Consider the following 84,164-nt stretch of genomic DNA (forward strand, 5'->3'; position numbering starts at 1 on the left):
ACTCTTGCTTTCCCCAATCCCATTTTTCTTAATTATACAAAAAAGTACCCTATAGAGGACTTTTTTTAAGTGTCTACTCTATAGGGTACATTTTACTTTCGGGAAGCTTTTGTTTTTTACATTTTTCAACAAAAATTTTATATTTAGCAAATCCATAGTATAATTGACAGGATGTAAATTTATACTCAATGATTTATTATTGAAAGTTTTACTACAGGAGAATCATAAAATGTTAAAAGATTTTGTTTTGAATGCAGCACTATTAATTGCTTCCTTTTCCATCATGGGGCAATTATTTAAAGATAAACCCTTGCGCATTTCCTCTCCCCTATCGGTAAAATTTTACTGGGGACTAAGTTTTGGAATTCTCGGGAATATTCTAATGCTGTACAGTATCCATATTAACCTAACAACGATTGCTGACTTACGTCATTTGGCCATTGTAACTGCCGGGGCCTTTGGTGGTTTTATCCCCGCGATAGTCGCTTCCATCCTTATCGGCATTGGAAGAATTTTATTCTTTGGATTTAATGATACTTCTATACTGGCATCAGCGGGAGTCATCTTAATTGGGTTAGTTTGCGGGGGAATTTCAAAATTCAAGTATCACTCTACCTTTAAAGCCTTCCTTATGAATCTCATGGGCTTGTTTATTATTTCCATCCTTCTGTTTATCAATATTCAGGATCGGGTTGTTTTAACGAATATCCTAACCTACCATTACATTATTTCATTAATTGGCTGTTTTTTTTCCTATCATTTATTAGTATTTATTACTAAATCAAATGAGGCTGAGCTACATCTAAAAGAGGCCAATAAACAATTAAACCAGCTTTCCTACATAGATGGTCTGACGGGAATTGCCAATCGAAGATACTTTGATCAAACACTTGAAAAGGAGTGGGCTAATTTATCTTCCACAAACTCCCCGCTAACCTTGCTCATGTTAGATATAGATTATTTTAAAAGATACAATGATACATACGGTCATCTGGAAGGAGACCGCTGTCTTCAAACCATTGCTAATAAGATAAAGAATGAGATTCATATGCATCCTTCCTACACATTTTGCCGATATGGAGGAGAGGAGTTTGCAGTTATTTTACCCTTTGCAAATACGAATGAAGGAATTCAGTTAGCAACGAAAATTCAAAAAGCGATTTCTTCCCTTAAAATTCCCCATATTAGTTCAAAAATATCGGATATCGTTACACTAAGTATTGGGGTTGCCACAATGTATCCTGAATCTTTTTTAGACCAAGAGGAAATTATTCAGTTGGCCGATCAATCCCTATACTTATCCAAAACCAATGGAAGAAATAGAATTTCATCTGTTCATTCATAAAACCGTGGAAGGCTGGAAACACCAGTCTTCTTTTTTATTCTGACGTGAAATCGCAAAATTTAGAAAATTTCGTATGAATTTGTTGTATCTTGGAGAAATAACCTGTAAAATTTTCCTATCAGCTATTTTTGGACGGTGAAATGAATGGAAATAACTAAACATCTCTTCCTTAACCTTTCCATTTTAATAATTCTACTGTTTTTTTACTTGATTTGCTTTGAAAAATATAAAAAATTTCTTACCTCTAAACCGATAATGATCCTTTTATTTATCGGCTTATTATGGGTTTGTGTTCAATTTTCCTATAATCCCGTGCCGTTTTCCCGCTTTGATTTAAGAACGATCCCTATAGTGATCGGCGGTTTGTATCTTGGGTTTGGTCCAATCCTCGTTTTAGCTTTACTCATTATTAGAAGTTTTTTCGGATGGGATATAGGCTTATTAGAAACTTCCATACTTTACGGTCCACTTGCCCTTGTATTTTGGGTACTGACTCCATTGTATTGGAAACAGAGTTCCTTTCGGCGAATCCTTATTGCTGTCCTAATAGGAATAATCCTAGGTATCCTTACAATTGGTGGAATGGAACTATTCCATCCCTATGCAAATTGGTTTGATTTGTTGTTTGCCTTTTTAGTCATTCCACCGCTTGGAATTGGGATTGTTTCGTATGCGATTGAATATGTGAAAAAAAATAACCAAATGCGTCTGCAGTTGATTAAATCAGAGAAATTAAAGGCGGTCGAACAAATGGGGGCGGCAATTTCTCATGAAATTCGCAATCCGCTGACAGCAGCCTGTGGGTTTGTTCAGCTATTGCAGGATGATTATCTGCCAAGACATAAAAGAAGAGAATACCTTGCACTCGTAAAAGATGAATTACTTTCAGCTGAACGGGTCATTCAAGATTACTTGACTTTTGCAAAGCCTGCCTTAGAGACGTATGAGGAACTGAATGTTAAAAGTGAACTCAAACAAATCATTAAGATTCTTCAGCCTTTAGCCAATCAAAATTCTGTCGAGATTAATACAGAGTTTTCTGTAATTGGTTTTATTCACGGCGACCAACAGAAATTTCGTCAGTGCTTTATTAATGTTCTCAAAAATGCAATAGAGTCTATGCCAAACGGAGGATACCTTTCATTAAAAACGGAATACGACCACGAATATGTGTCTGTTACGGTTAAGGATACAGGTATGGGGATGACAAAAGAACAGCTTGAAAGACTTGGCGAACCCTTTTATTCTACAAAAGGTTCAAAGGGTACAGGACTTGGGATGATGGTCGTGTATAGTATTGTTCGGGCCATGGGCGGATGGATTCGGGTGGAAAGTGAAGTAGATGCCGGAACTGCGTTTCATTTTAAATTTCCTTCTATAAGACCAAACAGAACTTTTATGAAAGCCGAAAATCAATAAAAATGGACAGATCATAGCCGTCTGTCCATTTTTTATTTTATCTTTTCATCCTAATCATAAATTTATAACGGTCTGCACGATAGGTTGATTTGACAAATTCGACTGGAGTGCCATCATGTAAGAAGGTATTTCTATGAATCAGCATGACTGGTGCACCGGCACTAATTTTCAAATAAGGGGCCTCAAGACGATTGGCAACGGATGACTCAATCGTCTGCGTGGCATAATCGATTCGCAGATTTAACCGTCCTTCAATATACTCGTATAGAGATCGATTCACAATCTCCTCTGTTATCCCCTTAATTAGATTAGCCGAAATATAATTGATTTCTATCGCCATAGGCAAATCATCCGCTAAGCGGATCCGTTTAATTTCATAAACAGGACCATATTCTTTTATGGCTAATTGATTAGCAATTTGGGCGGTTGCAGGAATCACTTCAAAAGACAGTAGCTGACTTCCCGGGTTTAAGCCCCTTGACTTCATATCCTCTGTAAAGCTTGTCAGTCCCTGCAAAGCCTGTTCAATTTTCCGATCCGCGACAAACGTTCCTTTCCCTTGTAAACGAAATAAATATCCTTCGTTTACTAGCTGAGTAAAGGCTTGTCTAACTGTCATTCTGCTGATTTGATACTTTTCAGCGTATTCTCTTTCAGGAGGCAGCGCATCTCCCGGTTTCAATTCGCCTGTTTCAATTAATTCCTTTATATGTTCTTCTAATTGATAATAAATTGGAATGGGGGAATGTTTATCAATCATGCTCCTCTCAACTGCGTCCTTTCTTCAGTAAACTAGCCATTGCAATAGAAAGAAAATATCTATTCTTTCATCACTGGAATTTTCAAATCTAAAATAGCTGCTTCGTCTGCAATAATTGTAACACATGGGTGATTTTTCAGAACAGAGGCAGGGAAATTTTCATTTAATTCCGTGTGTAAAAGTCGGTACAGGGCATCCCTTTTGTTTTCTCCTGAAACTAATAGGAGAATTTCTTTACTTTTCATGATGGTTGAAATCCCCATTGTAATGGCTTGTGTCGGTACTTCTTCTGGACGATTAAAATATCTTGCGTTCGCTTCAATGGTTGAAGAAGCCAGTTTCACAATATGTGTCTTTGATTGAAAAGAAGTTCCCGGTTCATTAAAACCAATATGCCCGTTACTTCCAATTCCAAGAACTTGCAGGTCAATGCCGCCATGTTTCGTTAGTAAATCTTCATAACGATTACATTCCTCTTTGATATTTTTGCCATCACCTTTTGGAACAAACGTTTTCGCTTTTTTAATATCAATATGGTTAAACAAATGATCATCCATATAAAATCGATAGCTGTTTTTATCCGTTCCAGCAAGGCCGATATATTCATCAAGATTGAAGGTTGTAACGTGCTGATAAGAGGTTCCCTTCTTTTGATGATCTTTAATAAGGTTTTGATAGGTCCCAGTTGGTGTACCGCCTGTAGCTAGTCCAAGGGTAATAGAAGGATTATCAAGAACCTTTTTAATTATATATTCAGCCGCTCTTTCGCTCATTTGCTGATAATCTTTTACTTCGATCATTTTCATTTTTTTTCCTCCTTCTTAAAGGCAACTTTCCCCCGGCAAATTGTCATATAAACTTCTAGCTGATCATCCAGTATGACGATATCAGCATCTTTACCTTCAGCAATACTTCCCTTTCGATCATAAATATTCAGTTGTTTAGCTGAGTTAACAGAAGTCATTTCGATCGCGTCCTCTAGTGAACATCCTGTAAATGTAAGAATATTTTTCACAGCTTCCCCAAGTCTTAAGATACTTCCGGCTAATGTACCATTATCAAGAAAAGCTTTGCCATCCCTTACATTTACCTGCTGGCCGCCAAGATCATATTGACCATTTTTCAAACATTTTGCACGCATCGAGTCTGTAATTAAAATTAAACCCTCTTTTCGTTTTAGTCTGTATGCCAGCTCAATCATTTCAGGGCGGACATGGACTCCATCGACAATCATTTCGGCTATTAGTTCATTGCGTAAAAGGGCAGCACCCGCCACCCCCGGTTCGCGATGGTGCAGGCCGCGCATTTGATTAAAAAGATGGGTGATATGATTGGCACCTGCATCAATAGCGGTCATTACTTCCTCATATGCAGCATCGGTATGACCAATCGAAGCAATAACCCCATTTTCCTTAAGATAACGAATTAGCTCTAAACCACCGGGCCGTTCAGGTGCTAATGTTACAAGCTTAATATTCCCCTTTGAAAGGTCCTGCCACTTCTTAAATAAAGAAAGACTCGGATCAATAATATGCTCAATCGGCTGCGCACCCGCCCTTTTTTTATTGACAAAGGGACCTTCAAGATGAATCCCTAGAATTTCAGCACTGCCTTGGGCTGATTGTGTTCCAATAAAATTCCCCGCATTGATTAACGCATTTTCTATTTCAGTTTTTTCTTGTGTCATTGTAGTAGCCAAAAAGCTGGTGGTACCTTCTTTAGGAAGAGCAGTGACCATATTTTCCAGTGCTTCTGGTGTAGCATCCATCACGTCAGCGCCATTGACTCCATGTATATGAACATCAATAAAACCGGGAATGGCTTTATATTGAGAAAAAAGTTCTATCGTTTCATATTCTTCTTCATTTTTAAGCTGATCCGTTAATCCCAGTTCAACTATTTTTTGATCTTTTATTTTTATATAACCATTTTCAATGATTTTGCCTTCTGAATAAATTTGAATACCCTTTAGTAAAATATGATTAACTTTTGCAGGCATCTTCATTACCCCTTTCAAGTTACTTTCATATTAGCACCATATACTTATAGTTGTCTATACCAATTAAACACACTTTAATTTGAATTTACCATACAAAAATTGAATATAACCTTATTATTATGGTATATCCTTAAAAATTATCGATTAAAATTTTAATAAAATTCATAGATTGGTATAGACATCTATAATTATTGGGTGGTATGATAACAATGCATTTGAAAAAGCGCTTTCACAAATAACTTCCTAAAACAAAGGAGAGAGTCAGATATGCTAGGATTTTTACAAAGAATCGGAAAAGCATTAATGCTTCCTATTGCAGTGCTTCCAGCTGCTGGATTATTACTCCGATTTGGACAACCTGATCTATTGAACATCCCTTTTATTGCAAATGCCGGAAATGCAATTTTTGCAAACTTAGCCTTGATTTTTGCAATTGGGGTCGCGATGGGTTTTGCCAAAGACAACAATGGAGCAGCCGCATTGGCAGGAGCTATTGGTTATTTAGTATTAACAGAAGGAACAAAAGCCATTGATAAAAATATTAATATGGGTGTTCTCGGTGGGATTTTAACCGGGATTATTGCCGGACTCTTATACAATCGTTTCCGTGATATAAAGCTTCCGGAATGGTTAGGCTTCTTCAGTGGCAGAAGATTTGTTCCAATCATAACCTCCGTTGCGATGGTTATTTTGGCAGGCATCGCCGGGTTCGTTTGGCCTCCCATTCAAGATGCTATTAATGGTCTAGGGAATTGGATTATTGGTTTAGGTGCTATTGGTTCCGGTCTTTTTGGATTTTTAAATCGTTTACTGATTCCATTAGGACTTCATCACGTATTAAATAGCTTATTCTGGTTCCAATTTGGAGAATTCCAGGGAAAAACAGGCGATATTGCCCGTTTCTTTGCCGGTGACCCTACCGCCGGAGGCTATATGACAGGTTTCTTCCCAATTATGATGTTTGGACTTCCTGCAGCAGCCCTTGCAATTATTGCTGCCGCAAAACCTGAAAAAAGAAAAGCTGTTTCAGGTATGTTGATTGGAGTAGCACTTACCTCATTTCTAACGGGTATTACAGAGCCAATCGAATTTTCATTTATGTTTATTGCTCCATTATTATATGGTGTGCACGCGGTTTTAACTGGCCTTTCGTTTGTGATTACCTCCTATTTGGGTATAAAAGACGGTTTTACTTTTTCAGCAGGCGCAATCGATTATGCATTAAACTTTAATATCGCGCACAAGCCTTTATTGTTATTACTAGTTGGTTTATTGTACGCAGTCATCTATTTCATAATTTTTTATGGATTAATTAAAGCGTTTAATCTTAAAACGCCTGGCCGTGAGGATGATGATGAAGCCGAAGTAAATCAAGCTGCAGCGCCAAGCAACATCGATGGGAACAAATATGAGACAATGGCTTATCACTTTATCAAAGATATTGGCGGACGCGAAAATATCACGACAATTGATAATTGCACTACCCGCCTTCGTTTGAATGTGAAGGATATGGATAAAGTAAAGGATTCCTCTTTAAAGGCTCATGGTGCAAAAGGAATTATGAAGCTAAATAAAAATAACCTGCAAGTGGTAGTCGGTACAGAGGTAGAGTTTGTTGCGGATGCCATGAAGAGAATTGACATGAATCAAGTGAATATTGATTCTTCTGCTGCGACAGCTGATTTAACAAACGGTAATATCCAGCTTCCATTATCGGATGATGATTTTGTCATGCCGATTCAAGGAGATATAATTCCACTTTCCGAAGTACCGGATCAAGTTTTCTCGCAAAAAATGATGGGGGACGGTTTCGGAATTATTCCTGCAAACGGTTCTGTTGTTTCACCGGTTGATGGGGAGATCTTAAATGTTTTCCCTACAAAGCATGCTATCGGCATTCGTTCAAAACAAGGCTATGAAATTCTCATTCATATCGGATTAGACACGGTAAATTTAAAAGGAGAAGGCTTTACTGTACTCCTGAATGAGGGCGACCAGGTGAAAAAAGGACAAGCAATCCTGAAGTTTGATCTAGACTTCATCAAGAAATCCGTTCCATCCACTGTGACTCCTGTCATTTTCACCAACTTAACCAAATTAAATGTGAAAAAGCACGGACAGACAGAGCAAGGAAAAAGCGGGATATTATCGATTGACTAACGAAAAACGACAGGTGCCTGACACCTGTCGTTTTAGTTATGCATATAATTTTGATTCTTCCTGCTGGAAGAAGCTCTTCATGGCATGGAATACATCGGCTTTTTGCTTAAGGATATAATAGCGGAAATTCTCATCCTTGATATTCTTATAAGCTGACATTAAAGTCGAGTGGCGATTATACTGATTTAAATGCTAACCCTATACACGCAAAAAAAGACGCCACTATTTGGCGTCTAATGTTTCTTCCATCACTTCATATAGTTTAATCTTTATATCCGTTAATTCAACGTCGTTTGCCCCTCCTAATTCCGTTAATCGATCTATTTCTTCTATAATCTCATATAATTTTTCTCGAGTTTTGTGCAGTCTTGCTTCAGTATTTTCCAAATTAATCACCTCTTCTTTAATTAACTTTAGTATAAACGCAATACACACGCAAGTCAACGCTATTCAAACGATTCATTTTCATATACAACCTCCGCAATCATCAAAACGTCATCCTCATTCCGGCAACACGGACAATTCGGCTGAATCTCCGCTGACAGCCCGAAATCCAATCCGCAAAAATAACAGTGGTAAATCGTTAACATTTCGCTTCCTCCTTTTGCGCATTGACAGGCGCCGGCAACTTCGTAATAAAGCGCCCATATCCGTCTTTGCATTTTATTAAATTCATCGAATGATATCGAGGCAGACGCAATAAATCCTCTTCAACAAACGGCTGAAGCTCGCTTTTAAGTTCCTTATAATTTTCCTTGTCGCATCCGCTTATCAACATGTAACTGGCGTTAGCTGAGCGCAATTCCTCGCGGATATGTTTAATTTGATTTAAGTAGTGGCAGCTGATGATCGGCTTCATTCCGAATTTTGCCATGCGCGATAATCGCTGCCGTAATAATTGCTCCGTATTCTCAACTTGGTAAAGTTCGTCAATTATGAGGTTTACTTTCCGTTGCTTATTGCGGTCAGGAATCAATTCGCTGCGAACCTGGAGCGCTAGATAAATCTTCGTCATCCAGTACGTAGTGTAAATATCGCGTTCATTGTCCGTGGAGAACATCGTTTCGGGCATTTTTATGCAGATAAGTTGATTGCGTTGTAATTCCTCGACCAAGTTAACGTTTTGCGACGTATCCTTCTTTAGCATCATTTCAATATACGGATTATCCTTCAGTTTATTTAATCGGCTGATAATTCCTTCGACTAGGTGTAACTTTGTACCGCGTAAATTTCCGTCCTTATCATACTCGTTTAACTCTTGCATATAGTCCATGTATTCCGTCATATTCTCGTACTGATCGGCGGGCACCTTCCGCAAGTAATTCATCCGTAACATGTGTTGCTGGAGGACTCCAAAAACATCTCGGATAGGTCCGCCGCTTAGAAATACAACTAGCGCCGCGCTTGTTAAATATCGGTTCATCCGCGAAGTTAGCGCAGTATCATCCGAGTTGATCGAGTTGACCAATGTCGTAAGTTGTGTCGTCTGCTTTTTGGCGTTTACATACCGCGTAAATGTATCTTCGCTGGCGGGGATCTCGTTATAGCCGAGCCCTTGCAACGTGTTGAAGTCGTGGCATTCGATATTAAGCACTTGGTCAGACGGAAACAATGCCGCCACTTCCTCGCTTAGTTCGCAGTTTTTAATATAGTCGAACATGACCACGCATTCGCCCACCTTGATGGCGTCGCGACTCAAATTGCCGATAAGAGTCGATTTGCCCGCCCGAGTTGGTCCGATTAGAACCAGCGTTAATTGCTTATATTCTTTGTCCGTTGATAAATACGCCTTTTGCTTAGCGCCTCTATACGTACTCTCACCGATGCACATCGTTCCACTCCGCAAATCCTCCGGTACCTCCGTCTCTTGCGTTTCCACCTTTTCGATAAAGTTATAGCGTTCGAGAATGTCTCGCCCGGCAATCGCAATAAAGTTCTGCGCCTCTTCGTCGCCCATCTTATTTACCTCCGCGCCCGCCACCGAATAATCCGTAAATTTAAACGGTTTCTTTAACGGTTTGGGCGCCAACCGATTATCCTCCGTAATTGTCTCGAAACTTTGCGTCAAGCTCCTGGCATTATTCCGCTGCCTCAGCCGGTCCTTGCTTTCGCTCATCACGACAATTTGCGTATTATTGATGGAGGCTGTCGCCTTTTTACGCGTGGCATCGCTGATTTTATTGCCGCCATTTAAGCGTTCTACAAGCGATTCTAAGCCGTTGTATTCGTACCCCTTCCGCTTACCTTCCGATCCACTTAAAGCGCCTCCTATGTCGTCAAATAGCGCTGAAATTACGCCTATAATCGTCTTAAACGCATAACTTGCGCCCATCTTATTTCGGTCGGTCGGAAGGTTGCGCTTGACCTTGCGAATAGTGGCTTCGTAGCTCGCCCGCCAACTAAATTGTGACGTCGGCATAAAGTTATAAAATACGCCAACCTTGTCGCCTTCTTCCATGACGTCGACCACGTTTAATTTGGAGCGCAAGAGGTCGTCATTGCGCCGATCCGTTGCAAGGCTGAGCGCATTCTCCTTCGTATAGGCGAGCGAATATTTCGTAGCCGACTCGGAAAAACTAGGCAGGTCAGCGACAACCTTCACCGTGATATTACTCCACGAGTCGCTGATTTTTTCCTTGATGAGCGTTAAGTAACTGCGCGGTATGACGAAATAAAACTCGACTTTTTTCTTTTCGATATAAACGTAGTAGGCGACTTTGGAGGCGAGCTCGACGGAATAGCGCGTTCCGAACAAGAACTCGCGCCCTAGCGCCCTGACAACTTTTGCGTTTTCCTTGCGGATGTTCTGCGTGATATTGCGATAAATGGATGCGATAGATTTGGCGATTTTATGAGTGGATTGATTGCGGATTGAATTGTTAGGAGTTAGGCGAAGGAAAACGTATGACGGTTTGACAACGTTGATATAGTTGGATAATTTAACGCGTTTCATTTAATGCACCCCGAATAAAAATTTGATTAAGATATTCGCGACTAGTAGCACGCCGGTCCAACGTCCACCATCTTTCCAGCCCGCGACTTTTAAGATAATCATGACGCCCGAGCCGATAAGCGTGCCCGCAAGCAATAGGTCCTTTACCGCGTCGCAGATTCCGAGCAATATTTCGATCATCATTTCTGACGCCTTGTCACGAGTTGATTCTGCGCTCCACTGAATGAGATGACCAATCGGACCTAGCATCGGATTGTCGCCGCTAATATTCGCCAGTTTATCGGCATAAGGCGTCGGGTCAACTACCGCACCGTTTGCGTCCTTCATTCCGAAGTGCAGATGAGGACCGGTCGAGTTGCCCGTATTTCCGCTCATACCGATGATTTCCCCCGCGTTAATCCTTTCGCCTACGTGCGCCTTAACCTCGCTCATATGGCCGTATATGGTCCGCGTGCCGTCCGGCATTTGAACGCTCAAGCCCTTGCCTATTGCGCCCGAGCCGTCATATACCCGGTCGACTACTCCGTTTGCAATCGAGCGTAGCGTTGTGCCTTCGGGCATGGCGAAATCAATGCCTGAGTGTGGTTGGAAGTCGCGGACTGGCGAGAGCTCTCCGAATTTACCTGTTAGTCGGAATTTCATCACATTCCCTCCGCAGGTCCTGACGTTGGCGTAGTAATGCCGTTAAATAAAGCGTCGACTTGATCCATCGCCCAAGGCAATCCGAGTAAGAAAATATAGACGATTAAATATGAAAGGAATCCTTTTTTCGCTCCGTCAAAATCTCCGTCTGTCATGCGCTTAATAATGTCAAATCCGCCTTTAAAAATAATGATCCATTTGCCAAGCGATAACAATTTCGAATATAACTGTTGCGCTCCGACTTCAATTCCGGTACTTGCGAAAGCATAATCGAAACCTCCGCCGGCCACTAAAATAATAGCCGTAGTCCCCGCGACTTTATAAACAAAGCCGTACTTCTTAAAATGGCGCTTAACTTTTGCGCTGAACGGCTTTGGTTCACACCGAACCCGACCTCCTCGCAAAAATTCGCCAATGGACATGGACTGCGTCCTAGTCGTTTTCATATTGGTCAGCCTCCGTCAAACTTTATTTCGGTTAGTAACCGATTGTACTTGCAATATTACGCTGAGGCCGGAATATGCTGACGTTAAAGAACGTCGGCTTCTTAGCCCCGTTCCGTGCTTACAATCTTAACCCACTTAATTGCGTCATGCTTAGGTTAGTAACCGCCTGAGCTGGCGCTTTTTTTATTGTTCTGACGGCGCTTCCGCCCTCCATGTCGCGTTGGATAAGTCGTTTGATATACGCCGAGAAATTCGGATACTGCTCGACATGCTCCTTCATTTGTCGCTGAAACGGGTCGATTACGTTAAAACTAACGGACTTATTAACGATTTTCTTCGCCATGCTATGCGCCTCCTAACTAGTTAACGACCAGTTCCTTACTGGTTAATATACTGTATGGGCGACTGGCCGTCCGTGATACCACAAATGTTGCGTTTGTATAAAAAAAGTTATTTTCGGACAAGATGGAGGTAAAAACGCATGAGGTGACGTAGCTTGTTCGGACTAGGAAAACCACGAAGCAAATTCGGTAAATGGATGGATCGGAAAGGAATCGAGCAGAAGGATGTCGCAGAGAAAGCGAAGGTTAGCGAGATGACATTGACGCGCCTTTGTAACGATAAGAATCACAGGCCGCGCATATCTACGTGGATGAAAATTGAACGTGCGCTGAAATCGATGGGATACGATGTGGACCGTGACTATTTCGACTTATAAACGAAGAAAAAGCCCCGGCAATTACGCCAGGGCTGATATTTCGCGATATGATTTTTCGTTGCAGCGAATATGGAGCGTAACTTCTTCGCCAGTTTCCGGATTGATAAGGTAAACGAAAGCCTTCGAATTGTCTCGCTTGCGCCCGCCAATGGCTGCGCCGGCAATAGTTCCGAGGGGTCCGGCGACTACTGTTCCGACGATGGCGCCGCCTGCCGCCTTGCCTGCGCTACGTGTTGCGCCTTCTTCCCATTCGATACCGTCGAGTTTCCATTGGTCTTTCGATAAGAACGGAATGTTAATCGTGACGATTCCTCGCTGATCTTCCGCAATCATGACGGCTTTACGAATGCCGCCAGGTATCTGCTTGCCCGTCAAGTTTAAATCGTTGCCACCGGATAAAATATCGAGCTCAATTCGTTGCTTAAACGCATCTTTAAAAAATCCCACCGTAATCTCCTCCGTACTTTTTATAGTAAATTTTACCTTATAATACGGTATATGTAAAGGACGGGCCGGTTATGCGTGACCCGTCGTTAAAAATTTCGCTTATATTCGTCCGCCCACCGAAAACTTTTCGACATCGCTTGCGAACTCATCGCCGTTATCTTTCTTTACGATACCTTGCAAAGCATATCCGCCACTAGTCGCCAAGTCTTCGCGCGTTAACGTGATTTGACATACGCCATTGGTTGCGTCAGTAACGTTTGCCACCTTTTCGAATTTATCGCGTCCACTAGGCTTAATTACGATAGTTACCGTCGCCCCATTTAACGGAACGATGGCGCCAGCATCTCGCACTAAGAATTCGTAGACTGTTCCATTGTCGCCGACTTTTATTCCGGCCATATCACCGCCTCCTCTTCGTTACATTTTCAATTTGCTTTGCATCCGTTGAGTGATTCCGAGCGTTGCCGACTTGTTTTGCGTAATATTTAGCACGATTTGAATGACTTCGTGATATTCGTTCCAATCTTCGAGAATCGCTTGGAGCATATCGAAGTCGAGCGCGCCGTCCGAGTAAAAGCGCTGAGCCGTGTCAGCCTTGACGGAAACATCCGAGTAAATCGTTTGGTTCGCATCAAACTTCGAAGACGCGTCCGCATAGATTACGAGTTTTAAGTCCGTACTATTTACGCCCACTTGATAGAATTGTTGCGCTAGGTCGGCGCTGACCGTGATGTCCGAATAAACCGCTTGCTTGCTATCAAACACCGCAGCATTGTCCGCATATAACACCATACGAATATCAAACGGAGTGGAGCCATCAATGCCGCCTGAGAAGAATTCCTGAAGCGTATCGAATAGCGATGAGGCATCCGAGTAGAACGATTGACGCGTGTCATAGCCCGTCGCAGAATCGTTGTAAATCGCCTGTTTTATGTCCGTTTGAACGGTTGAGTCAACGTATAACTGCTCGAATGTATCGAATGACGTAAACGAATCCGAATAAAGCGATTGTCTTAAGTCCGTACTCACTGCTCCGTCTAAATAGAGGGATTGGCGTAAGTCGAACGCTGTGGAGCCGTCTGTTCCGGTTGGAGTCCCCGAATCTTCAATATAAAAATTATCCCATCTACCGTAAGCAGCAGTTGTTGAGCCTCTCCACGAACTTAATCCGTGGTTTGTTTTCGTCTGATTAATAGTTGACGTACCTGAAACAATCAATGTTCCATTTCGGTATACGCTTATAGATGTACCGCTCAATACAATTTTAAATACATCATTAGCCGCGTTGTATATAGATGTAGTAGCTATATTTGTAAAGGTTGAACCCGAAAACGATTGAATCTTAATAGGATTCCCGTTTACAATTAACCCTGTGTTTGTGGTTGGATCATACCTCATGACTGCCATGAAGTAATCAGACGTGTTAGATTGTATTGCAGTCACATTGATAGTAACATCTGATTGACCGCAGTCCACATAGGCAATAACAGGATTTGTTCCCGAATAAGGATATGCAACATTCCCTAATATTCCAAATACAGAACCGCTTCTATATTGCCATGTTTTCGCAGTACCACCATTATAGGAATCTGTCGTTCCTAAGCCTGTTGTACTGTCAGCCCTATTAAATGAATCTGAAACAATAACCGCCATTAACTACCACCTACCCACCAATTACCATACACATCATCGAACGGTACGCCTTTTGCATTACAGGCGTTCATTAAGGCTTGGTACGGCAATTGCTTTACTCGACCTGCTTTTGTCGGCAATTCTACGGGTGTAGCAATTAAATACTCACCATCGCTTCCGACATTCCCAACAAAAGGAGTGCCGTCTGGAACATCAGGCCTAATCGGATCATCATATGCACCCGTTCCGATTTTAGGTAAAGTATAGTAATTCATTAAGAATCACTCCTTAAACCGCAAACTCACGGTAGTTAACCGTTAATTTAATATCGGTTTTATTTTGTACGGATTGACCTGACGGCGAAACAACCTTCATCCAAAACGGCTTTCCTGTGGTATCTCCGCTTCCTGCCGCTCCAATATTTGCCATTGTGAGTGCCGCTCCTGCTGCGCCGTATGTTCCGGCTACTCCTGCGTTATCTGGCGCAAGGAATACCCAAGTGGATTCGTCTGTGCTGACGGCATCAGTCGGATCAATATTCACGTTCTGATAATATTTCGTCGCATCGTTATTAAACAAGTACAACTTTTGCTCGACGGTTGAACCGGTAATCGGATGCTGCGTGCTAATCGGATTCGAATTGTCTCCCGTTGATACTACGTCAGTAAGTCCGCTATTCTTCGAAATTTTCAATGCCATTCGTTATTCCTCCTTAAAATAAAAAGGCAGCCCGTTATGGACCGCCCTATCCTTGTAATTTCGCCTTCTGCTCCGCGCCTTTCTTACCAAAGAAGTTATGCTTCACGAATCCCCATACCGCAGCCGCTCCGGTCACTACTAGCGAAACAGTCACGTCATCCACATGCGGAATCTTTTCGTAGCCTTTCGATGCCAAATACGTATTCACAAAACCGAGCACCAACACGATAGCCCTTACGATAGTTCCTTTATCCATTTTCCGTCACCCTTTCCGCACTTTTACGTATTTCGTACTTCCCGTGATATATAGTCCGCTTTTAAGCTGATACATTTTCGCGCCGCCAACCGTTAGCGAGCGCAGAATCGTAAACACATCGCCTTTGTTAACGATTGGGCCGCTTTTATCGTTCCAGTTCGGCGAGCCATACGTATGCAAGGAATCGACTAGCACTTCGAGCAATTGGCGTTCAGGCTTCGCTTTTACCGATTCTTTTACCGCAGGCTTTGGCGCATTAACGACCGCATCCACGCGCTTCTTAAAATCCGCAAATTTAGACGCATCACTAACCCAAGGCGCCGGACATAGTTTTCCGGTGATATCGAAATGCCGGTAAATGTCCGTTTTCGGGTCGAGTTTAAATTGTCGGCATAAGTCCGCAACAACATCGACAGTCCGAGCGATTGTATCCGCGTGAATTGCTCCGCCCTTCTCTACGCACATTTCAACGCCGATAGTCGTTAAGTTGGCGCCCCCATTTTTATAATACGAAGCAGTTGCCGCAAGCTTAGCGACCTTGCACGGCTTTTCATTCGCATGGTAGGCGACTTCGTTTAACGGAATGTCAAGCGTTGCACTGTCGCGATCAACGAAGATGTGTGCCGATGCATAGCGCCCGCCGCCTCCGTCTGAACCATCAAAAAATTGAACTTCTCTTTCGTCTGTTGCGCATGGGTCAGCCGTCCAGTGCATTACGATTCCTTTTACTCCGAGTAATTTAATGCCGGGCCGTGAAAATTCGTTAATTTGCAAATAGTCCGTTTGCCAATTCGTCATTGCTAATAGCTCCCTTTCTAGCGTATAATTTAATTAAGGTCGGAACCGTGTACTTCGATTTTCAGGCGTAAGTCACGGGGCCGACTGGTTTTTAAAAAGCTACACTTACAATAATTGCGGCCAACGATATTAACGCGGTTATCGTCAAACCAATCGCCCACATGGCGGTTTTTTTAATTCCGTCAATTTTAGTCGAGTTTTCATCCGACTTTGCTTTTGCTTCTTTCGCAATTTCCTTCGCTTCTTCCGCTTTTACTTTGATTTCGTTCATCATATCCATCTTCGTATCAATCCGGACTAGCCATTCGCGAATCTCCATCCAATCGCGATTTGTCGGTTCCGTCATCTTACGCCCTCCTTTCCGGTCCATGATTTACGCAAAGAAAATGGCGGACACGGCGCCCGCCTATTATTACGGCAATACTACGACAGTGGTAATTAGCGCCACGGTATCGTCATACTCTTGCTGGTTGATATAACCTTTCGCCAATGCGTCGTCAATTTGCTCGCGTGTAAAGTTATTCGCCGCATATTGCTTAACGGGTTGCCAATATTCTTCGGGAATACCCGCATAACCGTCGCGTGCTGTGAAGCGCTCAGTGCCGTAAAGGTAAATTTTCCTTGCGTAAGGACCAACTTTAAACGAATAAACCATTTCTATACCCCTCCGTTAGTTACGAAATCAGATAACGCTAATAAATCATCGTTCATTTGTTGAGTTTGCGCCTTCAACTCCGCAACCTGCTCCGTCAAAGCCTTCTGAAACACCTGTGGAGCATCCGGCTGACTCGGATCAGGATACGAAAACTCAATCGCCTTAGTATCCACATTCACCCGATACCCGTTACACTCCGCAAAATCCTGCGAATAGGCTCCGAATGGCAATTCAATCACATCGAAGGTGTCTCGGTTGCGTTCGGATAATACCGTAAAGCTTGCGATGTCTTGGTCGATGGTTGTGGCTACGACTGAGCCTTGACGTTCTCCTGTGTCTAAAATAACGTTGCCTGTTGATATTTCATGATAAATTCTTCTTCCGATTTGCATTTAATCCCCTCCTTATGCTATCGCTAACCACTTATAGTTAACAGTTGCTCTTAGGACTGTTCCTGTCCACCCATTAGAAGTTAATGAAAATCTATTTGCACCATAAGTGCTATTGTATAAGCACGCTCCTGTCACGTTATCCGTACCATTAGGGTCAACCCCTGATTTCTTCGATGAGAAGGTTATATAAAATTCTGAATTAGATTGGTAAATAATAATCATAGATGGTGCAAATGCTAATCCTGAGAAATTATAACCCATGCTACTATCTGAATTCATATTACCGTTTGCCCAACTTTTATTTCCAACATTAGCTAATGTCCCAACCGCACTAACCATCGTATCCCAAGAATCCGTATCATTCACCGTTCCACCCTTGCCACGAATCGCACCGCCTAAGGAAGCTCTTATTTTCGAATCAAAGCCAAGTCTGTTATTCACTAATCGATTCATTCCCATCACACTACCTCTACGCCACTAATAAATAAGTTAACAGCGTTCACAGTCCCTTGTAAGGCAGTAATTGCCTGAGATGCTGGAATAACTACGCTGCATGGGAGCGATACAGTATCGTTCGGATTTATTGTGTATCCACTAATAATGTTCTTGCCATTAATAGAAATGGTAATTGTTGCAGCAGTTGCAGTAGTATTTACCATTGTAATATCTTTCACAATCGTTGTAGTTGACGCAGGAACAGTGTAAACCGTGTTGCTTGTCGTGCTCGGTGTATTGGCGTATAATTGTTTTGGTGTATTAGCCAACTAAATTGCCCCCATCCAATATAGTATTTCTAAATCGTTAACCTTGTTTAATGATGCTTGAACATTCGCATCTAAGTCTGTTTTAGGTATTCCAGCACCAGGTTTCGTATATTTCAACACCGCAGTATCGTAAACGGTTTTTACGCTATTAGGCGTTGCCGCCGTCGTTATACTTGTGCTTGAAATCGAGTCCGTTAATTGCACAATACCCTTTTGTGTCGTGCTTGCATCATTGACCGTAGGGATTGGAGGTCTTTGTGCTGGGACCAAAATTCCATCTGCCCCTAACGTCGCTATCCCGCTCGCTACTCCAACTTTTCCATCAACACCGTTCGCCAATGCGTTCATATCACGCACCACATCAGCGCTAGTATTGCCGGCAATCAATGGCAAGCCTAAATTCGTTGTAGCCATTTTGCGTTACCTCCCGTTTAATATATCGTCATAAGTTTTACCACTCGCCACCATCGCATCATAACTCGCAAACTGCGTTTTTAATTGGTCGTAAGTGACGTAAGTAAATACGTAGCTAATCGCCAAGTGAGCCGGAATAATTTCACGCAATGCGTTTTGAATATCGGTCATATTCGGAGGCACACCGAGCGTGCTGACAAATTTAACCGTAACGGTATAATTCGCATTATCCTCGATAACTGCGACATCACCATTCGCATAGGACTCCGCCACGCTTTCAATCAAGCCGACCGTTACCGTGCCAATTCCGCGCATCTTTGATTTAACGACGGACCGCCGTTGGTCAATCGGTTTGGTTTCATCGGTGGAAATCCCGCAAATCCGCTCCCAATTGGCGAGTCCCCAAGTCGCCGTGTCTACGAAGAACTGCGCAAGCACATCGTCAATGTCGGCGTTAAGTTGGTTGATTGCCGATTCATCTGCGCCCACAATCGCCTGAGCCTCTCGAATTTCTTCGTAATAGCGAGGCAAATAACCATTTAAATCCACCATTATGCGGTCACCGTCCCGGCAACCGCTACGCTAGCGTCTGCAATCGTTATATTTGCCGTGCCCCCGTTAACGGTTAGACTCGAATAATCGATAACTGATTCCGCGTCTAGCACTAGCGAAGCAATCTTCGAATAGCGCACGATTGAATCGACGAATGCGAGCGTTTTAAGGTAATCAGTTAATAGCGAAGTGATTTCCGCTTTTGCATCATCGACTGTTTTACCGCTGTCGAGCGTTAATGTGACGCTTATATTAATCGGAACCTCAGTCGCGCCGACCACCGTAACCGTTGCACCAATTGGGCGATTTTCTTCAATGTGCGAACTTACCGCATCCACAACCGACTGGGCCGGCGCTGTTTTATCGGCATCAAGCAAAACGACCTTAACGGTGCCACCGCCATTCCAAATCGGATACACTTTCGCATCGCCCACGCCCGCCACTTCTAGCGCCCATTGGCGATAATGTGCTGCGTTACCGCTAGTGACCGGATTTTGCACGCGATCTTTTAATCTAGCGAGAAGCGATTCGTCGTCTTCCGTATCAACTCCACCGTCAAAGTTTGCCGCGTTTGTCACCGATACAATTCCGTATAAGTCGCCAGGTGCAAGCGCATTGATTTCGCCAATTGCTACGTTGCCGGCTGCGCCCGCTTCCTCCGCTTCAGCTCCGACCGTTGCCGTGCCTCCTACTATGGTTACATCCGCAGTAGTTACGAAAAATATCGGAGATGTTCCGCTCGTTTGTAATCGAGTGCCCGACGGCACCACCGTATTGTCAGGACCGGTTAAAGTAACGCTTCCAGTTGCCACGACTGCCTGCCGTCTTGTTACGCCATGCTCGCCCGCCCGCATATCGAGATAGTTATCTTCGGTTGTGTCCGCGAATCCTAGCGTAAGAACCGCATCCAACTCGATATAGGCGTTTGCAATCTCAATGGCGGCGGGCATCGTTAAATCGTGCGTGACCGAGCCTTCGCGTTGGTCAATCTCTGGGTCTACGTTTTCGAGCATTGACGCATGTATCACGTCCGGCGTTTTATCCTCATACGCCATTAATCGCCACCTCCTCCGTTGTAATTTCTTCGCCCGTTACCGTTACGAGCTGGAATGAAATATATAATTTATCGCCGTCTCGCGTTAAGATAACGTCTGATACGCTGTCAATCCGATCATCATAAATAAGCGTCTCTTCGACCATTCTCGGAATCTCTGATTCTAAAAGCGCCTGAGTTGCGTCTTCTCCGATAAGGTCCATTAATTCGGTGCCGTAGTCGTCCGAATAGATTGCGTATTTGCTTCGCTCTGTCATAAGCGACTTTAGCGCGAATTGCTTCGTTGCCTCATCGTCATCAATGAATCCGCCGATTACGCCATTTTCAAAATCAATCGCCCAAGTTTTTGACGGTACGACCTCTTCATCGACCACTGTTTCCGGGTCAACTGTTTCGTCTATATTTTCCGGTGTAAGTGCCATCATTCCACCGCCTTATCTATTACGTAATAAAATTGCGTATCATCATCGCCTATAACGATTACTTGGTCGCCAGCAATCAGCGAATAAGTAGCGACAATTCCCGCAATAACTAAGTCCTCACGCTCGAGCACCAAACCGTCCGAGCTGAGCTTTACCGATAAGTCGGGCAGTGGCATAACGACCGTTGCTAGTTCGATAGTTACATCGCGATTATGGCCGTGCTTTCGCATTAGTTGGACCATGCGAGAAGCCGCCGACCCTTCGATATTTATCCGTTTATCCACCTATAACACCCGCCTTATCTGCATAAAATGATTCGCCCAATAACCGCTTGTATACGTTTCTTCCTTACATCCGTCATTTTGAAGATTAACGAAATACCCTTTTCGCGTTACGATGCCGACATGGGAAACGCCAGCACGATAGGTTCCTTGGAAGAATATTAAATCGCCTGGCTGTGCATCGCCTGTCGATACTTTTGAACCTTTCGCAACTTGCGTGGATGTGCCGTGACCGAGATTAATTCCGGCAGCATGTTCGAATATATACCAGGTAAATCCGGAACAGTCGCCAGTCCCGCCCGGTATATTCTTGCTACCGAATACATAGCGAAGTTTTCCTTTATAACTCCGCGCAAGGTCGACCACTTTATTCGCTTTGTCGTTTGTTGCAGGAGAACGCGATGACGAAGAAGACGTTGAGTTCTTCGCAGGCTCTTCCGGCGCTTCGTAATTAATCTCGTTAAGTTCGAGCGTTTTGGAAACCTTAAGCGACATCGTGTGCATTCCGCTTGAGTCGAAGTTATGCGAATCTGTAATAACGTAAAAGCCTCCGCTAAGTCCCGTCATTTTTTCGGTAACTTGGACGGTAGCACCCGCAAAAACGTCCTTATGACCGATAACATCAACGTTTGATTCAGTCGCCACTTTGTTAAGCTCTTTTAATAGCTCCGAGGCAATCGGCTTCAATTGAGCGTCTGTCTTATCGCTATCGTCCTGTTTCTCGCGCATAAGTCCGTACTTCTTAATCGAGTCGGAATCGCTGACCGTAACGCCCTTTGCATCCGGACCACTTTTGCCGGTATAACGGACTGAGTTACGCAAGTCCTCGATTGATGTCGTCATGCTTGCGCCAAGTATGTTCGAGCCATCCGAAATGATTAGACGCTTAACCTGTTTCTTACGCTCGCGAAGAACGAGCTTTCCTTTTTCGTTCGACAATAAAAAAACCTTGCCGGTCTTCTTACGAGTTTCCGTCAAGGCAATTACGATCATGTCGTATAAAGTTTTATCGCGCAAAACTAACTTCGGCAAAACGTAGCCAGTATCGTCAATGTCGCCGTAGTCAATTCCGTATTTCTTACAGAGGGATTTAACGATGTCGCTCGCCTTCATCTTTACGAACTTTTGCGAATCCGTATTTTTCGTTAAGTAATGGTTATAGTCGCGTGCAGTAATCCGCAAGGATCCGTCGCTATTTATTTCAGTGCCGAATATGACTCCGCGAAATACCTCGTCATCATCGACCTTTAAACGGATAGTCCGCCCCACTTCGACCTTAATCGCCTGAGTGGTGCCATTATTCGTATTGTTAAGCGTAAACTCGCACGACCGGCTGGCCTCCGTAATGTCGCCCGCCCAAGTTATTCCAGTGACAAATGGCGTTAAATACGTGATTTTCGTTCCGACGAAATAAGCAACCGAAACACTCATTTCGGAATCACCAACTTCTGCCCCGGATAGATTCTATTCGGATTTTTGCCGATGGTCTTTTTATTGGCGTCATAAATCTTGCGCCATTTATTGCCGTCTCCGTATACCTTACTATCCGCAGCAATCTTCCACAGACAATCGCCTGACTTAACGGTATATGTCTTTAATTGCGTTGGCTTTTGCGCTGGTGGGCGCGATTTAGACTGTTTTGTAAACTTCGGCTTTGACGTATCAATAACCTTAACGGTTGGTTCCCGATATTCTTTTAAAGTAAGCGTAAAATAAATATCACCGGGAGCTCCTGCCTTTTCCGCTTCCACTTCGAAATCTCGGATTGTTACGAGGGTATTTGCGCCCTTAACTCCCGTTACAACATACCGAATAGGCTCACGTTTGCTACGCCATTTTTCGATTGTTGAAACGAAGGAGCTCGGCGAAATAAATCCGGAATAACTGCAATAAGTCGCGTTATAATCCTTGGGCCAGAACGTAGCAATCGAGAACTCTTTCAGACCACGATAGCCGATGTTTGTAACTTCGCCGAGTCCTTCGACTTCCGTTTCGGTGTAGGCAAACGGAGAGCTGTACGCATAGGATTCGGGATTGACGGGAAGACGAAGCTTCGTTTTTCCGGATATCAACCAATATTCAATCGCCATTATGCGCCAGCACCTCCCGCTGCTTCGACTTTATTCGCAATAATTTCCATCAATTTATCGGCTGCATTTTCAATGTCGCCACCAACTCCGTGAATGTTGATATCACCGTAAAAATTGAAGGAACCTTTTCTTCCATTGTACGCTTGATTCTCTTCCGGAGTAAGAATGCGCTCGCCCTTATGGAGACTCGCGAGAAATCCGTTGTACGGGACATTTGATAAACCGCTGGCAAACCTTCCGAATACTGGTCCGCTGTTGCTCGCCTTTGTTGCGCTGACACGGCTATTTCTAGCGTGCAAGTATGCACCGCTTACTGCGCCGGTTCCTCCTACTCCTTCGCCTCCGTTATCGACCTTTGTATTGCCCCAATATACTTTCGGAACAATCGGAACGTTTACGCCTGGAATCTTGTTGATAACTCGGATCATTGCGTTTATGCCGCTTATAACGGTATTTACGGCAGATGCTGCACCGCTCTTGATGCTGTCCCATACTTGGCCGAATTTTATTTTAACCGTATCCCAGTTTTGATATAGTTTAACGGCTGCCGTGATTAGCGCCATAAGTGGACCGGCAACTAACCACGCAATAGGGTTATTTTTTATCGTGTTCCAAAATTCAACCGTTTTTGCCTTTACCGTTTCCCAATTCCTAACTACTACAACGATGATACCGACTAAAGCCGCGAGTGCGAGTATTACAAGTCCTATCGGATTTGCAAATAATGCTGCGTTAAAATCCCATTGTGCAATTGTTGCGAGCAATGTTCCAGCTCTATATGCCGCCATTAACTTGTTTATCGTTTGAACAATCATTAACGCCGCCATTGCAAATTTAAACGTTACGACAGCAGCAGTAATTCCGATTATAGTTTCTTTGATGGGACCCCAGTTATCGTGAATAGTTGTAGCGAGGTCTAACGCTTTTTGACCAACTTCTTTAATTTTGTCGCCCCACGATTTAATTTGCTCGGGCTTTAATTTCGCCACCCAATCCGCAAACTTGTTCGCTGCATCCTTGATAACCGGCATTAATGGGAGCAGTACTGATATTTGCAACGTTTCGAGTGCGCCTTTAAATTGCTCAACCGCTCCTGACGCGTTATTCATCTTTTGCTTTGCGACATCGAGTGCCGTAACTTTCGACATTTCCGTTTGAAACTTCTTGACGCCTTTTGCACCAGCTTCGTAAAGGATATTGGCCGCCCTAATTGCGTCAGTGCCAAACGCTTCCTTAAACGCTGCTTGCCGCTCTCCACTCGTTAGATTCTTAAACTTGTCGTGAAGGACTTGCGCAATGTCCGCCATAGATTTAATGTTACCTTTGGCGTCATAGAAGGCATTGCCGTTCTTCTCCGTCTCAAGCCCTAAAACTTCGAATAACTTTGCAGTCTTTTTCGTGGTTGGTTGCAGTTGTAGTAACATCGACTTTAGCGACGTACCAGCATCGGAACCTTTAAGACCCTTATTCGCTAAAACTCCGAGTGCTATCGAAGTATCTTTCATCGATAAGCCAGCACCTGATGCAACCGCTGCTACTGCTGATAACGAATATTTTAAGTCGTGCACGTCCGTAGCTGATGCGTTAGCTGTTCCGGCAAGAATATTCGCCGCATCGCTCGCCTTCATTCCGTCTTTACTAAACGAGTTAAGCGACGTCGACATAATTTCGGCCGCTTCTGCGAGATCGAGTCCGCCAGCTGTTGCGAGATTGAGAGCCGCTTCTAATCCGCCAGCTTTAACGGTTGCAGGCGTTATACCGGCCTTAAGTAATTCTTCGATACCTTTTGCAGCCTCAAGCGCTGAATACTTTGTTTTAGCGCCCATATCTAGCGCTAATTTTTGCATTTGCGCCATTTGTTCGTTTGTTGCGCCCGTTAACGCTTTAATCGTGCTCATTTGCGATTCAAAATCCATCGCTTTGTTTACGGATGAAAATGCCACGCCAACCGCTCCGGCAGCCCCCGCAAGAAGCCCGAGATGTTTAGCCACTTCGCTAATGCCTCCACGCATAAGACCCATAGAACGTCTTGCGTCTTGCATGCCCCGCGTAAATTGCGCTGAGTTAAGCCTTAACCTGGCTGTTAAGTCGAAAGCCATTTAGTTTCCTCCTTTCCGCAAAATAAAAAGGCGTCAGATTATGACACCTCGTTTCGCAAAATATTTTCGATATTATCAAACTCGTAATAAGGTATTCTTAAAAGCTTGATGTTTCGTTCTTTACAGTAGTTATTTTTTAACTCATCTCGCTTTTTAACTGTTTCCAAATTCGACTTGAAGTATTCTATGTTTTGGAAATGGTGCAGTCCGTCGAATTCTATTAACAATTTAGGGTTATTACTTCCATCAAGTATTGCAAAATCAAACCTAAGTTTATTCTTGTACACTAAATCGTCAAACGTAAATTCTTTCTCGAAAATTAAATTAGTTTGCGATTCTAAATAAGTTTGAATCCTTTTTTCTCCTTTACTACTTGCGCATTTCGGGCAACGATTCCCCGACATGAAATAGTTGGGAGCGGACTCGTATTCGTGACCGCATTCTAAATGTTTAAAAATTACTTTAGAATGACTGTCTTTATAATCAGATAATACTTCGTACTCTGAATACTTAGCTACCTCAGATAAAAACCGTTCTTTAAAAATCTGTCTTTTAGTTGTTTTTGATTTTTTAATCGCGCAGTTATTACACGCTCCGTTACCTCTAAACAAATTTGCTGGTAAGGGATGACCAATATGGTTACACTTTTTACAACGTATCGTTACTGGTTCGCTAGTACCTTTATACTCGCTAAGTACATCAAAGGAGTCTAACTGCTCTTTTGTCAGTCTACTTAAAAATTCTTTATGCGTAAGTTTATTTGGAGGTACGGAACTTTTATATCTGCATTTAGGGCAGCGACCCCCTTCCCTAAATACTCTCGCAGAATTTTCGTAAATGTGTCCACAACTAGAATGCTTAAGTTTTATTGGGTTATTCATACCTGTATAGGTACTTAATACTTCGTAATCGCCACGCCCTTCTAGGTATACGAAATCTTTGTACTTTTTGTCGTCCCAAACATCCGCAGTTCCATCACATCTAGGACAAAACCTCTTTTTACTTAGAAATTTGTCTGGAGTTCTTGAAATTCTATATCCACAACGATGTTCAAACTCTATAGGTGTTTTAGCACTTACGTACTCGCCTATGACTACATACTCATTTCCGACTTTTTCCTTTACTTCAGCAACAAACTCCTCGTGTGTCTTACGTTTCCCTATCGCAATCTCCTCCGTTTCATTTCGTCCCAAATGCGTCTATCTCCATTCAGAAATAACGCTCCTACTTTATATGTCGCGTGACATTCTGAATTCGCGCACTTCTACTACGTATGACGCACGACCTTTGAATTTCGGACGTATTCATTAAATAATAGGAATGCCTTTGCAATTTCGCGCAGGAAACGGAGTTATTTATTTTTGCGTCGTTCTTTCTCTTCTTCCTCGAAAACCAATTCCATCGAGGCGTACATAAACGCTCTGTGTCGTTGTTCTTTAGCAAAAACTTCATCAGGTGGGATGTGATGCCGTTGGAAAATCGCGTGCAATAACGCTGCTTCTCCCCCGGCCTCAATTAGTTTTTTGCTTTATCGATTTGGTCGTCAAAATTATCGAACCCGGAAACTTCCATAATAGCTTGCGTTAGCTTCGCAAGTTCCCCGGCAAGTAGCGCCTTCTGGACGCAATCAGCCGCATCGGAAGCTTCGTACTTTTCTAATAGTTTCACGTCACCGAAATTTAAATTCGCACTTGCTGCCACGATTAATAATGCGTTCATTTTTTGCTCGTCGATTTGGGCCTCTCTCTTTGCGCCCTTACCAACGTGATGAGTCGCTTGCTCCGTGATTTTTCCGAATGTCTTAACGTCAATTGATTTAACGATTAAATCTACGCCTAACCGTTTAATCGGTACGGCTTTCTCCACTTTTAACTCCGCGCCTAATAGCGCTGATAATGCATCTTGCGACATATATGTTAACCTCCCAGGTTATTTTCGAATTTAAAAAGGCGAGCAAAGCGCCCGCCATACGTTACATTTTGATTTTGTCTAGTAAGTCGTAACCGCTGAAAGTAAACGGAAGTTCTTCCTCAACAAGTGAGCCCACTTCGAATTTACTTAACGGAATTTGGTCGAACTGAACGCCTTTTAACATAACGCGCTCCGCTCCGTATGCTTCCGGATCATCTAACTTTAAAATAATCGATGTTACGTATGGTTTTCCTCTGTCGCTTGCAACGCTTCCGATTAGCGATGTGAAATCGGATGTGATTTTGTAGCCGGAAATTGTTCCGCTACCTTTTATAGATGTTACTTTATGACCGGTCCAACGAGTACCCGACCGCTTAATTTCTTCTTTATCAATGTCCACGACCGCTTCGGCTGATTGGACGTTGGTGAGCCATACACCTTCGTGCCATACCTCGCCGTAGCTACCGTTAATTGTGCGAGTAGCATCTAAAGCCATTTATCCCACCGTCCTTATACGTTAATTGTTAAGAAAATACGTTCCATTGAATCGATTTCCGTAAATGCAATCGCAAGGTAAACGGAGTCGCCAACGGATTGGAATTGCGGATCTAATCCGACTACAATGTCCGTTAGTACATTCGATTGCTCAAGCGTTTCAAGATACGTCTTGACCGCGCTAATCAACGCCGCCTGACCGTCAGCATTATTGTCAATGCGTCCGATATAGGTATCGTTAGCAGTTTTCGTCACATCGGTTAATACCGCTTGACGAGCGCGCTCCTTACGAATCTTACTGACGGAAGTTGTTAAGCCTTGCTCCACCTTAACCTTTTCGCCATCGTTCGTAAGAACTAGCGATCCTTTCGAAAGGGACGTTTTGATTTGCGAATTGGTCAAGCGCTTCGTAACGTCATCCACCGGCACCACGCGATAAGTAATGCTCTGATTAATCGGCGTACCTGCGATAAGCCCCGCAATATACGGAGCGTATTTCGCAGATGTATACGTGTTTCCGTCGATTGTAACTCCGCTAATTAAGTTGACAGCGTACTCATCAAGTAAACGAATTGAACGCGCATCTCCGACCGCTGGGTCGTTATCGTCCGCAGCTACGGCGCATCCAAATACGATCATAAAGTGCTTTCCTTCGTCCTTGTTCGCTTTAACCCACGTAAGAGCTGCGTCTTGTTCAGTCGCAACTACTTCTTCCGCATAAGCAAAGACGTTAAACGGACGAGTGTCATAAGCTAATCGCATATCTGCATAGTCTTGCGTTACTGGCGACGCCGGCAACGTATACACAAGCACCTCTTTTGCGCCAGCCTGTAACGCAAATTTAATTGGCTGAATATTCCCCGAACCAAACAATGCTCCAGCGTCAGTTTCGTTCGAAACCGTGTAGAAATTTTTAGCGACTGCTGTCCCGCTATATGTTTTTAATGGAATCGCCACAGTACCACGTTCGCCACCGCTGATTTGAGCAATTGCGCTCTCAACGAAATTAGCGTATAAGCCTGGACGAATCGGTAGTGACGTAGAATCCCAAGAACCGCCTGCCATTTGCTTCACTCCTTAATGCCCGCGTTAACGGACATGATTTTTTCGTAAGTTTCAAAGTCGCGGGCTTCGCGTGTCTCCGTTTGTAAAACGGCAATCACCGCATTAACTCCGCTCGCCGACTTAAAAGGCGTTGTAAATGAAAAACCCTTCACGCGTATGTAGCGCAAAGAGTCTCGAATAGGAATCGCAAAATTCCCGTTATTAAATAGCCGGCTTAATTCGTCGACCTTCGTTAAAACGTCAACCGAACTCTTGCCGAAATAAATGAGCTGAAATTCTCGATCATTTCGGTATGAAAACCGCGTCTCCGTTTGTGTATCGTTATATTGCAACCGCACAACGAACGTGTTCGCAGCAGGTGATTCCGGCACGTCCTGTCGTTCGATTGTTGCAGTCGAATAGGTCGCCTTCAAAAAATCGTAGATTGAGTTTAATTCGTTAACTACGGACAATTACCGTCACCATCCTTCGCGTTCAAGTTGCGTGCGTATTTCTTCCTCGACCCAACGCATCCATTTGTCTTTGTTTTCTTCGGCGGACTTGTCGAGGTATTTCTTTTCGCCACCGATATTTTTACCGCCAGCATCCAATTCGTGAATATAATAGGCGTAGTTAAAATTGCGCTCTTTTGCTACGGACGAAATCTCAGCGGTTAAGTCCATATCCCGACCGCGAACCTCTTCCGCTTTAATTCCACGGCGAAGGGTTCCTTTGTCAATCGGCGCAATATTTCGCGCTTGTAGCACCCAGTCGTCGAGCGAATCGTGCAATCCGCGCCTGGCTCCTCTTGCCGCAGCTTCCGGAGAACGTGCGAGTAACGATGCCAGCCGCGTAGTATCTAGTTCGAAATCCCGTGCCATTATACGCTCACCACCGTTAGAATCGGCTTACCGTTTAACCGCTTGATATCGATTGTTAAAGGCGGATATTTACGGGTGATGCCGAGTTCATTCGTGTATTCGAACTCATCGGTAGGTTGCACGTCGGCAAGTTTATCGAAATAGATTTGCGCAGTGGATACGACTTCAGTCGAGCTGATGCTTTGGACTCCACTTGTGCCGGAAGATGAGCGAACTAATTTCGCGCCCTCCGTGATGGCGCACTTCATGTCGACGCGTTCTTCGGACTCTGTGCCGTCCCAATCACTGCCTGACTTGCGAATGCGTGTAACGGTTTGCTTCATCGGCATAATCGCCATCTACAACACCGTCCATTTCGGGCGTCGGCCACCGGTGCCACCAATATCGACGCCGTTTTCCTGGCCGATTAAGTGTCGCGCCGTTGCCGGAATCATCGACTCAATCGACTCCTTGCCGCCATCAAATGTAAACTGAATGCCCGCCACTGAGAACGACTTCACTCCGTTTTGTTTCTGCGCATTGGTATCGTTGAAAGCTACCGTCAATACTGCTGCGTACTCATATACCGCATTGTCCGGAATCGTATATGCCGGATAGACGCGAGTCAGCGTTGATGAAGCGACATTTAACAACCGTTGTTTTTTCGCATCGTCGCTGTCGGTCCAATCGTCAATTACGATTACGTTCGATTCGATATAAGAATCCGCGTCAAAAATATTAACCGCCATTTAGTCCACCTCCGTCTTATTTACTGGAGGACTTTTTCGCAGGCGCTTTAGGCTTCGGCGCTTCCTCCGATTTTGGTTCGTCTACACGGACCACGTCCGCTAAGGTTTCGAGCACCTTAATTTCGCATTCTTTTTCGGTGCTGAATTCTCCGTTGTGGAATCGATGAAACTCATCGCAACAGTAGAAGCCCAGCTCCGGAAATCTTGACGTAAATTTTGCCACGTTATCACCTCAATAAAGAAAGCCCGCAATCGAATGACTACGGGCAAATTTGCGAATCTATTAAGCTAAGTTTTTGATACGAGCGTGTGCTTTTTCTTGTTTAAACTCAAGAGTATATTCGCCTACAAGAGTACCAGTAACATAGTCTCCTTGATCCCCTAAATATTTGTGAAAGAATTCACGCCCTACTAGTGGACGAACCGCCATACGGTTAGTGTCAACGATCATCAATTCGTTAGCAGCAAGGTTATTGTTTAAAGAGATTTCGAATTGACCGAAGTCAGATACGAAGTGGTCAACTACTTGACCGCGAGTATTTTCGGATTGCATAATGTAAAGCTTGTTGTTATCGAACGCAGAGATTGCGCGCTTTTGTTTCGCAGGAACTAGGATTTTGAAGTTTCCGCCACCGGCAAATCCGCCTTTTTCGTAGATTGCTTGTAAAGAGTCGTTTAGCAATGTCGCACTTACTGCCCCAGCAGCCGCATCAGTTACGTTAGATTGGATGAATGAACGAACACCAGCCATCTGACGAACGTTGCCGCTTTCGTATGCAACACCGTTGATAAGCGCTTTTTCTAATTGAAGAGCAAGTTCAAGCTGCTTCTTTTGCTTTTCGTACTCGTAAAGGTCGCTGATTCCGTATTGAGTAACCGCTTGAGCTGTTCCAGAAAGTTGGATAGCGTCATCGAAGATTTGAGTCTTGTTAGACTTTTGAGCGCGTGCTTTGTAACGTGCAGCGCGAGCGTCAGCGCCCTCAACGCCTTCGGAGAATTGGAATTCAACTTTCGCTTGGTCAGCGACAGCAGCCGCAGTAGTACCGGCATACGAGCGTACTACAGTAAGCGTGTTAGTAGCGATTGCAGTAACTTTTAATAGCTCATCGCCGATTTTGATAACGTCGTTTGCACGGAAGATAGAACCGTCAACTACAACGATAGAAGTATCAGTTGAAAGTTTAGCTCCGTTTACTTTTGTTTCGTCAGCGATCATTTCGTCTTCAAACCATTGGTGTGAAGTTTGCGTTACCGCTTCCGAAAATCCTAAAAGGTTTAAAAGTGGTGTTTGGTGCGGATTCAATAAAAGGATCTCGTCAACTACCGATTGTTTTTTGCCGATTAAATCAGCGTTATAGATTTTTACCATTGTTATTTTTCCCCCATTGTTTTAAATTTTTAAAGTAAAAAAGACGACCGTTTGGGTCGCCTGTCTTACTTTCCTAATTGAACTTTTAATGCCGCGTATGCCATAAAGTCTTCGCGTTTTTGTGTACGTTTCGCCTTCTCGGCCGCCTCTCGCAATAATTGCTCGCTTGTCTTTTCGCTAGTGTCTCGATGCGAATTCGAAGGCTCGCCGATTGGCTTTTGCGGTTTCTTACTTTCGGCTAAAAAGCCGTATTGTTCAACAAGCGCACTCATCACGTCTTCCAAACCGTTAACCGCTCCGTCCTCGCCGATTGTTACGGCCGATAGATCCGCAAGTTTTAGAGCAGCATCGATTCGGTCAGCCGGGATGTTTGCGCCTGGTGCCGCCTTAATAAATTGATTCACAATTTGCTGGCGCTCGACTTTCGCTTGATATTCCTTTAGTTGGTTCGCGTAGTCGTTGCGCTCCGCTTCGAACTTTTTCGCCAATTCTTCCGCGCGTTCTTGCGCTGATAGCTCGGCGAGACGCTTTTCTTCGATCGCTTTTTCGTACTCGGATGCTTTCGTTTTTAGGTCGTCGTAATCAGCAAACTTGCTTTTAACGCGTCCTAATCGCTCCGATAAAATCTTATCGACTTCTTCCTGTGTGAACGTCTTTACTTCCGGTTTATTTTCCGGTACCACTACCGTTTCTTGCTCTTTCACTACTTCGTTACTTGCGTTAATTTCGCTCATTGTAAAACCTCCGTTTGAGAGCCGTCGCTCATTAATTTAATCATCCGAAAGTTTAACGCCATTTCGTAAGGCAATGAATCCTTAATCCACTTTTTTCAATTGTGTCTCATTTTTATCTGCGTGGCAGTCGTAGACATACTTCACGTATTCAGGAACTGTCATTCTGTTAATTTCAGATAACCAACATACTAAACTATCAAATTTATCTTGTGATAAGTTATATCGCCCTTTGTTTAAATAAAACCATTCAAATACATTCGAGTCATTCTTGCTCAAATTTAAATCATTACGTAACGGAATCATATTTCCGTAAATCGTCCCACAATGACCAGTTGCTAACGGGATTACGTGGTCCCAATGGATTTCCTGTTCGCCAGTTAATGCACATCCGCCGTTAAATTTGTAAAGAATCTCGTTTAACTGCTCGTTGGTTACTGTATTTGGCAACTTCTTCTCTAAAGTTCTTCTTTTTGAATTTCTTAAAACATAAGTTTCCTTATTCAAAAGGTAATAACGTTTTAATCTTTCTTTTTCTTTGCTTTTGTTATGAGGTAGATTCCGGTAATAAAAACGCTTTTCAGAAATTTCTTTACGATACTTATCGTAATATTTCTTACTGAGCAATAAGTATTTTTCTCTGTCTCTTTTACTACGCATCTTTTGATACGCGCTTGTCTTATCCTTGTTGTTATCGCGCCATCTTTTGGAATTATGTCTTTCTTTCTCCCTTTGTTCAGATGTATGCCTAAATGCTTTACGGCAGATTACACAATCAGAGCGCCTACCTCCAACACCTGTCTTAAGTTTTGTAAACTCTGTTAAAGGTTTTTTCTCTTTGCATTTGGAACACTCTTTTACTAAAACTATTTCTCCGTTAATAATTACTTCTTCAATTACTACTCTCTTCGGCATAATCAAACTCCTTAAGCCTGATTCCTTGGTAAGAAAGCCGTGAAGGACATCGAGGTCATGTCTTTTCGATTCGCGAAATCTGTCACGGCAAAATAAAAAAAAAGACCGCTATTCATAACGGTCAGGTCTGCGTATTGGTGAAACTGTGTGCCGACATCTTGGATGAAATATTTCACGCCCCGGCAAATCGCCAATATACGGATAATCTCCGGGCGCATCCGCGACCAGTTTCACGATTCTGCCTTCCCAATTTCGGCACGCATCTTTTGCTCCGTGGCTCGATATTTGCCCGTAGTAAGCCTCGCGATCAACTGCCTCATTTATCGTCGCATCCATCGTCATGCGCATCATTTTTGTGCGACTTAGCATATCGACGTAAACTTTCGGGTCCCAGCGTCGCCCTGCCGAATCGATTATTCCGGTGTTAAGCGAATCGCCAAGCTTTCCACGAAGCCCCGCCATAATGTCCGCATTCATAGTCCGACGACCGTTAATTCCTTGCGCTAAGTTTTGGCGCATTGCCTCTCCGACTACTTGTCGAACTGTCGCCTTAACTCGCCGCTCTACGTTCTGTGTCACCGCAAGCAAGTCCGCTTGTGTGTCCGCAACAGCCGCCGCGACTAATTCCTTGTTAACGCGATTAAACTTAACGATTTGCATCGCTTCAGCAGCCGTATTAACAACGCCAAGCGCCACGATTGCGTCAGCAACACCAGCTCGCGCCGCCATCGGGATATTATCCGCCACCCACTGCGCCGCATCTTCGTTAAGCCCCTTCAGAATGTCCGCGATATTTTTAAGCGTCGCCAACTGATTAGCACGCGAAAAGTCCGATAAATCAAAACGGTCGAGTTCGGACTTAATCCGCTCGACCGCTTGTTTGTAATATCGCACTAGCTCTTCGACTTGTTTATCGTAATTATGCTCCGCCATTTCCTACACCGCCGGAGCCTTCGTTAAATATCGATGCGTCAACCGTTCCCATTGTGCGCTGCTCATCCGCATCAATCCGGTCGATGATTTCGCGTGCCTTTTCGTCATCAACCGCATCCTGACGTTTAATTGCGCTCTGCACGTCAATCGTAGGTTTATTACCTGTACGGATAGCCATGATTTCGGCTTCTTCTTTTAAATTCTTCGGTATCCCATCAGACCAGTTGATTGTCGGATAAACCGGTTCGAAATCATAGTCTCCGTGTGCTATGTCTAATAATTGACAAATCCATAACGCGTCTCTTAGCGCTTTATCATAATGAGTACGAATTCTTTTTATTTTGCTAATTATAGGCATGAAGCGAGCCTTAATTGCGGCAGAATCGGTATGACTCGTTCCTCCTCCGCTGGAGTTGTCGCCTAATACAGTTCCAAACAACCATTGCGGAGTCTCAGCGATTTGGAAGACCAGTGAAATTAATACCTCGAGTTCCTTAAACGCGGAATCTAATTGACCGCTAAAATCCATATAGCCCGGCGTTGCATCCTCTTTCGTAACCGGAATATACGCGCCACTTAATCGGACTTGAGTTTCACCACTTCCGGTATCTAATTCCGGACCGTACGCAGTTGGGTCGGAATTTTTCATGAGCACGTAATCAATTGCAACGACACGATCGTTTATCGCAGCTAATAACGATTCTAATTTTTCAAGTCCTCCGACGCCTTCCCAATCGTCATCAACGCTCTTATACGGGATGTGATGAACGAGCAAGTACGGAACGCCCGTCGGAACTACGTCCTCTTCGCGCCCTGTCGGAACTTTTTCGCCAATCTTGTAGACTTGCAACGGATAGCCCCAACGCGTATCAATACCGCCCTCATATTCGAATAAGCGATAGCGTTCGTAAATAATATAGCCTGGCACATGGCGCTCAACGTTCAAGAACGGCTTTTCGTCGTTTGCACTAACCACGTACTCAACCGTCGCAATATTAACCGCCTTAAATGACTTAATGTTTCCGCGAGATGTTTCCGGGAACACGCATTCAGCGCTAATGTGCTCGATAATCGGCTCCATTTCTACGTCGGGCAGCTCAGCACCCAAGCGCAATAATTCCGAGTAATCAATGCGCGAACCGTAACGCGTTTTAATCCACGCATCACCGCGATAACCGTTGCCGGTCGTGCTTTCGTGGATTAGTTTAACGAGGTCGTTTTCCTCGACGTAACGATTGACCGCGACCTGTTGATCGCTATTGTCCGGTAGGCCCGATTCAAAACTCGGGGGCTCTCCGACAAGTAGATCAGCCGGCTTGGTTACGATGATGTCCGCTAAGTTCACCGCAATATATAACTGCTCGAGCTGTTTCGCGTGTGGCGTGTCTTTTAAGATGGCCGACGCCCTTTCGTATACTTCGAATTGCTTCCCTTGAAACAACTTCTTCAAGCGCTTGTATTTCGAAATACGCTCACGGTCAGCAATCGGAGGAAACTCCTCGCCAGGCTGAAACGAATTATACGTATATGTGGTTTGATTTTCCGCTAATTTTTCAACTTCCGCTTTACTATTAAACCCAAGCAAGTGGCGCCCCTCCTTTCGCTATCTAGTCGCCTAATAAATCGTCCAATTCTTCGAGCTCGCGCGCTAAGTCTTCATTGCTACGTGCTGAACTGTTGTCAACCGTTTCAATTTGTGTTTTCTGCGTAAGTAGTCCGTAGCGTTGCAGATAAAGTGAAATTGCCTTGACTGAAGGCTGGTTCGAGTTAATCAATTTCATTAACTGACCGTAAACTCCGGATCGATACTCCGCAAAAAAGTCGTCTGCAAGTTCGTTTTTATAGTCGATGAAATTGCGATTCTGTTTCCGCCAGCTCCACAACGTTTTGTACGTAACCCCGACTTCATCTGCGATTTGTTCTTGCGTTTTCTTGTCGCCACCATCGCGCAAATCATTTTCAACTAATAAAAAAGCCGCCTTCTGTTGAGGTAGCGTTAACTTTGCTTCGAGTTCTTTTAACTTTTTAGATGCCATTTCGTTCACCTCCGTTTTATAAATAACTTGGCTTTTTACCGACCGCTGCTTTCGGTCTTTTTACGGCTTCAACTGCCATATTTAATGCGTCAGGTCCGTCATCATGCCAGCGCGAACCGTAGCGCTCAAAGTGCTCGAGCAAAATTGCATGATCTCGATTAAATACGATGTTTCCGTTTTCTATGTCGGGCAGCATCGCCTCGATACGGAGTTCTTTCCGCTGGCGTTGCTGAATTTTCTTTACGCGATTATGTGCCGGATAGCCGACGAACTGGAGCGCTTCTTTCAATTTATCAACGAAAAACTCTTGCGCCATTTGTGCTTCAGCGCCAATAATGTCCGGCTGGTACTCTTTAACTTTGCGCGTTATGATTTCAAGGAATTTATCCGGATGCAAGCGCTCGATAAACGCATCCACTACGTATGTCTTCTTCGTAATTTTATGCTTAGCGACGGTCACTAGCGCCGAATAGTCGCCCTTCTGTTTACCCATCGCAAAATCGAGTCCCATTCCGATATAGAAGTCCTTATGCGAAAATGTCCGCCCGCTATCGTAGTAGTAAAACCGATCCGGATGGAATATTTGCGACTCTTCGTCGAGTGGGTTATTCATAAATTCCGTATTGAACGCCTTGGACCCGTAGTTAACCTTTTCGAGAAATAAATTCGTTAACGGGAATCGGTCGGGCCATAACACTTTCGCCCCTTCGTCCATTGCTTCGCGATTTTCTTCGTAAAAGTTAAGCGCCGCTCTTGCGTTAGACGTGGCCGTTTCTTCTTCCGCGTTTTCCATTTCGGCAAGCTCCGCCTCGGTCGGCTGGTACTCTTTATAGATGCGCTCAAACTCCGCCCAAAGGTCCATGCGTTTAGGCCATTCGATAATTGCCGGGAATTTATTCTTAATAAAGTCGCGACGTTCGGTAAGTACGTAATTAAGCAAGGAATCGACATGCACTAGCGTTCCCATAAAGATAACGGCTGTCTGCGTTGGATCATATGCCGGCATTAAGTCCTGGTTAAGCCAGTCTTTCGCTTTCTGACGGAGCTCGGGCGTATTATTAGAGTCCCGCGACTCCAAGTCATCGAGTAAGATTAAATCCATTCCGTTCTATCAGCGCAGTTTAAACGCTCTCTCCGCTTTTCCATCGTCGGAGTGTCGGACTATATCTTCACCGTCGTCTTTACGTTACGGTGGGACGCTTTCGTGGAGGTTTCTGCGTTTCTCGCTTACCGCCTCTAGTCTCTACACCTTCCGCACATTCCTGTACGGCTTGGCTCGGTATTAGCCGTTTATGGAGGCCTTCACCGAATTAACGCCCTCTAGTTACGAAGTTTCCAACGTAACGCCCAATTTAATAGGCCTTTGTGAACCATTTCTAAAACCACGAATTTGCGTTCCGAGCGAAGTTGCTTCCATCTTAATATTCGTCGTCGTTAAAAACGCCTCTTCGCTGTCCTTCTCATTTCGCGTTTTCTGTTCGTGCAATAAGACGCCAAAGTCTTCGCGAAGTTTAAGGTTATATTTCAGTTGGCCGGCGACCCATTTTATGAACTTCTTTGACCCCGCGTTTGTTTCCGAAATAATGAGGATCATTTTCCGCTTGCGAAACGCGATTTCATGAACCGGAAAGGCATTCGATAGGTATGCGGATTTTGCGTGTCCCCGGCTGGCCGCCCATGCAATACGTGCCGTCCTGTTACGATTCGATACTGCGTCGAGTATCCGTGAAAGTTTAACGTGAAAGTCGGGCGCATCATCCATGTCAACGCGACTAGTCGGTACGAGGTTATCCGGATTGCCCGGGTTCCGCGCTTCCGAAAAATATTCGTAAAAGAAGTAAAGCATATCGACTTCGGCACGATGTACCCGCTTGAGTCGTGTTAACTCCGCTTTATCCGTGCGGAATGTTTCGATATGATAGTCGGTTGCTTTTCCGGACTTAATTGCGGAAGCTAATTTACGAATGCGTTCCGTTAATAAGTCGATGCGTTGTTGCCGTTGGTCGCGCGTTATCCATTCGCCGTTTACCATCGCCATATGATGCGTCCCTCCTTTCTATGTATCCGAGATTCCAACCGTTAGGCATGCGGTTAGACACCTCGAGTTCAAAAAATTGTAGCGCAGTTTTTCTGACCAAACCGGCGGTCCCACGCCAGGGCGGTTGGGGGACACGGTTCGACATGCGCCATGATGTATAGCGTTGTATATTCATACGTACATTACGGCGTAAAATATGATTTTGACGAACTAATCGCATAAACAAACGTTGTCATATCAACGCTGGATCACTACGCAGATAATAAGCGTATGCATTCGTTTATACATTGGCGTTATATCAACGTTTAGCTGCGCCATGACTACGATTATTTCCCTGCGTTTATGTATAATGAATAGCGTTCGACCCCTTGAGTTTCGACAAGGCGTCCGCTCCGGCGGCTTCGTGTTGATGCGCCCGCCTATTCGCTATCATATCGCTAAGGCTTAAGCACCCGCATAATGAGTAGTACAATAGGCCACCCGAATACCAACGGAATGCTATCCCGTACATTTCTCAACCTACTATCCGCCTGCACAAACGCAAAGTTTATCGTAACTACTACCGCTATCCCTACGGCAATATAAACGCCAATAATCGCTAGAATAATCGTTAACATGATCGGCTGGCTCCTCCGTTCTTACTTACGCTGCATTACCGCTACCCCTACGCAATAAGACGAGTTTCTTCTATATAAATACATTCCGGATATGTTAGCGTAATATAAGGCAGATTCGTACCGTTATTGTTAACGTAATATGTATTACGCAATATTACCTCTTCGTACTATAGACCGCGAAACAACGGATTTTACAAGCTAGCATTACGCAGTCATTACCGAGAAGTCTTACGACTTCATAAACCCTTGTAGTCCGGCGCTGCCGTCCTACTACTATTCATACCTTTTCGCTGGTCTTTAAAAAGCGTAAGCAATAAAACGGAAGGGTGGCGCCGAACGTATTTAGAGAGGCGCAAGGTCCTATAAGAAAAGAGGAAGTATGCGCCTAAAAGTGCCGTCAGCCCTACGGAGAGTAAGCGCGAAGGCACTTTTAAACTATGACATATTACCGCCAAAATCGCCGTTAGAATGACATATTACCGCCACGCCTAAAACGGAAGGTCTTCGATATCCACTAGCGCCTGACTAACGCCCCTCTTCGACTGTTCGAATTGCATGCGCACAAACTCCGTTAACTCATCGTAATCGACCTTTTTGCGGAACATCACGTCGGGATTAATTCGGTAAAGCTGCCCGCCGAACGATTGCAACGACATAATAAAGCCGTGCGATATTAGCTCCTTCATCGCTTTGTTTACGAGGTCACGATCGACATTTACCAGGTCCGCGAATTGACGGTGCGACATATGCGTTATTTTCATTTCGTCCGTTTCCTCCGGATTGATGCTGAGATAGTAATGCGCATAATTAAAGAACGGAAGCATCTTGTATAGAATGCCCGCTGTCTGAATCGAAATCTTAGCGATGTCCGTCCGCGTTTTAACCTGGTAAAGCTTCGTATAGAACGTGTCGCGGACGTATTTACCGATTGAATGATACTCTTCATTAACGCAATAAACGACCGTGCGCCCTTCGCACTCTTTTGACATGACGCCCACCTCGACCATCTTATTGATAAGACGAATAGTTTGGCGCTCACTTTTTCCGATTGCTTTGGCGGCGAGTTTCGTTGTCATGCGTTCTTTACCGCTGAATAGTTGACCACCCGTGTTCATACGCAAATATGGAAGCAATTTCATCAGTGCGCCAAGCTCGTTAACGTCAAGCAAATCGTTAAGCTCCGCAACCTTATCGTGGTAGCAGTTGACGTAATAACGGATTGGACCACGTTCAGCGGCCTCCTTACGTTTCTTACTCTCGCGCCATTGTTCTAATTCTTCGCGTGGTACTGCGGAAACCTCGTCCTCATATCCATAGACAATCATTTTACCCGTTTCCGGATCGTGGTATTTTTGAATAGCGTTACTCATTAATATTCCTCCCCATAATAAAAAGCCCGCCGAGGCGAGCGTGGTAGTTTCGTATTTGATTCGTAGTGCGAATTTACTCTGCTTCGGCTAATGCCTTGCATCTCTCACAAACATCCCAAATAAAATCTTGATATTCCACTTTTGTTGTAGCATCTTCGCCCATACAAAGTTCACAATTCATTATTTTCACTCCTTATCAAAGCAGTCTCGGCATTGACCATGTTCGTATTATTCGGGTGGATATAATGTAGCTTCAATCTCTTCAATTTCAACTATTTTTCCACAAGTTTCACATTCGTAATTATGCAACCTTATTCCTCCTTACGTCACAATTTAAGTCTATTGTTCAATTAATCTCTGTTCGGTGTTTTCATCCTACACCGTTTCTAATCGTTGATTCGCAATCCGAACGTATTCTGTCTCGCGCTCAAATCCGATAAAATTACGGTTAAGACGCGCGGCAGCTACCGCAGTCGTTCCAGAGCCCATGAAGCAGTCCAAAACAATATCTCCTTCATTTGAAGAGTATTTTATAATGTCCTCAATAAGTCTTACGGGTTTTTGCGTCGGATGTTTCGTCTTCCTATCTTCGCGAAACGAGTAAGACCACACGTTTTTAATTCCGTCTGATGCTTTGAATGTATAACGTCGTTTTTGGCATTCTTCATAAGCTGCATCGTAATCTGTTTTCAGTTCGTCATATGGTTTCTGAAAATACCCTGTGGCTTGTAGCCTTTCGTAATTTATTCGAGTGGGAAGGCAATTCTGTCTATTGTTTCCGAAGAAATGCGTAGCTATGTTTGACCCTTCTTTAGCCCATCCGTTGCGCCAAAATAGTTTGTTTATGTCGTTTGCTATTCCATACTTATGCAACTCACTCCGCAAGTAATCGCGCACGACATTCTGTGCGGCCTCATTGCTCCCGCTCTCATCAGTAAATGTATAAAATAAACAATACTCTGCAATATTTAAGTAGTTGCGAAAATGATTTTGCGAACCGTATAAATCTTTAACAAATGAATTATCCGGCTTGTCAACTGTAATCATCTGTTTGTATATAAATCCTGTATTCTCTTCAACGCATTGCATTAGTTTTGAAATCTGAGTCATATCATTGTGAAACCAGTAGAACGAGCCGGTCGGCTTCATCACGCGCTCGCATTCTTTAAACACTAATGCCATCCAGTTAACGTACTCGTCAACCGTATTCCACTTATCCCAACGCTTATCCTTCCCAATGTTATAAGGCGGATCAATTACGATTAAATCAACGCTCTTATCCGGAATCATCCACATGCCTTCCAAGCAATCCATCTGATAAATCCGATTCAATTCAAGGCTTCCTAATAATTTTTTCGTCAACTAATTCGTTCCCCTTTCGTTAGCGAGCGCCGAAACGCCCGCCCTCATAACGTATAGACACAAAATCGATAAAAATAAAGTAGGTCTAATTTCCCATTTTTCGTACAATTACCGGCTGGACCTTCGTAAAATCGTGATACGTTTTCTTACGGTCTTTATTGCGGATGCGAGCCTTCTTATCTACGAATCTATTTTCATAATCTGACCGCTCTCTTCGCGTTGGCCTTCCGTGCTTTTGTCCATCCGCAGCATTGCCGTCCATTCCGTTTGCCGACTTAACTTCCCGACTGTCGCGCCGATCGAATTGGCGCTCGCTTAGAAACGGGTATTCCGTGTGCGAAATCTTGTGTTCGTTGTTATCCGTCAATTCTTCATGCAAAATAAGATCCGCTAACCGCTCAAGCGTCACCGCATCCGGCATTTCACCCGTCTTAGCAAAATAATCCTCGATAAGTCCGTCAATCCGCCCCAAGCGCACCTCTCGCGGCATCTCTCCCCGTCTAGTCGCCTGCTGTAATTGCGTGATTGCTTCGTGTAATTCCGTCTTATAGTTCGCCATTAATCGCATACCCCTCTCCGTGATGACTCCAAAAATAGTAAACTTCCGAAATTGCCTCGATCGCATTGTTAACGTGTTGCTCAACGGCCTGCTGCGAAACGCCCATCCGCCGCCCCGCCTCTTCCTGCGTCAAGTCAAGCTCGTAGACCAAGCGGAGCGCCTCGGCCTGGCGCCGTGTTAACGCTGCCAACTCGATTGCCGTCGATAGGTCAGCCAATAATACAACCGCATCATAGTCGCCTTGATATTGCCTATTTAGCAAGGCGTGGTAGTCCGATAGTAAGATGCGGAGGCCGAGCGGATTGTCGAGCGCTGGATACTTTTCTTGCAAACTGCGTTCATTTACGTGTAAATCTCGTTTAACGTGGCCCATTATTTCGCCTCCCCTTCGCAAATTTTCACGATATGCTCGCATAACTCTTGCGGAATCCTACTCCGCTCCACCGACCCCTTCAGCCCTTGCGTGCCTGTTTTCGCTCCACGCGGCGCCGGTTGATGGTGGCACGCTTTATTGCCGTTATGGCACACCGGTTTAAATTTGGGATCCGGATGATTTGTCCAAAGGTCGGTCGGTTTGGCGCGCATGTCTCCGTATTGGCAGTACCAAACGGTATAGCGCGGCAAGTCCGCCATGAATCTCATCTTCCGCATGCCTCCGCGTGGATTCTCGATAAAATAAAACTTCGGATTCAATTCGCGAATCAGGCGCAGCATATTCTGATTAACTTTGTCGCAAAACTTCGCATAATCCGATTTAGGCGCCAGATTGCCGTCTGGTTCCCGGGTTCGGTGATGCGAGATGGCTGCGATACTATACGAAGTACAGTCGGGCGATGCCCAGATGACGTCAGGTCGGCCGAACCTTTCGAGAATGTCGGCGGCTGTAATTTTGCCGATGTCTGCGTACCAATTAATTTCCGGGTGCTTTTCGTCCCATTCGACGCTGTATACTTCGTGGCCGGCGGCTTCGAACGCTTTTCCGATGGAGCGCGTGCCAGCGAATAATTCAAGTACTCTCATGCGTTACCTCCTTGATTAATTCGTTTTCATTCGTTATAATTGCGTTAAAACTAACGTAAGGACGTGATCCCATGCCATTCGAACCGTTACAAATCGCCCGTCGAGGCGGTAAATCATTAACAATCGATAAGCATCACCGTATTCGCCTATCCGCTATAATGCGTAAGGAGCTCGCGTTAACTCAATTTACGCCCGTCATAATCAGCGTTGATGTTGAAAACAAGCGAGTTGGCGTTGTTAAACAGGATCTTGCGAAAGTGCCTAACGCTTCTGTAGTGCGCCCCGACAAGCGCGGCTATCTCGGTGTTGCTGCCGGAAAGCAAGTCGTTAGTAAATTGGCGCTGGCCGACGCCGACCTTCCACTTAAATTCGAGTATGTCGGAAAAGTTGACGAAGGTAGCGTGTTTTGGCATTCGTTTGAGCTCGTAAAACCTGCGGAGTGATTGCCTATTTCACTCCGTTTAATCCTTTGAAGATGTGCGCGATAACATCGACTGTCCATCCGTTGCCTACCGCTGAGTACCTAGCGGAATCGGACACGCAATCTGTGTAATTGTCCGGTAAGGTCTGCATCCGTTCGTACTCGATCGGCATAAACTTTCTGCATCTTCCGTCCTGGTATACTTTCTTTTGACGGTTGCCTCCGTCACCATCAGCGAGAAGAGTATTGCATTTCGCGTTTTGGTTGTATACCTCTTTCATGTTTCGTTGAAAACCTTTTTGTACATCTAAAGTACACTGCACTTTCTTATCATCGCCGTTATAGATAAACGGTAAGTCATACCAGTACTTGTCAGGAACTTCATTTGCCGGAACAATGATATCTTTAATAAACACCCCTTTGTCTTCTGGTTGCGAAATGTTTGGTATATTAGTCCAATACAACCTCTTACGTTCAGCAGCGCTTACTAATGAAGAATTTATCAATATAGGTTCTACTCCCAATATTTCGGTTATTATATCTTCCCATTCTTTTTCCATAACTACATTTTCAAGTAAAAAATATCTAGGTTTTATATATTTGAATACTCTCTCGTAATGATAGAAGAGTTTACTTTTTGAGCCTTCCAAACCTTTTGCATCATTTCTATTTAATTTGTACGGGCTTAGATCCTGGCAAGGTGACCCTCCAATGAGAAAATCTATTCCCTGAAGACTAGATAAATCGCCATCTCTTACCTGAGTCACATCGCCCATTTGGGTCGTATTCGGATAATGTTTCTGCGTAACTTTTATGGCTTTTGGTTCGATTTCACTAGCGAAGTATTTATCTATTTTTATACCTGCACGTTCGAACGCCAACTGTCCGCAGCTAATCCCGTCAAATAAGCTTAATACGTTCACCCAATCGCCCCCATAATTTCGTCTATCTTGTCTTGTAGATCGCCAACACTTCCGTCATTGCTTACGCTATAATCCACCGCAAACCCATCAATCGCGCTTTCCGTAATATGCTCGAGGTCATTCTCGTTAAAATCATCGCCCGCCTCAATCGCCCGAGCAATCCGCACCTCATCCTGAGCCGTTACGCGAATCAGCGTAAATCCATTCCGCCAGCACCAGTCTACTTCGTTTTGCTGGCGGACGTCGGTCAGCACGATGCCCACACGGTCATGGCCGGTATTCACGCGGAAGTCAATCGTGCCGGCCACTTTGCGCTCGGCATGGCGTATCCAGACATTTTCGTCAATACTCCGCATTAATTGCCCAACATCTTGGTAGAGCGCCCTGGGCTTCGAAGATTCCGAAACCCACGGAAATGTTTCGTGTGCAATGCGTTTGAGTGCGTCACCGAAAGCAATGCGGTCGAATCCGTATTTGATGTGCAGATAGTGAGCAGCGACGTCTTTCCCCGAACGTAATTTGCCGCACAGGGCGATCTTAACGACTTCGACTTCCCGTTCAACAGTTATCGTACTCTTCATCGGCTGCCCTCCGCATAATACTTATTGATTGCGTCAAGGACTTGCGTGCGACTGTCTAGCTCGCGAATGTCCTCCGAGTTGGACTCCGCCTGTTCTGCGAAAGTTTCAAGGTTGCGTTGGGCGGCGGCTAGTTGCGATTCTAATTGCGTTACGCGCCGGGCTAAGTTGGCGAGCATGTCGATGACTTGCGGTGAGGCTTGCGCTGTGTCGACCGTGGGTTCATCGACCAATTCTAGTACCGCGTAGTTTCTTGGGTTAATAGCGCCACATCCCGCGCTAACGTAACCACCAGAATCAACGTTTCTCGCAATAAACACGTCGCCGTATTTTACGCCTATTCCGCTACTATCTTTCGTGTAAATAATTCTTTCACCAACCTTAGCCTTCCGATGAACCTCAACGTAAGTCACTCCGTCAATTTCATGCGCCTTAACTTCCTTCATCATTCCCGATTCCTCCTCGTTAAGTTTCGTTTGACTTGCGTTTATAATTGCGTTAAAATTAAGACAATAAATCAAAGGAGCGTGTTATTATGCGTTGTTCCGTCTTATATAGTAAAAAGGGCGACATTTATGAAGTTAAAATCGATAATCCATTCGCCGAGCCATACCGGATTGATGCCGCCGTCTTCCGTGAGTTCTTACGTAAGCACGGTCACGGTAAGGATGGCATTCCGATGTCCGGCATGATTAACGTTTATAGAAGCGAATTTTTCGCTATTTTATAATTCGGATCTGTATCCGCTGCCTTCCGAATTGGAGGGCGTTTTTATTGTCGCTTGCTAAATAATCGATAATCGTACCGCGAATGGCTCCGCCCGTGTCTAACGCAATAGCCCGCTCGAGTGTTCCGTCCTTGAACCGAAGTTCAACCGTCGTGCCTAGCGGAATCACACTCGGATCAGTTGCAATAATGCGCTTGCCTTCGTAGTGAGTCCGATTGGTAACGTCGAGCCCCGTCTTGGTGATTCCGGAGCAACCTTCGGCACAATCAGCGGTGTACGCTGTTGCGGTGAAGTCGCGCCACTGAGACGCTCTCAGGCGCTCAATTTCGGCTCGTAGGCGCTCGTTCACTTCGCGCTGCTCAGTTAGTCGTTGCGTTAATACTTCCGCTTGCTGGCGCCACTCCTGAGCCGCAGGCATCGTTTGCTGGGCGAGCTGGCCTGCGACAATGGACGGCGGATTTAGTAAGTTATACGTTAACATCATCGTTGTTAGTAAGCCGATAGTATCACCTCGTTGTATTAGTTAAAGAATGCTTCCGTCCACGGCTCAACTTCGATAACTGCCGCTTTTAATTCTTCCGCTAAATCCGTTATTTCCTTCTGACCGCCCGCTCCCGGCTTCCTTTTCGAGTAGAAGTCGAGCAAAGCGCGAAGATTAACCGTTAGCACTAGACTAGTAGCTGCTGCATTAGGAAGGACGGCTCTCGCATCTTCAGCAGGCACGCCGGCCTTCCGCAATCTATCGTAAGTTACCTGAGCCGTTCGCATAAACTCTTCGAACACTTCTTCCGCGGTATAATTCTTCCACTCAGTAACCTCGTAATCATCGTCAAATTCAACCGCATATTGATAATTTGGTATTTCGTTGTCCCCAATACTGTCTGGTGTAACAAAATCAAAACCACCGCTTCGATCATTGCTGCCAAATTTGACGTACCTTTGCGATTGTACTGAGAAGGAGAATCCTACGCGATGCCTGGTAAGTTGTGCAAGTAAGGCGCGACTAACATCTTCGACTGCAAAAACGAAACTGATTCCTTCGAGCGTTGACGTATGCTTGCTCGCAATAATCATGCGAATTAAGCGGTCCGCCTCCGACCCTTCCTTGCCGTCGGTCGCCTTAGTGCCGAAATACTTTTCGCCTTCATTAATGACGATTTCGCTTGGCTTGCCTGGCGAGTAGCACGTTCTGATCGCGGTTAGTGCGATTGCCTTTCCGCTAGTGAATGGCATAGCGAAGTCGAGCTCCGCCTTTAATTTATCGACAAATTTGCGAGATAGTTGCGTGTGGGCCAATAGTTCGACGTTCAATTACTTCGCCTCCTTAACTTCGTAACCTTCTTTGTCGCTATTTCCGTCTTGCCTTGCGTGATTCTCGGCGTTCTTTTCCATATAAATAGAATGAATCGTTTCAGGCATTAAGCCGACAACGCGAGATAGCGAAAGTAGGAAGTGCCACATATCGATAACTTCGCCTTGCAACGCGGTCTCATCGATTGCCTTCGGATTCTTCCACCATTTCCAGTTAACCTCGCGTCTGATTTCGTCAATTTCGCTTTCCATTGCGATTGTGATCCCCGTCACCCATTCGCTGACATCCTTCTCAATGCCGCGTTCTTTAATGATTCGACCATCAAGTCCGGCCTGCATTTCGAACATTTCCTGTAATTTATCGTTAATCAATCTCGTATCCTCCCGTTCTTGTTTCGCGTTCAATTCCGCCAGCGTGCACAACACCGAAAACCTGTCGCACATGAGGCGGCGTAGCGTGTGGATCATTCGGTAAACTCATTCGTTATCAACGCGGTAAAAGGACACCGATTCCGAGTAATACCCGTTTGAACTCCCGAACCAACGAATCGTAACGTAGCCTTTATTCGTCGCAAATTTATAAAATGTCCACGTCGAACTTTCACACCAACTGTCCTCGTCGTCTTTGCCAGCCTCGACCACCTCTTCCGCCATAGTTAAAGGCGAACCTACTAGGTCGTTTAAATCACCGATAACATCTTCGATATATACAGATTCGCAGCAATCTTGCTCGTGATACATACGATATACTTCACCGTCCTCTGTGCGGAAGGTTATTTCGTCATCGCCTCGCTCAATATTCGCAATAGTTTTTCCGATTAGATTATCGTAACTGTTCATATTATTTAGCCTCCATAAATTCGATATGTTTAACGTTTTCAACCGGCTTAATCAACGCCTCAATCGTCCGCTCCACGCTCGCCTCCGCCTTGTCAAACGCTTGCCTATTGCGCTTGATGTCGTCGATTGCCCCCGTGCGTGCTTTGCCGAACATCGCCTGGAGCTGCGCCTCGTTTAAGTCTTTGCGGAACATGCCGACGTCTTTGCTGACGCGGGCTTTATCAAACGGAATGTCGACGCTGATAATCTTCGGTTGCGGAAACTTTACCGTTACCGTGTTGCCGTGCGTTGTTACTTGGATGTCCGCGGTTTGAATGCCGAGCTTAAACGTGCCGGTTGCCGCCAGCTTATACGTTTTGTCTCCGTACCATTCACTATCGTTATACTCGATTGTTTTCGCAACCTTGCCGGTCAAGCCGACGAGTTCGGCCTTCGTTGATAACGCGTTGATGACCGCCTGCTTGTCGACGTAGTGGGCTGACGCCTTTTCGACCGGAATCGGCTTGGCGCCCGGATCGAATACCGTGTTGACGTAGAGGCCGCCGGCTACTGCGAGCGAGGCGACCATTAGCGTACCTTTTGCCGCTTTTTTAATCATCTGGGTCACTCCTTTCGTGCTGTCCGATTCGCCGAGAAGCCGTTTGGAAGTCCGTGGGCACTGAAGCGAAAACTAGGTTGCTTGACGGTGAGGGTTCCGCAGGTGGTGCAGACGGTTGACGTCGTGTTCATCGGAACCAGTTCGTCTTTAACTTCGTTGCATTTTTCGCATAGAAATGAATAGAATGGCATTAGCGGACCTCCTTTTTGTGTCGCTTAATCTTCGTATAGTTCATTAATCAGTTGCTTGTTCTATAAAGCCGATTAATGAATCTATTTCAATTTGTGTATCAATATCTGCCGTATTGCGGCTAATATCAACCAACTTTTCGATTATCTCTTCTAAAAATGAGTTCATTTAGTTCTCTCCTTTTTAGTACGCTATATCTATCTAGTACGTATTCCCGCGGGCTTCCAAATCCGCAAACTCTGGCGCCATATCGTGATTTCGCAAGATATCTTCGACCACACCTACGGCATAATGTCGCTCGATATCCATTAGATTAACGTGATCGAAAATGTCGTGTGCTCCTCGCTCATACAATCCGTTAAGCAACTGGTACATCCCGTTTGTGGAAGGCTTTCGTAGTCTTTGCGTGTCTACTTGCGCAAAGTTTCCGCAGAATACCATTTTCGTTCCCGGCCCTAATCGCGTAGCCACTCCGTGCATTGTTCCGACGTCGAGATTTTGAACTTCGTCCACTAGCACGAACGACTTGTGAAAGGTTCCGCCTCGCATCGTTTGAATCGGATCGAAGAATATCTGCGCCTTGTCTCCGCCAGTCATTAGGTATTGAACGATACGCTTTGATTCGTCCGACATGGCTTCGAGATTATCGAGAAACGGTCTGATAAACGGGTAAGTTTTTTCGTCAATACTGCCGGGCAGATGTCCGATTTCCATTCCGAGCTGCGCTTGTAGTCGCGTGTAAATTAACTTGCGATATCTTCGCGTTTCAACTACGTTTTCAAGTCCGACTGCTTGAGCGATGAGTGATTTACCTCCGCCAGCCGGTCCGGTGATGAACATGTAAGGCTTTTCGTTATTTAACGCTTGCATCGCGCCCTTTTGCGCTTGATTGCGTGCCGATACTCCGAAAAATGCCATTAATTACTTCGCCTTCCTTTCGCTAATCGCAAAGTTATAGAGCACAACTGCGTTCATTAAGAACGAAACGCCAACGGTAAAGTCATCCGGCTTGATGCCGAGGAGTAATGCGAGTAAGCTTCCGACATAGATTGCGAAACATGCCGTATAAAGATATTTCAAACGCAAGCACCTCCGTATTTTAGTGGCGGGCGATAACCGCATTGGTCACAGCCCTTACACTTGTTATGTCGCGCGAGTTGGGGGTTTCGCGCAGTTATTTCAATAATTTTTCCGAAATCATTCCGCGCATAAATTCTTTATTACGAGTGTTCTTATACGGATTGGCGTAAACAACCCGTTTAATTCCCGCTTGGTTCAATAATTTCGTACAGTTTTCGCAAGGCTCATGCGTTACGTAAGCCGTTGAACCTTCCGTTGAAGTCAGCGCCAGTAATATTGCATTCTGTTCCGCATGAATGGTCCGAATGCATCGTCCTTCATCGTTAAGTAGGCAACCTGCGTCCGTACAATGCTCATGTCCGCGAATTGATCCATTGTAGCCGGTCGATATAATCCGATTGTCTTTTACGAGGACACAGCCGACGTGCAACTTGCGACACGTCGACCTTTCCGCCACCATGAAGGCGATGTCCATGAAATACTCATCCCAGGACTTGCGCATATTACAGCCCGCACTTTAGTTGAGCGCCGCAGTTACTGCACGTATTGCAACCGCCTGCGTCAATGATTTCGCCTTTTCGGCAAACCGGGCAAGTTTCGCCCACCTCGTTGCCATAAGTTACGTCAGTCGAACGAATTTCATTAATCGTGTCGACAAGAACGACTTTCGGTGATTCGACTTCGGTATCTTCAAACGTATTCTCTTCCGCTTTTAATGAAAGGACCTGCGAATCACGCGAGCCGTCGACATAAACCGTTCCGCCTTTTGCTCCACCTCTATATAAGCGCTCATAAACAGCCTCTACTTGCTCGACAGCATAACCTTTCGGAGCATTAACGGTTTTACTTAACGAAGAATCAATCCATCGCTGAATAATACACTGAACGTCAACGTGAGCCTCTGGTGATAGTTCCATCGCGCTGATGAACCAATGCGGTAAATTAGATTTGTCTACGCCAGGGTTTGCGTCAAGATATTCTTGAACGATCTCCGCATTGACTTCCATAAATTTACCGAGTCTACCGCTACGGAAGTAAGAAAATGAGAAGTACGGCTCAAGTCCGGTACTACATCCGACCATCGAACCGGTGCTTCCTGTTGGTGCGACCGTCAATAGGTGCGAGTTACGGATTCCGTGCTCAAGTACGCCTTGACGGATATCTTCCGGCATCTTCTTCATATAACCGGAATTAATGAATAGTTCGCGACCGTTTTCCAAGTTATTAAGGAACGGGAACGGCCCTTTTTCTTTCGCGAGTTCAATTGATGCGCGATAACCGGTAGTCGCCATAACTTCGAATACTTTATCGACGATTCCATTTCCACGTTCACTGCCGTATTCAGCTTCGCAATAGATTAGTAGATCGTGTAAACCCATAACACCCATGCCTAAACGACGCTCGCCTAGCGCTTGCTTCGTGTTTTCTTCCATGAAGTATGGAGTTGCGTTGATTACGTTATCCATGAAGCGAGTACCGATTTCGACAACGCGTTTTAAGCGGTCATAGTCGACTTCTTTCGTTTCTTTGTTCGCCATGTTAGCGAGATTGACTGCCGCCAAGTTACAAACGGAATAAGGCGCTAGAGGCTGCTCTCCACATGGGTTAGTTGCTACGACCTTTTGACCGTAAGACACTGCGTTAGTCATTTCGTTAGCGTTATCGATAAAGAAGATGCCAGGCTCGGCACTATATGTTGCGCAAATATTAATCAGATTCCATAACTCTTTCGCTTTGATTGTGCGGTATGTCTTAATTCCGAAACCAAGCGCTTCCCATTCGCGAACATCTCCGTATTCATGCCAGTTATCGTTATAAAGCGCCTTGTCATATTCGCTGTAATTTTCGATGTCTGGGAAACGCATCTCATACTCCGTACCATTCTCGACCGCATCCATAAACTCTTTCGTAATGGCAACGGAAATATTTGCACCGGTTAAGAATTCCGGATTGTTAATGGAATAAGTACCGCCATCTGCTAACTTTTGTTGCGCTTGCTTTCTCGCTGGCCCATCCGGCAAATGCATCGCAGAAGTTTCATAAACTGCTTTTTCGTCCGGAGTTAATGGCGTGAATTTTAGCTTTGCTTGCGCCAATCTACGAATCTCTTCATCGTTTGTATTTTCGACTAAGAATCGAAGAATACGAGGATTCTGCATTTTCGAAATAATAAAGTCGAGAATATCCGGATGCCAATCCGCAAGCATAATCATCTGAGCTCCGCGTCTTGAACCGCCCTGCTCGACTAAGTGTGTTAATTTCGCAATATCATCGAGCCATGAAACGGAGCCGGACGACTTTCCGTTAACACCTTTTGCAATAGCGTTTTTTGGACGCAACGTTGATCCATTTGTACCTACGCCACCACCGCGCGACATGATTTCCATCACTTTATTGCGGTGCTCTCCGATACCTTCGCGTGAGTCTTGCGGATAAGGCATAACGTAACAGTTTGATGTTAAATATCCTGTTCCAATAACAAATGAATGTGTTTCTGGTTCTTCGCAACAGAATACTTCTTCGTTGTATCCTAATGGTTTAACTGATATTACATCAATGTTTGTTCTTCTAGCTAAAGGTGAAGACGTAAACTTTTCATAGTGTGATTGTTTGATTAAGTCACTTGCTGCGATAGTTGATTTAATTAACTGTAAAGCATAGCAAGGTGAGTAATCTCCGTTGTATGGATTTAACTCTCTTGTCATACGAATATCAGAATGTACAAAAGGTGTTCTATATAAGTTATCAGCAATGCATTGAAGATCTTCTTTGCTTGACTGATGAATCATTACTGAACCACGTTCATCGCATGATCCGTCTGTTGCGATTAATCCTACAACAAAACCATACCAATAATCATTAGATTCTGATTCCGAAGGAAGTTCTTTAAAATGTTTTGGCAATCCATACACTCCTACATAATCTCCGTTGTAGTGAGGCGTGACTGTATAGTTGCCAAAGAATTCAGCTAATTGTTCTTTTTCTCCGTGAAGGAGAACCATTGTATGAGAACCGTTTTCTAATGTTCCATCTCCGTAAACGACGCCGTGTTGGATGCCTTTTTTGTATTCTTCGGAATCACCTAATCGTAAATGTTGACCAACAACAGGTATTTTCTGTCCTTCTAATTCTAAAGTAGTCACTTTGATGTAATTAGATTTTTTTCTATCATATGTGTACCACTCATGGCCTGCTGTTGTTTTGATCTTTTCGCCGTTAGCGAATTCTACTTCATATAACTCTTGAATTCCAAACGATTTAAATTCAGCTTTTCGAATTATGCCATCCATTGAATAAACTTCATATTCGCCTTTAAGGTCTTTGATTTTTTGTGGGCCGTAGTAAGCTGTTTGAACGATGGTATCCCCTGCAAAGCAGTTAAAATATGTTACGTCAGTCTCCGACCCAGCTCCGTAAATGACGCGACCGCCTGGCACGAAGTCAAGCGACGATAAAATTTCGTAGAAATCATTGAACGCCTGCTCTCGTTTTGCTTCGTCAGTTTCAACCGCCGCCAGTCCTCGCGCATTCCGTTTCGCAATTTGCTCGTAATAGATTTCGAGTGGTTTGTCAATAATATCTAACGGACGGGTCACGATGCCGGTCGCAAGTTCCTCCGCATCTTCAAGAACTCCGACAAATGACTCGTCTAATTTAACGCTGGCTTTACGTTCAGTCCAATCAATTGCGGTGATATAGCCGTAACCGCGCGCAGGAAATTTCGGATCAGTTTTAACCGTCAGCACAACGAAGTCGCCGACTTTTAGCGTTTTCTTTTCCGTATCCTTAAATGTGTATCGGTCGAGCATGATTAGGCGTGATACTCCGCTAAATGCCATTTTCATATCGTCTGTAACCGGAAACACCTGCTTAAATTGCGCAATATCCTCGTTTAATTTCGCTTTTAATTCGTTAGTGTAAGTTGTAGTCATTCGTTTCTCTCCTTTAAATTCCGTAGTTCTTCCTCAATTCCGATAATCCCATGCGAAACCTGGCGATACTCTACCATTTTCGCCCGATAAGCGTCAGCCAGGCGCCGCAAGCCGTAATCAATCTCGTGACGCTGGCGAATCAGTTCTGCGTGCAATTTGGCGAGTGTTTCTTCGGTGGTCATTTCTTGCGCGCCTTCAGTATCTGCGATAACTCTTCGCGAGTCTTGCCGAGAAGTTCAAGCGCTAAATCTAAATACTCGTAATCTTCGAATTCCTCTCCGCGACAATAGTTGCAGCTTGTTTCCTGCTCGTAAGTCGAGCCTTTCAGTGTATACCCGTCTTCTTCCTGACGGTACCCATCCGCTTCCGCACACCCATCCGAACACCAAGAACGGCCACACTCGCAAGATACATAATCTCCGCAATCTGGAAAAGTTTCTCCGCAAGTTTCACATGCATACCAATCGACACCCATCGTTATCCCTCCGTTTTAATTAATTTTTCACGAATCAGATACGCCAGAGCTATGGCGGCCGCATCCGAGTGATCGTCGCTATCAAACTTATAGTCTTCGCCTAGTCCGAGCAACTTGCGGACACTAGCGGCGACCTCCGGCTTCTTGGCCGCCCCATTTCCTGTGACCGTCTTCTTAACGTTACTTGGCGTCAGATGTTCGTTAACTTCGTACCCATACCGCGACAACGCTCGCTCTACCGCACTCCAGGCGCCATGAATCTTGTTATTTTGTACGTAGTTACGCGCAGGAGGCCACACCTCTCGGGCGATAATATCAAACGGCCTATTTTCGCGAATAAAAAGCAATGTGAACGCCTCGATTTCCTCGTACCGGAGCGCCTGGGCCGTCGATGAGTCAGTCGTAAAGTTGGCCGTTTTGATTAGGCGAGGCTTGCCTTTTTTGACCTCGATGATTGCGAACCCCGGAGAGGTTAGCGAGAGGTCTAGCCCGAGAACTCTCATCGCTCCACCTTCTCATAAGTCTGTTCGAAGATGTCCGGCTTACATGGATAGAACTCGCCTTGTACTCCGCGAATTATATAATCACCTTCCGATACTCTCATTTCTCCTTCGAGCGTTTGAATTTCACCGTATATAACATCTCCACCGTATTGGCTATATAGAGTTACAGGTTTATTTGGAGCGTATTTAATGAAGTCGGGCGCGCCTTTGGTGAAATTCTTTTTCGTAAACTGCCATGCCTCAATCTCAACGGGTTTCTTTCGATATTTAGCCATCATTCGGCACCTCCTTCGCGAACATCCTGAATAAACATGAACGCGTCAACGTATTGATCCTTTACATATTGCGGAAGCCCTGACCGCTGCGCCCGCTTGACTTGCGCCTTCAACGTCTGGAACTCATCGTCCGACAAGTCGAGCGCACATGCCGTCTTGAATCCGTTAAATGTCCAACGCGATAAATCTAGAGCTGGCGGCGTATCCATATTAATACAGCGCGTGATTTCCGCAAAGTTATCAAGCAGTTCTGCACGGTCGGCATCCGTTATCTCAAAGCCAAACGCCCGAATGTCCGGAGTTACTTCGTATTCATCGTCGCTCATTACCCACGCCTTTTTCGCTGTGTTAACGTAGAGGATAATGTAGTAATCGACGTTATACATAATCGAGTAGGCGACGCATTGCTTACGGTGGCCTTCCTCGGCTTCTCGCATTGAGTGAACCGACGTCTTGGCTGGCGTGCTTTGCTTCGACTTTATCTCGAGGCCAACACGGATGATTTCGCCATCTTCGTTTACATATTGCATGATTCCGTCACATGTTCCGTACAGATAGAAGCGTTGGCCATTATGAATAACTTCGTGATTCTTTTTCGCAAAGTCTTCGAATACTGGCGTGCCGTCTTCGTTCTTTTCAAAACGGAATGGGCATCCAGGCAACTTGCGTTCCATTGCGAGGACCGTCCGCTGAATGACGTCGCCGATCGCCGTTCCGATTTCCTGCCATCTTCCCTGATATGGGGGCTTAGGAAACGAATCCCTTTTTGCACGCTTGGCTTTGACGTATAATTCTCGCGGGCAAGCTTTCGAGTTGGACGGCGAGAAATACGGACGCTTCGGCCACACTTGCGGTGGATTTGCGTACCATTGATGGATCTGACGGTCTAGTTCGTTGTCGAACGTTTCAGGCATAGAATACCACCAGTCTAGTTCCTGCGTGAAATGGCGTGCAATTTCGTTTATATTCGTCAATTATTCGTCCTCCCCAGAAAGATATTCTAATGGGTTATAACCGCTTAGCGTATCGCCAAACTTATCTTCTAACTCCTTCAAGGTCAGCGGAGATACTTCGATTTTTGTTATATAACTTTCCTCGATAGTTCCGTAAACCTCGCTATGCTTTCCGAGCACTTCACCGAAATAAGCGTTCTTACCAACCGCGTCAGTTACCTCCGATTCAGTTGCGATAAATAATCCGTAAAGCGCGCCCATTCTACCGCAATCACATTCGAAACTATATAAATGCTTTTCGTTCATTCCGATTCCCCCTCGTAATGTTTTCCGTTGATTACATAAACCTCCGGACTCTCTGGCGCCAAGAACGTCTTCACTAAGAAAGCGAGTAACGTAATCGTCGCCGCCTGTATCAGCGTAATGTGAACGGAAGGCCAGGCGAATGGGACCGCAAAGTATACCACCGCCATGACTACCACGTAATAGAGCGCGATCACAGCTCTCTCCTACCTTCGATTTGGAAAAACGCGCCTGATATTTCGTTAAGCTTCCGCTCGTCACTTTCGGACAAATGGTATTCGGAAAGGATGCCGATTAAAGCTTCCGTATAAGTTAGCATCGTTTGGAACAATTCCGTGTCTTTTACATCAACGGATATTCTAAACTTATTTTCGCTCATTAGCGCACCACCTTCGCATGTTCAATCGCGTCAAGGATTTCTTCCGTTCCGACCAGTCCGACTAGGCGGCCGACTTCGACTCCGTTGCGGAAGAACGCGAGAACAGGGACGGAGTTTAAATTGTATTTATCAATAACTTCCGGATGTTCCGTAATATCAACGTTTTCTAACGTCACACCAGCGACAAACAAATCGATATCCCCTAAATAATTCGCTAATGCTGTACAAGGGCGGCACCCTGGACGGCTAAATTTCTTGATCGTTATCATCAAACCACTCCTCGTTATTTACTTTATCGAGCCATCGCTCTGGATTTATTTCGACGTCACAACGGACCGGACACGCCAGTTTTACCGCTTGCTCCATCGTTGATTTAATTTCGTTTAAGCCTTCTTGCGTAATATCTTTCGGACAATCGAACACAAGTTCGTCGTGAACCTGTAGCAATATATACGAATCATATTTCGGTAACACCGATTGCAAGTCGCAGATTGCTTTTTTCAGTACCGAGCCAGCGCTCGCTTGAATCGGAAAATTTCCCGCCATTCTCTCCGCGCTTAATACCTTCCACTTTTCTCGCGATTTCACTTCGGAATGTAATCGGCGTTTTCGTCCGAATATATCCGTTACGAATCCTTGTTTCTTAACTTGTCGGTGTTGTTCGTCCATGTAGCGCTTGATTCCCGGATAACCTTTAAAATAATCGTCGATAATTTTTTGCGCTTCCTTCTTCGATATTTCCAGCGTATCAGCAAGCTTACCGGCACCCATTCCGTAAACAATTCCGAAGTTTACTATTTTCGCTTGCTTCCGATATTTCTGATGCGGTGAGCCATCTGTATCCTTATTCGCCTCGATTTCCTCGTAAGTGTAACCGCTAATTAATGCCGCAGTAGTCGAGTGAATGTCCTGGCCTTTTTCGAACGCTTCAATCAGTATCGTTTCATTCGCCATGTGCGCAAGTACTCGGAGCTCAATCTGCGAATAGTCAATCGATACTAGAATGCGGTCAGGTCCGGTCGCCAAGAATAAGTGGCGTATTTCCGGGCGCTTTGCCGGTATCTGTTGCGTATTAGGGTCCTTGCAAGTGAACCGCCCTGTCGCAGCTCCCCATGTGTTATGCCACGGATGAATCTTGCCGTCGTGTTTAACTTCTTTTGGTAACTTTTGCGTAAAGGATGAGCGTAGTTTTCCGATTTCCTTATATTCGAGCAATAACGGAATAACGGGATGCTCGCGCTTTAACTTCTTCATAAACCGGCTATTCGTCGAGCCTTTTCCGTGATCGGTCAGTTTTAAATCTCCGAATAACTTTTTACTTAACTGCGCTGGGGAATTAAGGTTTATTTCCTCGCCGAATAACTCGGTTATCTTGCGGTATAACTCCGCTTCCTCAACCGCTAACTTTGCGTCAAGTTCCGCAGCGTGGTCCGTATCAAACCTAATTCCGCGAATATCTGACTTAATAAACTGGCGCGCCACTGGCATTTCAATCTCGAACATTAAACGCTTGAGTTGCCGTAAGTCCTCGCGCTTTTCATATTGCGCCATAATCCAATCGTAAAGTTTCAGCGTTTTCTCCGTATCCCCTGCCGCATAAGGTAACGCAACATCAAGCGGAACTTCGTTAAACTGCACGTTCGGAAATAACTCGTCGAAGTTATCGCTGGGTTGCTTCAACCAATCAGTCAGCAAGTTTTTCAAACGGTGATCGCGATTCTCGTCAAGGCTCATCGCCATTATGCGTGTGTCAGCGTGAAGTGCATCCGTTAAGTTCATTCCGTATTTAACCGCAAACCATTTACAATCAAATGGAGCGTTGTGCATTACAATTTTCGAATGCTCTAACACGTCTTTTACTTCGCTTACTATTTCACGGTCATTCCATCCGTCATAACATATCGGATTATCAACATGGTTTAATGGAACGTAATAACTCGCTTTCCTTGTGGAGACGGAGAACCCCGCAACGTTGCCGCGCCACGGGTCTAGCGCTCCATTGTTTTCGCCGAATGTTTCGCAGTCAAATGCGATGATTTCGGACGATTTAATATCGTCAACCATTCCGTGCAACATTTCGAGTGTACTTACAAGGTAATAATTGCTCGGAGTCTTCGCCACAAGCTCCGCCAGTTTCTGTTCGCGCTGACTTTCCGCCAGTTGCTTATATAACCGCAAAGCCTCCGCCTTACTAAATCGCTTGGAAGCGTCAGAGGGCGACCTGCCTAACGTGCCCTCTGCGAATGCCTTCCGTACTTCTAATAATCGCACCTGATCCGCTTCCGAATTTTTCATATCGAGGATTCGCGACCACGCCTCTTCAATACTCTCAGTCGCCGCCTTCTTTTTCTCAACCGCCGTTGCCAACCGCTGGCTTGCGTCTGTATCTGTCTTCGGTAAACCGTAAGGTAAATTTAGCGAAATCTTCACGTATCCACCTCGCTAACGTTCATCGTCCGGTAAAACTCCCGCACCGTCTCCGCGCCACCATCATCCGCCCATTCGCGAAAGCACTGCTCGTCGCAAAAGTAGAGTTCCGCTCGGTCATCGTAGAGGGCGGTCGTTACTTGGGCGTTACAGTTTGCGCATTTAGGCATCGAAGCGCGCCTCGACTGGCGTGATTAGTTCTACGTTATGCTTATAAATCCAACCGCCTCCTTCAAGCGTTAAACCTCGTTCATAATCTCCGTAACCTTTTGGTGCCACCTCTTTCACAATGCGTAGGGTTCCTTTTTTATATGCAGGGCTTCCTTTGGTGATGACGATATCGCCCTTCTTAAACTCGTTAGGCTTCCGACCGATTTTCGCCCATTTTTCTTCAAGTTCTTTTCGTTCCGTCTTGGCAGCGAGTTCGCGTTTGGCTTCGGCGACTTCTTCGTCGGTTGCGCGTACAACATCAACAGTTGCAACGCCTCCTTTTCCTCCGAGTAATGAATCGGACACAAAAACTGGCCCTTTCGTTCCCTGTGCGTGTTGAAGGATAGTTACAATTTCGCCTATCTCAAACGGATGAGGACACTCCGGTCCTTTATTGCCATTTCCTACAACCTTCGCATAATCTCCGACTTTCAACGGCTCGGGCTGCGCCTCTTCCTCAACCGGAAACTTAACGCCCATTTGCTTCAATTCCTCGATAGTACCTTCGAACGTCATTTCGCCAATAATAATTTTCGCCATTATTAAACCGCCTCCGCTTCCGTATTATTTAACTCAATCCAGCGTTTCTTTGCCGTCTGCTCCGTGCTCCAATATTCGCCTAATCCGGTACATTCGAACATAAAAGCACGATTACCGTCAACACCCACTATCAGATCGACTTCATCCGGCGTGTAAGGCTTTCCGTTACCTTTCTTTGCGTAAATTACTAACGCGTTATCGCGGTCAGTCCGCACCCTTAGCGTTTTAACCTGGACGCGGTGGGCGCGCCCGTTAGCCGGGTCACGCGCTAGGAAATCGTAAACTTCCGGGACTAGAGGCTTTGCGACCTCATACCCGAGAGTTTCCATCATTAATTTTGCTGCGACTAATTCGGAGATTGCTCCGGTAATTTGCGTTTCGTGCGCCATTATTTCACAGCCTTTCCGGTTTGAAACTCGAACATAGTAACTTCAATACCTGCTCGCGCATCTTTAAAGTCATTTAAGGCGATAATTATTCCAAGGATTCCGATAACCCAGTGACCTTTTGCGAATGAGCCTATCGCTAGAATCGTCCACAATACCGCTAACATATAATGTGACTTTTTACCGAAAACCCATTTAAAATGCATTCTATTCCTCCTCCTCAAACCTTATAGAAACTACGTGAGCTGCACTTATAATTCCGTTGAAGATGTAAAAATTTCCGTTAAAGAATATATTAGAAAGCGCATCTACTAATTCTTCAGGTGTTCGAATCGGTTTTTCCGACTCAAGTAAAAGCGGTATTTTTTCGCCTGTAACTAGCGTAATTTCTATCCTAGTATTAAACATCCGATATTCGCCTCCTTAAAATTCGAAATTATCTTCTTTTAAGTCCGTGCCACTTGCGCCAATGCTTAACCCGATTAAGCTAATATCAAAGCCAGCCGCCACCAAGCTCTCCGTCATTTCCTTGTCGTCAGCTTCGTAAAGCAGTCCGTCAAATAGCGACATATCGAATTCCTTCGGTAACCCGTCTACGGCATCGTAAGCTTCGAAATTCTTGCGTTCCTTATCGTCCAAGTCCTCGTCTAAATCGAATAGTAACGATAGCATAACCGTAGTCTGTTGGCCGGACCCTGACTTCGAAAGTTCGAACGCCACCTTGCCGAGCTTCTTTTCGTTCTTTTTAATGACCGCATGGACTGTTTGCGCCTGCTTTTTCGATAGGTCGATAATGATCGGCTCGCCTGTCGCCAGGTCGATAAATCCGAGTGCATAGCGTTCCTTCGCTTTGAATTGGTACGCAAGCTCTGCGTATTCCTTTTCCTTATCCGCGTTGCCTGCGTCTTGGGCTTTGCGTTTTATGTCGTTGTAATACTGAAATGCGGAATCCCAAGGCGTGTAATTTTCTACCGGATAGCCTTTCGCGTTTTTAATGGAAGGATTTTTCGCAACGAAACTATTTACGCGTTTGAATATCCCATACGAGTAAAACCTGATAAGATCGGCAGTTCCCAACACGCGGACCTTGTAAGAGCTGCCGGATTTTAACGAAGCAAATTCTGCTTTGTTTCCGCCACCTTCGTTTACTGCGTTAAGTGCGTTTAGCGCATCTGCGCCACTTTGAAATTGACTCATTAAATCGTCTCCTTTTCGGTTAATATTCGAACACCGGATAATTCCCGCGCCCGCTAGCGACTACTTACGGCGGAGTGACTTCATGACCTTTCGGCAATGTTTCCGCATCTCCAAATTCCGCTAAGAATGGCGACGGCTGCCTGTTCCGTCCTCGTAAGTAAATCGCTAGCCGACGCAGGCTTAACGGTACTTTCCGTTAGTCGTCCGCGAAAATGGCTCACGAACAACCGACGGTGTCCAAGGATATCTCGGACCTTCCCGTTTTCCTGCGAAGGTTATGGCCGCTGGCGGATTGCTCCGCTAATTAAGGTAAAATGTCGCCCTAACCCGTTTCATCAAGCGACTTGCGCGGTGCCCTCGCTAGTTAGCCGGCATCATTTCATCACCGCGTTCCCTGAGTAAGACGCATAAATTTGTTAGGCAGTGGCTTCGGAAGGAATCCCGAAACTGGATATATCACAGTATGTTTTTGTCGCCCCCTGCGCGGGATTACCGGACTACCCTCCGATACAAGCGATTTGTTCACCTTCGCTTCAGGCCGGGTCATCCGCCCATGGTCGCTTCGAAAGTCGCCAAGTCCTGGACGGTGGGCCGGCCGTTACGTACAGTCAGCTTGCGTCAGCGCTTTTGTTCGAAGCGTTCACGGACGGGCGATAATTGAATCGCCATCCATTCGTTTATTTGCGTGTGCTGTCGTAAGTTGTGCCGTAAAATTTCACGTACATCGCGATCATCTGCTTGCGTTTAACCTCAGCGATGCTTATTAATGCGCCCATCATTCTCGACCTCCTCGATTTTACAAACTCCGTACATGACGTATGCAATAAACGCGATAGCTACGATATTCAATACCATCCCGGCTTCACCGCCTTAATCGGACGGAGGCTGACACGCTCGTTCTCTCCGTCGCATAAGCGGATTGGATCGTGTTGCAACCGCTCAATCTGCCGCTCAACTAACGTATTCTTTTCGGATTGTTGTGCATAATATTTATTAACGGTTGAATTTTTCACGCGGAAATACCTCCGTAATATTGATTTAATTATTTTTTAATGTTATTGTTATTTACGATTATGTTCGTTATGACGTATAATAGAAACGAGGAGTAGGACGTAATGCCTATTCGCCCTACTGACCTCGATAAATTAAAGCGCAACTAAGAAATCGGAATAGTCGCCGTATTTTTTAGAATCGAATTTGCCCGCCAGGCGTTCGAGTGTGCGTATTACAGTAGAGTGGTGTAAACCGAGAACCTTCGCAATTGCCGTTGCGGTAGGCTTCGGATGTTGAAGGAATTCATTAACGACGCCAATCGTTTTTGCATCCGCATCGCTCAGAAGATAGTCGATCAGCGCCAACTGGTCGGCTTTTTTCTTTGCGGTAATAAAATCTTCGAGATTGAATTCGTCGGCGATTTCGAATGCCACTTCGGAACCGTCATCGTTTTCAACTGGTGCTGCGTATACTTCGAATTCGGACAGTCGCTTTTTCTTTCGGTAGATGTCGTTGCGTTTGAAGCGAATGCTACGATTGAGCATGTTGATGAAATCCGCTCGACCGTCATACTTTTCGATGCAACTCATCAAAGTGTCTTGGTAGGCTGCGATGACTTCGTCTTTACTCGCCCTGATCGATTTGCCAACCGTTTCAAGGCTGCGCCAGTTTGCGGATACCATTTCGTAGATCTGCGTGAACGTTTCGTCACTTCGATCGTTTTGATACTTCAGCACCAGGTTATTAAGTTGTTGGTTATTCATTTCAACACTCCTTTTATCGTGGCTTCACTTTATTAAACGTATGGGTTTAAAAAGTCGCGCACATTTTTTTTTAAAATTATTTTTTAATGTACTTGCACGTTTTGCTTGTATTAAATATAGCATGGGTAACTGGAAATATGTAGAAAGTAAACAAACTTCCAATTCCGATATTTCGTTTACCAAGGTGAACAGTATACCAAAGTATACATTATTGAACAAAAAACAAAAGGCAGCCACGATGGCTGCCATAAAATACTTCATAATATTCACTTTTATATTCGATCAACCGCCGACTTTATCTGAGAAAAGGATAAACCCTCCAACCTTGTCGCTAGCAATATCTTTGCCTCCGTGACTAAGCACTAATGGAACAACGATGATGGCTGCTGCGATTAAAACACCTAATAAAATTTTCTTCAAATTTAACGTCCCCTTTAATTTCAATTTTGATTTTAATGAAGTCATCGACTAACGCTGATGTTTCTCCAAGCTTCTTAGCTTCTCTAGCCGCAATACTGGCGAATAAATAGTTAGATTGCTTGAAAAAATAACGTCTGCATTCGTGCATCTTTTCTAAAGAGTTTCTTGCGCAGGCTCTTAATAAGACTAAAAAATCATCTTCGCCCTGTTGAAAAATCGCCTCCTTCAGTAGTTTTAATTCGAATTCGCTACCCTTATTGTTTTGCAGTCGTAGTAGTATCGGATCAGAATCTGCATCTAGCTTGAAGTTTAAATAAAGTTTAGCGTAATCCAAGTTACGTCGAGCCATTTTTTCTATGCTGGGCTCTCCGAGTGTTTTGGCGATTTCGTATCTTATTCGAAGATTTTCGATACACTCGTTTCCATCTTCGGACAAGTACGACATCCCCACTATATCAAACGCACCAGAAACTGTTTTCGCGCATATATTTGCATTAATAATTAATGAAGCATAATAACGCGCAGATTCAACATCGTTAAAATGCACGCTAACATGGCCAAGTAATTCAGCAATTCTATGTAAGTAACTTTCTTTGATGAATAAATGCCTATCATTAAATTGATAAACCAGTTTCTCAGCTTCTTTTGCTGTTTCTAATATTAAATGATACTTTTCGAAATAATAATAGTTATAGCACTTGATGATATCAGATAAAATCGCCAATTCTCCGGCTAGCTGCCCTACCTTATTCAACCTACTTACGATATCCTTGGCGCCGATTTCATCTGTATAAAAGTCGTAAAGTATTGAGTAAACTGCTACGTACTTTGAAACAGTTTTATCATTTGCGTATAAATCAATTAGTTGTTTTAATACTTTTTTATTGCGAGTTATGGAAGCATACTCGAAGCTTTGCTTGATGGATTCTGTGGTATTTATACGCAAGCACCAGTTTGCCATAATTTCTTCTTGATTATCCGGAAAAAGAACATACGATAATCTAAGGAGTTTACGAAAACTAAGTCCTCCTTTATTATTAAGGAAGCGAGATAATTCTTGTTTAGTACAACCAATGAGTTTTGCGACTGTTTCAATATTCAAAGTGTCATGATCTTCAATAAGGTTGTAAATCTCTTTAGAAAGTGCGTTCACCAAAAATCCCCCTTAAAATTTATTGTTAATTTTTCCCTTAGTTGGTATAATTAAATTGTACCACAAATGTTCACTCAAGTATACACGAAATAGGAAGGAAGTGGATAAAATGATAGACTTTTCTCCTCTCCACAAAACACTAGAAGAAAAGAATATGGTAATTAGTGATATGCGTGATAAAATCCTTCATCCTAAGACCATCGCAGCAATAAATAAAAATAAAGACGTCAACCTAAGCACAATCGAAAAGATTTGCTTATTCCTTGACGTCCCCATTGAAAAAGTTGTCCGTTTTATTCCGGACGGCTCCAAACAAAAATAAATTAATATAACGAGGTGAAGCACCGCTGATTACGGTCGGAAGGTGCTTGCTACAAGATCGGCTCGACGAAATCGGAATGTCGCAAGTCCAACTAGCGGAGAAAATCCGCAAAACTCCGTCCTACATATCGGACATCGCCAACGGACGCCATACCCTTTCGCTCAAGAACGCCAAACTAATCGCCGATGCAATCGGATGTCACATCGACGACCTATACGAATGGCACTATGTTAGCAAGCACCGTTAGCAGAGGTAAGTATTATTGCTTACCGCGACCAGGACTACGTAAACTTACGTATATTTGCGGACAGCTTTCCGCCGACTCGACCGCTTCAACTAACGCCTCTACCCCACATTTCAACAACGCCTCATTCGCGTCCTTACAATCGCTTCTCACATACGCATGCCTAACGCGTGTGTGCCCTTTCATCGCCATCTCGATTTCCCTCCGCAGTTTGCCGCCTGCCTTATCGTTATCCGTTGCGATAATTAGTTCCTCGATGGGCGATCGTAATATCAAATCCCGCTTCCAATGGTTAAAACTCGCGCCACCTACTGCGATGGCCGCTACGCCTGCTGTCTGCCAGCTCAGCGCATCAATTTCCGCCTCACAAATGACCGTCGTTGCCTCCGCCCGCTCAATTCCGTACACTAGCTCGCGAATAGGACGTCCGCCCTTTACGTAATAAAACGTCTTACCGTAAATTTTGCGATATTTGACGTTGGCCAGGCGCCGGTCAGCCGAAAACCACGGAATGACGGCCGCCTGGCTTTGCGCATCATAAAGAACGCCCATTTGCCGTTGGACGCGCTCGCTAATTCCGCGATTTTTTAAATACGTATAATCTTCAGTAAATTTCGCTAAGATGTCGCTATTCAGCGGTTGCCTATTCCGCTGAATACGTAGATTAATAGGTTTGAGCGTAACGGTATCGCTGGCCTCTTCTTGCCATCCGTACTCAGTCCGCAAGTACTCTTCCGTTTCTTCATACGTTTCGTTGCGTAAATATGCAAGCAATTTTGCGAAGTTGCCGCTCCGCCATTCCTCGTCATACGCTCCGCTATCGGCCCATGTGCCTGCCGGAATGTCTCCGTAGGGCTCGAGGCGCACGAAAAAGGACGGAGAGTGGTCGTAGCGAAACGGCGATGCTGCGATAAGTTTGTGGGAAGACCAGCGCGGTTTAATCCACGTATACTTTTCGAGTTCCGCGCGAATATCAACGTTTTGCATATTGTATATCTCCCTTTCTCTAATCTAACTATACGACTAAAAAACGTAGGTGAAAAGGGTGAATTTTGTCGAATTTAATTTTTTGCAATAATTTTTATATCTTCGTAATAGAAACGTTACAAACGAAATAAATTATCAGAAGTTGAACTGGCTGACGGCTGCCTCACCCGTTTCCACCTCGCGCACAATACCGTAATTTGGTAAATATAAAACTTCGACTTGCGTTCCCTCGCCACCATTCCGCCCCTTACCGATTTCAATGATTCCGGCCCCATCTAACGTATCAATTCCGAACACATTCGCAGCATCCTCGAGCACCGCTTTGGTCTTTTTAATTTCCGCACGCTTTGGCGGTCTTAACTCCCGGTTGCCCTCATCGTCGCGGTCGTCCTTAACCTCGTCCGCCTGGGTGATAACGTGAATCACTGCGCCTGTCAATCCGGCAAGTCTCCGAATCCTCTTCGAAGTGTTCGCAACATCACCTCCGGCCACTTTCGACGTATTCGCTTCGTAGTCCATCAGATAAATCGGATCCACGACCACCACGTCAGCCTTTGTCGCAAGGATATCCGCCTCCAACTGCTTCACGTTCCGTGTAAAGAAGTCGGCATCGTCCGCAGCTCTTAGCGTAATATTGCCAGGCATATAGTCGCCTTCCGCCATTTGCAATAGGAATACTTCAAAGCCTGCCTCGAATTCATCCGAAAGTTTTCCGGTTAGGAGCGCCCGATTCTCGAAGCCTGCCTCGTAGTCGACTCCATCAATGTTCGCGTTCACAATGCCCGCCTTGGCGCTGATTGCCGAGTAAGCCCGCGCCATCCACTCAAATCGCGACATTTCCATCGCCCACACTAGAACGTTCGCCCCTTGCATGGCGGCCTCAATCGCTTCTTCCATCGTAAAGACGGATTTACCGCGACCGGATCGCCCGTGCCAAGTGTACATGTTTCCGCTGAGGTATCCGCCGACTTGTTCGTTAATGGACGGAAATTTCGACTTCCGTATTTTGAATGATTCGCCGGCTTTTCTGCGTTTATATTCCGCAAGAAACGACTCAGCGTCCGTCTTGATGTCCGTCCCTATTTTCGAACTAGTGTTCGTATTTAGTTTAATACTTTCGACTTCCGATTGCAACCAGTCAAACAGCGAAAATATGTCTTTTTGCCCAACTTTTTCAAATTGTTCGCCAAGCTTGCCGTTAACCAATTCCGCAAATTGCACTTTTGCCGAGTGCTTCTTAATTTCGCGAGCTAAAAATTCGTAGGAATCTGAAACTTGCGGTGTGTAGACGAAATCGGAACATTCAGCGGTAACAGTTGCATATCCGGGCGCCTGCCCACGATTCTTCTCCGCAAAATCAAGGATAAACCGGAGGGTCTGCCTATCACCCTCCGTAGCACAATCCTTCGTTGTAATGCCGTATTTTGTCAGCGCTTGGACGTTGTTATCGTCGATTACTTTGCTTAGTAACATTTGCGTATAATGCATTCGCTCACCTCTTTCACAATATAGCATATTTTATTTTGCGTTCGCACTGTCATTAATTAGTGTACTTGTTTCGCAAAATATTCGAAGTGCGTATCAATAAGTTTTACTTTTCCCTTTGCGTTTTCCACACTTATTGCATTCCCAAAGAGACCGATTATACCCGTTTGCCCAACAATCATAACCATAAAGGTTTCTTACAAACACATACTTATGCAAGCAAAATAGTTTTTTGAGCATCGTTTCACCCCTTCGCAATTTTCATCATTCGTGAATTAGATTCTCGAAGTGTGTATTAATTCAAATTCTCGTCATCTTCTTGGGTAACTCCATCGTCAATACAATCTCTACACAAATTATCGTTTCTTTTAATAGGGTTAGACAAAAAATGTTCTCCACATCTAATACATTGATTAATCAATAAAATCACCCTTTCTCATTACACGATTCGAATCAAAGACAACTTTTTCTCGAAATGTGACGTTAAACTCTTTTCAAAAAGTGCACAGGTATAATTTTTCTTACCCCTCGCAAATAGACCAACCTTCGTCCATTATTTTCAAATTCATCAAAATCACATTCATAAGTAATGTTCCTACCTTCATAACTATCTTTAATAAACATTACTTTATCGCCCTTTTTATCTAGTCCGCATCAGTTAACTTCTTCAACTCGGCATCAATCGCAAATACCCGATCGCCAAACTCCTCGTTACCCGTCTTTTCCAGCATATCCGCAGCCCAAATCCGCATATCTAGCAAGTTATCAATCTTCTCGCCACGCTTCTTCCGTGCTGCCTTCTTCTCTTTCGCCAACTGTGAGCTCAATTCCCTTGCCGTCGGTTTACGTTCCGCCATTCCCATCGCTCCCTTTTCGTATTCTTCGATTTCTTCTAACGACTTCATAACACCCATCGCCCAATCCGGATACACTGGCGCCGCAGGCTTTGGATTTTCCCGCACATACGCAGCCGCATGGTCTGCGTCAGTCACAAACTCGACATCCTCTCCGTCAGCCTCCAAAAACTCGCCAGTGTAGGCGTCAATCACTTCGTACACGATTTCGTTATACTCCTCTTCCGGCAGGCAGTTCCGGATTAGTTGGTACGCGATGACCATAAACAGCCGCCCATCGTAGCCCTCGACCGTTACTAGGTCGCCGTGGTCTGCCGGTAGTTCAAATTCGAATTCTTCGCTGTCTCTCATCTGCGCGTCAACCTCCTAAACTGCGCTTCAACCTTTGCGCACGCCTCAGCGTAAATTTGTCGTTGAAATTCGTTAACAGGAATAATCGTCTCTTTTATCCACGGATGATTTCCCCAGTATTGATAACGGAAATTCATTTCTAATAACGCTATTTTAGCATCAAGAGTATAATCGCGTTTCATCTACTATCGCCTCCCACGAAAACTATTCCCGCTGAAATGCAACACCGCGCACATATCGCGCATCCGATCGTAAAGCCTAGCGTCAAACACGACAGCCATCTCCTCAATCGGCAAATTCGATGTGAAAACGGTGGGCAGTCCGTTAGCCGTCCGATAATTCACAATCGCATGCACATACGAGCGAAACGCCTCACTGGCCGACCGGACCCCGATATCATCGAGCACCGCAAAAGGCGCCGTCTGTGTCCGCTGAATCGTTGCACGGATTTTCGCCATTTCCGCGTCGTCGTTCGTCATTGTTGCGAGATTGTAGTCGGTCTGAAAGTTATTCGTGTCTAAAAATACCGCTGGTACTTGCGAAGGTTGCCTATTCCTGCGCAAGGCTCCTAAATAGCTTGCGATAATCCATTCGTTCATAACGCTGATCGCTGATGTCGTTTTCCCATTTCCGGGACTTTCGCTCCACATATAAATCGATTTAATTCTCGACGCCCCTTCGTCAAATTGCCGTTCGAACGTGGAGCAGTATTTTTCTAATGTCGCGTATATCTTTGCCTGACTTTCGCGAGCTGGCGAATTCTTTAGCGTTAATAATTTATAATCGTCCGGTGCTCCCGCGTTTGCAATCCGCCCGCCCTTGCCGGAATATCCGTGAAGACTGATATATGCGGAACATTGACGGTTACATTGCGCAGAGCTGGCGAGTTTGCACCGCGATGATAAGATGCAGTTATTTGCGTGTGACATCCGATTCCTCCTTTACTTTCAGTAAGTTTGACGGAGGTACTTGCCGGTGCGCTCCGTCTTATAGGAAATGTCTGCCTACCGCGTTTCTAATTCGTTTTTTAAGCGTTTGTTGGCGATTTCTACGTATGTTAGTTCGGTTTCAAAGCCGATAAAGTTGCGATTTGTTCTAACGCAAGCTACAGCTGTAGTTCCGCTGCCCATACAATTATCCAGGACGATATCCTCTTCGTTTGAATATGTGCGGATCAGATACTCAAATAGAGCCACCGGCTTTTGTGTTGGATGTACCTTTTTATCTTTTCGGCTATTCCCGTTCGGAAATTCTATGATTGTCTTTGGGTATCGTAGATTATTTTCTTGTTTAATTCCGCCATTTACCGTTCCATATACAGTATCTTCTTTATGAGTTCTCCGTTTTCCATTTTTTCTGATTCTGTAGTCATCCTCCGCCAACACTTCCATTTGCGGATTATATGTTACTCTGTTTTTACTGAAAACTAAAACGGATTCATGCAATCGCATCGGTGCATACTTTGCAGACAAATGACCAGTCGGGTTCTTTTTATTCCAAATCCATTCGTGGCGAAATAAGTCCGGGCTACTCATAACTAGAGCGCTTGTAAACGGCTGTGCTGCCGTTAGTACAATTGCGCCGCTGTCCTTAATGATCCGATTGTATTGCTCCCATAACGGTTCAAATGGTATTACCGTATCCCACTTACATGCGGTCGTACCATAAGGAAGGTCGCATAATATCATATCGATTGATTTATCCGGAATCTGCTTCATTCCCTCTATACAATCCCACTGGTAAACTCTATTTAGTTCTAAACGTCCGAGTAATTGGTTTCTCATTTGTACCTCCTTCGATTTATCCTCGTAGTGTGACATTAATTAATTAAGAATAATGTCACTTATTTCATGTAATGCATTTGAGTAATGACTAGATTCCAATACTTTTTCTATATCCTTCAATTTCTTTTCATACAGTTCAATCCTATCTTGCTGAGATTTTACCGTATTTTTCAATGCTTCAATAATTCGATTTTTGGATTCTAAATTCACTTTTCATTTCTCCTTTCGTTCGATCAATCGGTATTGAGATGTCGGAAATCTGAAATAACGTTCGCCATCCCTTACATCTATATCGCCATTATTGTGGACGTTATCTACTTCGAAAATGCCTACATATGACACGTAAACTAAATCGTATATAGTCGGCATTCTATCGGTTATCCTATCGTATTTAGCGAATACGTAACGCCAGTCTTGCGTTCTTTCTACCAACATCTTTAAACCTCCTTATAACCAATCGTCAATCGCTTCGTTCTCAACTTCCGCCCGCATCTGCGATTCCTTTACCGCCTGCCTCCGCCGTTCCGACGCCACCACCCGCGCCCACACATCCGTCTTCCATTTCCAAAACCACGTAAAGCTAACGGTCGGCCATTGTGGTGTGCATCGGTGCGTCCGGAAGCATTCGTCTATAAACGCTTTGACCACTTCCGGCTCATACTTGCGAGGCTTGGCGTTCTTGCCTTTCGTGCCGATTAGCGTTCCGATTAATCCTCTTTCGACTTGCCAGTTTCGACCTGGCGGTGTGTATTCCGTGCCATAGACTGCGAGATGCCTGTCGCAAAGGTATGCGATAAAATCATTCGTTGACCACTTGGCGACGGGCTTTTCGTTATAGGTCGCTTTGGCCATTCCGCAACGCCTCCCTCGCGATATCTCTGCAATAGTGCTCGTGATAAGATTCGCCTGTATCTGCGATGTCCTCTAACGCACCCCTTAACCGCTCAATCTCCGCAAGCAACTTCGGCACGTCTTCTTCAACGATAAATATCGCCTCATCCGTAGTCGCTGCCTCCGCTCGCTTGCGAATTTCCGCTAATTCCTCCGGCCTCATCATCGTTCAACCTCCAGTATTTTAATTTCGTTCTCCATTTCCGCAAGCCTCCCGAACCGATAGCCCTCGATTAAAACGTGAATTTCGTGCTCGGTCAGCTTGCGTTGCCATTTCGTCTGCAAATAGTCGATGACTTCGTTATAAAAAATTCGATCGTATTCGAATGGCTGGCGCTCCATCACGCCCCCACCTCCGGCAACTTAATATCGAGAATCCGCAGCGCCTCTTTAAAGCCGTCAATCGTGCCTTGCGTATATTCATCGGCAGGCGCTTCGGTTAAATAACGCAGATACTTCGTCAGTGTTGCGACAAGGGCTGGCGATAAGTTATTCATCCGCATTCACCCCGGCGATTTTGATTCCGAGTAGGTCGAGCGTGTGTTCAACGCATGTTTTTTCGGCCGCGTAGTAAAGATTTTCGTAATACTCGCGCACCTTATCTTCCGGCGACTTCTCGATTTGGTATCCGCAAATCAGCGCCTCCATTAATAAATCGTAGTCGCCGTCGAAATGGCGCAAGATGATTTCGGACTGTTCCGTTTCGTAGCCTAGCGATAGGATGTCCGTGAGAGCCTCCGTTTTGGTGTCGGCTAGGTTGACGAAGTGGGCGATGGCGGTGGCTACGGACGGTGGGACAGTTACTTTTGCGTTGTTCATTGCGATTCCTCCTTTTTAGTCAATATCATTAACATGCGGAAACATGTTCTCATCAAACGAAATGCTGACGAAATAATATTCGTCCTTATTAACTCTTGCGTTAGTCATGGCGCTTTTTAAGAAGTTGAGTTTCGGATAGCCGATGTGCGTTCTTTGTTTCTTTCCGCCAAAGAATTCACCGGTCTTTTTATTTACCGCCATATAGCATTTATCCATTTTCGCTAATCTCCTTTTGCATAATCTTTTAATATTTATTAATCGTAATTGCGTATTTGCGTTAGCGAATATGCAATAATCTTTTGTTTCTCTTTTACGTATTTCTCTTTTACTACTTTCTCTTTTTACAGTGCGACCAGGTCATACGATGGATAGTGCGGTCTAATCACACTACCGTTAGTGCGGTCTGGTCACACTAAGCGTCATATCAACGTTTCTGACGCCTTATCTTCGAAATGCGAATTACTGCCAATCCTCTAAATTTGTTTCAACACCGTTTTCCTTTACCGCAAACCACATATGATAATTTTCGAAAAACCATTCTTTTATATCATTTAAAACTTGTTCTTTTGAAGGTTCTTGCCTATACGCTTTTGGAGTTGTAACGCGTATCCCATCAACTTCAAAAACAAAAACTTTGTTTATCATTCGACTACCCTCCGATTTTTGTGCCTTAAATACTGTTTTAAATCTAATAACCCACAACCTAATATTTGTAGTGAAAATATGATAAATATCCCTAATACAAAACGCCATTCATTATCCATTTTCACAATCTCCTTATTTCACATTTTCCATCAAGTACGCTTTTTCTTCGATTGATACGCTGAAAAGTCCGGTTTTACAATTTCACCAAACTCATTTACGATGTAGCCGTCGTCAGTAATCCTCGGACAGTAAGACGGAAAGTACCATTTAAAACGCTTTGTCCCTTCGTAATGCCCTGTTGTGCGAATAACTCCGTTAGTTTCGAGAACGTTCGCCAGCAAATTGATTCGGCTTCGGTCAATCCGCAAATGCTCCTGAATCGTTTCGTAGTTTAAAAAGCAAGCGCCGAAGCGATCGTTCAAACTTCCGTCAGCTCTTTTGTGATTCCCGTCGATGTATGACTGTAGTAGGAAGTAAAACGCCACCACATCGCGAATCTCCGGCTTGCGTTTGTAATCCGCATAAACTACGTCGAGCGCTTCGTTAATGATGCGTGGAAATACCTTCCGCATAAGTTCTCTGTTATATACTTCGAAGCCTTGTTCATTGTCTAGTAATATCGATTTGTCATTCGGCAATGGTTTGCGGTGTCTCTGCGGTTGGTCATCCGAATTGTTGAACGCCAATACATTCGACATTTATTCGCCTCCTTTATTTATTTCGAAGGGTACCACCCTTACACTATATAATAGGAACGCCAAATCATTCTCGCGCACTTTTTCGCAAAAAAATAACGCCGCCTCATCAGCGCCGCTTGTAGCAGTTTCTTATTGCCTCCGTTATCTCTTTAATGACTGGATTGCCTTTCGCCTTTTCTTCCTCGAATAGTTTTCGTCTTTCTTCCGAAGACATTAACGGTAATGTTGAATGAATAATTACGGTTGTATCCCCTGACTTGTACTTATACACGTTTATCACTCCTCAATATATAATAGGAATCTATTTGAAGAGTCGCGCAGTAGAATTATAGTTTACTTCATGTGTAGTGGCGATTATAATACGTGTAGAGGTGAGTTGTATGAGTCGTCCTACGGACCAATCAATTTATATTTATTTACGTAAGAGCCGCAAAGATATTGAAGAAGAGAAAAAAGCTGTTGAAACGGGCGAAACTTTCGACACCCTTGAACGTCACCGTAAAACACTACTTTCAGTTGCAAAGAAAGAACGACACACCATCGTTAAAATATTCGCTGAAGTTGTGTCGGGCGAATCCGTGACAGAGCGCCCTGAAATTCAATTTTTGTTGCGAGAGTTAGAGATTAATCCAGTTGATGCGGTATTAGTGATGGACCTAGACCGTCTAGGACGTGGCGATATGCTCGATCAAGGATTACTCGACAGAGCATTCCGGTATTCTGGAACGAAAATAATTACGCCGACCGAGATATACGACCCTGCGTCCGAAACTTGGGAATTAGTTTTTGGTATCAAGTCGCTAGTCGCCCGCGAAGAATTAAAAGCCATCACGCGCCGTATGCAACGAGGCAGAGTTGCTTCAGCTAGTGAAGGTAAGTCAATTAGCAAGGTTCCTCCGTATGGGTATAACCGTAATGAAAATTTAAAACTTAAGCCCGATCCGGAAACAGCGTGGGTCGTAAAGAAAATGTTCGAAATGATGCGCGACGGGCATGGTCGCCAATTTATTGCGCAAGAATTAGACAGGTTAGGAATTAAACCACCAAATCCTAAACGAAAAACTTGGTCGCCGAGTAGCATTACCGCAATAATTAAGAACGAGGCTTACATCGGTTCGATTATATGGGGACAAGTCGATTATGTTAAACGAAACGGTAAATACCAAAAAAAGAAACTGCCTCGAGAAAGGTGGACCATAAAAGAAAACGCTCATGAACCGCTAGTGTCCCGTGACCTATTCGAAGCTGCTAATAAAGCACATTCGGGGCGGTGGCGCCCTTCTACAGTGACCAATAAACGACTCTCTAACACATTAGCCGGCATATTAAAGTGTGAAATATGTGGGTATACAATGATGTACCAGCCACGCCCTGATCGTCCTCATGATTTTATAAGATGCACGCAACCAGGCTGTAAAGGCGTACAACGCGGAGCGACTTTTGAACTGGTTGAAAACAAAATAATAGAAGCATTAGAAAAAATGTATTACGAATTAGTCGATATAACCCATTCGGATGACCCTACAGAAAATACGGATATTCCATATAAAAGGGTATTAATTGAAAAGAAAAAAGAAGAAGTGTCAGCATTAAAAATACAAAAAAGTAACTTACATGATTTTCTCGAAAGAGGGATTTACGATATAGATACTTTTATGGAACGACAAGATAATTTAGTTAAACGTATTGACACATTAAGTAATGAAATTCACACCCTTGAAGACGAGATAGAAAGAGAAGAATCTCGCAATTCTGTAATAGATCAATATTTACCAGAATTAAAAAACGTTCTTCAGGCTTATTCCGAAACAGAGGATGCAGAGCGAAAAAACGCATTATTAAAAACAGTAGTTGAAAAAGTTACTTACTTACGAAAAACAGATTGGCATAGGCGCGAAGAGTTTGAAATCCAAATTTACCCTAAGTTTAGGCCGTCATAGAGACGGCCTTTTCTTGTGTATATGGTTTACGATTATACTGATTAACCTCGCCATAACCAAACATATTGGAAACCTTCATTAACTCTTCTACTAATTTTACACAACGGGCGTTATCAGATGTTAGATTATCCCCATCTGAAAAATGGAATGGGTAGATGTTATACTTTCTCGGACTGTATTTGTCCTCAATTAGTTCAAGCGCTTTGCGATAAGCGGATGAACAAATCGTTCCACCACTTTCTCCTTTAGAAAAGAAATCTTCCTCGGTAACGACCTTTGCTTCCGTATGGTGAGCAATAAATTCAATTTCCACTGTTTCGTATTTCGTTCTTAAAAAGCGTGTCATCCAGAAGAAAAAGCTCCGCGCCATATATTTTTCCCAAATTCCCATACTTCCGCTTGTGTCCATCATCGCAAGTACAACAGCTTTAGAATCAGGCTTAATGACCTCATTCCAGGTCTTAAATTTTAAATCATCCTTATAAATAGGATGAAATGCTGGTTTCCCACTCATCGCATTACGTTTGAAGGCAGACATCATCGTCCGTTTTTTATCAATATTCCCCATTAGCCCTGTTTTACGAATATCATTAAATTCAATATTCTCAACCAAATGTTCCTCTTGTTCTTTTCTCTTTAAATTTGGAAGCTCTAGCTGTTTGAATAACGCTTCCTCTAATTCCATTAACGAAACTTCAGCCTCAAAATAGTCCTCTCCTGCTTGATCGCCTGCGCCTTGCCCTTTTCCTGGACCCTTTTGCCCGCTAGAACCGTCACGTGCTACTACATCCCCGACTTGGCTGTCACCGTTACCTTGGCCCACGTGTTTGTTTTTGTCATAATTATAACGAATTTTATATTCGTCCAATGAACGAATCGGAATTTTTACCACATCTCGACCGTTTGACATAATGATGCTTTCTTCTGTGATAAGATCTGGAAGATTATTTCGAATCGCCTCTTGAACTTTTTCCTGGTGCCGCTGCTGGTCATCGTGGCCTTTACGGTGGAGGGACCAATCTTCTCTTGAAATCACAAATTGATGGTTGTTGTCTGACAATTAAAACCCCTCCCTATTAAATTTTGAAAATCCTTTGCACACATTTTTTTCTACCACATACTATAACTCGAATGTAAAAATACAAATGAAATATTGATTACTTTATCCTATGCAGAAACAGCAAATAATTTACAAATAATTTTGACAATTGGTGTTTTGCCTATGAAATTGGACAAGATTTTTTGATAGAAAAAGACTGGCAAAATTTCTTCTGCCAGTCTTATAGCCGTTAGCGATTTAATAAGCTTCCTACATAACGTAATAATTCGTTTGCTGAGGTTGAATTATAACCATGCTCATCAATAAGCCGTGCCACAACATCATTGATCTTTTTCAACTGCTGTTCATCAGGTGTTTTCGATGATGTCGTAATTTTCACAACATCCTTAAGATCCGCAAACAGCTTCTTCTGGATGGCTTCACGAAGGCGGTCATGTGAATTATAATCAAACCGCTTGCCTTTTCTTGCAAAGGCGGAAATTCGGATTAAAATTTCTTCTCTGAACGCTTTTTTTGCATTTTCGGATATACCAATCTGTTCTTCAATGGAACGCATTAGTTTTTCATCTGGATTAATTTCTTCACCTGTTAAAGGATCCCGAAGCTTCGCTTTATTGCAATAGGCTTCAACATTATCCAAATAATTGTCCATAAGCGTCTTAGCTGACTCCTCATATGAGTACACAAATGCTTTTTGGACTTCATTTTTAGCAATATTATCATATTCTTTCCGGGCCAATGAAATATAGTTCATATAGCGTTCGCGCAGTTCCGCTGTGATGGATGGATGCTGGTCTAACCCATCCTTTAACGACCTTAATACATCTAAAGCATTGATAGAAGGCACTTCTTTACGAATAATTGTAGAGGAAATTCGGTTAATTACATAACGCGGATCAATACCGCTCATTCCTTCATCCTGGTACTCTTTCTTAAGCTCCTCGATATCAGCTGTATTAAAGCCTTCAACATTTTCACCATCATACAAACGCATTTTCTTCACTAAATCGATATCGCCCTTTTTTGGCTCTTTTAGACGGGTAAGAATAGTGAACATTGCTGCAACCCTTAATGTATGCGGCGCAATATGAACATCCGAAACATCACTTTCACGAATCATTTTTTCATAAATTCTTTCTTCCTGTGACACTTTAAGGTTGTATGGGATTGGCATTACAATAATCCTGGAATGAAGAGCTTCATTCTTTTTATTGGAAATAAATGAACGATATTCCGTTTCATTCGTATGGGCGACAATCAGTTCATCTGCACTGATTAACGCAAATCTTCCCGCTTTGAAGTTTCCTTCTTGGGTTAATGAAAGCAGGTGCCATAAGAACTTTTCATCACATTTTAACATCTCTTGGAATTCCATCATCCCGCGGTTTGCTTTGTTGAGCTCCCCGTCAAAACGGTAGGCTCTTGGGTCCGATTCCGAACCAAACTCTGCAATCGTCGAGAAATCAATACTTCCTGTTAAATCAGCAATATCCTGTGACTTTGGATCGGATGGGCTAAAGGTTCCAATCCCGGTTCGTTTATCTTCTGAGAAAAAGATTCTTTCGACCTGTACATCTTCAATTCTTCCGCCATATTCCTGTTCAAGGCGCATCATGTTTAATGGTGATAGGTTCCCTTCAATGCGAATTCCGTATTCTTCATGAAATTCATTCCGTAAATGATGTGGAATTAAATGCAATGGATCTTCATGCATTGGGCAGCCTTTTATGGCAAAGACAGACCCTCGATCGCTACGTGAATAACTCTCTAAACCACGTTTCAGCATCGTCACTAATGTAGATTTACCGCCACTGACTGGTCCCATTAACAATAAGATACGTTTTCTGACATCCAGCCTTTTTGCGGCCGGATGAAAGTATTCTTCCACAAGCCGTTCAAGCGCTTCTTCTAACCCGAATAATTGATTACTAAAGAATTTGTATTTCTTCGTCCCTTTTTCTTCTTCAATCCCCGCGTCCTTAATCATATTATAAACTCGAGAATGTGCAGACTGTGCAACCAATGGCTTCATCTTCAATAACTCTAAATAATCGGCAAAAGTTCCTTCCCAACGCAGCTTCTCTTCTTCTTCACGAAACATCTCGATTTTTTTTAAAATATCCATAAGGCCCTCCCCCTGTAGCTTGATCAGAGACGATTAATATACTCTATGCGCGTATGAACTTGAACATGCGTAACCAAGACATTAAGTACCTATCTTTTTTGTTACAGCCCTTTTCATTTTTTAAAGATAGGCTATAATAAAACTATATGCGAAAGTTAACGAAAAAATTTGTAGGAGGGTTTACATAGTGAATACATTTATCGTCATTTTAGTCATGATCACATTCTTAACTGCCATCTTCACCTCAGGTTATAATGATAAACCAGGCACAAATAAATAATTTAAAAGGCTACCAAACGTGGCAGCCTCAGATTGTCGAGAAAGTTTTTTTCTCGGCAATTTTTTATTTTGGAAATCTAAATACCAATGATTACCCCTGCAAAGGGCTTGTTGATTTCCGCTCCGGTCACTCGCTTTCCGCGGGGAGCTCCTGGAGCCTCCTCGGCGCTTGCGCCTGTGGGGTCTCCAGTGATCTCTCTATCCCGCAGGAGTCGAGTGCCCTCCGCTCCAATCAACAGGGTGGCAAATCAACCTAAAGTATTGCAACACACTTTTTAAAACCTTGCTAAGTGTGTTGCAATCTTCTTTATATTATGACAGGCTTCAGTAAGGAGAGCCTGTTCACTTGCATTCTTCAATCCCCGTAACAGGCAGTAGCGAAACCCGTGCAGCTATTTTTTAGTCTGTGAAACTTCGCTCAATTTTTCCCTTTCTCAATTTATAAAGCATTTTTCCCGATTTAGATAAGCGATTGGACCTTACTTTTTCCTTGCTCTTCCCATACATTGCCCAATCGAGCTGGTATTACTATTAAAAGGGAAAAGAAAAGTGGTTTGCCGTGTTACGACTTTTACTTTATTTTTTGAGAGGTACATAGGGAAAGTAATGGGCAATTCCCACACTTCTTTGAATCAGACTTATATTCTTTTATAACCCTCACAATAATACTGAAGGACTTTATTGAGTATACCTGTTGATTGAAGCGGAAGGCGCGAAGACTCCTGCGGGAGTATGGGGCAGGGGAGACCCCGCAGGCGCCAAAGCGCCGAGGAGGCTCCCCGGCACACCCGCGGAAAGCGAAGCGCCTGGAGCGGAAATCAACAGACTTGTTGTACAGCCTATATATTAACGTTATTATTGTAAATTATCGCGGTGAATTATTAAATGAAATAAAAGGCTATCGAATGCTTTTCGACAGCCTGAGGCGCCCAATTGGCAGCCTTTTTTATTGACCCAAAGCAGGTCCTTTATCAAGCAGGTTAGGGTAGTTTTGTTGTCTTAGTGCTTCATAAACAAGAATTGCAGCTGTATTGGACAAATTTAAGGAACGGACATTTTGATTCATTGGAATCCTTAACGACCGATCCTTATTATTTGCAATGACATCTTTAGGAAGACCAGTCGTTTCCCGTCCAAAAATAAAATAATAATCCTTGTTCAAATCACTATAGTCAAAAGAGCTATGTGGGATTTCACCAAATTTTGTTAAATAAAAAAATTCACCGCCTGCATTCTTTTCAAAAAATTCATCTATTGAATCATAATAAGCGATGTTTACGAACTCCCAATAATCCAAGCCTGCCCGCTTCAACATCTTATCTTCTGTTGAAAACCCTAATGGACGGATTAAATGTAAAGTGGTATCTGTCGCAGCGCATGTACGAGCGATATTTCCTGTATTAGAAGGAATTTGTGGCTGGTATAATACTACGTGGTTTGACATGAATTTCACCTCAAATAAAAATCTCTACCTGCAATTATACCACTATGTTGTTTCCAGACAAGAAATCAGTCCAGAATCGAAAAGAACTTATATTTTATATGTGGTGTGTAGGCAGATGAATCTTCGTAAGCCCAATACCTCATTCGACTATTGTAGGTATTGGCATTTACTAAAGGCATTCCATAAGCATCTTTTCCGGTCACCATCGTATTATGATTAAACCGGCCATCCCCTTCAAAATCGTAGCAGATTACATCTCCTAACAATAATTGGGCAGGACTGCTGACCTCTCTTGCTCTTAAACCACCCTTTGAGTTCGCCAAGAATAATCTTAGGGAATTCGCTATCGCCCAGCTATAGCTCCAATTATTATTTTGCAACCACCAGCCGTTTCCACGGTTGGGATACCCCCGCATCGGTGCTCCCCCGGCACGAAGACATTGTGAAATATAATTAGTACAATTATTTTCAAATTTTTTATAAGCAGGATTATAGCTATTCCACCAACGTTCCGCATACTGTACAGCCCTTAGGCGGTCATATTGATAGCTTGCACGAACCACTAAATCATCTGTTTCGATAGGAATATCCGGGTGATTTCCACCATTTTGTACAGGAGCGATTTCTTCATCTGAAATCACTTCTCCTTTATAGAGCTTAGCGAGCCTCATTTCCGTCTCCTCTTCTAAATAAAGCGCACCTTTTTGCTTAATAAGATATTGAAAGTGGGCAACATAATGAACGGTTTCGTCGTTCCCCTTTTCTATTTTTTCTATTATATTTCCGGCAGCCTTTACTTTCACGATTTCTGCAGACCTTTTGGACAAAGAGGCCAATTTTTTTTCCGCCTTTGGATACAAATTTTTCTGTTCCCTCGTATTCGAAATAAATTGATGAATTCTTTTTTCAAACAATTCTTGAAGTGATTCCTGCATCTCTCTCCACTCCTTTCCATTCATACATATGTGGGGAGAATGAAATTCAATCAAAAAAAGACGGAATCAACCTGTGATCCGCCCTTTTTACCTATTTATGAATCGTAATCCTTTTTCTATTTCCTGCTGGACTTCTCCATCTGTTTCGTTTTTCTTGGCCTCCTCAAGAGCAGCAAATGCCCTTTCACCGCCAATTTTACCAAGTGCCCATGCAGCTGTTCCTTTCATTACCGGACTTTGTTCATTTTGCAAAACCTCAACTAAATCGGGAACAGCCGTTTCATCTTTAAAATGGGCAAGGGCTATCATTGCATTGCGCTGGATTGGCTTTTTCCCACGCCAAGAACCAGCCAAATGCCCGAATTTATTTTTAAATTCACGATTACTCATTTTTAATATCGGGGTTAATAATGGTTTTTCAATTTCTGAATTCGGTTCCATTTCTTCATGAAAATGAAAATCTCTTCCTTTATTTGCCGGACAGGCTGTTTGGCAGGAATCACAGCCATACACCCGATTCCCAATCTTCTCCCTGAATTCATCCGGAATAAGACCCTTTGTTTGCGTTAAAAATGAAATACACCGCTGAGCATTGATTTGCCCCCCCTGGACCAATGCACCGGTAGGACAGGCTTCAAGGCATTTTGTACACGTTCCGCACTGGTCTTCAATTGGGTTATCCGGTTCAAAGGGAATACTGGTAATCATTTCTCCTAAGTATACATACGAGCCAAATTCAGGTGTGATCACAGCACAGTTTTTTCCGCTCCAGCCAATTCCTGCCCTCTGGGCGACAGCACGGTCGGAAAGTTCTCCTGTGTCGACTATCGATTTAAGGCGAGCAGCCGGCACCTTTTCAAGGATAAATTCTTCCAGTTTTTTCAGTCGATCACGTAAGATATGGTGATAATCCATTCCCCAGGAAGCTCTTGAAAAAATCCCTCTTCGCTCGCCCCTCTTACTCACCAGCCGAATTTTCATTTTGGATGGGTAGGCAAGGGCTATCGAAATAATCGAGCGGGGTTCTTCAAGGAGCAGCGACGGATTGATGCGTTTTTCAATATCCGGTTCTTCAAAGCCAGATTGGAAGCCAAGCTCTTGTTGGCGTATTAATCTATTTTTTAGTTCAGTAAAAGGGGCAGCCGTGGTAAAGCCAATTTTATCAATGCCAATTTCCTTACTATATACGATTAGTTCTTCTTTCAGTTGTTTAGCGTTCACATTTAAAGCCTTCTTTCAAGCAGTGTCTAACTATATTACAAGTGATTAATTATTCATTTCACACCTTATTATGATAAACTATTTTTAATAAATTTTGGAGGTTAAAAAGCTTGGAAATTCTATTGTCATCTGATCTGATTGAAAAAATCCCCAATTTTAAAGTTGGTGTCATTGAATACGAGAATATCACTGTCGGAGTTTCCCCGCAAATGGTGAAAGGCCGTCTTCAGCTTTTTCAAGAATCGATTTATTTTGAACTGGAAAATAAAAATGTGACGGATTTACCCGGAATTCAAGAATGGCGGAGTGTATTTAAAATGACGGGAAAGGACCCGAACCGTTATCGTCCCTCTGCAGAGGCATTGTACCGAAGAGTTCAAAAGCAAAATTATCTTACATCTGTTCAAAGTGCGATTGATCTTAATAATTTCTTTTCGCTGCAATACCAGGTGCCAATTGGGATTTATGATAGGGATAAATTGAATGGATCTGTGACAATTCATCTTGGCGCTGAGGGGGAAGAGTACCGTGGGTTAAATGGTAGAATGAATTCTTTAGGGAATTTAATTGTATCATCGGACCAGCTGGGAGCCTTTGGCAGCCCTTTTGTGGACTCGGATCGGACTCCGGTAACTGAGGATAGCAAATGTGCACTGCAAATCGTCTATTTACGGCCATCAACTGATTTAGAGAATGCCCAAAAGCTTACGGAGTCGTTAATGAATATGTTTATTCAAGTACATGGCGGGGATGCTTCTTATCGCATTTTAGGATGCTGATAGAGCATTCTTTTTTTAGGCAAATAAAAAAACGCAACGCATCGTTTTTCTATGAAACGATACACTACGTTAGTCACAATTTGGAGCGGGTGATGGGAATCGAACCCACTACATCAGCTTGGAAGGCTGAGGTTTTACCAGTAAACTACACCCGCATTTATTGCTTGAACGCTTTAATTAACTGACGTTTATTATATTACACAGTTTTCACTTTTTCGTCAAGGTTTTTTGCGAAAATTGTCGATTATTTCGGTTGATTTCGTGCTGGATTGAATTTGAGATGAAAAAAGGGGTCTTCCGGTGGTGAGGTGGTGGGGTGCTTTTCCCTTGGAAGAGGAAAATAAGCTCCTATGGGCAATGCAGTGGCGTTTCTTTTCCCTTTTCGATGTAAATGTTGCTCGCGCGGGCATTGAAACGCCTTTTCTTTCCCCTTTTCGATGTAAATATTACTCGCATGGGCAATGAAACAGCTTTTCTTTTCCCTTTTTGTTGTAAATTCTGCTCGCACTGGCAATGAAACGCCTTTTCTTTCCCCTTTTCGATGTAAATGTTACTCGCATGGGCAATGAAACAGCTTTTCTTTTCCCTTTTTGTTGTAAATTCCGCTCGCACTGGCAATGAATCGCCTTTTCTTTCCCCTTTTCGATGTAAATGTTACTCGCATGGGCAATGAAACAGCTTTTCTTTTCCCTTTTTGTTGTAAATTCTGCTCGCGCGG

The 84,164-nt window shown here is 44.1% G+C and carries 113 protein-coding genes, 1 tRNA gene and 3 pseudogenes; 11 read left to right on the forward strand and 106 right to left on the reverse strand.

All coding sequences use genetic code 11. From position 1 onward, the window contains the following. Positions 1-229 precede the first annotated feature (229 nt). Together J2Y67_RS19570 and J2Y67_RS19575 are read left to right on the forward strand one after the other, a co-directional pair. Complete coding sequence (locus J2Y67_RS19570) at positions 230-1,345, forward strand: GGDEF domain-containing protein (protein ID WP_310176693.1); 1,116 nt, start codon at positions 230-232, stop codon at positions 1,343-1,345. Between the two features lie 255 nt (positions 1,346-1,600). Next, entirely contained in the window at positions 1,601-2,764 is a 1,164-nt protein-coding gene (locus tag J2Y67_RS19575) for a HAMP domain-containing sensor histidine kinase (RefSeq protein WP_310176695.1), read from the forward strand. 37 nt (positions 2,765-2,801) lie between these two features. On the opposite strand, the gene J2Y67_RS19580 is transcribed toward J2Y67_RS19575, so the two are convergent. From J2Y67_RS19580 to nagA, 3 genes are read right to left on the reverse strand one after another with little or no spacing between them, the layout of a single operon-like run. Continuing rightward, complete coding sequence (locus J2Y67_RS19580) at positions 2,802-3,524, reverse strand: GntR family transcriptional regulator (RefSeq protein ID WP_310176697.1); 723 nt, start codon at positions 3,522-3,524, stop codon at positions 2,802-2,804. A gap of 59 nt (positions 3,525-3,583) precedes the next feature. Continuing rightward, the gene (nagB, locus tag J2Y67_RS19585; protein ID WP_310176699.1) at positions 3,584-4,330 is read right to left on the reverse strand and encodes a glucosamine-6-phosphate deaminase; all 747 of its coding nucleotides are present in this window, start codon (positions 4,328-4,330) and stop codon (positions 3,584-3,586) included. Then, complete coding sequence (gene nagA / locus J2Y67_RS19590; RefSeq protein WP_310176701.1) at positions 4,327-5,523, reverse strand: N-acetylglucosamine-6-phosphate deacetylase; 1,197 nt, start codon at positions 5,521-5,523, stop codon at positions 4,327-4,329. The genes nagB and nagA overlap by 4 nt, the downstream gene beginning before the upstream one ends. A 267-nt stretch (positions 5,524-5,790) precedes the next feature. On the opposite strand from nagA, the gene nagE reads away from it, so the two are divergent. After that, on the forward strand, positions 5,791-7,683 hold the full coding sequence (gene nagE / locus J2Y67_RS19595) for an N-acetylglucosamine-specific PTS transporter subunit IIBC (protein WP_310176702.1): 1,893 nt from the start codon (positions 5,791-5,793) through the stop codon (positions 7,681-7,683). Positions 7,684-7,719: 36 nt separating this feature from the next. Here the strand turns inward: nagE and J2Y67_RS19600 are convergent. The 7 genes and pseudogenes from J2Y67_RS19600 to J2Y67_RS19630 form a co-directional block, all read right to left on the reverse strand. Then, positions 7,720-7,872, reverse strand: a pseudogene (locus J2Y67_RS19600) (sporulation protein YhbH); the annotation flags it as partial. A 33-nt stretch (positions 7,873-7,905) separates the two neighbouring features. After that, complete coding sequence (locus J2Y67_RS19605) at positions 7,906-8,070, reverse strand: hypothetical protein (protein ID WP_310176704.1); 165 nt, start codon at positions 8,068-8,070, stop codon at positions 7,906-7,908. A 59-nt stretch (positions 8,071-8,129) separates the two neighbouring features. Further along, positions 8,130-8,273: a hypothetical protein gene (locus J2Y67_RS19610; protein ID WP_310176706.1), complete on the reverse strand. Its 144-nt coding sequence runs from the start codon at positions 8,271-8,273 to the stop codon at positions 8,130-8,132. Further along, the gene (locus J2Y67_RS19615) at positions 8,267-10,636 is read right to left on the reverse strand and encodes a type IV secretory system conjugative DNA transfer family protein (RefSeq protein WP_310176708.1); all 2,370 of its coding nucleotides are present in this window, start codon (positions 10,634-10,636) and stop codon (positions 8,267-8,269) included. The genes J2Y67_RS19610 and J2Y67_RS19615 overlap by 7 nt, the downstream gene beginning before the upstream one ends. Next, complete coding sequence (locus J2Y67_RS19620; protein WP_310176709.1) at positions 10,637-11,278, reverse strand: M23 family metallopeptidase; 642 nt, start codon at positions 11,276-11,278, stop codon at positions 10,637-10,639. It lies immediately after the preceding gene. Next, entirely contained in the window at positions 11,278-11,724 is a 447-nt protein-coding gene (locus J2Y67_RS19625; RefSeq protein ID WP_310176711.1) for a hypothetical protein, read from the reverse strand. Before J2Y67_RS19625 ends, J2Y67_RS19620 begins: the two co-directional genes overlap by 1 nt. Positions 11,725-11,842: 118 nt before the next feature. Continuing rightward, the gene (locus tag J2Y67_RS19630) at positions 11,843-12,067 is read right to left on the reverse strand and encodes a hypothetical protein (RefSeq protein WP_310176713.1); all 225 of its coding nucleotides are present in this window, start codon (positions 12,065-12,067) and stop codon (positions 11,843-11,845) included. 195 nt (positions 12,068-12,262) lie between these two features. Here J2Y67_RS19630 and J2Y67_RS19635 point away from each other — a divergent pair, with 195 nt between their 5' ends. Next, positions 12,263-12,442, forward strand: a complete 180-nt coding sequence (locus J2Y67_RS19635; protein WP_310176915.1) for a helix-turn-helix domain-containing protein — start codon at positions 12,263-12,265, stop codon at positions 12,440-12,442. 21 nt (positions 12,443-12,463) lie between these two features. On the opposite strand, the gene J2Y67_RS19640 is transcribed toward J2Y67_RS19635, so the two are convergent. The 42 genes and pseudogenes from J2Y67_RS19640 to J2Y67_RS19845 all read right to left on the reverse strand — a co-directional run bounded on the left by J2Y67_RS19640 (position 12,464) and on the right by J2Y67_RS19845 (position 43,006). Further along, a complete protein-coding gene (locus J2Y67_RS19640) occupies positions 12,464-12,889 on the reverse strand; it encodes a hypothetical protein (protein ID WP_310176715.1) in 426 nt (141 codons plus the stop codon). A 99-nt stretch (positions 12,890-12,988) separates the two neighbouring features. After that, complete coding sequence (locus tag J2Y67_RS19645) at positions 12,989-13,288, reverse strand: BppU family phage baseplate upper protein (protein ID WP_310176716.1); 300 nt, start codon at positions 13,286-13,288, stop codon at positions 12,989-12,991. An 18-nt stretch (positions 13,289-13,306) separates the two neighbouring features. Further along, entirely contained in the window at positions 13,307-14,542 is a 1,236-nt protein-coding gene (locus J2Y67_RS19650) for a hypothetical protein (RefSeq protein ID WP_310176719.1), read from the reverse strand. Continuing rightward, entirely contained in the window at positions 14,542-14,796 is a 255-nt protein-coding gene (locus J2Y67_RS19655) for a hypothetical protein (protein WP_310176720.1), read from the reverse strand. The genes J2Y67_RS19650 and J2Y67_RS19655 overlap by 1 nt, the downstream gene beginning before the upstream one ends. Positions 14,797-14,809: 13 nt before the next feature. Then, positions 14,810-15,220 carry a hypothetical protein gene (locus tag J2Y67_RS19660; protein ID WP_310176724.1) on the reverse strand — a complete coding sequence of 137 codons (411 nt, stop codon included), beginning with the start codon at positions 15,218-15,220 and terminating at the stop codon, positions 14,810-14,812. A gap of 46 nt (positions 15,221-15,266) precedes the next feature. Next, positions 15,267-15,476, reverse strand: coding sequence for a phage holin (locus J2Y67_RS19665; protein WP_310176725.1), 210 nt, complete (start codon positions 15,474-15,476; stop codon positions 15,267-15,269). 6 nt (positions 15,477-15,482) lie between these two features. Continuing rightward, complete coding sequence (locus tag J2Y67_RS19670; RefSeq protein ID WP_310176726.1) at positions 15,483-16,274, reverse strand: N-acetylmuramoyl-L-alanine amidase; 792 nt, start codon at positions 16,272-16,274, stop codon at positions 15,483-15,485. Between the two features lie 91 nt (positions 16,275-16,365). Continuing rightward, positions 16,366-16,620 carry a hemolysin XhlA family protein gene (locus J2Y67_RS19675; RefSeq protein WP_310176727.1) on the reverse strand — a complete coding sequence of 85 codons (255 nt, stop codon included), beginning with the start codon at positions 16,618-16,620 and terminating at the stop codon, positions 16,366-16,368. 66 nt (positions 16,621-16,686) lie between these two features. Next, positions 16,687-16,929, reverse strand: a complete 243-nt coding sequence (locus tag J2Y67_RS19680; protein ID WP_310176729.1) for a hypothetical protein — start codon at positions 16,927-16,929, stop codon at positions 16,687-16,689. A 2-nt stretch (positions 16,930-16,931) separates the two neighbouring features. After that, positions 16,932-17,321 carry a hypothetical protein gene (locus tag J2Y67_RS19685; RefSeq protein WP_310176730.1) on the reverse strand — a complete coding sequence of 130 codons (390 nt, stop codon included), beginning with the start codon at positions 17,319-17,321 and terminating at the stop codon, positions 16,932-16,934. A gap of 12 nt (positions 17,322-17,333) precedes the next feature. Continuing rightward, a complete protein-coding gene (locus J2Y67_RS19690) occupies positions 17,334-17,774 on the reverse strand; it encodes a hypothetical protein (protein ID WP_310176732.1) in 441 nt (146 codons plus the stop codon). Between the two features lie 5 nt (positions 17,775-17,779). Then, positions 17,780-18,085: a hypothetical protein gene (locus tag J2Y67_RS19695; RefSeq protein ID WP_310176733.1), complete on the reverse strand. Its 306-nt coding sequence runs from the start codon at positions 18,083-18,085 to the stop codon at positions 17,780-17,782. Further along, positions 18,086-18,499 carry a phage tail protein gene (locus J2Y67_RS19700; RefSeq protein ID WP_310176736.1) on the reverse strand — a complete coding sequence of 138 codons (414 nt, stop codon included), beginning with the start codon at positions 18,497-18,499 and terminating at the stop codon, positions 18,086-18,088. It abuts the gene before it with no gap. A 6-nt stretch (positions 18,500-18,505) separates the two neighbouring features. Next, complete coding sequence (locus J2Y67_RS19705) at positions 18,506-19,051, reverse strand: YmfQ family protein (RefSeq protein WP_310176738.1); 546 nt, start codon at positions 19,049-19,051, stop codon at positions 18,506-18,508. Then, positions 19,051-20,106: a baseplate J/gp47 family protein gene (locus J2Y67_RS19710; protein WP_310176740.1), complete on the reverse strand. Its 1,056-nt coding sequence runs from the start codon at positions 20,104-20,106 to the stop codon at positions 19,051-19,053. Before J2Y67_RS19710 ends, J2Y67_RS19705 begins: the two co-directional genes overlap by 1 nt. Continuing rightward, positions 20,096-20,527: a DUF2634 domain-containing protein gene (locus J2Y67_RS19715; protein ID WP_310176742.1), complete on the reverse strand. Its 432-nt coding sequence runs from the start codon at positions 20,525-20,527 to the stop codon at positions 20,096-20,098. Before J2Y67_RS19715 ends, J2Y67_RS19710 begins: the two co-directional genes overlap by 11 nt. Next, positions 20,527-20,811, reverse strand: coding sequence for a hypothetical protein (locus J2Y67_RS19720; RefSeq protein WP_310176745.1), 285 nt, complete (start codon positions 20,809-20,811; stop codon positions 20,527-20,529). Before J2Y67_RS19720 ends, J2Y67_RS19715 begins: the two co-directional genes overlap by 1 nt. Beyond that, a complete protein-coding gene (locus J2Y67_RS19725; RefSeq protein ID WP_463675867.1) occupies positions 20,812-22,239 on the reverse strand; it encodes an XkdQ/YqbQ family protein in 1,428 nt (475 codons plus the stop codon). Further along, positions 22,236-22,898: a LysM peptidoglycan-binding domain-containing protein gene (locus tag J2Y67_RS19730; RefSeq protein ID WP_310176749.1), complete on the reverse strand. Its 663-nt coding sequence runs from the start codon at positions 22,896-22,898 to the stop codon at positions 22,236-22,238. The genes J2Y67_RS19725 and J2Y67_RS19730 overlap by 4 nt, the downstream gene beginning before the upstream one ends. Continuing rightward, positions 22,898-24,889 carry a phage tail tape measure protein gene (locus tag J2Y67_RS19735; protein ID WP_310176751.1) on the reverse strand — a complete coding sequence of 664 codons (1,992 nt, stop codon included), beginning with the start codon at positions 24,887-24,889 and terminating at the stop codon, positions 22,898-22,900. The genes J2Y67_RS19730 and J2Y67_RS19735 overlap by 1 nt, the downstream gene beginning before the upstream one ends. A gap of 146 nt (positions 24,890-25,035) precedes the next feature. Further along, the gene (locus J2Y67_RS19740; RefSeq protein WP_310176753.1) at positions 25,036-26,190 is read right to left on the reverse strand and encodes a hypothetical protein; all 1,155 of its coding nucleotides are present in this window, start codon (positions 26,188-26,190) and stop codon (positions 25,036-25,038) included. A gap of 322 nt (positions 26,191-26,512) precedes the next feature. Continuing rightward, the gene (locus J2Y67_RS19745) at positions 26,513-26,908 is read right to left on the reverse strand and encodes a phage tail assembly chaperone (protein ID WP_310176754.1); all 396 of its coding nucleotides are present in this window, start codon (positions 26,906-26,908) and stop codon (positions 26,513-26,515) included. Between the two features lie 61 nt (positions 26,909-26,969). Continuing rightward, complete coding sequence (locus tag J2Y67_RS19750) at positions 26,970-27,404, reverse strand: phage tail tube protein (protein WP_310176756.1); 435 nt, start codon at positions 27,402-27,404, stop codon at positions 26,970-26,972. A 14-nt stretch (positions 27,405-27,418) separates the two neighbouring features. After that, the gene (locus tag J2Y67_RS19755) at positions 27,419-28,468 is read right to left on the reverse strand and encodes a phage tail sheath subtilisin-like domain-containing protein (RefSeq protein WP_310176758.1); all 1,050 of its coding nucleotides are present in this window, start codon (positions 28,466-28,468) and stop codon (positions 27,419-27,421) included. A 5-nt stretch (positions 28,469-28,473) separates the two neighbouring features. After that, positions 28,474-28,800, reverse strand: a complete 327-nt coding sequence (locus tag J2Y67_RS19760; protein ID WP_310176761.1) for a hypothetical protein — start codon at positions 28,798-28,800, stop codon at positions 28,474-28,476. Positions 28,801-28,926: 126 nt separating this feature from the next. Then, complete coding sequence (locus J2Y67_RS19765) at positions 28,927-29,328, reverse strand: hypothetical protein (protein ID WP_310176763.1); 402 nt, start codon at positions 29,326-29,328, stop codon at positions 28,927-28,929. Further along, positions 29,328-29,666 carry a hypothetical protein gene (locus J2Y67_RS19770; RefSeq protein WP_310176766.1) on the reverse strand — a complete coding sequence of 113 codons (339 nt, stop codon included), beginning with the start codon at positions 29,664-29,666 and terminating at the stop codon, positions 29,328-29,330. The genes J2Y67_RS19765 and J2Y67_RS19770 overlap by 1 nt, the downstream gene beginning before the upstream one ends. After that, the gene (locus tag J2Y67_RS19775) at positions 29,667-30,056 is read right to left on the reverse strand and encodes a hypothetical protein (protein ID WP_310176768.1); all 390 of its coding nucleotides are present in this window, start codon (positions 30,054-30,056) and stop codon (positions 29,667-29,669) included. 16 nt (positions 30,057-30,072) lie between these two features. Further along, a complete protein-coding gene (locus J2Y67_RS19780; RefSeq protein WP_310176770.1) occupies positions 30,073-30,279 on the reverse strand; it encodes a hypothetical protein in 207 nt (68 codons plus the stop codon). A 60-nt stretch (positions 30,280-30,339) separates the two neighbouring features. Further along, positions 30,340-31,425 carry an SU10 major capsid protein gene (locus J2Y67_RS19785; protein WP_310176773.1) on the reverse strand — a complete coding sequence of 362 codons (1,086 nt, stop codon included), beginning with the start codon at positions 31,423-31,425 and terminating at the stop codon, positions 30,340-30,342. Between the two features lie 65 nt (positions 31,426-31,490). Then, positions 31,491-32,159 carry a phage scaffolding protein gene (locus tag J2Y67_RS19790; RefSeq protein ID WP_310176775.1) on the reverse strand — a complete coding sequence of 223 codons (669 nt, stop codon included), beginning with the start codon at positions 32,157-32,159 and terminating at the stop codon, positions 31,491-31,493. An 81-nt stretch (positions 32,160-32,240) separates the two neighbouring features. Beyond that, positions 32,241-33,071, reverse strand: coding sequence for a hypothetical protein (locus tag J2Y67_RS19795; RefSeq protein WP_310176777.1), 831 nt, complete (start codon positions 33,069-33,071; stop codon positions 32,241-32,243). A gap of 108 nt (positions 33,072-33,179) precedes the next feature. Further along, a complete protein-coding gene (locus J2Y67_RS19800) occupies positions 33,180-34,004 on the reverse strand; it encodes a phage minor capsid protein (RefSeq protein WP_310176780.1) in 825 nt (274 codons plus the stop codon). After that, positions 33,991-35,589 carry a phage portal protein gene (locus J2Y67_RS19805; RefSeq protein ID WP_310176781.1) on the reverse strand — a complete coding sequence of 533 codons (1,599 nt, stop codon included), beginning with the start codon at positions 35,587-35,589 and terminating at the stop codon, positions 33,991-33,993. Before J2Y67_RS19805 ends, J2Y67_RS19800 begins: the two co-directional genes overlap by 14 nt. A 22-nt stretch (positions 35,590-35,611) precedes the next feature. Next, positions 35,612-36,040, reverse strand: coding sequence for a phBC6A51 family helix-turn-helix protein (locus J2Y67_RS19810; protein WP_310176784.1), 429 nt, complete (start codon positions 36,038-36,040; stop codon positions 35,612-35,614). A gap of 16 nt (positions 36,041-36,056) precedes the next feature. Continuing rightward, the gene (gene terL / locus J2Y67_RS19815) at positions 36,057-37,142 is read right to left on the reverse strand and encodes a phage terminase large subunit (RefSeq protein ID WP_310176786.1); all 1,086 of its coding nucleotides are present in this window, start codon (positions 37,140-37,142) and stop codon (positions 36,057-36,059) included. A 255-nt stretch (positions 37,143-37,397) separates the two neighbouring features. Next, a pseudogene (locus J2Y67_RS19820) lies at positions 37,398-38,078 on the reverse strand (phage terminase large subunit); the annotation flags it as partial. A gap of 1,105 nt (positions 38,079-39,183) precedes the next feature. After that, entirely contained in the window at positions 39,184-40,065 is an 882-nt protein-coding gene (locus J2Y67_RS19825) for a hypothetical protein (RefSeq protein ID WP_310176790.1), read from the reverse strand. 375 nt (positions 40,066-40,440) lie between these two features. Continuing rightward, the gene (locus J2Y67_RS19830; RefSeq protein WP_310176792.1) at positions 40,441-41,427 is read right to left on the reverse strand and encodes a DNA-methyltransferase; all 987 of its coding nucleotides are present in this window, start codon (positions 41,425-41,427) and stop codon (positions 40,441-40,443) included. Between the two features lie 85 nt (positions 41,428-41,512). Beyond that, positions 41,513-42,052, reverse strand: a complete 540-nt coding sequence (locus J2Y67_RS19835) for a hypothetical protein (RefSeq protein WP_310176793.1) — start codon at positions 42,050-42,052, stop codon at positions 41,513-41,515. Beyond that, positions 41,973-42,359, reverse strand: coding sequence for a sigma factor-like helix-turn-helix DNA-binding protein (locus tag J2Y67_RS19840; protein ID WP_310176794.1), 387 nt, complete (start codon positions 42,357-42,359; stop codon positions 41,973-41,975). The genes J2Y67_RS19835 and J2Y67_RS19840 overlap by 80 nt, the downstream gene beginning before the upstream one ends. Continuing rightward, on the reverse strand, positions 42,359-43,006 hold the full coding sequence (locus tag J2Y67_RS19845; protein WP_310176796.1) for a DNA cytosine methyltransferase: 648 nt from the start codon (positions 43,004-43,006) through the stop codon (positions 42,359-42,361). The genes J2Y67_RS19840 and J2Y67_RS19845 overlap by 1 nt, the downstream gene beginning before the upstream one ends. A 71-nt stretch (positions 43,007-43,077) precedes the next feature. On the opposite strand from J2Y67_RS19845, the gene J2Y67_RS19850 reads away from it, so the two are divergent. After that, positions 43,078-43,449, forward strand: a complete 372-nt coding sequence (locus J2Y67_RS19850; protein WP_310176798.1) for a hypothetical protein — start codon at positions 43,078-43,080, stop codon at positions 43,447-43,449. 4 nt (positions 43,450-43,453) lie between these two features. Here J2Y67_RS19850 and J2Y67_RS19855 read toward each other — a convergent pair whose 3' ends face one another. Genes J2Y67_RS19855 through J2Y67_RS19865 form a run of 3 tightly spaced genes read right to left on the reverse strand, consistent with a single transcriptional unit; the run spans position 43,454 to position 45,377 of the window. Next, a complete protein-coding gene (locus tag J2Y67_RS19855) occupies positions 43,454-44,350 on the reverse strand; it encodes a DNA cytosine methyltransferase (RefSeq protein WP_310176800.1) in 897 nt (298 codons plus the stop codon). Beyond that, positions 44,347-44,931: an AAA family ATPase gene (locus J2Y67_RS19860; RefSeq protein ID WP_310176802.1), complete on the reverse strand. Its 585-nt coding sequence runs from the start codon at positions 44,929-44,931 to the stop codon at positions 44,347-44,349. The genes J2Y67_RS19855 and J2Y67_RS19860 overlap by 4 nt, the downstream gene beginning before the upstream one ends. Further along, entirely contained in the window at positions 44,928-45,377 is a 450-nt protein-coding gene (locus J2Y67_RS19865; protein ID WP_310176804.1) for a hypothetical protein, read from the reverse strand. The genes J2Y67_RS19860 and J2Y67_RS19865 overlap by 4 nt, the downstream gene beginning before the upstream one ends. A gap of 86 nt (positions 45,378-45,463) precedes the next feature. Between J2Y67_RS19865 and J2Y67_RS19870 the strand changes: the two genes are divergently transcribed. After that, the gene (locus J2Y67_RS19870) at positions 45,464-45,658 is read left to right on the forward strand and encodes a hypothetical protein (RefSeq protein WP_310176805.1); all 195 of its coding nucleotides are present in this window, start codon (positions 45,464-45,466) and stop codon (positions 45,656-45,658) included. On the opposite strand, the gene J2Y67_RS28065 is transcribed toward J2Y67_RS19870, so the two are convergent. The 27 genes from J2Y67_RS28065 to J2Y67_RS20000 all read right to left on the reverse strand — a co-directional run bounded on the left by J2Y67_RS28065 (position 45,648) and on the right by J2Y67_RS20000 (position 64,583). Then, a complete protein-coding gene (locus J2Y67_RS28065; RefSeq protein ID WP_396954109.1) occupies positions 45,648-45,824 on the reverse strand; it encodes a 3D domain-containing protein in 177 nt (58 codons plus the stop codon). The genes J2Y67_RS19870 and J2Y67_RS28065 overlap by 11 nt on opposite strands. A 350-nt stretch (positions 45,825-46,174) precedes the next feature. Then, complete coding sequence (gene thyX, locus J2Y67_RS19880; RefSeq protein ID WP_310176808.1) at positions 46,175-46,966, reverse strand: FAD-dependent thymidylate synthase; 792 nt, start codon at positions 46,964-46,966, stop codon at positions 46,175-46,177. Next, a complete protein-coding gene (locus tag J2Y67_RS19885) occupies positions 46,967-47,338 on the reverse strand; it encodes a dUTPase (protein ID WP_310176809.1) in 372 nt (123 codons plus the stop codon). A 105-nt stretch (positions 47,339-47,443) separates the two neighbouring features. Next, positions 47,444-47,806, reverse strand: a complete 363-nt coding sequence (locus J2Y67_RS19890) for a DUF7448 domain-containing protein (protein WP_310176811.1) — start codon at positions 47,804-47,806, stop codon at positions 47,444-47,446. A gap of 1 nt (position 47,807) precedes the next feature. Continuing rightward, a complete protein-coding gene (locus J2Y67_RS19895; protein WP_310176814.1) occupies positions 47,808-48,404 on the reverse strand; it encodes a DUF4230 domain-containing protein in 597 nt (198 codons plus the stop codon). 5 nt (positions 48,405-48,409) lie between these two features. Further along, on the reverse strand, positions 48,410-48,595 hold the full coding sequence (locus tag J2Y67_RS28070) for a zinc ribbon domain-containing protein (protein ID WP_396954110.1): 186 nt from the start codon (positions 48,593-48,595) through the stop codon (positions 48,410-48,412). Positions 48,596-48,638: 43 nt separating this feature from the next. Then, complete coding sequence (locus J2Y67_RS19900; protein ID WP_310176815.1) at positions 48,639-48,761, reverse strand: hypothetical protein; 123 nt, start codon at positions 48,759-48,761, stop codon at positions 48,639-48,641. 33 nt (positions 48,762-48,794) lie between these two features. Next, positions 48,795-49,511 (reverse strand): PhoH family protein, encoded by a 717-nt coding sequence (locus J2Y67_RS19905; protein ID WP_310176817.1) that lies wholly within the window; start codon positions 49,509-49,511, stop codon positions 48,795-48,797. Between the two features lie 3 nt (positions 49,512-49,514). Then, the gene (locus J2Y67_RS19910) at positions 49,515-49,673 is read right to left on the reverse strand and encodes a hypothetical protein (RefSeq protein ID WP_310176819.1); all 159 of its coding nucleotides are present in this window, start codon (positions 49,671-49,673) and stop codon (positions 49,515-49,517) included. 94 nt (positions 49,674-49,767) lie between these two features. Then, the gene (locus J2Y67_RS19915; RefSeq protein WP_310176820.1) at positions 49,768-50,175 is read right to left on the reverse strand and encodes a deoxycytidylate deaminase; all 408 of its coding nucleotides are present in this window, start codon (positions 50,173-50,175) and stop codon (positions 49,768-49,770) included. Between the two features lies 1 nt (position 50,176). Then, entirely contained in the window at positions 50,177-53,605 is a 3,429-nt protein-coding gene (locus J2Y67_RS19920; RefSeq protein WP_310176822.1) for a vitamin B12-dependent ribonucleotide reductase, read from the reverse strand. Continuing rightward, positions 53,602-53,760 (reverse strand): hypothetical protein, encoded by a 159-nt coding sequence (locus J2Y67_RS19925; protein WP_310176823.1) that lies wholly within the window; start codon positions 53,758-53,760, stop codon positions 53,602-53,604. The genes J2Y67_RS19920 and J2Y67_RS19925 overlap by 4 nt, the downstream gene beginning before the upstream one ends. 169 nt (positions 53,761-53,929) lie before the next feature. Continuing rightward, positions 53,930-54,076 carry a hypothetical protein gene (locus J2Y67_RS19930; RefSeq protein ID WP_310176825.1) on the reverse strand — a complete coding sequence of 49 codons (147 nt, stop codon included), beginning with the start codon at positions 54,074-54,076 and terminating at the stop codon, positions 53,930-53,932. Positions 54,077-54,082: 6 nt separating this feature from the next. Beyond that, positions 54,083-54,583, reverse strand: coding sequence for a crossover junction endodeoxyribonuclease RuvC (locus J2Y67_RS19935; RefSeq protein ID WP_310176827.1), 501 nt, complete (start codon positions 54,581-54,583; stop codon positions 54,083-54,085). Next, positions 54,580-54,858, reverse strand: a complete 279-nt coding sequence (locus J2Y67_RS19940) for a hypothetical protein (RefSeq protein ID WP_310176829.1) — start codon at positions 54,856-54,858, stop codon at positions 54,580-54,582. The genes J2Y67_RS19935 and J2Y67_RS19940 overlap by 4 nt, the downstream gene beginning before the upstream one ends. After that, positions 54,858-55,832 carry a hypothetical protein gene (locus J2Y67_RS19945; protein WP_310176831.1) on the reverse strand — a complete coding sequence of 325 codons (975 nt, stop codon included), beginning with the start codon at positions 55,830-55,832 and terminating at the stop codon, positions 54,858-54,860. The genes J2Y67_RS19940 and J2Y67_RS19945 overlap by 1 nt, the downstream gene beginning before the upstream one ends. Beyond that, positions 55,833-56,117 (reverse strand): hypothetical protein, encoded by a 285-nt coding sequence (locus tag J2Y67_RS19950; protein WP_310176834.1) that lies wholly within the window; start codon positions 56,115-56,117, stop codon positions 55,833-55,835. A 190-nt stretch (positions 56,118-56,307) separates the two neighbouring features. Then, on the reverse strand, positions 56,308-56,493 hold the full coding sequence (locus J2Y67_RS19955) for a hypothetical protein (RefSeq protein ID WP_310176837.1): 186 nt from the start codon (positions 56,491-56,493) through the stop codon (positions 56,308-56,310). Beyond that, positions 56,493-56,762 (reverse strand): thioredoxin family protein, encoded by a 270-nt coding sequence (locus tag J2Y67_RS19960; protein ID WP_310176839.1) that lies wholly within the window; start codon positions 56,760-56,762, stop codon positions 56,493-56,495. Before J2Y67_RS19960 ends, J2Y67_RS19955 begins: the two co-directional genes overlap by 1 nt. Next, positions 56,740-58,923 (reverse strand): DNA polymerase, encoded by a 2,184-nt coding sequence (locus J2Y67_RS19965; RefSeq protein ID WP_310176841.1) that lies wholly within the window; start codon positions 58,921-58,923, stop codon positions 56,740-56,742. The genes J2Y67_RS19960 and J2Y67_RS19965 overlap by 23 nt, the downstream gene beginning before the upstream one ends. A 159-nt stretch (positions 58,924-59,082) precedes the next feature. After that, complete coding sequence (locus tag J2Y67_RS19970; protein ID WP_310176844.1) at positions 59,083-59,670, reverse strand: hypothetical protein; 588 nt, start codon at positions 59,668-59,670, stop codon at positions 59,083-59,085. 2 nt (positions 59,671-59,672) lie between these two features. Beyond that, positions 59,673-60,059 (reverse strand): PDDEXK-like family protein, encoded by a 387-nt coding sequence (locus J2Y67_RS19975; RefSeq protein WP_310176848.1) that lies wholly within the window; start codon positions 60,057-60,059, stop codon positions 59,673-59,675. Continuing rightward, positions 60,059-60,262, reverse strand: a complete 204-nt coding sequence (locus J2Y67_RS19980; RefSeq protein ID WP_310176850.1) for a hypothetical protein — start codon at positions 60,260-60,262, stop codon at positions 60,059-60,061. Before J2Y67_RS19980 ends, J2Y67_RS19975 begins: the two co-directional genes overlap by 1 nt. Position 60,263: 1 nt before the next feature. Beyond that, the gene (locus tag J2Y67_RS19985) at positions 60,264-60,464 is read right to left on the reverse strand and encodes a hypothetical protein (protein WP_310176852.1); all 201 of its coding nucleotides are present in this window, start codon (positions 60,462-60,464) and stop codon (positions 60,264-60,266) included. A gap of 15 nt (positions 60,465-60,479) precedes the next feature. Then, positions 60,480-61,253, reverse strand: coding sequence for a hypothetical protein (locus tag J2Y67_RS19990; RefSeq protein ID WP_310176854.1), 774 nt, complete (start codon positions 61,251-61,253; stop codon positions 60,480-60,482). A gap of 1,145 nt (positions 61,254-62,398) precedes the next feature. Further along, positions 62,399-63,010 carry a sigma-70 RNA polymerase sigma factor region 4 domain-containing protein gene (locus J2Y67_RS19995; RefSeq protein ID WP_310176856.1) on the reverse strand — a complete coding sequence of 204 codons (612 nt, stop codon included), beginning with the start codon at positions 63,008-63,010 and terminating at the stop codon, positions 62,399-62,401. 355 nt (positions 63,011-63,365) lie between these two features. Beyond that, complete coding sequence (locus tag J2Y67_RS20000; protein ID WP_310176858.1) at positions 63,366-64,583, reverse strand: AimR family lysis-lysogeny pheromone receptor; 1,218 nt, start codon at positions 64,581-64,583, stop codon at positions 63,366-63,368. Positions 64,584-64,692: 109 nt separating this feature from the next. Between J2Y67_RS20000 and J2Y67_RS20005 the strand changes: the two genes are divergently transcribed. Next, entirely contained in the window at positions 64,693-64,905 is a 213-nt protein-coding gene (locus tag J2Y67_RS20005) for a helix-turn-helix domain-containing protein (RefSeq protein ID WP_310176860.1), read from the forward strand. Positions 64,906-64,951: 46 nt separating this feature from the next. Then, complete coding sequence (locus J2Y67_RS20010; RefSeq protein WP_310176861.1) at positions 64,952-65,152, forward strand: helix-turn-helix domain-containing protein; 201 nt, start codon at positions 64,952-64,954, stop codon at positions 65,150-65,152. Between the two features lie 12 nt (positions 65,153-65,164). On the opposite strand, the gene J2Y67_RS20015 is transcribed toward J2Y67_RS20010, so the two are convergent. The 16 genes from J2Y67_RS20015 to J2Y67_RS20090 all read right to left on the reverse strand — a co-directional run bounded on the left by J2Y67_RS20015 (position 65,165) and on the right by J2Y67_RS20090 (position 73,934). Next, positions 65,165-66,136 carry a toprim domain-containing protein gene (locus tag J2Y67_RS20015; protein WP_310176863.1) on the reverse strand — a complete coding sequence of 324 codons (972 nt, stop codon included), beginning with the start codon at positions 66,134-66,136 and terminating at the stop codon, positions 65,165-65,167. Positions 66,137-66,271: 135 nt separating this feature from the next. Next, positions 66,272-67,624: an AAA family ATPase gene (locus J2Y67_RS20020; protein ID WP_310176866.1), complete on the reverse strand. Its 1,353-nt coding sequence runs from the start codon at positions 67,622-67,624 to the stop codon at positions 66,272-66,274. 641 nt (positions 67,625-68,265) lie between these two features. Further along, positions 68,266-68,826: a hypothetical protein gene (locus J2Y67_RS20025; RefSeq protein ID WP_310176867.1), complete on the reverse strand. Its 561-nt coding sequence runs from the start codon at positions 68,824-68,826 to the stop codon at positions 68,266-68,268. Next, on the reverse strand, positions 68,823-69,008 hold the full coding sequence (locus J2Y67_RS20030) for a hypothetical protein (protein WP_310176869.1): 186 nt from the start codon (positions 69,006-69,008) through the stop codon (positions 68,823-68,825). The genes J2Y67_RS20025 and J2Y67_RS20030 overlap by 4 nt, the downstream gene beginning before the upstream one ends. Before the next feature lie 3 nt (positions 69,009-69,011). After that, positions 69,012-69,755, reverse strand: a complete 744-nt coding sequence (locus tag J2Y67_RS20035) for a P-loop NTPase family protein (protein WP_310176871.1) — start codon at positions 69,753-69,755, stop codon at positions 69,012-69,014. Between the two features lie 75 nt (positions 69,756-69,830). After that, on the reverse strand, positions 69,831-70,610 hold the full coding sequence (locus J2Y67_RS20040) for a DNA-methyltransferase (protein WP_310176874.1): 780 nt from the start codon (positions 70,608-70,610) through the stop codon (positions 69,831-69,833). 39 nt (positions 70,611-70,649) lie between these two features. Then, on the reverse strand, positions 70,650-70,820 hold the full coding sequence (locus tag J2Y67_RS20045) for a hypothetical protein (protein WP_310176876.1): 171 nt from the start codon (positions 70,818-70,820) through the stop codon (positions 70,650-70,652). A gap of 237 nt (positions 70,821-71,057) precedes the next feature. Further along, the gene (locus tag J2Y67_RS20050; protein WP_310176878.1) at positions 71,058-71,462 is read right to left on the reverse strand and encodes a hypothetical protein; all 405 of its coding nucleotides are present in this window, start codon (positions 71,460-71,462) and stop codon (positions 71,058-71,060) included. Then, positions 71,443-71,667 (reverse strand): hypothetical protein, encoded by a 225-nt coding sequence (locus J2Y67_RS20055; protein WP_310176880.1) that lies wholly within the window; start codon positions 71,665-71,667, stop codon positions 71,443-71,445. The genes J2Y67_RS20050 and J2Y67_RS20055 overlap by 20 nt, the downstream gene beginning before the upstream one ends. Further along, positions 71,664-71,843, reverse strand: coding sequence for a hypothetical protein (locus J2Y67_RS20060; RefSeq protein ID WP_310176882.1), 180 nt, complete (start codon positions 71,841-71,843; stop codon positions 71,664-71,666). Before J2Y67_RS20060 ends, J2Y67_RS20055 begins: the two co-directional genes overlap by 4 nt. Continuing rightward, complete coding sequence (locus J2Y67_RS20065) at positions 71,843-71,998, reverse strand: hypothetical protein (protein WP_310176884.1); 156 nt, start codon at positions 71,996-71,998, stop codon at positions 71,843-71,845. Before J2Y67_RS20065 ends, J2Y67_RS20060 begins: the two co-directional genes overlap by 1 nt. Then, positions 71,991-72,320, reverse strand: coding sequence for a hypothetical protein (locus tag J2Y67_RS20070; protein WP_310176886.1), 330 nt, complete (start codon positions 72,318-72,320; stop codon positions 71,991-71,993). Before J2Y67_RS20070 ends, J2Y67_RS20065 begins: the two co-directional genes overlap by 8 nt. Positions 72,321-72,335: 15 nt before the next feature. Then, a complete protein-coding gene (locus J2Y67_RS20075) occupies positions 72,336-72,536 on the reverse strand; it encodes a hypothetical protein (protein ID WP_310176889.1) in 201 nt (66 codons plus the stop codon). A gap of 243 nt (positions 72,537-72,779) precedes the next feature. After that, positions 72,780-72,965 carry a hypothetical protein gene (locus J2Y67_RS20080; protein ID WP_310176891.1) on the reverse strand — a complete coding sequence of 62 codons (186 nt, stop codon included), beginning with the start codon at positions 72,963-72,965 and terminating at the stop codon, positions 72,780-72,782. A gap of 149 nt (positions 72,966-73,114) precedes the next feature. Beyond that, the gene (locus tag J2Y67_RS20085) at positions 73,115-73,663 is read right to left on the reverse strand and encodes a hypothetical protein (RefSeq protein WP_310176892.1); all 549 of its coding nucleotides are present in this window, start codon (positions 73,661-73,663) and stop codon (positions 73,115-73,117) included. Positions 73,664-73,769: 106 nt separating this feature from the next. Further along, positions 73,770-73,934 (reverse strand): hypothetical protein, encoded by a 165-nt coding sequence (locus tag J2Y67_RS20090; RefSeq protein WP_310176894.1) that lies wholly within the window; start codon positions 73,932-73,934, stop codon positions 73,770-73,772. Positions 73,935-74,043: 109 nt separating this feature from the next. Here J2Y67_RS20090 and J2Y67_RS20095 point away from each other — a divergent pair, with 109 nt between their 5' ends. Further along, on the forward strand, positions 74,044-75,603 hold the full coding sequence (locus J2Y67_RS20095; RefSeq protein ID WP_310176895.1) for a recombinase family protein: 1,560 nt from the start codon (positions 74,044-74,046) through the stop codon (positions 75,601-75,603). Here the strand turns inward: J2Y67_RS20095 and yhbH are convergent. The 3 genes and pseudogenes from yhbH to J2Y67_RS20110 all read right to left on the reverse strand — a co-directional run. Then, positions 75,590-76,663 carry a sporulation protein YhbH gene (gene yhbH / locus J2Y67_RS20100; RefSeq protein ID WP_310176898.1) on the reverse strand — a complete coding sequence of 358 codons (1,074 nt, stop codon included), beginning with the start codon at positions 76,661-76,663 and terminating at the stop codon, positions 75,590-75,592. The genes J2Y67_RS20095 and yhbH overlap by 14 nt on opposite strands. A 229-nt stretch (positions 76,664-76,892) precedes the next feature. Further along, entirely contained in the window at positions 76,893-78,788 is a 1,896-nt protein-coding gene (locus J2Y67_RS20105; RefSeq protein ID WP_310176900.1) for a PrkA family serine protein kinase, read from the reverse strand. A 554-nt stretch (positions 78,789-79,342) separates the two neighbouring features. Further along, a pseudogene (locus tag J2Y67_RS20110) lies at positions 79,343-79,716 on the reverse strand (transposase); the annotation flags it as partial. Between the two features lie 49 nt (positions 79,717-79,765). On the opposite strand from J2Y67_RS20110, the gene J2Y67_RS20115 reads away from it, so the two are divergent. Further along, positions 79,766-80,020 (forward strand): hypothetical protein, encoded by a 255-nt coding sequence (locus J2Y67_RS20115; protein WP_310176902.1) that lies wholly within the window; start codon positions 79,766-79,768, stop codon positions 80,018-80,020. Here the strand turns inward: J2Y67_RS20115 and trmL are convergent. The 3 genes from trmL to queG all read right to left on the reverse strand — a co-directional run bounded on the left by trmL (position 80,014) and on the right by queG (position 82,667). Further along, a complete protein-coding gene (trmL, locus tag J2Y67_RS20120) occupies positions 80,014-80,511 on the reverse strand; it encodes a tRNA (uridine(34)/cytosine(34)/5-carboxymethylaminomethyluridine(34)-2'-O)-methyltransferase TrmL (protein WP_310176905.1) in 498 nt (165 codons plus the stop codon). The genes J2Y67_RS20115 and trmL overlap by 7 nt on opposite strands. A 65-nt stretch (positions 80,512-80,576) precedes the next feature. Then, the gene (locus J2Y67_RS20125; RefSeq protein ID WP_310176906.1) at positions 80,577-81,446 is read right to left on the reverse strand and encodes an amidase domain-containing protein; all 870 of its coding nucleotides are present in this window, start codon (positions 81,444-81,446) and stop codon (positions 80,577-80,579) included. 87 nt (positions 81,447-81,533) lie between these two features. Further along, positions 81,534-82,667, reverse strand: a complete 1,134-nt coding sequence (queG, locus tag J2Y67_RS20130) for a tRNA epoxyqueuosine(34) reductase QueG (protein ID WP_310176908.1) — start codon at positions 82,665-82,667, stop codon at positions 81,534-81,536. 110 nt (positions 82,668-82,777) lie between these two features. On the opposite strand from queG, the gene J2Y67_RS20135 reads away from it, so the two are divergent. Continuing rightward, entirely contained in the window at positions 82,778-83,446 is a 669-nt protein-coding gene (locus J2Y67_RS20135; RefSeq protein ID WP_310176910.1) for a B3/B4 domain-containing protein, read from the forward strand. Positions 83,447-83,527: 81 nt separating this feature from the next. On the opposite strand, the gene J2Y67_RS20140 is transcribed toward J2Y67_RS20135, so the two are convergent. Together J2Y67_RS20140 and J2Y67_RS20145 are read right to left on the reverse strand one after the other, a co-directional pair. Continuing rightward, positions 83,528-83,601 (reverse strand) — tRNA-Gly (locus J2Y67_RS20140). 291 nt (positions 83,602-83,892) lie between these two features. Beyond that, positions 83,893-84,164 (reverse strand): hypothetical protein (locus J2Y67_RS20145; protein ID WP_310176912.1); only part of this gene is annotated, 272 nt, incomplete at its 5' end.

It is taken from the genome of Neobacillus niacini, from assembly GCF_031456445.1.
Taxonomy (GTDB): domain Bacteria; phylum Bacillota; class Bacilli; order Bacillales; family Cytobacillaceae; genus Neobacillus; species Neobacillus niacini_I.

What these genes read in the sequence shown, in the direction of transcription:
- J2Y67_RS19960 (WP_310176839.1), bottom strand. Translation starts at nt 56,762, where the DNA reads ATGATAACGATCAAGAAATTTAGCCGTCCAGGGTGCCGCCCTTGTACA.
- J2Y67_RS20030 (WP_310176869.1), bottom strand. Translation starts at nt 69,008, where the DNA reads ATGAAACGCGATTATACTCTTGATGCTAAAATAGCGTTATTAGAAATG.
- J2Y67_RS19615 (WP_310176708.1), bottom strand. Translation starts at nt 10,636, where the DNA reads ATGAAACGCGTTAAATTATCCAACTATATCAACGTTGTCAAACCGTCA.
- J2Y67_RS19825 (WP_310176790.1), bottom strand. Translation starts at nt 40,065, where the DNA reads ATGAGTAACGCTATTCAAAAATACCACGATCCGGAAACGGGTAAAATG.
- J2Y67_RS19895 (WP_310176814.1), bottom strand. Translation starts at nt 48,404, where the DNA reads ATGATTAAAAAAGCGGCAAAAGGTACGCTAATGGTCGCCTCGCTCGCA.
- trmL (WP_310176905.1), bottom strand. Translation starts at nt 80,511, where the DNA reads ATGTCAAACCACGTAGTATTATACCAGCCACAAATTCCTTCTAATACA.
- J2Y67_RS19650 (WP_310176719.1), bottom strand. Translation starts at nt 14,542, where the DNA reads ATGGCGGTTATTGTTTCAGATTCATTTAATAGGGCTGACAGTACAACA.
- J2Y67_RS19725 (WP_463675867.1), bottom strand. Translation starts at nt 22,239, where the DNA reads ATGAGTGTTTCGGTTGCTTATTTCGTCGGAACGAAAATCACGTATTTA.
- J2Y67_RS19845 (WP_310176796.1), bottom strand. Translation starts at nt 43,006, where the DNA reads ATGAGAGTACTTGAATTATTCGCTGGCACGCGCTCCATCGGAAAAGCG.
- J2Y67_RS19680 (WP_310176729.1), bottom strand. Translation starts at nt 16,929, where the DNA reads ATGGTTTATTCGTTTAAAGTTGGTCCTTACGCAAGGAAAATTTACCTT.
- J2Y67_RS19580 (WP_310176697.1), bottom strand. Translation starts at nt 3,524, where the DNA reads ATGATTGATAAACATTCCCCCATTCCAATTTATTATCAATTAGAAGAA.
- J2Y67_RS19675 (WP_310176727.1), bottom strand. Translation starts at nt 16,620, where the DNA reads ATGACGGAACCGACAAATCGCGATTGGATGGAGATTCGCGAATGGCTA.
- J2Y67_RS19620 (WP_310176709.1), bottom strand. Translation starts at nt 11,278, where the DNA reads ATGAAATTCCGACTAACAGGTAAATTCGGAGAGCTCTCGCCAGTCCGC.
- J2Y67_RS20035 (WP_310176871.1), bottom strand. Translation starts at nt 69,755, where the DNA reads ATGTCACACGCAAATAACTGCATCTTATCATCGCGGTGCAAACTCGCC.
- J2Y67_RS19975 (WP_310176848.1), bottom strand. Translation starts at nt 60,059, where the DNA reads ATGGCGCACGAAACGCAAATTACCGGAGCAATCTCCGAATTAGTCGCA.
- J2Y67_RS19890 (WP_310176811.1), bottom strand. Translation starts at nt 47,806, where the DNA reads ATGAACAGTTACGATAATCTAATCGGAAAAACTATTGCGAATATTGAG.
- J2Y67_RS19860 (WP_310176802.1), bottom strand. Translation starts at nt 44,931, where the DNA reads ATGAAGAGTACGATAACTGTTGAACGGGAAGTCGAAGTCGTTAAGATC.
- J2Y67_RS19905 (WP_310176817.1), bottom strand. Translation starts at nt 49,511, where the DNA reads ATGGCATTTTTCGGAGTATCGGCACGCAATCAAGCGCAAAAGGGCGCG.
- J2Y67_RS19700 (WP_310176736.1), bottom strand. Translation starts at nt 18,499, where the DNA reads ATGGCTACAACGAATTTAGGCTTGCCATTGATTGCCGGCAATACTAGC.
- J2Y67_RS19770 (WP_310176766.1), bottom strand. Translation starts at nt 29,666, where the DNA reads ATGGCGATTATGCCGATGAAGCAAACCGTTACACGCATTCGCAAGTCA.
- J2Y67_RS19665 (WP_310176725.1), bottom strand. Translation starts at nt 15,476, where the DNA reads ATGGATAAAGGAACTATCGTAAGGGCTATCGTGTTGGTGCTCGGTTTT.
- J2Y67_RS19660 (WP_310176724.1), bottom strand. Translation starts at nt 15,220, where the DNA reads ATGGCATTGAAAATTTCGAAGAATAGCGGACTTACTGACGTAGTATCA.
- nagE (WP_310176702.1), top strand. Translation starts at nt 5,791, where the DNA reads ATGCTAGGATTTTTACAAAGAATCGGAAAAGCATTAATGCTTCCTATT.
- J2Y67_RS19775 (WP_310176768.1), bottom strand. Translation starts at nt 30,056, where the DNA reads ATGGCGGTTAATATTTTTGACGCGGATTCTTATATCGAATCGAACGTA.
- J2Y67_RS19835 (WP_310176793.1), bottom strand. Translation starts at nt 42,052, where the DNA reads ATGCGATCGAGGCAATTTCGGAAGTTTACTATTTTTGGAGTCATCACG.
- J2Y67_RS19935 (WP_310176827.1), bottom strand. Translation starts at nt 54,583, where the DNA reads ATGAGAGTTCTCGGGCTAGACCTCTCGCTAACCTCTCCGGGGTTCGCA.
- J2Y67_RS19870 (WP_310176805.1), top strand. Translation starts at nt 45,464, where the DNA reads ATGCGTTGTTCCGTCTTATATAGTAAAAAGGGCGACATTTATGAAGTT.
- J2Y67_RS19690 (WP_310176732.1), bottom strand. Translation starts at nt 17,774, where the DNA reads ATGAATCGATTAGTGAATAACAGACTTGGCTTTGATTCGAAAATAAGA.
- J2Y67_RS19575 (WP_310176695.1), top strand. Translation starts at nt 1,601, where the DNA reads ATGATCCTTTTATTTATCGGCTTATTATGGGTTTGTGTTCAATTTTCC.
- J2Y67_RS19810 (WP_310176784.1), bottom strand. Translation starts at nt 36,040, where the DNA reads ATGGCATCTAAAAAGTTAAAAGAACTCGAAGCAAAGTTAACGCTACCT.
- J2Y67_RS19635 (WP_310176915.1), top strand. Translation starts at nt 12,263, where the DNA reads ATGGATCGGAAAGGAATCGAGCAGAAGGATGTCGCAGAGAAAGCGAAG.
- J2Y67_RS19990 (WP_310176854.1), bottom strand. Translation starts at nt 61,253, where the DNA reads ATGAGTCAATTTCAAAGTGGCGCAGATGCGCTAAACGCACTTAACGCA.
- J2Y67_RS19685 (WP_310176730.1), bottom strand. Translation starts at nt 17,321, where the DNA reads ATGCAAATCGGAAGAAGAATTTATCATGAAATATCAACAGGCAACGTT.
- J2Y67_RS19610 (WP_310176706.1), bottom strand. Translation starts at nt 8,273, where the DNA reads ATGTTAACGATTTACCACTGTTATTTTTGCGGATTGGATTTCGGGCTG.
- J2Y67_RS20075 (WP_310176889.1), bottom strand. Translation starts at nt 72,536, where the DNA reads ATGGATAAATGCTATATGGCGGTAAATAAAAAGACCGGTGAATTCTTT.
- J2Y67_RS19790 (WP_310176775.1), bottom strand. Translation starts at nt 32,159, where the DNA reads ATGAGCGAAATTAACGCAAGTAACGAAGTAGTGAAAGAGCAAGAAACG.
- J2Y67_RS19750 (WP_310176756.1), bottom strand. Translation starts at nt 27,404, where the DNA reads ATGGCTTTAGATGCTACTCGCACAATTAACGGTAGCTACGGCGAGGTA.
- J2Y67_RS19755 (WP_310176758.1), bottom strand. Translation starts at nt 28,468, where the DNA reads ATGGCAGGCGGTTCTTGGGATTCTACGTCACTACCGATTCGTCCAGGC.
- terL (WP_310176786.1), bottom strand. Translation starts at nt 37,142, where the DNA reads ATGGATTTAATCTTACTCGATGACTTGGAGTCGCGGGACTCTAATAAT.
- J2Y67_RS19630 (WP_310176713.1), bottom strand. Translation starts at nt 12,067, where the DNA reads ATGGCGAAGAAAATCGTTAATAAGTCCGTTAGTTTTAACGTAATCGAC.
- J2Y67_RS19745 (WP_310176754.1), bottom strand. Translation starts at nt 26,908, where the DNA reads ATGTCGCAAGATGCATTATCAGCGCTATTAGGCGCGGAGTTAAAAGTG.
- J2Y67_RS20080 (WP_310176891.1), bottom strand. Translation starts at nt 72,965, where the DNA reads ATGATAAACAAAGTTTTTGTTTTTGAAGTTGATGGGATACGCGTTACA.
- J2Y67_RS19625 (WP_310176711.1), bottom strand. Translation starts at nt 11,724, where the DNA reads ATGAAAACGACTAGGACGCAGTCCATGTCCATTGGCGAATTTTTGCGA.
- J2Y67_RS19850 (WP_310176798.1), top strand. Translation starts at nt 43,078, where the DNA reads ATGCCATTCGAACCGTTACAAATCGCCCGTCGAGGCGGTAAATCATTA.
- J2Y67_RS19900 (WP_310176815.1), bottom strand. Translation starts at nt 48,761, where the DNA reads ATGAACTCATTTTTAGAAGAGATAATCGAAAAGTTGGTTGATATTAGC.
- J2Y67_RS19915 (WP_310176820.1), bottom strand. Translation starts at nt 50,175, where the DNA reads ATGCGCAAGTCCTGGGATGAGTATTTCATGGACATCGCCTTCATGGTG.
- J2Y67_RS19840 (WP_310176794.1), bottom strand. Translation starts at nt 42,359, where the DNA reads ATGGGCCACGTTAAACGAGATTTACACGTAAATGAACGCAGTTTGCAA.
- J2Y67_RS19730 (WP_310176749.1), bottom strand. Translation starts at nt 22,898, where the DNA reads ATGGCGATTGAATATTGGTTGATATCCGGAAAAACGAAGCTTCGTCTT.
- J2Y67_RS19920 (WP_310176822.1), bottom strand. Translation starts at nt 53,605, where the DNA reads ATGACTACAACTTACACTAACGAATTAAAAGCGAAATTAAACGAGGAT.
- J2Y67_RS19800 (WP_310176780.1), bottom strand. Translation starts at nt 34,004, where the DNA reads ATGGCGGAGCATAATTACGATAAACAAGTCGAAGAGCTAGTGCGATAT.
- J2Y67_RS20085 (WP_310176892.1), bottom strand. Translation starts at nt 73,663, where the DNA reads ATGTCGAATGTATTGGCGTTCAACAATTCGGATGACCAACCGCAGAGA.
- nagB (WP_310176699.1), bottom strand. Translation starts at nt 4,330, where the DNA reads ATGAAAATGATCGAAGTAAAAGATTATCAGCAAATGAGCGAAAGAGCG.
- J2Y67_RS19995 (WP_310176856.1), bottom strand. Translation starts at nt 63,010, where the DNA reads ATGAATAACCAACAACTTAATAACCTGGTGCTGAAGTATCAAAACGAT.
- J2Y67_RS19955 (WP_310176837.1), bottom strand. Translation starts at nt 56,493, where the DNA reads ATGAGCGAAAATAAGTTTAGAATATCCGTTGATGTAAAAGACACGGAA.
- J2Y67_RS20070 (WP_310176886.1), bottom strand. Translation starts at nt 72,320, where the DNA reads ATGAACAACGCAAAAGTAACTGTCCCACCGTCCGTAGCCACCGCCATC.
- J2Y67_RS19970 (WP_310176844.1), bottom strand. Translation starts at nt 59,670, where the DNA reads ATGGCGAAAATTATTATTGGCGAAATGACGTTCGAAGGTACTATCGAG.
- J2Y67_RS20020 (WP_310176866.1), bottom strand. Translation starts at nt 67,624, where the DNA reads ATGCATTATACGCAAATGTTACTAAGCAAAGTAATCGACGATAACAAC.
- J2Y67_RS19705 (WP_310176738.1), bottom strand. Translation starts at nt 19,051, where the DNA reads ATGGTGGATTTAAATGGTTATTTGCCTCGCTATTACGAAGAAATTCGA.
- J2Y67_RS20065 (WP_310176884.1), bottom strand. Translation starts at nt 71,998, where the DNA reads ATGAATAACTTATCGCCAGCCCTTGTCGCAACACTGACGAAGTATCTG.
- J2Y67_RS19980 (WP_310176850.1), bottom strand. Translation starts at nt 60,262, where the DNA reads ATGCATTTTAAATGGGTTTTCGGTAAAAAGTCACATTATATGTTAGCG.
- J2Y67_RS19710 (WP_310176740.1), bottom strand. Translation starts at nt 20,106, where the DNA reads ATGGCGTATGAGGATAAAACGCCGGACGTGATACATGCGTCAATGCTC.
- J2Y67_RS20015 (WP_310176863.1), bottom strand. Translation starts at nt 66,136, where the DNA reads ATGCAAAACGTTGATATTCGCGCGGAACTCGAAAAGTATACGTGGATT.
- J2Y67_RS19655 (WP_310176720.1), bottom strand. Translation starts at nt 14,796, where the DNA reads ATGAATTACTATACTTTACCTAAAATCGGAACGGGTGCATATGATGAT.
- J2Y67_RS19785 (WP_310176773.1), bottom strand. Translation starts at nt 31,425, where the DNA reads ATGGTAAAAATCTATAACGCTGATTTAATCGGCAAAAAACAATCGGTA.
- nagA (WP_310176701.1), bottom strand. Translation starts at nt 5,523, where the DNA reads ATGCCTGCAAAAGTTAATCATATTTTACTAAAGGGTATTCAAATTTAT.
- J2Y67_RS20005 (WP_310176860.1), top strand. Translation starts at nt 64,693, where the DNA reads ATGATAGACTTTTCTCCTCTCCACAAAACACTAGAAGAAAAGAATATG.
- J2Y67_RS19950 (WP_310176834.1), bottom strand. Translation starts at nt 56,117, where the DNA reads ATGAACGAAAAGCATTTATATAGTTTCGAATGTGATTGCGGTAGAATG.
- J2Y67_RS20105 (WP_310176900.1), bottom strand. Translation starts at nt 78,788, where the DNA reads ATGGATATTTTAAAAAAAATCGAGATGTTTCGTGAAGAAGAAGAGAAG.
- J2Y67_RS19670 (WP_310176726.1), bottom strand. Translation starts at nt 16,274, where the DNA reads ATGACGAATTGGCAAACGGACTATTTGCAAATTAACGAATTTTCACGG.
- J2Y67_RS20040 (WP_310176874.1), bottom strand. Translation starts at nt 70,610, where the DNA reads ATGAGAAACCAATTACTCGGACGTTTAGAACTAAATAGAGTTTACCAG.
- J2Y67_RS20060 (WP_310176882.1), bottom strand. Translation starts at nt 71,843, where the DNA reads ATGGAGCGCCAGCCATTCGAATACGATCGAATTTTTTATAACGAAGTC.
- J2Y67_RS19985 (WP_310176852.1), bottom strand. Translation starts at nt 60,464, where the DNA reads ATGTTTAATACTAGGATAGAAATTACGCTAGTTACAGGCGAAAAAATA.
- J2Y67_RS20050 (WP_310176878.1), bottom strand. Translation starts at nt 71,462, where the DNA reads ATGGCCAAAGCGACCTATAACGAAAAGCCCGTCGCCAAGTGGTCAACG.
- J2Y67_RS19715 (WP_310176742.1), bottom strand. Translation starts at nt 20,527, where the DNA reads ATGGCACTTACACCGGAAAATATAGACGAAACAGTTGACCCGGAAACA.
- J2Y67_RS20095 (WP_310176895.1), top strand. Translation starts at nt 74,044, where the DNA reads ATGAGTCGTCCTACGGACCAATCAATTTATATTTATTTACGTAAGAGC.
- J2Y67_RS19795 (WP_310176777.1), bottom strand. Translation starts at nt 33,071, where the DNA reads ATGCCGAAGAGAGTAGTAATTGAAGAAGTAATTATTAACGGAGAAATA.
- J2Y67_RS20125 (WP_310176906.1), bottom strand. Translation starts at nt 81,446, where the DNA reads ATGCAGGAATCACTTCAAGAATTGTTTGAAAAAAGAATTCATCAATTT.
- J2Y67_RS19570 (WP_310176693.1), top strand. Translation starts at nt 230, where the DNA reads ATGTTAAAAGATTTTGTTTTGAATGCAGCACTATTAATTGCTTCCTTT.
- J2Y67_RS19645 (WP_310176716.1), bottom strand. Translation starts at nt 13,288, where the DNA reads ATGGCCGGAATAAAAGTCGGCGACAATGGAACAGTCTACGAATTCTTA.
- J2Y67_RS19765 (WP_310176763.1), bottom strand. Translation starts at nt 29,328, where the DNA reads ATGGCACGGGATTTCGAACTAGATACTACGCGGCTGGCATCGTTACTC.
- J2Y67_RS28070 (WP_396954110.1), bottom strand. Translation starts at nt 48,595, where the DNA reads ATGCCATTCTATTCATTTCTATGCGAAAAATGCAACGAAGTTAAAGAC.
- J2Y67_RS19940 (WP_310176829.1), bottom strand. Translation starts at nt 54,858, where the DNA reads ATGGCTAAATATCGAAAGAAACCCGTTGAGATTGAGGCATGGCAGTTT.
- J2Y67_RS20055 (WP_310176880.1), bottom strand. Translation starts at nt 71,667, where the DNA reads ATGATGAGGCCGGAGGAATTAGCGGAAATTCGCAAGCGAGCGGAGGCA.
- J2Y67_RS20025 (WP_310176867.1), bottom strand. Translation starts at nt 68,826, where the DNA reads ATGAGAGACAGCGAAGAATTCGAATTTGAACTACCGGCAGACCACGGC.
- J2Y67_RS19865 (WP_310176804.1), bottom strand. Translation starts at nt 45,377, where the DNA reads ATGATGAAGGAAGTTAAGGCGCATGAAATTGACGGAGTGACTTACGTT.